The sequence below is a fragment of the Pseudomonas sp. 22490 genome (assembly GCF_052044465.1).
Taxonomy (GTDB): Bacteria; Pseudomonadota; Gammaproteobacteria; order Pseudomonadales; family Pseudomonadaceae; genus Pseudomonas; species Pseudomonas aeruginosa.
Map to the genome: position 1 here is coordinate 1 of NZ_JBQENS010000030.1, position 91148 is coordinate 91148.

Sequence of the window (91148 nt, forward strand, 5' to 3'; positions counted from 1 at the left end):
CAATGTCATCAACCTAAGCTGCAGCCCTGCCCAAGGCAAGCCCCCCGAAGCAGCCAGCCGCCATGGCCGTCGGGCGATGACCAGGCCTCTGCCGCTCAATCAGGCGGTCTAGCTGGGCTGGCGGTGATGTGATCATCGTCTGTTCCGGCTGTCTAGGCGAGATTTCTCGTCCTCCGGACGAGCCTATGCCGACCGCTTGTGGCCAGCTTTTTTTGCACGGAGGTTGGGCGGTGGTGTTTCTTCAGCGCGTCGGTTTGTAGCCCTCACAACCTCGGCTGGCTGCGCGTTTGCGTTGGCGCGCAAAGCTACGGCCTGAGCGTACGGCACTGAGGCTTTTAGCCATCAAGGCCAGCACATTGCTCAGCCCCTGAGCACAGTGCCGCACCAGCAGCTCGACCAGGGTATTTTTGAGCCGTGACACGCCTTGGGTGAAGTTGACTTTCCATCGCAGCTTGCGACCTTTGTGGCGCTGTTCGATGACCGGCTGTAGCAGGTGCTGCATCAACAGCGCCAGGTTCTTCAACAGTTGAGCGGCATGAAAGTCCTGCTTTACAGCGGTCACGCTGCGGCCGCTGAAGTTGTCCAGCGTCAGGGTTTGTTTGAGGCGACGGAAGTCGGTTTCGATGCCCCAGCGGCGGTGGTAAAGCTCGGCAAACACCTCAGCGGGAAAGGCTTCTCGATCCAGCAGCGAGGTCAGCAATACTTCGCTTTCGCCGTTGGCCAACTCGACCCGGATCAGTCTCAGCTCGATCTGGCTGGCAGGATCAACGCCAGCCTCGGAGCAGAACAGACGTGCTTCAGGATGGTTGGCCACGAAAAGCTGTGTGTCTTCAACTTGGCCAGAGTGTAGAAACGCTTTGACCTGGGCGTTATAGCCACAGGGCAGGCGCATCAGAAAGTGCCGCTGTTGCTGCGCGAACAGCGCGAATAACCAGTGCCCAGGGTAACCACGGTCAAACAGCGTCAGGCTGTCAGCCGGCAGGTGCTCAAGGTGCAGATGGGCACAGTCGCGCTCACCGACTGTCAGGGGCACGATCAGGCTATGCAAGGTTTGACCGTCAGCGACTTCGTAGAGTGTGGACAAGCGAGCCATGGGAAAGCCAGAGTGACTGCCAAAGAAGGTCGCCATGGTCGACTCCAGGGGTAAATGCACGGTCGAGCCATCCACCGCGAGCACCCTCAGCCCACGCCACTTCTGACGCAGCCCGAAGCAGTCAATTTGTTGCTGCAGGAGGCGATTGAGACTTTCAAATACCTCGGGGTTGAGCTTTTTGCGCGCTTTGCAGAAGGCCTGCGCAGTGACCATTTGCGTCTCAGTCGACGCCTGATTGAGTACGCGATAGAACTGATCGAGTTCGGTTTGCAGGGCCGTGCGCGGCTGATTGAGCAGGAACAGGACGAGGTTCTTGAAGGTGAGCTGGCGTCGGCGGGTAAAGTCTTGAGGATTCTGGCGGTGGGCGGCGATGAAGGCGGGACAATCGAGCGGGCTGGTTATTTTTTGTACAATTTTCAAGCCAGGGTTTGGCTGGCGGTGTCAAGCGATGCGGTATAGGTAGTCAAAAGGGCTTCTCCCATGCACTGATTTGAGCGCTAATTATATGATATTTATGGATAATTTCCAAAGTTGATGACATTGGGGTTAGACCCTGCCTTTTCACCGGCGGTCATGATGTCCGTGTGCTCTCAATCCGAAAGAGAGCAACCGACCGCATACCTTTTGGTTCAAGCCTGTCAGCATCTTTGGCTTGTTATTCGTAACGATGTTTAATAGCAGTTCACTTGCGTTGGTCATACCACCCAGCCTAGCGCCGTATCCGCATTGATGCTTGCAGATAACGCCTTGCCTCACGGCATCAGCGCAGCCCGAGGGCCCAGCTACATTGTCCCGGCAGCTTCACACAAGACCGTTACCAGTCCTGCATGTGCCGGTAGGCTACTGATGACGGAACACCAGGTTCCTCCGCGGAGTTTCCTCCGTTGGAACAATTACTTAAGCGACTTCACGTCGCACGCGGATGACGAACTCCCCGTCGTACTTGCCTTCGGGATACTGCTCCAATTCCGGGTCTTTCACGGCAAATTCGCCGATGGGCGTGGTCAAACGACCGACCGTGAACGGGCCGTTCTTGCCGCGGATGGTTCGCAACGTGAGCTGGCCCGGGACGACGATGGGTAGGACTGATCTTGTGGCTTCCGAGGTGGCTACCATGATGGTTCTCCTTGGGAATAGGAAAAAGGCAAGGCCCCGTGAGGGGCCATGCAGGATCAGAACGAAGCAGCCAATGCCGGCTCCTGCTCCTCGACTTCACCTGCGGGCTCGCGCTCGGCGGGCTCGACAGGCTGGTCGGCAGCGGTGTCGGCGGCAACCTCGGCTTCGGGCGCGGGTGCGTCCTCGGCCTGCGGCGCCTCGGCTTGCGCCTGGCTCGTCGGATAGACCTGGGTGCCGTCGATCTTGATCAGACCGATGTGGACCAGCGTCGATTCCAGGCTCGCTCCCGGTTCCCCGGCGCGCTCGCCCTTGGTGCGGATGTACGGATCGATCTTCATGTCGTTCAGACGGAAGGCGATCAGCACCTTGCGGTCCCCTTCGATGGCCTGCACGCACCGGCGAACCAGGTGCTCGGCCTCGGGGGTGGCGACGATGGTGTCGAAGTACCGATATTCCGGTTCATCGACAGGTCCGCTCAGGGCGGCGATGGTGCATGACAGGAAGGGGTCGCCATTCTTGGGGGTGACGTCCTTCACTCGGCTGAGGTAGCCGATGCCGCGGGTGATCAGTTCGTGCTGCTTGATCGAAGCCAGTTCGGCCCGGTCAAGCGGCTCGGCCTTGAGCAGCCGTGCCTTGAGGGACGCGCCGGCCTGGCCCTTCTTTTCACCCTTGTCGCGGATGTACGGATCACCGCGCAGATCGCCAGTGCGGAAGCGCACCAGCGGACGCTGCTTGGGATCGTCGACGCCGATGTAGCGTTCGACCAGCTTCTTGGCCTCGGCACCCGAGACCTTGACGTCGAAGTAGCGGTAGGTCGGGTCCTTGGCGGGACCGACCAGCGCGGCGATGGTGCAAGCCAGGAACGGCTGCGCACGGCGGCCGCCCCGGACGGGAACCTCGCGGGCACGCTGGATGTAGCCGATGCCGGAGGTGTGGAGGTCGAAATACGATTTCTCGTTGGACGTGTTGCTCATGGTGAATCTCCATAGGGATGAAGCGGAGACACACCGGCCCCACGCATGCGGGGAAAGGTGCGTAACCCCGCGGTGGGTTGATAAGGCGAAAGCATCCGCCACCAGAGACTGGTGGCCGCTCGCAAATGGATGCGGTGCGAGCTGGCTCGGTCACGCAGTAGGTACTGCGCGGCAACCTCGAAGACCGATGGTTGCCTGGCATGTCGCTGACAACGTCAGCAGGCATGGGGTCAGCATGGCTGGGGCTCGCGCGCGCGGCAGCAATCAATCGGCATCCGGGGGCATCCCTATTCGTCAGTCGCCGCAGAAGCAGGCGATCGGCTCTTCGGCGGTGTCGAACAGATCGCCCTGATCGGCGGCGAAGCGCGCCAGGTCGGCATAGCTCGGGCCATCGGCGCGGAACCGGGCACCGCTGGGCTTGCTGGCGAGGTTCAGCGACTCCATGCGCACCCACCAGATGGCCGCCTCGGGCCGGGCTTTGATGAGCGCCAGGCGCTGCCCACGCGGCTTCAGGAAACACAGGTCGCAGTTCCCTTCGAGCGTGCGCCCGTTTACCGTCAGCAGGTCGAGGTTGAACGGCTGAGCCTGCCAGAAGGCGTCCACGTCGCGCACGGTGACGCCGGCGTCCGCCAGCGGCATGCACATGGTCTCGCGGGTCGATTCGGTGGAATGGCCGCGCGCGCGAATCTTGGCGACGCGGCGCTGCTCGTCGGCGCGAATGCCGATCATCTGGTCCCAGTCCGTCCACCCCAGATGCCGCAGGTAGCGGTGCATCGGGCGGATCTTCAGGCTGGTCGTGCAGCCGCGCGCGACGGGATTAGGTAGGTACTGGCGCTTGCGGATCAGCGCCTCGAACGGCTCGCCCTGGCGGCTGGCCCGATCGAAGTCCACCAGCGTGAAGCCTGGCTCCGTGGGCAGGTATTCCAGCCAGCGTATCGGCACCTGCCAGTGCTCGGCGCAGTCGCGCACAAAGCGCAAGGTCGCCTCCATCTCCTTGCCGGTGTTGGCGAAGCAGACCAGAGTGTCGGCAGGCAGGCCGCCATTGGCCTGCAACACGCGCCAGAGCATGTAGGCGCTGGTGCGCCCGCCCGAGAAGCTGATGCAGGTCGGCTGTGTGATCTTGAACGGGTCGTGCATGCGGTCGTCTCCGAGGGCATGTCGGCGGGCATGCCGACGGGGCGGGCCATGGCGGCCGGAGACGAACGCGCACAAGCGGCAATGACCGCGGTGCGGAGAAAAGGAAGCCCCCGTGACGGGGGCTGTGAGGGACGGTGGTAGCCGTGCTACACCACTGGCACCACCTCCAGCGACAGTTGCGTGGGGGTGGCGGACAGCATCAGATCGTCCGTGCCGTGCAGGATGCGTGCGAAGACGCCTTCCTTCGGGTCGAAGAACTCGCCGAAGTCGTCGCCGCCCAGCTCGGCGCGTGCCAGTTCCCACCAGTCATCGAACGGTCGGTATCCGGGTTGCAGCCGACGGCGTAGGCCAGCAGCTTCACGCGGCCATCGGGGCGGCGCTCTCCGCGCTCGGCGAGGAAGTACACGCCCTGGTCCTTGGCGAGGACGACGCGGCATTGGTTGGCGACGGCCTCGGCCAGCACCGGCCGCAGATCGGTGCCTTTGAATCGCAGTGCCATGGTTGAAATCTCCTGTGGGGATGAAGAAAAAAAGGCCCTCCACCCGAACGGATGGAAGGCCTGTGGGGGCAAGTCGCCGGCAGGCTGCGAACTCAGCCGTAGTGCTGCTGGGCTTCGTGCCAGGGAACGAAGCGCGCATCCCCACCCGTTGAGATCGGAAGCTGCAAGCTCCCGGTCTCTTGCGTCGAGAAGCGCGTCGCCTGGTCGAACTGGACCCAGCCGAACTCGTTGGACCAGAAGCCGGCGCTGTCGCTGATGGCGGACTCGTTGGGCGAATACACCACCCAGCACTCGCTCGCCTCGAACATCACGCCGGCACCGCCTGGCGTCGCCGGGAAGCCTTGGCATCGATCACGCTCACGTCGATCCGGCCAGTTTCCGTCGTCGATGAGTCTCTCCAGTACTTCGCCGAGCATGTCGAAATAGACCTCGTCATGCCGATCGACAAGTTCGCCATCCCGATGCAGTTCCACCACGTAGGTGTCGCCGCCGCGGTCGTAGAGGATCGTCACCTGGCCCTCGAACTTCGCGGTCGAGACCGTGAAGCCGATCGCCGGGGGTGTCTCGATGATCTTGGACGGCTTCGGATCGACCCAGGTGAAGTCGCGGGCGCTCGCATCGACCAGCATGTGGGTGATGCGCCGGAACCCGTCGGGCGCCGGCATTTCCTCCAACTGCTGGATGAGCTGGCCCAGTTCCATGCACTGCGGCTCGGGGATGGGCAGCTTGGCCGGCGCGGAGCCGAGGATGTGCCTGGTGATGGTGTAGGGAACACCGTCTGCGGTCTTCTCGGTGATCACTTCCGGGGTGTCCGCGCGCAGGCCGTCGAAACGGCGCCGTGCGTAGGGCTGGACATGTACCTTGGCGCCCTCGCTGGGAACGGTGGTGACCAGGTTGGGATCGAGCACCGCAAACTCGCTGGGCTTGAGCTTGACGACGATGGCGTCGTCGTTGGCCGCGACCACTTTGCCGTCGAAGGGCTGGGGATCGATGGCGAAGCCCAGCGTCGAGGACTGCGGCTGATCATCGAAAAAGCGGTACTTGATCGACCGCAAGTTGCGGGGCACATGGCCTGCGACAAGCGAAGGCATCATGGATTTGATGAGAGAACGGTCCATGGGAATCTCCTTGAGGAAGAACAAGGGATTCCCCGCCCGCAAGGGAGAGGTCCCTTGTGGGTGGATGGACGCGGAGCGTCCGTGGGAAGAAACGACCAGCGCGGTTTCCCGTGCTTGCAGCCTCGAAGGTCTTGGCTGCCTGGGCATGTGTCGGCTGCGCCGACGAACATGGGGGCAAGGATGGTTTAGGGATGCGTGGCCCGCCCGCAGGAAACCGCACCGCGCCACACCCGCTTTCCTGTGCTACGGGATTGGGTAGGGTGAGGGGTTACCCCCTCAGCCCTCCCACACCACCGTACGTGCGGTTCCGCATACGGCGGTTCAGTTGATACGCTGGAGGCGATCCACGGTGTCGCGGATCGAGACCAGCCCCATGGCCGTGAAGTAGGCGTTAGGCAACGCCTGTTGAAGGTGAGATGCCCCGGCGTTCCACCATGGGCCGCGACCATTGCCGCTGGATTTCCAGGCCCGTTGCGGGTCCAGCCCCAGCGCAATCATGCGGCGTTGGCGTGTACGCCCAGTTTTCCACTGCCGCCAGAGCAGACAGCGAAGACGACGACGCACCCAGCCATCCAGATCCTGCATGCGCCGCCGCTGCACGGTTAGGCGGAAGTAGTTCGCCCATCCGCGTAGCAGCGGGTTCAGCCTCTGGATAACCTTCACCAAGGACTGACCGCGCCCTTGCCGCATCACGTCACGCACGCGCTCCATGAGCCGCCCGATACTTTCCGGGGCGACGTACAGGCTGACGCTTGCGTGGCGTTCGGCTACCCGATATCCCAGGAACTTACGGCTTCCCGGTCGAGCAACCGCGCTCTTAGACGCGTTCACCTTTAGCCTCAAGACCTTCTCGAGATAGGTCCTGATGCCTGCCATGACCCGGTGTCCCGCCCGCTCGCTGCCGACGTAAATGTTGCAATCGTCAGCGTAGCGACAGAACGCCAGGCCCCGCTTCTCCAGTTTCCGATCCAGATCCGTCAGCAGTACGTTCGACAACAACGGCGACAGCGGGCCGCCTTGGGGCGCCCCTTCCGTACGGGACTGTTCCACCCCGCCCGCCATCACCCCCGCTTCCAGGAAGCGACGGATCAGCTTGAGGGTCGTCCTGTCCTGTACCTGGCGCGCCACCCGCGCCATCAGCACGTCGTGGTTGACCCGATCGAAGAATTTCTCCAGATCGATATCAACCACCCAGCGCCGTCCGGCTTGGACATGGCGTTGCGCCTGCCGTACTGCGTCGAGCGCGCTGCGCCCCGGCCGGAACCCGAAGCTACTGGCCGAGAAGGTCGGCTCGTAGATCGGCTGGAGAACTTGATGTAACGCCTGCTGGATCAGACGATCCACCACCGTTGGCACGCCTAGACTACGTACCCCGCCACTTGGCTTGGGGATGTCCACCCGGCGCACCGCTTGCGGCATATACGTCCCCGCCAGCAGCGCCTGCTTCACGCTGGGCCAGTGCATCTTGAGCCAAGCTCCGAGCTCCTGGACGGTCAGACCATCAACCCCGGCCGATCCGCCATTGCGCTTGACCCGTCGATACGCCAGCCTCATGTTGCTGCGCTCTACGACCCGCTCCAGGAGCGAGCCGCTCTCCGATTTCGTTTGCCCAGTTGTCGCCGCGCCAGCTTCAGCACCACGAGACCTTCCCCCCGGCTTCCGGCCGGTACTGGGTTCCGTGGCCCCTGTCACCAGGGCTTCTGCTTCATCAACCAGCGTCGAGATCATCTGTCCTACTCTCGGTATCCTCTGTTCGGGCCTTCGTTCGGGGTACTCATCGGCTCACCGCCTTCGCCTCGAACTACTATGCCCTCTGCTGACTTCTGGTCACGCATCCCTTGCCTTGCGGCTCCGGTAGCTGGAATATGCCCCAGCACGTGACCAGATCTCCCCGGGTATTGCGCACCCACCTTCGCGCTTATGCCTGTCGGATCTACGTAGCAACGCCAGTACAAGTTTCGGGCTTTGACGATTTCGGCCGCCTTACCCAGTCACTACGCCTCGTATCCGCTTCCTGTGCGTCAGGCCAGCGCTTTGCCATCCGGCTTCCTTCAGACCCGCGGTCGCCCACGGAACCCTTGCCTTCGGCTAACTCTTCCCCTTGTCGGGCGAGTAGAGGACTTGCACCTCCAAGTGAGTGCGCCCTGCCGGGCGCACCAAAAAAAAGCCCCTCGGAAGGGGCTTGGGGTCAGGCTTCGTACACGAAGTAATGCTCGCGCTGACGCGGGAAGAAAACGTGCTTCCACGTGTCGCCGCTGGTGTTGCCACCATCGAACACGACCATTTCGTAGTCGTCGATGTCGGTGTCCACCAGGTCGGCGCTGGCGATATGGCGCATGTGCAGCGTGCCACGCATGCGCTCGAATACCAGGATCTGGCCGATGGCGTCGTCCTGGCCCATAGCGTTGACGCAGGCCCCGAGCTGATGCTCGAAGTCGCTTACGGGCAAGATGAGGTCGGGGAACATGAGGGTGCTCCTATGAAATTGGACCGGCCCGGCTCCTGGCGAGGAGTCGGGCTGGCATGGGGAGAACGAAGAGGAAAGACGGCGCGTATCGAGGCTGCTAGGACTCGACCAGCGGCAGGCCCAGCAGCACGGGAGCGTCGGCGTCGAGGATCAGGATACGCACATCGGCCTGGCCAGCCAGTTCAAGGATGTTCGCCAGATCGTCCGGCATGCCCTTGTTCCGGTGCTCCTGCCGAAGCTGTTCGGCGCTGATGCCCTCGGCGTGCTCCAGGTTCTGGTCCGTCCAGGGCGTGGAGATCAGCTTGACGCCGATCGCGGGGCTGTACGGAACCCGGAACGCGATGAACAGGAAGGCCTCCGGCGTGGCAAGGTCTGCCAGGTTGGCGAGGTACTGGCCGGTCTCCTGGCTGATGTGTGCGGTGCTGATTTCCCAGCAACGGCTGTAATAGCCGGTCTCGAAACTCAGGCGCTGCACGACTTCCCGCGCGGCTTCGGCCGAATAGGTGTCACCGATGTGGACCGGACGACCGTCAAAGTCGTCGCCATGGACGGCATAGACAACGGCACCGGTCACACCTTCGCCGCTGACGCCTTCACCGGCATCGCATTCGGCTAGTACCTCGGCGCTCACAGGTTCGGGGCTATTGCTGACCACGGCGAAATCGCTGGTGACGATGCAGGAGGAGGAAATCAGCGCCTCGTCGGAGAGGTGCTGCTGACTGGCATGGATGGGCCGCCAGACATGCGGACTTCCATCCTCGTAGCTGATGGACAGCGTGCGGACGATTTTCAGATTCCAGTAGCCGCGAAGAAAAGGGTTAGGTTTCTGGGACATGGGAACTCTCCAGATTGAATAATGGAGCCAATTCCCGGAACCGGGAATTGGACCCGGTGGGAGGTCCGGCGCCTGTCGGCGTCGGTGATGGAGTGGCGCTGGTGCTATTCGCCGAAGTCGGTCGGGTCGCCCAATGCCTTGAGTACGTCGATCAGGCCGCAGTTGGCCAGCACATACAGGTGGTTGTAGTCCTCGCCCGACGGCGGCTGTTCGGCCGTGTTGAGCGTGGCGTCGAGGTCGAGGATGTCCTGTCGCACGCTCCGCGCGATCGCCAGCGGATCGGGTCCGTCATCGACGACAGGCTCGTCCAGTGCGGCGAGGACTGCGCGTGGCGACACGGAATCCGCCAGCGCCTCGTGGACGGTAGGTGATTCGCCGCGACAGACGGCTTCGGCTTCGGAGTCGCCGATGGGAAAGCGCGTGATCTCGTCGTCGTCGGCGCCCTCGGTGTCGTAGTCCACCACCACGAACGGCGGCAGCGACAGGTGGGCCGGCCAATCCTGGACGAGGATTGCCTGGACCAGACCGCCTTCGAGAACGACGGCGAAAGATGGATTTCGGGGCATGGGTCACTCCTTGGGAAAAAAGGGAGGGACACCGCCCCGAAGGGACGGATGTCCCTCGTTGGGATCGAAGAAAGTCGCGGAGGTCCGCCGGGATCGGCTTACCAGCCTGCGTAGTTGAGGACCAGGGCGGCGATGACCTGGCGCCGTTCGAGGTCGAGGCCGCCCAGATCGGACAGTCCCTCGAAGCCGCAGCGCTTGAGCATCGCGGCACCCTCGCGGGCGTTGTAGAAGCTCACCATCGCGGAGAGGAACATCCGCTGCCCGCCGCTCAGGACGCCGAGAGCGTCGTTGAGCCGCAGCAGGTTGGGACGCAGATCCCACTTGCTCTTGGCCTGGTTCAGGCCTTCACGGGTGCCGTCGCCGAACCACTCGGGGCCAGCGATCTCGGCGCCGCGCTTCCATGCCTCGAAAAAGGCCTGGGGCGCGGCAGCGAAATGCTGTTCTTCCCGCATGATCTGATCGACGACTTCCCGCGGCAGTAGCTGGTTCATGACGTGATTCCTCCAGTTGGATCAGGGAATGGCGAGCTGGGACCAGCCGCCTCTTTCGAGGGCACGTTGAGCCGCGGCATAGCTGCGGAAGTACTCGTGGGATTCCCGCGAAACTGGGCCTTCGGTATCGCGCGTGCCGATGTAGTGACCGGCGGCGCTTTGCAGGACTTCGAGCGGCAGGAACTTGCCGCAGTAGGTCGAGGCTAATTGGCCGAAAGAGGCTTGCTGGGACATGGACGGGCTCCTTGGAAAAGCGGGGCCTCGTCCCTCACGGGATGGCAGCTCCCGCACGCGGTTGATAAAAAGCATCGACGTCACGGGGACGCGCGTCCGCAGACTTGATGCGATGCGGACTGGTGGGCAACGCGGGAGAGACCCGCGGCAGCCTGAAACCCGGGCTGCTGGCATGTGCTGACGAATCAGCGAACATGCGGGCAGCTTCGTGCGCGAGCCGTGCCGCGTCAGTTGGAAAACGGCATCCGGCCCAGCCCCGATTGATGGCCGCCGGAAAAAAAGAAACCCCGCATCGAGTGCGGGGCTGTCAGGAGGGTGTGTCGGCGCTGGGTCAGTCGGGCTTGTCGCCCAGGACATGCTGCTTCCACAGGTCGAATGCCTGCTCGGGAGGAAGTTCGGCGAGGATGACGATGGGCTGGGCCTGCCGGGCACGCAGAGAAGCGAAGTACGCCTTGCGGTCGGCGATGGCCTTGAGCTTGATGCCCTTGATGAACATCAATTTGCCATCCTTGATGAACAGCACTTTGTTGCCGATGTCGCGGTTGAACGCGGCTCGCACCTTGCGCTCGGCGTGCATGGCGTCGGACAGTTCATCGACCAGGAAGTCGAGCGTCATGTCGATGTAGTGAGGGTCTTCACCCTCCTGACCGAGGTCGAGCGGCGCAGGTGGCAGGCTCTTGGCGAAGGCTTCGGCCTGCGCCAACTGCGCAGCCTTGCCGTTGAGTGCGTGGAGGAATGTCGAGCCGCCGTGGCCATCGTTGCGGGCCTCGGCGATGGGAGTGCCGTCGAACACGACGGTGGCGCTGAAGCACAGCGTTTCCTCGCTGGCGAAGTCGGCCACCTTGAGGTTCTTTAGCGTGATGCGGTCTTGCTGGGTGATGTTGTCCATGGAAAGTCCTGAAATCGACCGGGTGGCGACACGCCCCTGATGGGATGTGGCGACCATCCCGTGGGTTGGAGAAAGGAGGCATCGGTGCCCCGGTGGGCAGCGTTCGCCGGTGAGATGCCGAGGCGAACTGGCGGGTGGCGTGGGGGGAACCCACGGCAGCCTGGCCACCCTGGCTGCGGGCATGGGCGCTGCGTCGGCAGCGACACATGCGAGGGAGCATCGGCGCTGCGCTGGCGTGCGTCATCCGGCAATCTGGATTCGTCGCCACCGGATTGCCGCGCCCCAAGAAAAAAAGCTCCCCGGAGGGAGCTGAAAGGGAGGATCACTGCACGCTCGCGAGCTTGCCCTCGGCGTCGAAGCTCAGGCACACGGCGGCACCCGCGAGCTTGGGCTGCTGGGTGTATCGCCAGGACCTGGGCAGCAGTTCCTCGATGGCGCGGGCGGGCGAATCCGAGCAGCCGACCGCGATGAACGTGGCGATGGTCTGCGCATCCGCATCCTCGCGACCTTGGTCGTAGCGGTCATCGAAGATGTAGTCGGACAAGAGCCTGGTGACGTCTCCCGCATGAGGCGTCACGTAGAGCCTGCCATGCCTGCGGATGGCAGCCACCGCATACTCGCGGGTGTCTCCGCCAAAGCTGGCGGACAAGGTTCCGACCAAGGTGACACCGATGATGTCGCCGTTGAATGGCAGGCTGTCATCCACGTGCAGCACTTCGCCGTGGTGGATGCCGACCTGATCCGGGTCTGCGTAGTGCAGCAAGTCGCGCAGCCAGTGGTCACCATCGAGGCGGTGCTCCTCCAGCAGAAAAGCCTGTCTGGCCGCCAGATAGACCTCGGCGGTCGGCACATCATCATCGTCTTCGGCGTCGATGGACCAGACACCGACCTCTTGGAGCGCTTCCCGAGCGACAACGCCCTCGGCGTGATGGCGATCCCAGTGCCTGGCCCAGTGGCTGCGAAAGCCTGGCGGCTCATGGGTCCAGTCGCGGAACCAACTGCGCGGCGCGAAGGGAATGCTGCTGAGCAGATCAGCGTTCGATGAGGACAGGCACGTGGATGCGTACAGCATCACGAACTCGGCACCGGACAGTCGCTCCTTGGCTTCGATCAACGCCTGACGGAAGGCCTGCGCGACCGCAGCCTGGATGCGCTTGCCGTCCTCTTCCTCGTGGAGCAGATGCTGGCGATCCGGCGGGCGGGCGATCATGTCATCGCGCAGCACCACGATCTGGTGCCGTTGCGAAGAGGGCCATCTTCCGATGGGAAGCCCTTGGAGGTAGCAGCGGTACTGTGACTGCGCTCCTTCCAGGTCGATGAGAACCCGGCCGACGTCCGTGTCCCGCCAGGCCAGAGCTGGCCGGGACAGCGGGCGCTCGACCTCCGCGCCGTTCAATGTCACGCGGACGGGGAAGGCTTCGCACAGCCGCACCAGTTGCTGCGCGACCCACTGGGACAGTGTCGGGCCCTTGTAGGGAGGCTCGACACCGCACAAGCGGATCTCGGTGCCGACGCGCGCTGGCGCGGCGATGACGTCGATGTCCTCGCCGTTGATGATCGCGGCGGTGGTGGCGCGAAAGGCCATGTCCAGCGAATGCACGCGCAGGCTGCGCGCGAAGTACAGCGTGGAGAGGATGCCGATGCCGAAGGGGTTTTCCCGGGCCTTCAGTTCCTCGTTCCAGCCGGATTCGGCGATGCAGATGAGGGTCTGGAGGTTGGCGATACCTTCGCCGTCGTCGCTGACGGTGAGTGTGTCGCCTTCGGTGGTGATGTGGATGTGGCGGGCCTTTGCGCGCCGGGCGTTCTGTAGCAGCTCGCCCAGCATTGAGGCTTGGGTGAACGCATGGCGAAAAGTTTCGATCAGGCGGTTCTGGTTCGTCTGTAGACGGATGGTGCTCATGGCATGGTTCCTTGGATGAGGTGGTGCACCGGTCAGGCGCGGGGATGAAGCGGCGCACGCCGAAGCCCGCCGCGATGGCGTGCTGGGCGGCAATGGCCGGTCTAAGGGAAATGGGCGGATGGCCCGTTGGAGAAGCAGCACCAACGCCCGGGGCGGGCGCGTGTCCGCGGCACGGTGCGATGCGGACAAGGAGGTCGGCGCGGGAGAATCCGCGGCGCAGCCTGAAAGACCGTGGCTGCTGGCAATGCCGATGCTTCGGCTATGCAGGAATGAGAGTGGCGTCAACCGCCGCTGTCGTCGTGCATCAATCCGAATCGGTTGAACCCGTCTTGTGCAGGCACTGCACCAGCCGCTGGCCCAGCCATGCCATGCACGAGACGGCCATGGAGTTGCCGATCGCCTTGTAGCGCGGGGCGTCCGCTGCGGGCTTGCCGCGGTACGGGATCAGCGTGTAGTCGTCGGGCATGCCTTGCAGCCGCTCACACTCCACGGGCATCAGCCGCCGCACCCGCCAGTGCGACCAGTCGCCGGGGCCGGGGTCGTTCCAGTCGTAGCGGAAATGCGCCTCGAAGTCGGGGGCCAGCACATGGGGCTTGTCCGCGCCGCCGCCGCTGGTGCGCAGTGCGGCCGCTACACTGCCGCCCAACTCGAAGGCCAGTCCCTTGGCGCGACCACGCAGCGCGACACTGAGCACCATGGGCCGGCCCTGGCCCGGCTTGCCGCCGCCCGTGGAAAGCGTTCCGGCGAGCTGGCCGTGACCGGATTCGAGCCGCAGTTCACCACGGGAGTTTTGCGCGAAAGCGACGGCTGGCACCACACCCGCATTCGCGTGGCTGTTGCGGTGCCCACCAGCGCGCAGCGTCGGCGCCTGGTTCGCCATCGCATCCGCACCGCTGCCCTGGGCGGTGAAGGCGATGATTGGAACACCCTTGCCGGTGCCGTCTTCGCTGCTGCCCTTGCCGCCGTTTGCGGTGCTGAGCGTGTGGGTGATGTTGCCTGCGATGGACTGCGCGAGGAAAGTTTCGACCTCGAAGTCGTTCTTCGGACCAGGCGCGGCGGTCAGGCAAGCGGCCACGTCGATGGGACCGGCCGTATTGCCCCCCCCAAACCCGAAAGTCATGGTGACCGGACCATAGGGCTGCTTCAATCCGGCGTAGCCGCCTGCTGCTGCAGCGCCATGTCCAGCAGTGCGGGAAGCGTCTTGCCACGGCGAGCAGCCCGGCGAAGAATCCCCGTGCAGGCCTGCGCGCTCAAAAAGTACTTCTGCGGGATCGAGGTCATTTCCACCACTTGCCACAAGAAACACGCGCTTGCGGCGTTGGGCGACACCGAAATATTGCGCGTCGAGCACGCGCCACGCGATGCGGCGGCAGGGTCCAGACACATAACCAGCGTGCGCCCACCGATCCCCTGGCGGCTGGAGCGCACGGCTTTCTCCGGCCAATGCGCCGAGGAAATGACCGAAGGCATTGCTGCGGTCGTTGAGGACGCCCGGGACGTTTTCCCAGACGAGCGTTGCCGCCGGGCGGCGGTCTTGGCGGCGGGTTTGGTCGATGGCATTGGCAAGCTCCACATAGGCAAGGGTCAAGGCACCGCGCGGGTCATCCAGCCCACGGCGCGCACCGGCCACGCTGAACGACTGGCACGGCGTGCCGCCGACCAGGATGTCGGGCGCTGGCACGGTGCCGGCGCGCACCTGGCGGGCGATCGCGGTCATGTCGCCCAGGTTGGGCACGCGGGGATAGCGGTGGGCGAGCACGGCGCTCGGGAACGGCTCGATTTCGGCGAACCACGCGGCTTCGAGGCCGAGGGGTTGCCAGGCGAGGCTCACGGCCTCGATGCCGCTGCACACGCTGCCGTACAGCAGTGGCGCGGCCTGGGGCGCACCGCGTGGGGTGCGAGGTTGCGGGTTCATGTCGGGTCTCCTGTTCGTGTGGCCCTGGACCGTGTGGTCGGGCCGGACGTTGATCGGCAGGAGAAAGGCGCCGAAGGCCGTGTGGCCTCCGGCTCGGGAGGACGGAACCACCCGTGGGCTGTTGCAGGCCCGGTCGTCGCTAGAACCGTCTGCTGTCAGCAATCGCACCCGGCGCATGTCGTGGTTGGCGCCGGCATCTTCTGGCGCACATCCGCGCACAAAAGGAGCCCAGTTTTTCGCCGTTGGGCACGGCATCGAATACCGCTGACCGCAAAGGGTCTCCGGGTGGCTCGCAGGCTGGCAAGCCATCGGGGGACCCTTCGCAGAGGCGGAAAAATGCAGATCAGCAGAACGCGCCAGGAAAACCCGGACATGGTTCGTGGAGAAGCTGCCTTCAGGTCCCGCAGCCGGGGACGGCTGGGCGGGACGCGCACACGGACAGGAGAAGGCGTTGCGCGCTGGGCGTCCCGCAGGGCATGCGGGACATGGGCCACGCCTTTGAGGACGGGCGTGGCTCTCGGGGAGCGGGGTCGGTCAGGATGCTTTGCGGCCGCTACTGCGCGGGCGCGAGGCACCGCGCTTGGACGCGCCGGTTTCGACCGGCAGCGTGCCTTTGCAGTCGGGGTAGCGACTGCACGACCAGAAGGGGCCAGTCTTGCCGGTGCGCTGGCGAGTCGGTGCGCCGCACTGCGGGCAAGTGGGTCCCTGGGGAACCTTGATGGACAGCGAGGTGCTGCCGTACTGCGCGATCAGCTGCGAAATCCATGCGGCCTGCTTGCCGATGAAGGTGTCCAGCGTAAGCTGTCCGGCCTCGATCATGTCGAGCGCCTGCTCCCACACGGCGGTGGTTCCGGGATCGGCAATCGCCGCGGGCACGGCGTCGATCAGCGTGAACGCCGCATCCGATGCGCGAATGGAGCGTCCTTTCTTCACGAGATAACCCCGCGTCAGCAGGCTGGTGATGATGTTGGCGCGCGTGGCTTCGGTGCCGATGCCTGTCGTGTCCTTCAACTTCTGTTTCAAGCGCGGATCGGTCACGAAGCGCGCCACGCCTTTCATCGACTTGACAAGTTCGCCCTGCGTGTAGGGCTTGGGCGGCATCGTCTTGAGCGCCTTGATCTCAACCTCGGCCACTTGGCATGCCAGGCCCTCGCGCAATGCGGGCAGCACCTGGCTGCGCGCCGTGGCTTCACCGTCCTCGTCCGCTTGCGGCTCGGCCAGCACCAGGCGCCAGCCCTTGACGACCACCTGCTTTCCGGTGGCCGCCACCTTCTGTTGGCCGCAGGACAGCTCGGCGACCGTGCGGTCGAACTCGTGGTGGGGGAGGAACTGCGCGAGGTAGTGCGCCCGGATGAACCGGTACACCGCCAGTTCCTTCTCGCTCATCGCAGAGAGGTTCGCGGGTTCGAGCGTCGGGATGATGCCGTGGTGCGCCGTGACCTTGCCGTCGTTCCAGGCGCGTGAGCGCTGGGAGCGGTCGAGCTGGCCCATGATGGGATGCAGCGAAGGGTCGGTCTTGAGCAAGCTGTCCAGGACCGTGGACACCTCGGCGAACATGCTTTCAGGCAGGTAGCCGGAATCCGAACGCGGGTACGTCGTGGCCTTGTGCGTCTCGTACAAGGCCTGCGCGATTTCAAGTGTCTCTTGAACATCCAGCCCAAGCTGCTTGGAACAGACCTCCTGAAGCGTTCCCAGGTCGAATAGCAGCGGCGGACCTTCGCGCACGCGCTCTGTCTCGACCGATACCACCTGGGCGCTGCCCGCAGTGCGGATCTGTTGCGCGGCCTGCTGGGCGACCGGCTGCTGCAGGCAGCGGCCGGCATCGTCGGTGCAGCCATCGGGCGGAACCCACTGCGCGCTGAAAACCTGTCCACCTGCGGACAGCGACACGTCGATGGCCCAGAACGGCACAGACTTGAAGGCCCCGATCTCGCGGTCGCGGTCCACGACGAGCTTGAGCGTCGGAGTCTGGACGCGCCCGACCGACAGCACGCCGTCGTAGCCTGCCTGCCGGCCCAGCACGGTGAACAACCGGCTGAGGTTCATGCCCACCAGCCAGTCGGCGCGCGAGCGCGCCAGCGCCGAGTAGTACATCGGCAGCGTGTCGGACGACGGCCGCAACTTGGCGAGCGCGGTGCGAATCGACGCATCGTTGAGCGCCGACAGCCATAGCCGCTCGATAGGGCCGCGGTAGCCGCACAGGTCGATGATCTCGCGGGCGATCAACTCGCCCTCGCGGTCGGCATCGGTGGCGATGACCAGATGGGTCGCCTTCGCCAGAAGCGCCTTGACGACCTTGAATTGCGTGGCGGTCTTCGGTTTGACCTCGACCCGCCACTGCTGGGGAACGATGGGCAACTGCTCCAGCGACCAGCGCTTGAGCGCCGCGTCATAGACCTCGGGGGCTGCCGCTTCTACGAGATGGCCGATGCACCAGGTGACGGTGACGCCGGAGCCGCTGAGACAGCCTTCACCGCGCTGCGTCGCGCCGAGAATCCGGCCAATGTCTTTGCCCTGGGAGGGCTTCTCGCACAAGAACAGCCGCATGTCCGTCCATCCGATTTCCGTGGTTGATTGAGTTGCTGGAATCGAGGATGCCGAGCACCACCAGGTACAGCAGCAAACAAGCCGCATGCGGTGGCGACCACTTTCACGGGATGGGATGGCGGGGTCGGGAGTGGCGTGCAGCCGGGAGCGTGGTGGCCGGGAGCCGCGATTTTTTGCGGGAGCGTGAAAGCCGGTGGACGTTGATGGAGCTATCCCCAGGGGATAGCTCGCGAGGACACAGGGCGACGAACGACTGCCGTCGCCCCATGCCGGGTCACTTCCTGCGCTTCGGCTCCTTCGGCGTGGTCGGGTCCTGGGAGGCCTGGGGTTTCGGCTGCGCCTCCTGCGCGGTCTCCTGCTGCCTGGGGCTGAGGGTCACGGACTCGATGCGGAACGGCAGGATGCCGACGCTGCGCGCGTTGATCTGCCAAGTCTCGCGCGGCTGATCCTCGTTGTCCGTCCAGGGTTCGCGCTCCATGCGGCCGACGACCAGCACGCGCATGCCCTTCTGGTAGAGGTCCTTCCAGTGCGCCGCGTCGCGGTGCCAGATTTCCACCGGTGCCCAGAAGCCGCCGCGATCCTCGAAGTCGCCGCCCTTGGTGGGGACGGGGTTGTCGAAATACACGTTCAGCCGCAGCAAGCGCCGCGGCTCGTCGTTGCCGTTGGGGAACTCCCGGTACTCAGGGGGCGAACCGATGTTGCCCTCGCCAGAAAAATGCGTGCTCATGTTGCAATCTCCGTGGTGGTTGAAATACCCGCACCTGGTCGGTGACGGGCGCGTGCTGGGTTGCCCGGCGCGATCACCGATCGAGCAGCGCGGGTGGCGTGGACTTGAGCCGGCGCAGGTAGGCGTCTTCCGCCTCGGTGGCCTTGCTGGCGCACTCCTGGGCCTGCCTGCCCAAGGTGTGCAACAGGCTGATCTGCATGTTGAGCGTGATGCGCTGAAACTCGATGGCGTACAGGTCGGCCAGCAGGTTGACGGGTGTGCTTGTGCTCGCCATCAGCTCCTGCCACAGGGCCACGCCCATGGCCGACCTGTCGTGCTTGCGCCAGCGCAGAAAGGTCGTACCTGCGCCAGTGGTCTGCTGGGCCAGCTCGATGGGGAGCAGGTGGAAGGGATGCCCGACGGCCTGTGGCAGCACCTGTCGCTGCGCCAAGCCAATCAACTCGTCGCGCATGGCGAAGCACTGGCTGGCCCAGGCCTCCAAGTCCCCTTTACCTTTAAAAGGCTTTAAAAGGCCTTTTTGAGAGCCTGCGTGTTCCAGCCGCATGAAGGCGGTCTGTTGCAGGGGGCGGAAGTAGCGGGTGTCGCGGTTCGGGTCGCTCATGCCTGCGCGTCCTCGCCCGCGGTGGCCTCGGGTGTCTCGGTGGTGGTGGCCTCGTCGCTGGGCGATGCGGCTGCGGCAGGACCGTCACCGCGCTGCTGCAGGCCACGGCGCACGATGGGCGGCGCGAACTTCGAGCGGCGCGTGCCTTCCAGCACGTCCTGCGGCAGTTCGCCGAATTTCTCCAGCGCCGCACGCGCTGCGGCGTTCTTCGCGGCGAAGTCGTCGCGGGTGCAGCCCGAGTAGCGGTACTGCTGGGCCAGCGAGAACAGGCTGCGCAGTGCATGTGCGCCTTCGTTGAGCCAGCGTTCGAGCGTCGAGCGATCGATCAGCGCGGTGTGGTGAGCGAGGATCAGCTTGCGGGCGATGTCGTCGTAATCGGCCAGCAGATACACGGCAGCAAAGCCCAACTGCGCATTGACGAACAGCGGCAGCTTGACGGGCTGCACGTTGAGGTTTTCTCCCAGGGTCAGTGCCGGCGGCACGCTCGCCAGGGCCTGGTCCACCTGCTCGCGCAGCGATTGCAGCGTGGCCTTGGTCTGGTCGAGCTTGTCTTCGATGCGCAGCATCCAGAAGTCGCTGTACGGGTCGTCCTGCTCCGAGCCGCGCCGCATCTTGTTCATCTGGGCGATGTAGCCGTTCAGGCCGACGATGCCCGGTCGCCCCTCGGCGGCGGCGCGGCCGTGCCAGATGCGCGAGGCGTGGTGCGTGTGCAGCGTCAGCGACATCGCGCTGCGCAAGGAGCCGAGATTCAGTTGCAAGGGTTCGTTGGTCGTTGCCATGGTGTCCGCTCGTTGTTGGAAAAGAGCGGCCAGCTTCGGCAGGAAGCGGAAGGCAGTCAGTCAACAAACCGAAACCCGCCAATCCCCGGTTCAGGGCGTGGCGGTCGAATGCGTCGCGAGCTATCCCCAGGGGATAGCTCCATGGAGCGCCAAGGAACGCTGCACGCCCGGCTCAGCCCGGATAAGGCCGCTCCCGCCGCAGGCGATCGGAGCCCGGCGTGCAGCGGTTCGACGTGTAGCCGTCAGTAGAACTATCCCCAGGGGATAGCTCTACTGGAAGCCACTGGCATCCACTTCACCGCCTTGCAGGCCCGCTCACTTGCTAGCGAGCAGGTTGCGCAGCCGCTCGATGTGCTGCCTGGCGACTTCTGGCGGCACCGGCTTGCCCTGCGGCTGGGATGTTGGCGGTGCCGGTGGTGGCCGCTCATTCGGCGGAGCGTGTGCCGATGGCGCGTCTTTCTTGGCCCAGGCGTTGAACTCGCCATGGATGGCCCGCTGGATGATGCCGAACAGATACCCCGCAGGATTGCGGATGCCATGGCTGCTGCATCGTGTAGCCCATTCGTCCAGCACGGCCTGCCTCAGCGCGGCATCGACCTGCTGCAATGCCACCCGCGCACCTGTCTGCTGCTCTGCCTTCAGTTCCGCGAAGCGTTTGGGCCATTGCAGGTCGCCCAGCGCGCGCGCCTGCGCCTGTGCCTGCGCGGTAGTACGTACTTCATTAATACGACTACTACGTACTGTACGGGCCTGCTTCGGATTCCGAAGAGAGGCGTCTGATGTGGGTTTCGACCCTGCTTCGGATTCCGAAGTGGGGTCATCAGGATTCCGAAGAAGGCTCGTCACCCCTTCTTCGGATTCGTGCGTGGCGTCCTCCTGTGGATAACTTTCGTGCGCCCCGACGCCCTGGCTGGCGAGGCGCTCGGCCAGGACTTGCAGCCTCGACGGCAGGGTGCGCCCGGCCAGCATCGGGTCTTCGCCGATTTCCTTGAGGGTGTGCAGGCCCACGATCTGCACGGCTTTGGCCGAATGGCCGAGCGCCTGGCTGACGAGTTGCAGGTAGTCCGGGTCGAGCTGCATCGCTTCAAAGGGGGTCAGCGGCTCGTCGTGCAGGACATAGAGGTTGCCGAGGATGCGGCCGGTCTTGGCGTCGCGCCGTCGCCGCACCAGGCTCAGCCATCGGGTCAGCCGCAGCAGCGTCAGGGCCCGCGCCACGGTTTCGTGCGAGGCCTGTCCAGCGCAGGGCATCGAGGCCAGCCAGGGCCGCAACTGCTCGTAGGTGGGGAATGCGGTCACGCCGTCGTCGTTGAGCATCAGCCGGAACACCTGCCAGGCGTTGCGCTCCAGCGGCGTCAGGCGGCGGTCGAGGAACAGCCGCCGCGGCACGGTCTCATGCCGGTTGCCGCTGAAGAGGAACGCATCGCCGGACGCTGCTGGTATCGCAGATGACAGCGCTGGTATGGGCGTGGGCAGGCTGGACTTGGGCGCAAGGTCTTTCAGCGCCGCGTCGAACAGGTCAGCGAGTGCGACGGGGCCATGGCGTGGTGTGGTGTCGTCCACAGCCATGGCTCAACCCAGTCCCTGATCGACCCACGACTTGATCGCGGCCCAGACCACCGACAGGGGCAGATCCATGCCTTCGGCGAGATCCATGGCCGCGTCGAGAATCGAGGTCTCGTCCTCCAGGTCCACATTCCTGCTGCTGGTGATGGCTTTCCAGCGCCGCCACAGTTCGACGTCCTGCTTCTCGTCCAGGACAGGGTGACGCCCCTTGCGCTTGGGCAGGCCCAGCACCTCACGGCGCAGGGCGACTTCCTGATGGGTCAGGCCATAGAAGCGGCTGACCATCTCCGTGCTGGCCCCCAGGCGCAACATGCGATCGACGGTCGCGATTTCCTTCTCCACGTCCTGCGCCTGCGCGAGCAGACGCCGGAGCACCTCGCGGTTCACGGACACGGAACACCACGAGACATTGGCGTTGGCAAGCACGCTCACCATGGCGGGATGCTTGAGCGCATCCAGCTCGGCCTCGCTGAAGCCCATCGCCTTGCAGCGGCGCAGTTGGCCGTTGCGCAGGTCGTAGAGCGCCTGGGCGATGACGGCTTGATTGAGCGGATGCGGTGCGGACATGCTGGTCTCCTTCCTTCACGCCCCAGGGCCTGCGGCACCGGATTCCAGGTCCAGCAGGCGCCGGGCCAAACGCAGCAATCGGAACAGCTTGACCAGCGCGGTGTCGCTCAATCGCCGGTTCGCATCGCCTTGGCCGTGCAGCAGCGCCGGCAGCTCGGCGGCAAGCTGCCGGCTGTCCAGATCGGCATCGGTGAAGCTCTGACCAGCCAGGCTCGCCAGCAATGCCAGCACGGCGCGGCCCTGTGGTGATGGGGGCTGCGCGCTGGCATGGCATGCGAAGCCCACACCGTCCGCGCGGTCCTCGATGCACTGATCGAGGCCTGCCTCGCCGGCGATCTCCCGTGCGAACTGCGCGATGTGGATGCGCAGGCGATCGGGCGTGTCCAGCCCCGCGTCGATGTGCCAGACGTCGGAAATCGGGTAGAGACCGCCTGCCTGGACGGGAATGGACTGCAAGACATTGGCCGAGAAATCGGGCAGCGCATCCCCCAGCTCGTCGGCGACCATCCGCTGAATGGATTGCAACCGCTCCGTCGTCGGTGCAGGCGAAACGATGTGCCCCTGCAGCAGATCGCCAGGAGCAGCCACGGGGCTTCCTGCGAGCGAGCCGTTCGTCCCCGAGCCGCCCTCGCGTTCGCGCGCCCCATTCGTAGCCGTCGGCGTTGGGGCCGATGGGGCTGGTGCCGCAGGCGGGCGTGCCATGGTGCCAGGCTCAGGCAGCGCGGGCGGTGCCGTTGGTGGGGTCGGGTCGCTGACCAGGGCGCGATGGCGGCTTTCGGATTCAGTGAGGTCAAGCGCCAGTACGTCGTAGTCGATGCCGAGCAGTTCGGACATCTGGCCGATCAGCTCGTCCTGTACGCGCTGGGGGGCGAACTCGTCGGCCTGCGTATCGAACTGCGACAGCACCTCCTGAAAGAAGTCATCGAAGTCCTGCACCAGCGTGCGGCCCTTGGCGTAGCGCTCCCACGCGAGCATGCAGGCCTTGCGCATGACCGACAGGCGTTCGACCTGGTGGCGGCCGAGCCCGCCATAGAGCACGGTCGGGATCGCCGGCAGGAGGTAGCGCACCGCGTCGTTCATCCGGCTGATGTGCGATTGCTGGACCGGGAAGCCATCGGCGGCCAGGCGGCGGGCCAGTTCGGACTGGCTCAGGGCGGCGCCGCTTTCCTGCTCGTAGAACTCGCGCGCCTTCTCGACGCCGAGGGCGCGCTCGATGAACGTCAGGCCCCCGCGCAATTCGTTCTCGGCCAGGTGGCCGGTCAGCATCACGACTTCGCCGCGGCTGGGCCACGGCCGGAACAGGCACGATATGCGGAAGAACCGCTCGTCCTTGGTCTCCGACCACAGTTCGCGCAGGATCGCCAGGCGTGTGTTGCCGCCGTTGCGGATGATGTAGTGCTCCTCGCCCGGGCGCCGGGTGATCGCCGGCGCCGCGTCCAGGCCGCGCTCGCGGATGGACGACTTGATGTCCTCGTAGGCCGGGTTGCGCTTCTTCCTAGGATCGTGGTCGTAGGGGCGCAACTGGTCCAGGGTCACGACCATGGGCGTGTCGGCGATCGGGTCGCTCAAGGCCGAGGTGGACGGGCCGCTGCGCTCGAACCCGGCCGCGAGCAGCTTGCCGGCCATCTGCTGGGAGGTCATTTCAGCCATTGCGGCCTCCCTGCGCTCGGGACCGGGCCTCGCGCTCGGCGCGGCGGATCTGCGCGCGGGCGTTGAGCGCCGCCCGGTGGTCGCTGGCCGTCGAACTGGTGTAGATCGCGGCGCAGCCTGCCTTGGTGAATTTGAGGTGGCCGCCTGGCGTGCGCTTGACGTGCCAGCCCTCTCCGACGGCGAACTCGATCAGGGCGCGCAGCCGCTTGTGGCCTCGGGCCAGTTCATGTGCGTTCGCCACGGGGCCTCCCGGTATCAAGAGGAAATGGCGGGCGGCCGGACACCGTGGTAAATCGGTGCTGCCATTGCGGGAACAGTTCGCCAGCGAGGCCGCGCATGGTGTCGAGCGCGGCGGGGGCGACTCTGCCCGGTGGCTGGCGGTACTCGACCCGATGCACCGGCAGGCCGCGCGTCGCGGCGCGCGGATAGGCTTCGATGGCCGGCACGTCGGTGGCCAGCACGCGGATGCCGGTGTGGTCCTGGAACAGGTCGCGCAGGGCCTGCTGGATCAGCCGGGCGTTCGCCGACACCGGGTGGACCCGGTTGATGAGCAGATGCAGCGGCGGCGGCTCGATGCCCAGGTGCCGGTACGGCGCGATGTCCTCCAGCAACTGCATGGTGCCGCGCCGCAGCTCTCGGGCGGCGAGAATTTCCGGGGTCACGGGTGACAGCGCGAGATCGGAGGCGAGCACTGCCATCTCCAGCGTCACCGAGCGCGCGCCCTGGGTGTCGATCAGCACCAGGTCGTAGAGGGGAGCCAGTGCCGGCAGCAGGTGCCGTAGTCGCAGGCGTCCGTCCGGCGCATGCAGCAACAAGGTGTTCAGCTCGCCCCGGTGGTCGTTGGACAGCACCAGATCCAGGCCTGTGATGATCGTGCGGGACACGAGCTGGCCGAGGTCGCGCTCGTTGAAGGCCAGCAACTCATAGATGCCGCCGGGCGCGCGCTGGAGCAACTCGTAGTAGGACGACAACGTGGGCTGCACGTCGAGATCCAGCAGCAGCACGCGCAGCCCTGCATCTGCAGCGAGCCCCCCTAGATTGGCGGCCGTGGTGGTCTTGCCCACGCCACCTTTCGTTGAAATGATGGATACGACCTGCATGGCGTTCTCCGTGTGAGGATGAAAAGTCCGCTGGAGAACGGGTCAGGCCCGGTTGTTGACGCGCTCGGCGATCCACTGATCGATTTCGATGGAGTCCCAGCCGACGGCGCGCACGCCCAGGCGCAGCGCCTGCGGGAATTGGCGCTTCCTCATCAGGTTGTAGATGTGGGCGCGTTTGAAGCCGGACTTCGCTTCGACTTCTTCCAGCCGCAGGATGCGGCGCTCGTTCGGTGGCAGTACAGGTGTTTGCGACATGGCGGTCACTCCTGAACGCTTAGTGGCGTTTGTTGGCGTGACCTCTATTCAATAGACACGGCTGCGGAAAGACATTGCAAATGCAATATCCGTGACTGCACATACAAGCTAGAAGACCTCAGAGGGTGGCGCTATGCAGCCGGCGCCTGGCTGTGGCGAACTTGCCGTTCAATGTCCGCTCAGCGATCCCCATGACACCACTGTGATGGGCAACCATTGCGCTGACGACGGCCTCCTGCGTCTTGAAGCTGGAGTACGGCGTGCCCGAAGGCGACTGGCCGAGCATCAGCTCCAGCATGCCCCCGATGATGTTCAGATAAGTGGCTTCGGCCCGATCACTGATCGGGCACTGCGAGCATGCCGGAATGACTGTGGATTGCTTGAGCAGCGCGTCGTGCTTGTCTTGCAACTCGCGGAGTTGGCGCTTGGATTGCTCCAAGGCGGACTTCAGGGCGAGCCGTTCGACCAGCATGGCTTGCCCCGTTTCCAGCGTGATGAAGGGATGGGCGATGCGCTCGCTACGGCAGAAGAGAAAGCCGGGTCGCTGCTCGGGGTAGTGCTGACGCATCCAGCGCTTCAAGTCGATATGGCGAACCGTAAGGTCAGGGCAGTCGATCAGTGCGATGTCGCGTACCGTGATGCCGTTCTGCCCGAAGGGCAGTTCCCCATTGAGGATGCCGTCGTATATGCGGTCCGTGTACAGCCGCAGTTCGCCCCAGCGCGGGCAGTCCAGCGACTGTGGCAGATTCCTTGGCGACGAAATCGAGGCAAGGATCACCTGCTCGTATCGCAGCAGACCGGCCCAGCGGATGGAGGCTTCGATCGGGCGGTAGAACACCTTTGATGTGGGTGCATCATTCTTGCTCTCGTGCATGCTTGGTCTCCTTCCAGGAGAAGAACTACATGGCCGACTCCTTTGCCGCCGACCTCATGGTCGGCCTGGTACCTGTGCAGGAAGCGAGTTCCGAGGCCAGCTTCGTCATGGGGCTTGAGTACTTCTCACCAGGTCGCGCTACTGGTAGCCGTCGTGTGCCCGATGTGCAAAAATCCATCGATCGCTGGATGGTCGAGCAGTAGAAAGCGGGCTCGACAGCGACGCCACGCTATCAGGGTCGTAAGAAGTTGCGGCCCCTGCAAATCCGTTTAGGTATGACCTGATATGCCAGCGGTTTCACGAGGCACCAGGGGGGGCGGTAATCGCCGTCCGGCGTCCAGCCGGACGTAGCGAACCCACGCCTGTCATGCTTGTCCCAGCATCCTGATATATCGACAAAGAATCGTGCGCCGACACGCTGCGGCAAGGGCATGCGTTATTTCGGCGTGATTTGCACAGATGGGCGCTGCAATGTGCGATGCGTGCCGCTTCTTGACATTGACAGCACCCGAACTGCAGCCGGCACCGGAAGCATCGGCCTGGTCCTTATCGTCGTGGGACGCGGGAGCAGAGGACGACGCGTAGGCTGCTAGTTCGAGGCCGTCGCCAATGACGCTGTACCGAACGTGGCTCTGGTTTGCCGGGTGCAGGTCTGTGGATGTCAGTGGAACTCTTTGGACGATCTTCTTGCCGGGGACGAAAAACAAGGCTACAATTGAGGCCTTCGCTGACCACCTCGGCGAAGGAAGAGCTTGGGAATCAACGACTTACTGCTCTAGTAAACGTCTCGTTTCCCGCTCCAAATATAGATCTATAGAGTTCCAATGAAGTCTGTAGATCATTGAGAAAGGGCCTTCGGGCCCTTTTTTCGTTCCGCCTCCAAGTCCCGTACCCGTTCGTGGAACGTCCGCGCCGAGGGGCGGTTCTCCTTGCCGCTTTCCCGGCGACCGGGGCCGTACGTTTCGCGAAGCCCTTCGTCTCGCCAGCGAGGCGGCTTGCCGCAAGATGCTGCCTCGGCACATCAGAAGTGTGGCTGTCGCACTCCAGGGGGGCTCGATTCATTGCACCTTGGACCGCCTTCGTGCGCCTGTTGCTTTGGCTGCCACGTTCGACCGAGCCGTCCCAAGGCCAGCGCTTCGACGACCACTGAGAAGGTCGGCGAAGGTTGCCTCTGACTTGGGTGATAGAGGTAATAGCCCGGGAATGGATCGCACCAGCCTTCCAGCACGCTACCAGGTTGCCCTCGGCGATGTGCGGCTCGAACTGGGCTTTCGAGTGCAGGCATGCCACGGCCAGGGCGCACGTCATCGCAAGCGGCTTCATCGATCTAGCCGGCGACGCGAAAGAGTCGAGGGTTTTCGCGAGCCGGGCATAAGGCGGCTGCCAGAGCGAGTGTCGACAGGCGTGGGTTCCTGGGAAAAGTATCCATCTACCTGCTAACATGGCGGCATCGTTGCCGATGTATCCGCAGGCTCCGGGTCGCGGATGCGCTGCTTTCTGTCCGGCCGGAGAACTTTGCCATCGTAGACTCGACATGCTGACAAGGTCGTTGCTGTCCGCGGTCTTTTGCCTGTTGCTGATCGCTCTGCAGCCGCTGCCCGTCGAAGCCGAATCCATCCTGCCGGATGGGCGTACGACGACAACGATGCGTCCCTGGCTCGATAAACGAGCCAGGCAGTGGCTGGATGCACGGGAGCCGCTGACGGTAGGCGTGGTTTCCCCCGACTATCCGCCGTTGTCCATCTTCTACGCAGGCTCCTACAAGGGCTTCACGGCCGATTACCTGGCCCTGGTGTTCGAGCGGCCGTTGCGCGTCAGGGACTTTCCGTCGCGGCAGGCGGCAATCGACGCGTTGTCGCAAGGGGAGATCGACCTGCTTGGCGTCGGTAGCGAGGTCGAGGCCCGACAACACGGCTTGCTGGCATCCGCTGCGTATCTTTCCGACCGGCCGGTACTGGTGTCTTCCAGCGGTGCCCCGTTCGATTCGCAGGCGGAGTCCTGGCTGGCCACGGTCAAGGGCTATCTTCCCGCCGAACGTATCAAGGCTGCCTATCCGCACAGCAGGATCATCTGGTTCGACTCTCCGCAGCTTGCCCTGGAAGCGCTGAGCATGGGGGATGTCGATGGCGTGCTGGGGGACGCAGTTTCCACGCACTACCTCATCCAGACCCATTACCTGCTGAACTTGCGCATCGAGAACTTCGCACCCATCGACAGCCAGGGTTTCCGTTTCCTGCTCCGGCCAGGTGACGAACCTCTGCTCGCGCTCATCGATCGCGCCCTGCCGCATATTAGCGGGCGCTACGGCGACGAACTGTTGCGCAGCTGGAGCGCCGGGCGGCGCCTGCGCTTCGACGAGCCCCGGGTGACGCTGTCGCCGGCGGAGCAGCGTTGGCTCTCCGCGCACCCGGTCGTGCCGGTGGTGATCAACCATTCCCTTGGCGCGCTCGGGCAACTGGATAACGAGGGGAGGCTGAGTGGTATCGGGCGTGACTATCTGGACCTGATCGGCAAGCGCAGTGGCCTGCAGTTTTCCTTCACTGGAGCACGCAACTTCGTCGAGACGAAAAGCCGACTGGATGCGGGGGAGGCATTGGTTACGCCGACCATGCCTTCGTCGGAGCGCTTCGATTCCGGCCTCGAAGTGCTGACGCCCTATCTACGCAGCACCACGGTGCTGATGGGCGCCCGCCAGGGTGGCCGGGATGAAAGGGTGGGGCGTGTCCATGGCCTCGCGGACCTGGCGGGCAAGCGATTGGCGACGACGATTGGCTACTTTCTCAACGACTTCATTCGACGCGAGCACCCGGAGATCAAGCTCCAGGTCTATCCGACCTTCCTCGCCGCCATGCGCAGCGTAGACGCCGGCCAGAGCGAGGCCGCCATCAGCAGCGACTATACCGGTCGCTATCTGTCCGCCCAGCATTTCGACAACCGGATCCAGGTCGTCGGTATCCTCGATGACCTCTCCATCCCGATCAGCATCGGCGTGGCGAGGAACCAGCCGGAGCTGCAGGGCATCCTGGAGAAGGCGCAGCTGGCGATCGCTCCGGAAGAAGTGGCGGAAATCCTCCACCGCTGGGAGCCTCGCTTCGCCAAGGGAGGGGCGGACTTCTGGCGCGATCACCGGAGCAAGATTCTGCAGATCGGCGGATTGTTCGGCGTACTGATTTCCATCTCCCTCATCTGGGGTTTCTACCTGATGCGCCAGGTGCGCAAGACCCGCCAGGCAGAAGAGCAAGCCGACGCTGCCAACCGTGCCAAGAGCGTGTTTCTTTCGACGATGAGTCACGAGATCCGCACGCCATTGAATGCGGTCATCGGCCTGCAGGAACTGGTGCTGAAAAAGGGCGAGAAGGGCGTGTTGGACCTAGATTCGCTGAGCATTGCCCAGGAGGCCGCCCAGGGGTTGCTGCTTCTGCTGGGCAATATTCTCGATTTGTCGCGGATCGAATCCGGTCGGTTCGATTCAGCTCCCGAACCAGTGCTTCCTGGCGAGTTGATCAGAGGAATCCTGCCGTTGGTTGGTGGGCTGACGCGGCAGAAGAATCTTTCCCTGGCACTGGAACTCGACGGGGATCTCGAGCACTGGGTGCTGGTGGATCCCCTGCATTTCAAGCAGGTGTTGTTCAACCTGCTGGGCAATGCCATCAAGTTCACCGAGCGCGGAGGGGTAACGGTGCGGGCGGTGGGGCGGCGCGAGGCGGAGAGGCTTCATTTGCTGCTCGAGGTAAGCGACACCGGCCTCGGTATTTCGGAGGAGGACCAGGCCAGGCTGTTCCGGCCATTCTCGCAGGTCGGCTCTCCTGCGCTTGGCCAGGCGTCCGGCAGCGGCCTGGGACTGTACATCAGCCGACGCCTGGTACACCTGATGGGCGGCCAGATCAGCCTGCGCAGCGAACTGGGCAACGGCTCCTGCTTCTCGGTCGAGTTCGATCTTCCGCTGACCGAGCCTCCGCCCAGCGAGTCCAGCGAAGCGCGTTCCGGAGTTGCCGAGGTCGAGGAGCAGAAAGAGGCAAGGGCGCTCTCGATCTTGCTTGCGGAAGACCATCCGTTCAATCGGCTGACCCTGACCATGCAATTGGAAAGCCTTGGGCACCGGGTGACCTCCACGGAAGATGGCGAGGAAGCATTCGAACGTTGGCAGGGCGAAGACTTCGATGTCGTGATTACCGACGGCATGATGCCGCGGATGGATGGCTACGAGCTGGCGCGACGTATCCGGTCGCAAGAGGCCCTTGGCGGTCGGCGTCGCTGCTTGGTGATAGCGCTTACCGCCAGCGCCGAGAAGGATGCGCTGGAGCGCTGCCTGGCTGCCGGCATGGACCGGGTCCTGTTCAAGCCGACTACGCTCGATGAGCTCGCTCGGGCGCTGAACGGGGGAGAGCCGCTCATGCCTACGAGCGTCGATTCGAAATGAAAGTGCCCGACTGGTTGCCGTTTTGCGTGCCGCGAGCGGATGTATCGGGTAATCTCTCGCAGAAATGAACCAGCACTAGTGAAGCGAACGATGGGTTTTGAACAACTTGCCGAGCTGAGAGACCGTCTGCGCGCACAGGCGGCGCAGGCGAAACCGGCTCAAACCAAAAGCTCCGCGGGACGCGCGAAGAAACGTGAAGCCGTCGAGCCGGGAGTCGAGGCTATCTGGAGGCTGCAACGGCATTTTCCGCTGGCGTTTCCGAAAAGTCCCGCGGCCAAGGTTCCGCTCAAGCAGGGCATTCTCCAGGATGCGCAGCAGCACCTCGAACTACTGGGAATCACCGCCGAACAACTGAAACAGGCCATCGCCACCTGGTGCCAGGGCAGCCGCTACTGGAGTTGTATGGTGGAAGATGCGCCGCGACTGGATCTGCAAGGCCAGGTTGCCGGCAAGGTAACCGCCGAGCAGGCGGTGTATGCGCGGCGGCAGGCGTCTCGCCGGCAGCGCGAGCAGATGCGCGAGAAGCGCGCCAAGCGTGCACAGGCGGGTGGCGAAGCGCCGGCCGCCACGGAGGCGCCGACGCCTGAAGCGCCCGCAACCGAAGCGAGCCCCGAGGCGAACTGATCGCCGGGGCAGGGCGCGTCGGATCCTGGCGCGCTCCTCGGTTGCCGGTCGCTGCGGGCCCATTTCGCGGACGTCTGGGCCCGTTTCTCCCGGCTTGTGCTACGCAATAGCCTGATCTGCAAAGTTTTTTTCGTGGAGCGCTTGCCAAGCTCGGCGAATCCGTCCATAATTGCGTCCATTCCAGCGATGGGTGAGCTAAAAATCTTTTGAAATCAAAGGGTTATAAGTTCAAAATCGCGCCAGGAAAGAAATTTCAGCGATATGCCAAACGCATGTCGCTTCGCTCAAAGGCTGAGTAGCAGAGTGGTTATGCACCGGATTGCAAATCCGTGAACGCCGGTTCGATTCCGACCTCAGCCTCCAACAGGAAAGCCCCGTAGCTCAACGAGTTACGGGGCTTTTTTCTTTCCTGTCCGGTATTGCTGAAGCAAGTTCCTTGGGGTGCCCCTATAACACTTTCATACTTTTACGGCCTCGCAACAGCCTCCCTCTCCCGATAAGCCGCTCCGTAATTACTACTTTCCCGGAGTGTCCGAGGAGTACCCCAGCACCTGTCACGTTTTCGGCCGTTGCCTGCAATCCAGCCCCGCGCGCGGCTTCTATCTGGACGCAAGATCCGGTCTGGGTCGGTCATCGGCTGGTCGTCATCGAACATGACCAGCCGAGCCGGTCTGTCCTGCCGCCTGCCTTCCGGGCCTCTATCGATCAACCGTTGTGGCGACCGCGAGCGGAAGGCGCTCGGCGGAGGGCCCGTTTCATCTTGCCTTGCGTTTCAAGGAAACCGGCAGGCCCCAGGTCAGGTCTTCCATGCCTGCTTCGCCGAGTATCTCGGTTTTCATCGGCTGGATGCGCGCGAGCACCTGGCGGCCCGTTTCATCCAGCCTTGGCTGCTCGCGATCGATGAACCTTTTCGTCAGCTCCATGGGCGCTGGCCTCATGAAGACCTGGATATCCTGCAAGGCGCACTTGATGTTTTGCGTGTCCACGGCCTTGCAGGTCTTCCTGTCATAGCTCACGGCCGGGGTCTTCAAGTGGAACCGATCGCTGAGCAGGATCTGCCCAGGCTGAATGGTGAAGGACAGCGGGGCATAGGCGTCGGGTATCTGCGCTTGCAGCTTGATGGAGGGAACATCCTCGATCTTCGTGCCTTCGGCCCAACCGGCATCCGAGACCATTTCCCGCTGGCTGTATTGCTGCTCGGTCCAGCCCACGCATTGGCCGGAGGCCATGTGCACGGCGCTGCAGACATTCTGTGTGTAGGTTTTGTCTGCATAGGAGGCGTCGCGCCAGTAGTTCTCCTTCACGAACCGGCGATACAGCACGGCGGACAGGTTCACCGAACCAAGTGGGCTGGCAGCCGGCTGCCCCTTTGGCGCCTTGATCTGGGCAAGGGTGCTGTCGATCTTGTAGTCGATCCCTCCGGACAGCAGGTAGGTTCCCGGCGGGACGATGTTGACCTCGAGGAAGTCCCACAGATAGACGGCTTCCTTGATCTTCTCCAGGTCGTTGTTGGCAAAGGCCTGCATGTAGGCGATCCCGGGCACGTCCTTGTTCTTGAATATGACCCGATGCGAGTAGCTGGAGAGGTCCGTCACGCTCTTGTTGGGCATGAGTGCCGGTACCAGCACCACGGACATGCCTTCGCGGGTAGCCTCATCGATCATGTTCAGGAGCTGGTTGGTGGGGTTCTGCTGGGAGCCGCCGAGTCCGGCGTTGCCTAGGGAGGCGCAGGCTGACAACAGGCTTGCCGGGAGCAGGATCGCGAAGGGGCTCAGACGCCGAGCGATGGTTTTCATGAGATATCCTTATCTATACGGGCCAATGACTTAAGGCGAGTGCGGGAAGAATCCTAATCTACTCCTTGCGGATTCCCAAGGAGCGTTCGTCCCGCGCGTAGGAAGGAGCGTTTGAGTCGAGCGCGTCACAGCCTGTTGCTGCAATCCTGGGTACTCACATGCGTTCGAATGCTGGCGAGCCAGTGCGTACTGCGTTGGTGATGGCTCGCTGCGGGTAGAGTTCGTGCCGGTCATCGAGGGCTGGCTGCGTGGGGGCGCAATGAAGACGCGCATCCCAGCTCTTCTGGCGATTCGTGAGTGCGGATCAAATCTGTTTTACCGCCGTACGACTTTTTCCGTTCCCTGCGCCTATCTAACCTGCCGCTCTCTTCAACCCGGGATCGGCAGGCATCTCCGCTGCGGTTCCAGCATGTACGGAACACCATGAAAAACATTCTCCTGCTCAACGGCGGAAAGCGTTTCGCCCATTCCGACGGTCGCCTCAACCAGACCCTGCACGAAACCGCCCTGGCCCATCTGGACCGCCGTGGCTTCGACCTGCGCCAGACCTTCATCGACGGTGGCTATGACATCCCGACGGAGGTGGACAAGTTCCTCTGGGCCGACGTGGTGATCTACCAGATGCCCGGCTGGTGGATGGGCGCCCCGTGGACAGTGAAGCGCTACATCGACGAAGTCTTCACGGCCGGACACGGCAGCCTCTATGCCAACGACGGTCGTACCCGCTCCGACAGCACGCAGAAATATGGCAGCGGCGGTCTGGTGCAGGGCAAGCGCTACATGATCTCGGCGACCTGGAATGCACCACGGCAGGCGTTCGACGATCCGAGCGACTTCTTCGAAGGAAAAGGCGTGGATGCGGTGTATTTCCCCTTCCACAAGGCCAACCAGTTCCTCGGCATGTCCGGCCTGCCGACGTTCCTCGCGGTGGATGTGATGAAGCGCCCGGACGTCCCGGCTACCGTCGCTGCCTACCAGGCGCACCTGGACAGGGTGTTCGGGCGCGCCGGCTGAGTTCGACGGCGGGCCTCGTGTCGCTTCGCTGGATGGAGTGGCGGGTCGAAATCCAGGCTCTCGGGACGAGGCCTAATGGTCACGGATCCGCTATCCGGGCTTTTCTCGGCCACGACCCGCGAGTGATCCGAAATTCGATTTTTCCATCGATCCGTCGAATTAGATTTCATCGGGGACGGGCAGGAAAGGATGCTTTGCACGAATATTCGAATGGGCGCATCGTAAAATGAGCGCGCTTTCGACCGTGTCGAAGCCACCCCCGACAACGTTGCCGGCAGGTCGCTCATCGACTTCCGACGCCTGCCGCCGAATTCAGGAGATTCACATGTGTCCTTGCCCTCACTCCCAGGCCCAGGGAGAAACGGACGGAGAGGCTGAGTGGCATAACGCCGCCCTGGACTTCACCCATGCGATGAGCTACGGCGATTACCTGAAGCTGGACAAGGTCCTGGACGCCCAGTTCCCGCTTTCGCCCGACCACAACGAAATGCTGTTCATCATCCAGCACCAGACCTCGGAGCTATGGATGAAGCTGATGCTCCACGAACTGCGAGCCGCCCGGGAGCACGTCAAGTCAGGCAAGCTCGGTCCGGCGCTGAAAATGCTCGCCAGGGTCTCGCGGATCTTCGACCAGCTGGTACACGCCTGGGCGGTGCTGGCGACCATGACGCCGACCGAGTACAACACCATCCGCCCGTACCTGGGCCAGTCTTCCGGTTTCCAGTCCTACCAGTACCGCGAGATCGAATTCATCCTCGGCAACAAGAACGCCACCCTGCTCAAGCCCCATGCTCACCGTGCCGAGCTGCTGGCGGCCCTGGAGCAGGCCCTGCATACGCCGTCGCTATACGACGAAGCGATCCGCCTGATGGCCGCCCAGGGGTTGCCGGTAAGCCAGGAGCGGCTCGCCCGGGACGCGGCGGCCGGCACCTGTTACGAGGCCTCGGTGGAGGCGGCGTGGCGACAGGTCTACCAGGCGCCGGAACGCTACTGGGACCTGTATCAGCTGGCGGAGAAACTGATCGACCTGGAGGACTCGTTCCGCCAGTGGCGCTTCCGTCACGTGACCACGGTGGAGCGCATCATCGGTTTCAAACCCGGCACGGGCGGAACCGAGGGAGTGGGGTATCTGCGCAGCATGCTCGATACCATCCTCTTCCCCGAACTGTGGCGGCTCCGTTCCAACCTGTAGTACCGGATGAGGCGCAGCATCCGCCTGCGCCTCAGTCGTTGCCGGCGCCTCCCGCCGCCCACTCTTGCCGCAAAAGCCCCATGAGAACGACATTCCAGCGTTCCCGGCCGACCCGGGTGGCGGAGCGGCGCAAGCCTTCTTCGCGGAACCCCGCGCGTCGATAGAGATGACGGGCGGCAGCGTTCCAGTCGTACACGTTCAATTCAACGCGCTCGATGTCGGCGTCGGCGAAGGCCTCGGCGAGCAGCGCCTCCAGCATCGGCAGCCCCAGGCCCTGGCCGCGCGCGCTTGGCGCCAGGGCTATGCGAGCCAGGCGGACGACGCCGTTGCGGCGGTCGAACAGCAACTGGCAATGGCCGATGACCTGGTCATCCCGGCAAGCGCTCCAGAGCAGGCGCAGCGGCGGTCGCCGGCGGCTTTCCGCGAGGTCTTCATGCATCTGCTCGAGGCTCAGCGGATGCCGCAGGGCGGGGCCGGCCCATTGCACCAGCTCCTTTTCCGTGGCGAACCAGCGTTGCAGGATTGGGAAGTGTTCCAGCTGGAACGGGACGAGTTGCAGGTCCTGGACGGAACCCGTGCCGGGTGTGGGCATGCGGAGTGCCTCGCTCAGGTCATCGGGGGGAGCCGGCGTTTAACCGGGGACTTCTTGACGATGGCGGTGTTGGTTTCCGCGTAGCCGTTGATCCTGTCCAGCAGCGTGTCGAGCTGTTCCATCGAACGAACCTGGAGGCGGGCGATGAAGCAGTCGTCACCGGTGACCTTGTCGCACTCGGTGAACTCGGCGATGTCCTGGATCTGTCGCTCGACCTCGTGCAGCCTGCCGGGCAGGGGGCGGATGCGCACGATCGCCTGGAACTGGTAGCCGAAACAGCGGGGGTCGACATCCAGGGTGTAGCCGCGGATCACGCCACGTTCTTCCAGCTTGCGCAGGCGTTCGGCGACGCTCGGGGCCGATAGCCCGCTGACCTGGGCGAGAGCCTTGAGGGACAGTCGCGAGTCAGCCATGAGGGCGTTGATCAGGCGTTGGTCGATGTCGTCGGTCATGTCGGCCTCGAAAGTTTTTTTTCAAAATAGCCCTGATAAAAAAGGTCGTCACGGGTTTTTGCCTGAGTAATGCGATGGAGGGCTGGAAGACGACTTTGGATAATCATAGGCCTGTCTTGCGGGAGAGCGCCCATGAACGATCCGATCCGTCGCGGTACGCTGGAAATGACTTCGGCCATGCTGATCTGCGGCACCATTGGCTGGCTGGTGCTGCTCTCCGGGCAGCCCGTGCTGGACGTGGTGTTCTGGCGCTGCGTATTCGGTTTCGCCACGCTGCTGGTCGCCTGTGCCGCGCTGGGCTTCCTGCGCCGCGGCAGCCTGGGGCGCGAGGCGTTCCTGCTGGCGCTCCTCAGCGGGGTGTTCATCGTCGGCAACTGGGTGTTGCTGTTCGCATCCTACTCACGGGCTTCGATCGCCATCGGTACCGCGGTCTACAACGTCCAGCCGTTCATGCTGGTGGGGCTAGGCGCGGCGTTTCTCGGCGAGAAGGTCACGGCGCGCAAGCTGGGCTGGCTGGGGCTTTCGTTCGCCGGCATGCTGGCGATCGTCAACGCCCACGGCGACAGCGACGCCCCGCGCGGGGACTACCTGTTCGGTATCCTCCTGGCGCTCGCTGCCGCGCTGCTGTATGCCTTTGCCGCGCTGATCGTGAAGCGCCTGCAAGGCACGCCGCCGCATCTTATCGCCTTGATCCAGGTGGGCACCGGCGTGCTGATGCTCGCACCGCTGGCGAACCTTGCCGAACTGCCCCGGCACGTTGCTCCCTGGGCCAGCCTGGCGACCCTGGGAATCGTCCATACCGGGCTGATGTACGTACTGCTCTACGGCGCCATTCAGAAATTGCCGACGGCGCTGACCGGTGCCTTGTCCTTCATCTATCCGGTCGCGGCGATCCTGGTGGACTGGCTGGTCTTCGAACATCGCCTGAGCCTGGCCCAGTGGCTTGGCGTGGCTGCCATCCTGCTCGCCGCGGCGGGCATGCAGCAGGGTTGGAGCGTGCGCCTGCCGAGGCCGGCGGTGCGTCGCGGCTGAGGCGCGGGGGAAAGAAAAAGCCCCGCGACGAGGCGGGGCTTTTCTACGGCGATCTCGGCCGATCAGTTGCCGAAGACCTTGAAGCGTTCGCTTTCGGCGATGAAGGCTTTCTCGCCCGCCGGAGCGGCGATGGCGCCGAAAGGCATCTGTGCGCGCAGCTTCCAGCTTTCCGGCAGGTTCCAGGTCTTGTGGGTCTGCGCATCTACCAGCGGGTTGTAGTGCTGCAGGCTGGCGCCGACCTTGTGCTCGGCGAGGGCGGTCCAGACCGCGAACTGGGCCATGCCGCTGGCCTGCTCCGACCACACCGGGAAGTTGTCGGCGTAGAGGGCGAACTGCTCCTGAAGCTGGCGCACTACCGTCTGGTCTTCGAAGAACAGTACGGTGCCGGCACCGGCGGCGAAGGAATTGAGCTTGGTTTCGGTGGCGGCGAAAGCGTCAGCGGGAACGATCTTCTTCAACTCGTCCTTGGCGATGTTCCAGAACTGCTCGTGCTCGGCGCCGAACAGGACGACCACCCGCGAGCTCTGCGAGTTGAACGCGGAAGGGCTGTGCGAGACGGCCTCCTTGACCAGTTCGACGATTTTCTCCTGGGAGACGGGCAGTTGCTTGTCCAGGGCGTAGATGGTGCGGCGGTTCTTGATGGAGGAGAGGAATGCGTCAGACATCTTGAGGCTCCTTGTTTGGAAATTGGATTCGATATTAACGACGGCCTCGATGAGATCAATGGGAAATAACCGGTGATTCCTATCGGCTGATGCGATGGATACCCGGCTTACCCAGGAAAGCCGGGTATCCACGGTCCAGCGCGGCCAGCAGCGAGAGACGGCAAGTACGGATGAAAATGGAATATCGAGAAAGTCGATGGGCATAAAACCGCGAGGACTTGGCCTTTGATTCAGGTCAAGGAGGGTGAAGGCCGGGGAGGCGGCCAACCTTTAGTGATGGTGACCTGGCAGCCCGGCTCGGTGATGGTTCGATTGTAGGATTGTCGGACAAAAACTGGAGCGCACGATGTTTGAAAATTTCTCTCCCAGCACCATGCTGGCCATCAAGAAGTACGCCTATTGGCTCTGGCTGCTGCTGGCGTTGTCCATGCCGTTCAACTACTGGATGGCCCAGGACAGCGCACATCCGGCCTTCTGGGCATTTTCCCTGGTGATTGCGGTATTCGGCATCGGGCCGCTGCTGGACATGCTGTTCGGCCGCGACCCGGCCAACCCCGACGAGGAAACCCAGACGCCGCAGTTGCTCGGCCAGGGCTATTACGTATTGCTGACCCTGGCCACGGTGCCGGTGCTCATCGGTACGCTGGTGTGGGCCGCTGGCGTGTTCGTCGCTTTCCAGGAGTGGGGCTGGCTCGGCCGGTTGGGCTGGATCCTCTCGATGGGCACGGTGATGGGAGCGGTGGGGATCGTCGTCGCCCATGAGCTGATCCACAAGGACTCGGCGCTGGAGCAGGCTGCCGGCGGCATCCTGCTGGCCGCCGTGTGCTACGCGGGGTTCAAGGTCGAGCATGTGCGCGGCCACCATGTGCATGTGTCTACGCCGGAGGACGCTTCGTCGGCGCGTTTCGGCCAGTCGGTCTACCAGTTCCTGCCGCATGCCTACAAGTACAACTTCCTCAACGCCTGGCGCCTTGAAGCGGTGCGGCTGCGCAAGAAGGGCCTGCCGGTGTTCGGCTGGCAGAACGAACTGATCTGGTGGTACCTGCTGAGTCTGGCGTTGCTGGTCGGTTTCGGTTGGGCGTTCGGCTGGCTGGGGATGGTTTTCTTCCTTGGCCAAGCGTTCGTCGCGGTGACCCTGCTGGAGATCATCAACTACGTCGAGCACTACGGCCTGCATCGGCGAAAGGGCGAGGACGGGCGCTACGAGCGGACCAACCATACCCACTCCTGGAACAGCAACTTCGTCTTCACCAACCTGGTCCTGTTCCATCTGCAACGGCATTCCGACCATCATGCCTTCGCCAAACGCCCCTATCAGGTCCTCCGTCATTATGACGATAGCCCGCAGATGCCCAGCGGTTATGCCGGGATGGTGGTGCTGGCGCTGATCCCGCCGCTGTGGCGGGCGGTCATGGACCCCAAGGTGCGGGCCTACTATGCGGGCGAAGAGTTCCAGTTGACGGCCGAACAGAGCGAGCGGCCGGCAGCTTCCTGAGAATGGCCGGCGTCCCCGCTCCGTGCCCGAATAGCTCTTCGTTCGGGCAATCCCGCCTTGCCTGGGGTTGACTATCCTTAGCGATATCTCGGCACGGAAAGGAGCCCAGGGATGAACATTCGGCAGAGAATCCTCGCTTCGGGCGCCATCGGCATCGTGGCTGTGGTGCTGCTAGGCGGGGTCGGCTTCTGGGGGCAATTGCGGTTGGGCAAGGCGCTGTCGGAGAACGAGCTGAGCGTCAATGCGCTGCGCAACCACATGGAAGGCGACATGATGCACGACGCCTTGCGCGCCGACGTCCTGGCGGCGTTCGTGGTCCAGCCCGGCGACGGCGCGGCGGCCGAGCAGGTCCGCCAGGACCTGCAGGAGCACAGCCAGTGGTTTCGCAAGGTGGTCGAGCAGAACCAGGGGCTGCCTCTCAACGACGCCATCCACCAGGCGCTGGTCGAGTTGCGGCCCGACCTGGAAGCCTACATCGGCGCCGCCGAGAGCATCGTCGGCAAGGCGTTGCTCGATCCCGTGGCGGCACGGGCCGAGCTGCCGCAGTTCGTCCAGGCCTTCAAGGAGCTGGAAGGGCGCAACGAAGCGCTCAGCAGCCTGATCGAGAAACACGTCGAGCAGACCAACCGGGCGCGCGAAGACAGCATGCGCTATTCCGCCTGGATGCTCGCGGGCGGCATCCTGGTCGCCTGCCTGGTCCTCGGGCAGCTTTGTCGCCAGTTGCTGGGTGCCGTCCTCAAGCCTCTGCGCAAGCTGGTCGCCTCGGCCCGGGTGATCGCCCAGGGCAACCTGCAGGAGCCGATCGGTGTCGACAGCGACGATGAGGCCGGACAGTTGCAGCGGGCCTTGGGCGAGATGCAGGGGAACCTGCGGCAGATGATCACCATCATCCGCCAGGAAAGCGAAGAGCTCCATGACACCTCCCAATCCATCGGCCAGACCTCGCAGTCGATCGTCGACGGTGCCAGCCAACAGGCCGACAGCGCCACCAGCATGGCCGCGAGCATGGAAGAGATGATCACCAATATCTCGCAGATTTCCGACCACGCCGACAACGCCAGGGTGATCTCGGCCAAGTCCGAGGAGCTGGCCAGCAGTGGCGGGCAGGTGATCCTCAACGTGGTGGAAGGGATGAGCCGCATCGCCGACGTGGTCAACCAGTCCTCCACCAGCATCACCGCTCTCGGCCAGTCGTCGGACGAGATCCATTCGATCATCCAGGTGATCAAGGGGATCGCCGAGCAGACCAACCTGCTGGCGTTGAACGCCGCCATCGAGGCGGCGCGGGCCGGAGAGGCCGGGCGCGGTTTCGCCGTGGTCGCCGACGAGGTACGCGGGCTGGCGGCGCGGACCACCCAGTCGACCCAGGAGATCACCGCGATGATCGAGCGCATCCGCGCCAGCACGGGGCAAGCGATCAACAGCATGGAGGCCGGCGTGAGCCGGGTCAACGAGGGGGTGTCGTTCGCCCGCCAGGCAGGGGTGTCGATCAACGAGATCCTCGATGGAACCCGTCATGCCGCGTCGGTGGTCGATGAGATTTCCCAGACCATCCGCGAGCAGTCGCGCGCCAGTGATGAAATCGCCCAGCGCGTGGAACTCATCGCCCAGCGTTCGCAGCAGAACACCCAGGCGATGCACGAGATGGCCGCCACCGCCAGGCGCCTGAACGAGGTTGCAGCGACCATGCGCTCGTCGGTGGAGCGCTTCAAGATCTGACGGGAGCCGCCTAGGTCGTCGACTCCGGGAGGCGCACGAACAGCGTGTAGCGTGCGCCTTCGATCGCTTCGAAGGCGATCAGCTTCTCGATCAGCGCCAGGTTCAGGACCTTGCCCGCGTTGAGCAGCAGCATGCCGTTGTTGGCGGTGAGGTTGCGCGCCAGCACCATGCCCGGAACCAGGTCGCGGGTGCCATGGGCACGGACTTGCGGATCGGCCAGGGTGACATCGGCAAGGGTCGTCGCGCAGACCTGGATGAACGGTTCGATCAGCTCGGGGTCGTACAGCCGGCCGGCGTATTTGCGGATGTACATCAGTGCTTCGTCGCGATTCATGCGCCGTTCGAGGATCAGTCCGCGCTGCAGCTCGACGAAATCCACCGCCAGCTTCAAGAGGCGCGAGCCCAGGGGAATGGCCTCGCCCTTGAGGTGGTCCGGATAGCCGCTGCCGTCCCAGTGCTCCTGGTGATGGCGAATCAGGCGGGCGGCGTCCTGCATCGGTTCCAGCGACATCAGCAGCGACTCGCTGAGTTCCGGGTAGCCGCGGAAACGATCGCGGTCGTGGTGATAGAGCAGGTCCGAGGGCGAGCTGAGCAGGGTGTCGTTCCAGCTCAGCTTGCCGATGTTGTAGAGCGCCGCGGCCATCGCCAGGTCGCGACCATCCGATTCGTCGACGAGGCCGCTGGCACAGCAGGCGCGGACCAGTTCGATGATTTGCTGGTTGGTCTGCTTGTCCTTGGGCAGGCGCTGGTTGACCAGCAGCGAGAAGACTTCGGTGCCGACCACGTAGCTGCGCTTTAGCTCCTCATAGGCGAGGTCGAGCATGTCGGCGGTCTGCTGCAGTTCGGCGGTGCGCGCCTGAACGCGCTTTTCCAGCGTGGCGTTGAGTTGCTGGAGGCGGTCGTTCTGCTCCTGGGTAAGTCGCTCCAGGCGCCGCCGCTCGCGCTCGGAATGCAGGTATTCGAGCGACTGGCGCAGGGTCAGCAGCAACTCGTCGTCGTTCCACGGCTTGCTCAGGTAATGGTGGATGCGCCCTTCATTGATGGCCTTGGCGATGGTTGGCAGGTCGGCATGGCCGGTGAGCAGGATGCGAATGGTTTCCGGGGAGCGGCGATGGATTTCCGCGAGCAGGGCAGCGCCGTCCATGTTCGGCATGCGGGCGTCGGACACCACCAGGTCCACGGGCCGGCTTTCCAGCAGTTGCAGGGCCTGTTCGCCGCTCTCCGCCAGCAACAGGTCGTAGGGCTGGTTGCGTAGCAGCCGGCGCAGGCTGCTGAGGATCAGCGGCTCGTCGTCGACCAGCAGCACGCTGAAGCGGATCTCCGTCTCGTTGGAAGGAGGTGCGCTATCGTTCATGAGTGTCTGTCCACCGGGTGAGTTTTGCCTGAATACTTCAGGCAAGCATAGTCCGAGTCTGGCCTGGACGAGGGCGCATGCACGCGGCGGCTGGGCGAGCGGAGGTGCGGATCATGGAGACGTTACCCATCAGGAACCGGCGCTTGCTGGTGATCGATGAGCGGCAGGCGGATCGAGACCGTGTATGCGGGTTGTTGCAGGGAACCCTAGGGGCCGAATCGCCTCCCGTGGCGCCTGAGCGGGGCTACCAGGTGGATACGGCGGGAAGCGCCGAGGAGGCATTGGGGCGGATACGCTCGGCCCTCCAGGCCGATGCGCCGTATGCCGTGGTGTTTCTCGGGATGCCGTCGGTAGGCGCGGATATTCCCGTTCTAGAGCGGTTCTGGCGTCTCGACTCCCGCTTGCAGGTCGTGGTGCATGCGCCTCCCGCCGATTTTCCGCTATTGGCGCCGTGGGCTGCGGAAGAGCGCCTGCTGCTCCTCGGCCTGCCTTTGCAGGGACAGGAGGTCCGCCAGATGGCCGGCAATCTCAGCGCCAAGTGGAACGTGACGGCTCACCTCCAGTTGCAGATGAGCCGGATGGAGGCTGCCATCCAGGAGATCACCCGGGAAGTCGGCCAGGCCAAGGAGGCGCTGGAGAAAGAGATCGGCGAGCGCAAGGAACTGGAAAGCCAACTGGTGCAGACGGAGAAGCTTGCCTCGATCGGCCACCTGGCCGCCGGCCGCCGGCGTCGCCCATGAGATCAATAACCCCATCAGCTACGTTTCCTCCAACTACACCACCCTGGAGGAGCACGTCAGGCGTTTGCTGGAGGTACTTGAAGCCTATGAAGAGGCTCGCCCCGCGATCCGCGACGAGGCGCTGGCAAGACGCCTGGAGCAGCTCGGCGAGCGGGTCGAACTGGCCTTCGTCAAGGAGGATGTCGCCGTGTTGCTGCGCGAATCCAGGGAAGGTATAGGGCGGGTGCGCAAGATCGTCCAGGACCTGAAGAACTTCTCCCGCGTCGACGCCGAGGACGACTGGCAGTGGACCGATCTGCACCAGGGGATCGAGTCGACCCTCAATATCGTCGCCAGCGAACTGAAGTACCGGGCCGACGTGGTCCGCGAATACGGCGATCTGCCCGAGGTGAAGTGCCTGCCGTCGCAGATCAACCAGGTGGTGATGAACCTGGTGATGAACGCGGCCCAGGCGATGGGGCCGGAGCGGGGTCGCATCGTGATTCGCACGGGGCATACCGTGGAGCATGCCTGGATCGAGGTGGAAGACTCGGGGCAGGGTATCTCCCCCGAGATCCTGCCGCGCATCTTCGATCCGTTCTTCACCACCAAGCCGGTAGGCAAGGGGACCGGCCTGGGGTTGTCGCTCTCCTACGGCATCGTCCAGAAACACGGCGGCACCATCGAGGTACGTAGCCAGCCGGGAGTCGGCAGCGCTTTCCGGATCGTGCTTCCCCTGGAATCGCCCGGCAACCTGGGCGGAGCCCACGGAAATTAACTGTTGCGCCGGCTAGGGTAACGTAAGACAATGATTTATCTACCGTTTGGGGTGGGTCTCGGGTTGGGATGCCGGTTTGGTTCCCGTTGCCGGCTCACTTGAAGCGAGATCCTGCCCGGATGGCGAAATCGGTAGACGCAAGGGACTTAAAATCCCTCGGGGGTAACCCCGTGCCGGTTCGACCCCGGCTCCGGGCACCATCGTGTTTCCTGGCGTTCAGCCGACTTCTGCGTTCCTTCCCCGATTTTCTTCCGGCCCGCCATCGCGCGGCAGTCAACGAGTCGACGTTGCCTTCTTTCCCTCCTCGGCCTTGGAGGCGTTTCATTCTAGTACGGCTCCGTATAGGGTTCGCCCTGGCTGGCGAGCGGGAGTGTTTGTTCAGCTTGAAGTAGTTGTCTTTGGAAGTTTGATTTTTTTGTCGTTATCTTCTGCTCCTGCTTTTTAATTTCCTTTCCGAATATATTCAATTCACTGGCGGAATTATCCTCTTTTCTCCTGCATGAATTGGTAGGCGGTACTTCCTCGTTGCTGTGCTTTGCTGACAGGGAAGGATCGCGAATCAGGGTTTTTCGCCTCTTTCGTTTATGAACAGGAATTCATATATCGGAGATCAATCATGGCTTGGAAAGGTGAGGTTCTGGCTAATAACGAAGCAGGGCAGGTAACGTCGATTATCTACAATCCGGGCGATGTCATTACCATCGTCGCCGCCGGTTGGGCCAGTTACGGACCTACCCAGAAATGGGGGCCGCAGGGCGATCGGGAGCATCCGGACCAAGGGCTGATCTGCCACGATGCGTTTTGTGGTGCGCTGGTCATGAAGATCGGCAACAGCGGAACCATTCCGGTCAATACCGGGTTGTTCCGTTGGGTTGCACCCAATAATGTCCAGGGTGCAATCACTCTTATCTACAACGACGTGCCCGGAACCTATGGCAATAACTCCGGCTCGTTCAGTGTCAATATTGGAAAGGATCAGTCCTGATAACTTGTCTCGGAAAAAAAGGGCCCGAATGGGCTCTTTTTTTAAATACAAATAAAGTGAAGTTGCCCGTGTGGCCGTTATGAACGGACAGGCAGCGCTTCGCAGTTGCGACTACCAATGACAAGGGTATCGAACTCCTGGGGCTGCCGCGGTCGTGGGAAACCGAGCGAGGGGGGGCGGGGAACTGCTTCAACACGCTTCGGTCTGAACGGGAATATCGATTCCTGACCCGATTCAGAATTCCGTCCACATAGTAGACAGTACCGAAGCCGATGCCCTGCCGACTTTCCCTGGTTGTATTTCCCGCTCTCTTCTCCATTGCCGCTGGCGCCGCGGAGGAACTCAAGGACATGGCAGGTTCGACCATCGTCGTTGCCGGAAGACTCGAGGCCGTCGAATGCCCTGGCGCAGGCCTGTACGATTGCACGGGGTGGCCTGCCAACCTGTACCGTTTCGAGGGACAGGACGTGTGCCTCAGCATCGAGGCTGGCTGCGATTACAGTTGCGATGGCATTCTCAGCGAGAAGGGCGGCACGCAATCGATCCTGGTTTCCGGCTCCTATCGCGATCACATCCGCAAGGTGGAAGGCACGCAGGTCTCCTGCCCGCGCTAGAGACGCTCGGCCGAGCGCTGGAAACATCGCGAGGTGCAACGGACGGTCTGCCGCCCGCTGAAGAAGGCGAGCGGCGCGGGATGTGCTAGGGTGCCCGTTTGCAGGGAGGACCCAGGGCATGGAGCACCCATACAAGACCCCAGAGGCGGACCTGGCCGAGGAGAAGCTGACTGCGAGAGGTTTCCTTTCCGGCGGGCAGCCGCTGTGGAAGGCATTCTGGCTGTTCTTCGCTGCGGGTTTCTTATTGCTCAGCGTCGCCGCCAGGCAGGCGATGGTGGCCATTGTCGATCCGCTGATGCAGGAAGCTCCCGGCGAACATGCGGTGGCCCTGACCTTGTGGGGAATGGTCGGTGTCGAGCTGGTTAGGCTGGCCTACCTGTGCCTCAGCCTCGTCGTGGTCTGGCGCTGCGGGCGCAATTCCCGCTGGGTGGCTGCGCGCCATGCCAGCAGGGCGGTGCTGTTGGCACTGATACTCCTGACCCTTTACTCGATCTATCTGGTCTGGGCCTTGCTCGCCAGTCCCTGAGCGACGCGCTGAGGCTGGCGAGCATGCTGGTAGGGCCCATTCCACGTGCCTGCATTGGCTAACGCCGCAGCCAGTCCTCCAGTTGCTCCGGCAGCATCGGCTGGGCGATCAGATAGCCCTGGCCCTCGTGGCAGCCCCAGGCCTGCAGCAGGTGGAAGGTGTCGTGGGTCTCGATGCCTTCCGCGACCACCCGATAACCCAACTGGCTGGCCAGGCCGATCACCGCCTGGGTGACGCTCTGCGCCTTCGGCGAGCCGGCGAGGTCGCGGGTGAACGATTGGTCGAGCTTGATGGCGGTGATTGGCAGATCGCGCAGGTAGGTCCAGTTGCTGTAGCCGGTGCCGAAGTCGTCCACCGCGATGCCCATGCCAAGCTCCCGGGCACGCAGCAGCACCGAGCCGACCGCCGAGGCGTCGCGGATGAGTACGCTTTCGGTGAACTCCAGCTCGAGGGCGGAAAGGTCGATGTCGTAGGTTTTGGCGAGTCTGACGGCCTCTTCCAGGAAGCTGCTGTCTTCCATGTCCGATGCCGATACGTTGATCGCCAGCCTGAGCGGGATGTTCCGTGCGTTCCATTGCGCCAGCTGGGCCATGGCATGGCGCAGCACCCAGTCGCTGAGGGGGCGCATCAGTGCGGTTTTCTCCGCCAGGGGCACGAATTCGGCGGGGCTGACGAAGCCGAGTTGCGGGTGCCGCCAGCGCAGCAGCGCTTCCACGCCCGTGCACCTGCCTGTCGGCAGGTCGATTTTCGGCTGATACACCAGATGGAAGCCTTCTTCGGTTCCGATCGCCTGGGACAGCGACGTCAGCAATGTGAAGGCACGCTGCTGGGCCTGGTCCAGCGGCGGGTTGTAGCGGGCCCAGCCGACACCGCGGTCGCGGGCGTCGTCGGCCGCGCTGACCACCAGGCGCAGCCAGTCCTGATCGCCGTCGAGGGGATCGTCGGCAAGCGGTAGTACGCCGAGGCCCACGTTGGCCTTGATCGGGATCCCGCGACATACGACGGGGCTTTCGAAGGCCCGCAGCAGGCGGAGGCAGACCGACTCGGTTTCTTCCTGTTGCTGCCGTGGCAGGAGCAGTCCGAAGCGCGTCGGGCTGATCTTGTAGAGAGTGAAATCCGGCAGTTCCGCGCGGATGCGGTCGCGCGCCTCGAGCATGAGGTCGTTGGAAAAGGGATAGCCCAGCGTACGGATGATGGTATTCAGCAGGGCGAGGGGCAGGAGGTCGGCGGCGATCACGGTGAGGGCGCCGTCGCGCTGCAGGCGCAGGGAAACGTCCTCCTGCAGGCGGAGACGGTTGTACAGGCCGGTTGGCTCGTCGATGTAGTTGGTCGAGCGGAGCGTATGGATACGGGCCATCACCAGCCGGGCGAAGTGCTCGAGCATGGCGACGTCCCGCTCGGCCAGCGGCCCGCGTGGTTCCCGGTCGATGACGCAGAGGCTGCCGAGGTTGAGACCTTCCGCGGTGGCCAGCGGAGCCCCGGCGTAGAAGCGGATGCGCGGTTCGCCTTGCACATAGGGGTTGTCCCGGAAGCGCGGGTCGAGGGTGGCGTCGGCCACCTCGAATACTCCCTTGCCCAGGATCGCATAGGCGCAGAATGAATCCCGTCGCGGCGTCTGCCGGATATCGAGGCCGATGCTCGCGCGAAACCACTGGCGCTGATGGTCGAGGATGGAAATGAGCGCGATGGGCGTCTGGAAGTAGGACGTAGCGGCGGCGAGGATTTCCTCGAATACCTCGTCCGCACCTTCTTCCAGCAGACCGAGTTGGTCGACGTAGGCCTGTCTCGAATGCTCGTCCTCGGGATAGGGTGGGGTTGCCATGCTGGACTCCTGGGCTACTGCGATGTCGGGCATCGGCAATCAATGATGTCATTGTGCCTTTATTTCGTGGAGCGCGGGCTCTTTTCCCAGATTGCAGCGATGAAAGGGCATGGAGGTTGATCGCGGTCATGCCGGTACGGCCTTCGACGCCGACGCCAGCTCTGCGAAATCGATTACCTGGTAAACGGACTCTTCCTATATCGGCCAGCATCACCGCTCGCTAAAACGGTCGCACATGCTTCCACCGAGAAAAGACATGTCCGACACGCTCTCCTTCGCCTCGCGCCTCTGCAAGTTCGTCATCCTTCTCGTCATCCTGCTGATCGGCGGCGCCAGCCTCTTCCTGTGGTGGCTGGGGCGACCTTACCAGGACGCCATGTCCGCCTTCGTCCCGTTGCTCATGCCGATGCTGTTTCTGGTGCTGGCGTTCGACACCTTTCGCGCCTTCTCCCGCCCCGGGCGCTAGGCCTCCGGGCGCGCAGGCACCGATGCAGCGCTGTATCCCCGTGCTGCCCCCTGTCAGCACTGATACGTGGAGCGGCGGGCTCTCCGCCACAGCGGAAGGGCCAGCCCATGCCTGCCCGCCGAGTGGCGCTTCGCTCAATGGCCGGGGAGAATGTCCACGGCGCCCGGCTTGTCGTAGGCGCCGAAGCGATCGACCAGGGTCGCGCTGGCGGCGTTCAGGCCCAGCACGTCGACCTGCACGCCGCGCTGGCGAAAGCCCAGGACCACCTTGTCCAGTGCCGCGACGGCGGTGACGTCCCACAGGTGGGCGTGGCGCAGGTCGATGAGCACATGCTCCAGCGTCTCTCTCAGGTCGAAGGCGGCGATGAACCTGCCGGACGACGCGAAGAACACCTGCCCGCTCACCTGGTAGTGGCGGCGGGTGCCGTCGGCGGAGCGTTCGCTGTCGATATCGAGGTAGTGCCCGATCTTGTTGGCGAAGAACAGCGAGGCCAGGAGAACGCCGGCGACCACGCCGAAGGCCAGGTTGTGGGTGGCGAGGACCACGCCGACTGTCACCAGCATGACCAGGTTGGTCGATAGCGGGTAGCGCTTCAGGTTGCGGATCGACTCCCAGCGGAAGGTGCCGATGGACACCATGATCATCACCGCCACCAGGGCCGCCATGGGAATCCGCCCGACCCAGTCGCTGAGGAACACCACCATCAGCAGCAGCGCGACGCCGGCCACCAGGGTCGAGAGCCGGCTGCGCCCGCCGGATTTAACATTGATCACCGACTGGCCGATCATCGCGCAGCCAGCCATGCCGCCGAGCAGGCCGGTGGCGATGTTCGCCAGGCCCTGGCCCTTGCATTCGCGGTTCTTGTCGCTGCCGGTGTCGGTCATCTCGTCGACGATGGTGGCGGTCATCAGCGACTCCAGAAGGCCGACCACCGCCAGGGCGGCGGAGTAGGGCAGGACGATCAGCAGGGTGTCGAGGTTCAGCGGCACGTCCGGCCAGAGGAACAGCGGCAGGCTGTCGGGCAACTGACCCATGTCGCCGACGGTGCGGATGTCCAGGCCCAGGTAGATGGATATGCCGGTGAGGACCAGGATGCATACCAGCGGAGAGGGCAGCAGCCGGCCGATCCGTGGCAGGTGCGGGAAGCCGTAGACGATCGCCAGGCCCGCGGCGGTCATCGCGTAGACCGGCCAGCCGACATCGGTGAGTTCGGGTAGCTGGGCCATGAAGATGAGGATCGCCAGGGCATTGACGAAACCGGTCACCACCGAGTGCGAGACGAAGCGCATCAGCGAACCCAGGCGCAGGTAGCCGGCGAGTATCTGCAGCACGCCGCAGAGCAGGGTCGCTGCCAGCAGGTATTGCAGGCCGTGGTCCTTCACCAGGTTGACCATCAGCAGCGCCATGGCGCCAGTCGCGGCGGAGATCATTCCCGGACGGCCGCCGGCGAAGGCGATCACCACCGCCATGCTGAAGGAGGCGTACAGGCCGATCTTCGGGTCGACCCCGGCGATGATGGAGAAGGCGATGGCCTCGGGGATCAGCGCCAGGGCGACGACCAGGCCGGCGAGCAGGTCGCCGCGGAGGTTGGAGAACCAGTTCTGTTTCAGCGTCTGTAGCATCGGGATACCCAGGGGCGAGGCACGGCCCGTGCAGTCGGTCGACAGCGCGGGCCGCGGGATGGCATTGGAAAAAACAAGGGATGACGACAGGCGTTCAGGCGAACGAACGCTGGCCACGGTCGTTCGGACCGTGGCCGGAAGGGGCAGGCATGGCTATGGCGGAGTGGGCAGCCAGGTCATCGGGGAGTAGCGGGTAGTCGCTTGCAGGGAGCGGCAGCATAGCTGATTCGACAGGTTCGACCAAGCCGGCAGCTCGGGCTTTCCCTGGGTTTCGTCGCGATCGACGGCATGGAACCAAACAAGCGAAACGGTTCTAAGCTATCGAGGGATCGTCCTCGCATGGAGAGAACATCATCATGTTCAACACTCGTTCTGTGCTCGCGCTGGTCGTGAGCCTGTCCCTGATCGGCGGTACGCCTGCCGTCCTGGCCGACCCGGGCAATGGCAAGGGCAACCCGCACGGTAACCAGATGGACGGCGGAAAGGGTAACAAGGGCAACAAAGGCAACCAGGGTGGCCACGACAACCATGGCGGCCCCGGCAACAAGGGCGGCGGCGCCGGCCAGAAGGGCAACGGCGGTGGCAACTGGGACTCGGGACCGCGTATCGACGTCGGCGGGGTACGGGTGATCCTCGGCGACAACCGCGGCTACTGGAACCCGGGGCCGGCCCTGCCGCCCGGCATCCAGAAGAACCTGGCGCGCGGCAAGCCGCTGCCGCCCGGCATCGCCAAGAAACTCGACGACCGCCTGCTAGGCCGGCTGCCGCACTACGACGGCTACGAGTGGATGCAGGCCGGCACCGACCTGCTGCTGGTGGCGGTGGCGACCGGGCTGATCTACGAGGTGCTGGACAACGTCCTCGACTGATCGAACCCTGGCTGTGCATGGCGGATAGCGCCACAACGCTATCCGCCATGACCCCCCGTTGGAGCGGCGGATAATCGCGTTGCGGTTGTCCGCCTTACCTCATGGAAGTCGTTTTCTTACCCCAGGTCAGGCCCGCAGGCGTTGCAGGGCATCGCCCAGTTGCGCGGAGAGGCCGTGGAGATCGCGGCTGGCGGCTTCGGTCTGCTCCACCTGTTCCTGGTTGCTGGAGGCGATCGAGGCGATTTCCGTGAGGTTGCGGGAAATGTCCTCGGCCACGGCGGTCTGTTCCTCGGCGGCGGTAGCGATCTGGCGGTTCATGTCGCGGATCGATTCGACCGAGGCGGTGATCTGGCGCAGCATGGCGCCGGCGTTGGCAACCTGCTCGGCACCGGCCTCACTGCGCGACTGCCCGCTTTCGATGGCGCGCGCGGCATTCACCGCGCCGTTCTGCACGGTATCGATGATCTGGTGGATCTCGGCGATGGACTCGGCGGTGCGCTGCGCCAGGGTGCGGACCTCGTCGGCGACCACCGCGAAGCCACGGCCGGCATCGCCGGCGCGGGCGGCTTCGATGGCCGCGTTGAGAGCGAGCAGGTTGGTCTGCTCGGCGATGCCACGGATCACGTCGAGGACCTTGCCGATCCTGCCGCTATCGCTTTCCAATTGGCGGATGACCTCCACCGTATGGTCGATCTCCTTGCGCATCTCGCCGATGCTGCGAATCGTTTCTTCCATCACGTCTTCGCCGCGCTGGGCGGAATCGTCCGCCTCGTCGGCGGCCCTGGCCGCGTCGCCGGCGTAGCGCGCCACTTCCTGGGCGGTGGCGGACATTTCCTGCATCGCCGTGGCGACCTGGTCGGTGCGGCTGAACTGCTCGCGGGTACCGGCCGCCATCAGGCTGGCGATCGCGTTCAGCGAGCCGCTGGCGCTGTCCAGGTCGCGGGTACTGCGCCGCAGCCGGTCGAAGATGTCCACCAGGAAGTCGCGCAGGGTGTTGGCGGCCAGGGCCAGCTTGCCGAGTTCGTCCTTGCGCCGGATCTCGATGCGCTCGCCGAAGTCGCCATGGCTGAGCTGGGCGATGTGCTCGATCAGGCGTTGCACCGGACGGACCAGGTTGCGGTTGACCAGCCACAGGCTGAGCAGGGCGACGGCCAGGCTGGCGCCGATCAGCACCAGGCTGCCGAGCAGCATGGTGCGCCGGGCCTCCGCGCTGATGGAGGAGGAATGGAGATCACTGGCCTGGTGCAGTTCGTCGCGCAGGGCCTGCATCTGCGCGGTGGTGGCACGGTCGATGCCGGTCACCGCCTGGTCGCCGGCGATGGGGTCGGCGCCCGCCTCGAGGAACCGTTGCCTGCCTTGTCGGTAAGCCGTACCCAGTCGCCGGTGCTCTTCGCGCAGGCGCTCGACACGATCCTTCAACTCGCCTTCGGCCACGCTGCCCAGGCGCCCGAGGATGTCCTGCACCGCTCGCTCCTGGGCTTCGAACTGGCTCCAGTATTTCGTCTGGGCCTCTGCCTGGCGTCCGCGCAGCAGGACGTTCTTCCATTCCTGGACCTGGCCGCGGAATTGCAGGTTGGCCTCGTCGATCAGTTGCGCCGCCCGCACGGGGCCGCCGAGCAGCTCGCGGTAGGCGCGTACGTCGCCGGTCAGCGAGCCGAAGCAGGCCAGGGCTATGAGTAGCAGCGCCGCCAGGCTGCCGCCGAGCAGGACAAGGATTTGCGCACGTAGGGATTGTTGCAGCATGGAACGCCTCGATGGATTGCCAGGTTGGACCGGCACGCAGGCTGCGATGAGGCAGCCGAGGACGTCCCTGTGGCCCGGCGAGGCGGGCATGGCGCGTGTTCCGGCTCGCAGAGTATCGACAGCGGATCTGACAACTTGAGGACGACGCAGGGGCCGGGCCAGAGCCGACGAAGGGAAATAGCTGGCATGGATGTTCTGCGGGGCTTCGGTTAATCTCTGTGACGAATGTCACATTGTGCCAGTCGAAGGATCTGACTCATGGATGTCCCTCCCACCGTTCAGGATGAACAGGCCGTTTCCCGCCAGTTGCACTCGTTGAGTGTGCGCAATCTCGCTCACCTGGCCGCTGCCCTGACCCAGCTCGGCTTCGAGCTGTCGCGCAGCTCCGACCCTGGCACCCGCCAGGCGGCCAATGCCTTCATCGGCCAGTTGGCCAATATCAACCAGGACATTGATCGACAGATCGAGCTGCTCAGCGCGCTGGACGCCGACAACGTGGGGTTTCGCCTGCTGGACGAGGTGCAATACCCGGATGCGCCCGAATGAGCCGACGCCAGGAGCACGCAAAGAGTGGAGGGGGTGTGCGGGCCGAGAGCGGCAGTCTCCCGGCGTGGCGCTGATCAGTCTTCCTGGCGCAGGTCGCTGAGCATCTGCTCCCAGTACTGGTTGGCCTTGCGGTTGAGATCGAAGGCGGCTTGACGCAACTGGTCGTACTCGGCGCCGCTGTAGCCGCTTTCGCGCAGCTTCTGGCGAGCGGCGTCGGCTTCTTCGCGCAGACGGTTGTAGGTCGCCTGGTCGTCCGCCCAGGTCCTGCCTGTGCGCCGGGTGTACTTGTCCTGGGGTTCAGCCATGGGTTCTCCTTGCGGGCCGGATGGGACTTGGAAAAACGCTGCGCTGAACAGACTTTTTCCAATGGCAAAAATTCAAAAAAAACTGACGGATTGCGCGACTTCGCTATTGGTACCGATGTCCCATACCTGTACGCCAGCCGATGAAATTTGTGCGTTCCTCGCCAAGTCGGCTAGCTTGTTCAGGCTTGCGCCTTGGCGCTCGCCGTCTCTCCGGTAAGCTGGGAACGTTGTCGCCATGGGCTCGGAGACTGCGCGGACGGCGCCATGGCGACAGGTCCGACCTTTCCCTCCGATGGGTTTTGCGAGTAAGGAAATGCTATGAGAAGCAAGGCGTCCGGCTTGGCGCTGGTGGTAGTGGCGGGGCTTGTGGCGGGTTGCGCCAGCAGTGGCTATCAGCCCGAGGTCGACTGGCCGGCCGGCTGGCAGGTGATCACCGAGAGCATCCCACCCGAGGCCAGCGACGTGGAGCAACTGGGCTCCCGGCAACTGGCGACCAAGCTCGGGCCGGGAGGCGAGAAGGAAGCCAGCATCGAGTTGCTCAGCCTGAAGATGATGGAAGAGGAGTCGGTGGAGATCGACGGCCAGTTCCAGAGTGTCTTCGATGTCGTCCAATCGGGCTACCGCAAGGCCGGGCTGGGCTCGCGTTGCACCACACCGATCCGCTCGAACCTCGGCGGCCTGGCATCGCTGGAGACCCACTGCCGGATCAGCCAGGGCAACGAGGTGCTGCTGACCCAGATCGTGGCGATGGCCCTGGGACAGCGCGCGATGTACTCCCTGGTATATACCGCCAGTCCGGCCAACAGCGTGGTCTACCGGCAGAGCTACCTGCGCACCCGGGCCAGCCTGGTCCTGCGCTGAAGGGCCAGCCGCTCGACGCCTGGACGCGACCGGCGTCGCTCAGGCTTCCTCGGGCGGCGCCTCGACGCTGAGATAGCGATGGGCGCCGCAACGCCGGCAACGTTGGCGCAGCATCAGGTCGGGGCCTACCGTGACCAGGCTACCTTCGTCCCAGCGGCAACCTCGCAAGAAACAACGCAAGCGCATGACTCCTCCCCGCGGGGCGGCTCGCCCCGTCCACGAAACAGGCAGTGGTGGTGTGGTTCACTCCGGCTTGTTCTTGTCTGGAGGTGGGAAAAGCCTGCGGCGAAGCGTCTAGAATGGGCAACCTAAATTCGCCGGTTCATTCCGCGGCGGGATTCATCACCCAACTGGCGGCGGTGACCTGCGGTGCCAGGCACAGCTCGCCGACCATCTGTTCCACCAGCGAATCCTCCTTGTGCAGGGTGAACACCACGGCGTTCACTTCCACGTTGCCGCTGCCTTTCAGCGCGTGGCTTTCCAGGCTCTGCAGGTTCAGGCGGTTGTCGCCCATGCGTTGCAGCAACTGCATGCGCACCAGCGCTTCGTTGCGCGCCTCGCAGGACACGCTGATCTGGTAGAAGCGCTCCTGCTCGGCCTCGCCCGAGGTGTGGCGGTCCACCACCCGGCCGAGAGCGGGCAGGAACAGGTTGGCGATGACGATCAGCGCGGTCGTCATGCAGGCCGCCAGGATGAAACCGCTGCCGGCCAGTACGCCGATCGCGCCGGTGCTCCAGATGCTCGCCGCAGTGCTCAGGCCGCGTACGCTGAGGCCGTCGCGCATGATCACGCCGGCGCCGAGAAAACCGATGCCGCTGACTACCTGGGCCGCCATGCGGGTCACGCTGACCTCGTTGTCGAGCAACAGCGGCAGGATCGAGAAGCTGGCCGCACCGAGTGCGACCATCGCGTGGGTGGCCATGCCGGAAGAGCGCTGTCGCCATTGTCGCTCGAGACCGACCAGCGCACCGAGGCCGAGGGCCGTCACCAGGCCGATGGCGATTTCCGGGGTCATGCTGTGCTCCTGTGAAAAACCGCCCATTCTACGCCGTTCCGTTGGGCCGCGCCGGGGCCGACGGCCCTGGGCGGATAAGCCTCTTGCGTTTACCTTTACGTTAACGTAAACATGCTCTTCGACTTCACCGACACCGCTCGCCGGTGTCCGTCGTAGCGCCCTGGCGGCGCAGGACGACGGTTCAGCGACATTCCCAGAACAACCACAACAAGGGAAAGCCATGAATCAGCCGAGCTATACCTCGGGTCGCCAGGATGTCGCCTTGCTGGCGACCACCGTCGGCGACGCCTTCGATGCCACCGTCGCGCGTCATGCCGAGCGCGAGGCGCTGGTGGTGCGGCATCAACGCCTGCGCTACAGCTGGCGGCAACTGGCGGAGCGGGTCGATGCCTACGCCCGCGCCTTCATCGCCCTGGGCCTGCGCCCCGGCGAACGCCTGGGGATCTGGGCGCCGAACTGCGCCGAATGGTGCATTACCCAGTTCGCCAGCGCCAAGGTCGGTGCGGTCCTGGTGAACATCAACCCGGCATACCGCAGCAGCGAGCTGGAATACGCTCTCAAGCAGTCCGGTTGCAGTTGGCTGATCTGCGCCGACGCCTTCAAGACCAGCGACTACCACGCGATGCTCGGCGACCTGCTGCCGGAGCTGGCGCGGGCGCGTCCGGGCGAACTGGCCAGCGAGCGCCTGCCGGAACTGCGCGGCGTGATCAGCCTGGCCGAGCGGGCGCCGGCGGGCTTCCTGCACTGGCAGGGCCTGCCGGGGCTGGCCGCCGCGGTAGGCGCCGAGGAACTGCGCCAGCGCCAGGCCTCGCTGCAGTTCGACGAGCCGATCAACATCCAGTACACCTCCGGTACCACCGGCTTCCCCAAGGGCGCCACCCTCAGCCACTACAACATCCTCAACAACGGCTACATGGTCGGCGAAAGCCTCGGACTCGGCGCGGAAGACCGCCTGGTGATCCCGGTGCCGCTGTATCACTGCTTCGGCATGGTGATGGGCAACCTCGGCTGCGTCACCCACGGCTCGACCATGATCTACCCGGCGCCCAGCTTCGACGCCGAGGCGACCCTGCTGGCCGTGGCCGAGGAGCGCGCCACCGCGCTGTACGGGGTACCGACCATGTTCATCGCCGAGCTGGATCATCCGCGCCGCCGCGAATTCGACCTTTCCAGCCTGCGCACCGGAATCATGGCCGGCGCCACCTGCCCGATCGAGGTGATGCGGCGGGTCATTGGCGACATGCACATGGCCGAGGTGCAGATCGCCTACGGCATGACCGAGACCAGTCCGGTGTCGCTGCAGACCGGTCCGGACGATGGCCTGGAGCTGCGCGTGACCACTGTCGGACGCACCCAGCCGAGGCTGGAGAGCAAGATCGTCGACCAGACGGGCAGGGTGGTGCCGCGCGGCGAGATCGGCGAGCTGTGCACCCGCGGCTACAGCGTGATGCTCGGCTACTGGAACGACCCCCAGGCCACCGCCGAGGCCATCGACCCGGCGCGCTGGATGCACACCGGCGACCTGGCGGTGATGGACGACGACGGCTACGTGCGGATCGTCGGGCGCAGCAAGGACATGATCATCCGCGGCGGCGAGAACATCTATCCGCGCGAACTGGAGGAGTTCTTCTTCACTCACCCGGCGGTGGCCGACGTGCAGGTGATCGGCATCCCCGACGAGCGCTATGGCGAGGAAATCGTCGCCTGGATCAAGCTGCATCCGGGCCACCACGCCGATGACGAACAGTTGCGGGCGTTCTGCAAGGCGCGTATCGCTCACTTCAAGATCCCGCGCCACTTCAAGTTCGTCGACGAGTTCCCGATGACCGTTACCGGCAAGATCCAGAAGTTCCGCATGCGCGAGATCAGCATCGAAGAGATTCGCCTACTCGCGCTGCGCCAGGGGCGCGATTGAGAGGATGGAGCCGCGCCCCGCTCCTGCGCTAAGGTGGCGGGCGGCGCGCAGCGAGGCGAGAGGGGCGGGTGAAGAACGACGGCGAGACTCAGGCGAGCACCAAGGGCACCATCTCGGTGCGCCTGGTCGGCGAGGCGCTGGTGGAGTGGCGCCGGCAGGGCGGCGAGGAGGGGGAGGTCCTCCAGGCCGCCGGTATCGATCCGCAGCTGCTCGGCAAACCCTACGCGCGGGTCACCTCGCACGCCTATTCGCGGCTCTGGCTGGATCTCGCTCGGCGCATGGACGACGAGTTCTTCGGCATGGACTCGCGGCGCCTGAAGAGTGGCAGCTTCGCTTTCATGAGCCGCTGCGCGATCCACGAGCAGACCCTGGAGCCGGCGCTGACCGGCATCCTGCGATTCCTCTGCCTGCAGTTCGACGACTTCCAGCCGCGCCTGCAGCGCCGCGGCGGCCTGGCGGAAATCGTCCTCGACGAGGCGCCGGGCCGGTACGGGCGAGCGCTGTCCTACTTCACCCTATGGATGATCACCCATGGCCTGGCCTGCTGGCTGGTCGGCCGGCGCATCCCGATCCTGGCCATCGACCTGCGCTGTCCGCAGCCGGACTACATCGAGGACTACCGGGTGATGTTCAGCGACAACCTGCGTTTCTCCCGTCCCCTCAGCCGCCTGCTGTTCAATGCCGACTGCCTGGCCTTGCCGGTCCGCCGCGACAAGCGGGAGCTGCGGCGCTTCCTGCTCGGCGCGCCGGCCAACATTCTGGTCCGCTATCGCGATCCGCAGAGCCTGGCGGCGCGGATCAAGGCCTACCTGCGCAGCCTGCGGCCGGGACGCTGGCCGGACGCGGACGCGCTCGCCGGGCATTTCTTCATGGCGCCCTCGACCCTGCGCCGCAAGCTGTCCCTGGAAGGGCAGAGCTACCAGGCGCTGAAGGACCAGGTCCGCCGCGACCTGGCCATCGCGCGGCTGGACGCCGGCGCGGCGAATTTCGCCGAACTGGCGCTGGAGCTGGGCTTCGCCGATGGCAGCGCGTTCCACAAGGCGTTCAAGAAGTGGACCGGCTCGACCCCCGGGCAGTACCGGACGCAGGTCGCGGCGGAAACCGCGTCGGCCGAGTCGTCAGGCGTCTTGTCCGAAACGCTCGGCCATCGATAGGGTGAATGCCCGCGCAGCGTCATCCGCCGTATGTCGCGAACGGTTCGGCGGGGCAGGCGGCCAGCACGGATTGTCCAAACCGCTCAGGCAGATTGAAGCCTTTCGACATTGCCCCGCGTCGGCCATGGCGTGAAGATTCCGGCTACTCCATACAAAAACAAGCCGAGGAGTCCTGCAATGCGCGACTACGCCACCACTGCCGCCGGGTTCGACTTGCAGCGGACCGCCGCCGCCACGCTTTCCGGTACGCTCCAGGCGCTCAACGCCTGCGTCGAATGCTGCGACCGGCATGCCCTGCCGGGACGGATCGCGTTGTTCTGGGAGGGCAAGGATGGCAGTCGCGCCAGCTATACCTTCAGCGAGCTGAAAGCGCTCTCCGGACGTTTCGCCAATTTCCTCCAGGCCCAGGGCGTACGCCCGGGCGACTGCGTCGCCGGCCTGTTGCCGCGCACGCCCGAGCTTCTGGTCACCATCCTCGGCGCCTGGCGCCTGGGCGCGGTGTACCAGCCGCTGTTCACCGCCTTCGGCCCGAAGGCCATCGAACACCGCGTGGCGACCGCCGGCAGCAAGGTGCTGGTCACCGATGCGGCCAACCGCGACAAGCTCGACGAACTCGCCGATCCGCCTCTGGCCGTCACCGTCGGCGGACCGAAGGGGCAGGGCATCCGTCGCGGCGATTTCAGCTTCTGGGCCGAGCTGGAGCGCTATCCGGCCGAATTCGAACCGGTTCCGCGCAGCGGCGAGGATCCGTTCCTGATGATGTTCACCTCCGGCACCACCGGCCTGGCCAAACCGGTGCCGGTGCCGCTCAAGGCGATCCTCGCCTTCGTCGGCTACCTGCGCGAGGCGGTGGACCTGCGCCCCGAGGACGCCTTCTGGAACCTCGCCGATCCGGGCTGGGCCTACGGCCTCTACTACGCTGTCGCCGGTCCCCTCGCCATGGGCCATCCGACCACCTTCTACGAAGGGCCGTTCAGCGTGGAAAGCACCTGCCGGATCATCCGTGACTACGGCATCACCAACCTTGCCGGATCGCCCACCGCCTATCGCCTGCTGATGGCCGCCGGCGCGGCCGCGGAAACTGCGCTGAAGGGGCGCCTGCGCGCGGTCAGCAGCGCCGGCGAGCCGTTGACCCCGGAGGTGATCCGCTGGTTCGCCGACAGGCTCGGCACCACCATCCACGATCATTACGGGCAGACCGAGCTGGGCATGGTGCTGTGCAACCACCATGCCCTGGCGCATCCGGTGCGGGTCGGCGCCGCCGGATTCGCCTGTCCCGGGCACCGGGTAGTAGTGCTGGATGACGATCTCAACGAACTGCCGCCCGGCCAGCCAGGCATCCTCGCCCTCGACCGGCGGCGTTCGCCGCTGATGTGGTTTCCCGGCTACCAGGGCCTGGAAACCGCAGCCTTCGTCGGCGACTACTACCTGAGCGGCGATACCGTCGAACTCAACGAAGACGGCAGCATCAGCTTCGTCGGCCGCGCCGACGACGTCATTACCACCTCTGGCTACCGGGTCGGCCCGTTCGATGTGGAGAGCGCGCTGATCGAACACCCGGCAGTGATGGAGGCGGCGGTGATCGGCAAGCCCGACCCGGAGCGCACCGAACTGGTCAAGGCCTTCGTCGTGCTCTGCGCCGGCCACCGGCCGACGCCGGAACTGGCGGACGCATTGCAGCGATACGTGCGCCAGCGCCTGTCGGCGCACGCCTACCCGCGGGAGATCGAGTTCCTCGAGGAACTGCCGAAGACTCCCAGCGGCAAGATCCAGCGCTTTCTCCTGCGCAACCAGGAGATCGCCCGGCAACGCGAGGCGGCCCCACGGGCGGCCGCCGCGAACTGATTCAGCAGGAGAAAACGACGTGCGTATCGAAAATCGAGTGTTCCTGGTTACCGGCGGCAGCTCCGGCCTCGGCGCCGCCACCGCGAAGATGCTGGTGGAGCAGGGTGGCAAGGTGGTGCTGGCCGACATCAACGCCGAGGCCGGCGCGGCCAAGGCCGCCGAGCTTGGCGCCCAGGCGCGCTTCGTCAGGGCCGACATCGCCAGCGAGGCCGACGGCCGCCAGGCCGTGGCCGCTGCACTGGAGGCCTTCGGCGGCCTCCATGGCCTGGCCAATTGCGCGGGCGTGGCGCCGGCCGAGAAGGTCCTCGGACGCAATGGCATCCATGCCCTGGAGAGTTTCCGCCGGGTCATCGACATCAACCTGGTGGGCAGTTTCAACATGCTGCGCCTGGCCGCCGAGGCCATGTCCCAGGGCCAGCCGGACGAGGGCGGCGAGCGCGGGGTGATCGTCAATACCGCCTCGGTGGCGGCGTTCGACGGGCAGATCGGCCAGGCCGCCTATTCCGCCTCGAAGAGCGGGGTGGTCGGCATGACCCTGCCCATCGCCCGCGAGCTGGCGCGCTTCGGCATCCGGGTGATGACCATCGCCCCGGGCATCTTCGAGACACCGATGATGGCCGGCATGCCCCAGGAGGTGCGCGACTCTCTCGGCGCCAGCGTGCCGTTCCCGCCGCGCCTGGGGCGTCCGGACGAATACGCCGCGCTGGTCCGGCAGATCATCGAGAACAGCATGCTCAACGGCGAAGTGATTCGCCTCGACGGCGCCATCCGCATGGCCGCCCGCTAATACAGGAGGAAGATCCCATGACCCGCGAAGATCCGATCGTCATCGTCAGCGCCGTCCGCACCCCGATGGGCGGCTTCCTCGGCGACTTCAAGGACGTCAACGCCGCTACCCTCGGTGCCGCGGCGGTGCGCGCCGCGGTGGAGCGGGCGCGCCTGCAAGCCGACGAAGTGGACGAGGCCGTGCTCGGCTGCGTGCTCGCCGCCGGCCAGGGCCAGGCGCCGGCGCGCCAGGCGGTGCTTGGCGCCGGACTGGCGCGCGGCACGCCGTGCTCGACGCTGAACAAGATGTGCGGCTCGGGCATGAAGGCGCTGATGCTCGCCCATGACACGTTGCTCGCCGGCAGCGCCGGGGTCGCGCTGGCCGGGGGCATGGAAAGCATGTCCAACGCGCCCTACCTGCTGGAGCGCGCCCGTAGCGGCTACCGCATGGGCCACGGCAAGGTGCTCGACCACATGTTCCTCGACGGCCTCGAAGACGCCTACGACAAGGGCCGCCTGATGGGCACCTTCGCCGAGGACTGTGCCGAGGCCTACGGCTTCACCCGCGAAGCACAGGACGAGTTCGCCGTGGCCTCGCTGACCCGCGCGCAGCAAGCCATGCGCGACGGGCGCTTCCAGGCCGAGATCGTGCCGCTGACGGTCACCGCCGGCAAGACCGAGCGCCTGGTGGATAGCGACGAGCAGCCGCCGAAGGCCCGGCTGGACAAGATCCCGACCCTGAAGCCGGCGTTCCGCGAAGGCGGCACGGTGACCGCGGCCAACTCCAGTTCGATTTCCGACGGCGCCGCCGCGCTGGTCCTGATGCGCCTTTCCGAGGCCGAGCGACGCGGGCTCGCGCCGTTGGCGGCGATTCGTGGGCATGCTTCGTTCGCCGACGCGCCGAACCTGTTCCCCACCGCGCCGGTCGGTGCGGTGAAGCGCCTGATGCAGCGTACCGGCTGGTCGCTGGGCGAGGTCGACCTGTTCGAGGTCAACGAAGCCTTCGCCGTGGTCGGCATGGCGGCAATGCGCGACCTCGACCTGTCCCACGAGCGCCTCAACGTCCACGGCGGCGCCTGTGCGCTGGGCCATCCGATCGGCGCGTCCGGCGCGCGGATCGTCGTGACCCTGCTCAACGCCCTGCAGCAGTACGACCTGGAACGCGGCGTGGCGGCGGTCTGCATCGGCGGCGGCGAGGCGACCGCGATCGCCGTCGAGCGCTTGCGCTGATGCAGGCAGTGAAGAAGAGGAACCTGCGATGATTCCCTGCGAAGAAGAGATCCAGATCCGTGACATGGCGCGGCAGTTCGCCCAGGAACGGCTGAAACCGTTCGCCGCCGACTGGGACCGCGAGCACCGTTTCCCGGCCGAGGCGATCCGCGAGATGGCCGACCTCGGCTTCCTCGGCATGCTGGTGCCCGAGGAATGGGGCGGCGCGCAGACTGGGCACCTGGCCTACGCCATGGCCCTCGAGGAGATCGCCGCTGGCGACGGCGCCTGCTCGACCATCATGAGCGTGCACAACTCGGTCGGCTGCATGCCGATCCACAAGTTCGGCAGCGCCGAGCAGAAGGAGCGCTTCCTCCGTCCGCTGGCCCAGGGTTCGATGCTCGGCGCCTTCGCCCTGACCGAGCCGCAGGCCGGTTCCGACGCGAGCTTCCTGAAGACCCGCGCCCGCCGCGACGGTGACCACTACGTGCTGAACGGTGCCAAGCAGTTCATCACTTCGGGCAGCCACGCGGGGATGGTGATCGTCTTCGCGGTCACCGATCCGGATGCCGGAAAGCGCGGCATCAGCGCGTTCATCGTGCCCACCGACACGCCCGGCTACGAGGTGGTGCGGATCGAGGACAAGCTCGGCCAGCACGCCTCGGACACCTGCCAGCTGGCCTTCAACGACCTGCGTATCCCGGCCACGCTGCGCCTGGGCGAGGAGGGCGAGGGCTACCGCATCGCCCTGGCCAACCTCGAAGGCGGCCGCATCGGCATCGCCGCCCAGGCGGTCGGCATGGCGCGCGCGGCGTTCGAGGCGGCGCGCGACTACGCCCATGAGCGGGAAACCTTCGGCAAGCCGATCATCGAGCACCAGGCGGTGGCCTTCCGCCTGGCCGACATGGCCACCCGCATCGCCGTGGCGCGGCAGATGGTCCACCACGCCGCCAGCCTGCGCGAAGCCGGCCTGCCGTGCCTGACCGAAGCCTCGATGGCCAAGCTGTTCGCCTCGGAGATGGCCGAGGAAGTCTGCTCCGCGGCGATCCAGACCCTCGGTGGCTATGGCTACCTCAAGGACTTCCCGGTGGAACGCATCTATCGGGACGTGCGGGTCTGCCAGATCTACGAGGGCACCAGCGACGTGCAGCGCCTGGTGATCGCGCGCAGCCTGTAGCGGCGACTATCCGTCGTTTCCGCAACGGCGCCTTCTCCCTTCAGGGAGAGGGCGCACTGAGGCACCTCGGAAGCAAATGCCCGAGCCTCGTTCGCCCTACGCCCCTTGGCAGGCGCTCACGCCGGCTGCGCCGCCTTGTTCTCGCGCGCGGTGACCTGCTGGCACAGCTCGATGATCTGTTCGCGCATCCAGCGGTTGGCCGGGTCCTGGTCGGTGCTCTCGTGCCAGTACAGGTGGGTTTCCAGTTTCGGCACGTCGCTCACCGGCAGCACCGCGTAGTGCAGGTCGTGGTGACGGGCGAAGCGTTCCGGCACGGTCATCGCCATGTCGGTCTGCTGGACCACCGTGGAGGCCATCAGGTAGTGCTGCGAGCGCAGCGCGATCTTGCGCTGGATGCCCATCTTGCCCAGCGCCAGGTCGATGTAGCCGAGGCCGCTGCGGCGGCTGGAAATATGGATGTGGGTCAGGCCCAGGTAATCGTCCAGGGCCAGCTTCGGCTTGCCCGCCAGTGGGTGGCCGCGGCGCATGGCGCAGACGTAGCGGTCCTCCATCAGCTTGACGTGGCGCACCTGGGGATCGGTGTTCAGCGGCGCGTCGACGGCGAAGTCGAGGCGGCCGGCGGCGAGTTCCTTGGTGGTCTCGCGGCGCTTGGCGAGGAAGCTCTCGATATGCACGTTCGGCGCCAGGCGGCGCAAGCGCTGGAACAGCGGGGGGAGGATGACCGCTTCGGTGAGGTCGGTCATGCTGATGCGGTAGGTCTTGTTCGCCTGCTGCGGATCGAAGCTGCGGCTCTCCTGCACCGAAACCCGCAGCAACTGCAGCGCGTTGCGCACCGGGCCGATGATGTTCTGCGCCATAGGGGTCGGCACCATGCCTTGGGCGGTGCGCACGAACAGCGGGTCGTTGAAGGTCTCGCGCAGCCGGGAAAGGGCGTTGGATACGGCTGGCTGGGTGATGCCGACGATCTGCCCGGCGCGGGTCAGGTTGGCTTCGGTATAGATCGCATCGAACACGATGAACAGGTTCAGGTCGACTTTGTTCAGGTTCATGGCACTGGCTCCGCGACTTTTCTTGTTATTGGGGGCTTGGATGACCCCCATATGGATCATGAATGTTCATGGACGGAAAAAATAGACTGGGCAAATCTTAAGCCCTGTTCCGGCATCGTTACCAGCGCCTTTGTCCGATGCCTCGCCTGCCAACCCGTCAGAAGGTATCCCCCATGGATTTCGCCTATTCCCCCAAGGTCCAGGAGCTGCGTGAACGCGTCAGCGCGTTCATGGAAGCGCATGTCTATCCCGCCGAAGCCGTGTTCGAGCGCCAGGTCGCCGAGGGCGACCGCTGGCAGCCGACGGCGATCATGGAAGAGCTGAAGGCCAAGGCCAAGGCCGAAGGGCTGTGGAACCTGTTCCTGCCCGAGTCCGAGTACGGTGCCGGGCTGGCCAACCACGAATATGCGCCGCTGGCGGAAATCATGGGCCGTTCGCTGATCGGGCCGGAACCCTTCAACTGCGCCGCGCCGGATACCGGCAACATGGAGGTGCTGGTGCGCTACGGCAGCGAGGAGCAGAAGCGCACCTGGCTGGAACCGCTGCTGAGCGGCGAGATCCGCTCGGCCTTCGCCATGACCGAACCGGGCGTGGCCTCGTCCGACGCCACCAATATGGAGGCGCGCGCCGAGCGCCAGGGCGACGACTGGGTGATCAACGGGCGCAAGTGGTGGACTTCCGGCGCCTGCGATCCGCGCTGCAAGATCCTGATCTTCATGGGCCTGACCAACCCGGACGCGCCGCGCCACCAGCAGCACTCGATGATCCTGGTACCGGTCGACACCCCCGGGGTGAAGATCCTCCGCCCGCTGCCGGTGTTCGGCTACGACGACGCGCCGCATGGCCATGCCGAAGTGCTGTTCGAGAACGTGCGGGTGCCCTACGAGAACGTCATCCTCGGCGAGGGCCGCGGTTTCGAGATCGCCCAGGGGCGCCTCGGCCCGGGCCGCATCCACCACTGCATGCGCTCCATCGGCATGGCCGAACGCGCCCTCGAACTGATGTGCAAGCGCGCGGTCAGCCGTACCGCGTTCGGCAAGCCGCTGGCGCGCCTGGGCGGCAACATCGACCACATCGCCGACTCGCGGATGGAGATCAACATGGCGCGCCTGCTGACCCTGCAGGCCGCCTACATGATGGATACCGTGGGCAACAAGATCGCCCAGAGCGAAATCGCCCAGATCAAGGTGGTGGCGCCCAACGTGGCGTTGAAGGTGATCGACCGGGCGATCCAGATGCATGGTGGCGCCGGGGTTTCCAACGACTTCCCGCTGGCCTACTGGTACGCCATGCAGCGCACCCTGCGCCTGGCCGACGGTCCGGACGAGGTGCACCGCGCGGCGATCGGCAAGTTCGAGCTGGGCAAGTACGTGCCCAGGGAGATGCTGCGCAGCAGCCGCTGACGGCTGTGGTATAGGGGAAAGGCCCGCGGATGCGGGCCTTTTTCATTCCGGGGACTCCGCCCCTTTTTCCTCGGCGTTGCGTTCCAGCTGCCACGCGCGACGGCTGTGCAGCAGGGCGGCGAACTCGCGGGCCGCCCGCTCGTTGCGGAAGCAGATCCCGCGCGTGCCGAGGCGGACCCGCCAGAAAGGTTCAGCGTGGGTGTCCAGACGTTCGATCCAGAGCGTGTTCGGCATTCGGTTCGGCCTTGTCCTCGACGGTGGCTTTCGGTGTGCGGGTCTTCAGCAGGGAGAGCAGGATGCCGCCCGCCAGCAGGCCGAAGGTTACGCCAAGCGAGAGGCCGGCGGGAATCTTGCCGATCACACCGTGGAGCATGATCTTCGCACCGATGAACACCAGCACCAGGGCCAGGGCGTATTTCAGGTAGACGAAGCGGTGGATCATCGCCGCCAGCGAGAAGTACAGGGCGCGCAGGCCGAGGATGGCGAAGATGTTCGAGGTGTAGACGATGAACGGGTCCTGGGTGATGGCGAAGATCGCCGGCACGCTGTCCACCGCGAACACCAGGTCGGCCAGCTCGATCAGCACCAGGGCGAAGAACAGCGGGGTGGCGTAGCGCACCAGCTTGCCGCTGGCGTCCGGCAGGCGGACGAAGAAGTGATGCTCGTGCAGTTCCTTGGTCACCCGCATGTGCTTGCGCAGGAAGCGCAGCACCGGGTTGTGCTCCAGGTCGGGTTCTTCCTCGTGCTTGTTGAACAGCATCTTCACGCCGCTGAACAGCAGGAAGGCGCCGAACACGTACATGATCCAGTCGAATTCCTTCACCAGCGCGGCGCCCAGGCCGATCATGATCGCCCGCAGGACGATGGCGCCGAGGATGCCCCAGAACAGCACCTGGTGCTGGTAGCGGCGGGGGATGCCGAAGAAACTGAAGATCATCGCCATGACGAACACGTTGTCCATCGATAGCGACTGTTCGACCAGGAAGCCGGTGTAGTACTCCACCGCGCTGGTGGGGCCGAAGGCGTACCAGACCCAGCCGCCGAAGGCCAGGCCGCAGGCGAAGTAGCCGGCGGACAGCAGCAGGCTTTCGCGCACGCCGATTTCGTGGTGGTCGCGTTGCAGCACGCCGAGGTCGAGGACCAGGAGAACGATGACGATGGCCAGGAAGGCCAGCCAGAACCAGGTAGCCGTACCGAGGAACGGTTCGGTGAGAAATGCATGCAGAGCTGCCATTGGGCCCCCTCGCTTCGAATTGTCGGATGGTCATGTGACTCCGACATGGCGGCAATTGCTTACCGTCAGAGGGGCCCGCAGTCACTCGGAAAAAATAAACCAGGCTCCGGGCGCCGGCAAAACGGCGAGGTTACAAAGTGCTACAGCGTTCAGTAGACCCAGACTTCCACCCGCCGGTTCTTCTGTCGGCCCAGTTCCTGGTCGTTGCTGGCGACCGGCAACTCGTCGCCGAAGCCGGCGATCTCGCGGAAACTCACGCCGCCGCGGGCCAGTTCGCGGCGCACGGCCATGGCGCGCAGGCGCGAAAGCAGGACCGAGCGCTCGGCGTCGGACTTGGGATCGCCGAAGCCCACCAGCACGGTGCGCTCCTGCAACTTCCGATTTTGCCGCAGGTAGTCCAGCAAACGCTGTACGTCGAGCAGTGCCTTGTTGTCGAGCAGCGCGCTGCCTTCCTGGAAGCGGAAGTTCACCGTCAGGCGCCGCGCCTGTTCCGCGAGCTTGCGGTATTCGGCGGGCATCTGCTGGCGCGGTGCGATCTGCACCGCCTGGATCTTCTGCGCGACGAAGCCGCTGCGGGTGACGATCGCCTGGCCGCGCGGGCCCTGGGCGAAACGTACCAGGGCCTGGGCCCAGGGGTTCTTCTCGCCGGGCTTCAGGTAGAGGAACAGGCGGCGCGACAGCGGGTAGTCCTCGGTGGCGATCAGGCTTTCCTGGGGCGCCATCGGCAGCGATTCGCCGTCGGCGATGGCCAAGGCGCGGGCCCGGCCCACCGACGCGATGCCGACGAAGCCGATGGCGTGCGGATCGGCGCTCACCGCGGCCGCCAGCCGATCGTTGGATTCGAAGCGGCGGGCGTCGCTGGCCAGGCTTTTGCCGTGACTGGCCAGCACCAGTTCCTTGAAGGTGTCGTAGGTGCCGGACTGCTCGTCGCGAGCGTACAGGCGGATGGCGCCGCCCTTGCCGCCCAGTTCTTCCCAGGTACGCACCTCGCCGGCGAACACCGCCGCCAGTTGCGCGGTGTCCAGCGAGGCCAGCGGGTTGTCCGGATGCAGGATGATCGCCAGTCCGTCGATGGCGATCACCTGCTCGGCATATGGGCTGCGCAGGTCGCCGAAGCCGGCCAGGGCGCGAACTTCGCTGTCCTTGACGGGACGCGAGGCCGCGGCGAGTTCGGCGTGGCGTTCGAGGAGGGCGGCGAAGCCGGTGCTCGAACCGTGGGCGGATAGCTCCACCCTCACCAGGCGGCCGTCGCGGCTCTTGCCGATCAGATGGAGTTCGTTTTCCCGTTCTCCGGGGGTACGGCGGATATCCTCCAGGCCTTCCTCTTCCATCAGGCCCTCGACCAGGGCCGGCAGGAGCTTCGCGCCGATGGTGTTGGAACCCTGGATGCGCAGCGCCGGCGTGTCGTCCGTGGGGATCGGCAAGGGGGCGGCGAATACCGACCAGGGGAAGGCGTAACAGAGGAATCCGAGGAAAACCAGGCTCAGGGTACGGCTCCAGAGGTCTTTGTCACTGGCGCGCTGGCGGTGTGGCATCGCGGGCATCGTCTTCTATGGGGGAAGGGATTTGCCGGCGAGATTAAGTCAGACGGGTGACGCTAAGGTTACAGCGTTGGGGAATCATGGCCCTGCGCCATTGTCTCGGTCAGGAAGTCGAGAAACACCCGGGTCTTGCCGGCCAGTTGGCGCGATGGATAGACCGCGTGGATCGCCGTCTCGTCGGCCTTCCAGTCAGCCAGCAATTCAACCAGGCGGCCTTCGGCCAGTTCCGCCTGTACGTACAGCCGTGGGATCAGGCTCAAGCCGAAGCCGGCGAGCAGGGCATCGCGCACCGCCAGGCTGGAGGACACCCGGTAACGGCCGGCGATAGGCACCGCTATGCACTCGCGGTCCTTGCGGAAGGTCCAGCGGTCGGCATGGCCAGAGAGGCTGAAGCGGATGCACTCGTGTTCGCGCAGGGCCTCCGGCCGCAGCGGCTGGCCATGCTGACTGAGGTAGGCCGGCGCCGCGCAGAGCACGTGCTCCAGGACCAGCAGCGGGCGGGCGACCAGGCCGGAGTCCGCAACCCGGTCGCTACCACGCAGGGCCAGGTCGATGCCTTCGGCGATCAGGTCCTGGCGGCCGTCCTGCAGGAGCAGTTCCAGGCGCAGGTCCGGATAACGCTGGAGAAAAGCAGGAATGGCCGGGGTCAGGCAAGTGAGGGCGAGGGTCAGCGGGGCGCTGACCCGCAGCAGGCCGCTGGGGCCCTGCTGCATCGAAGTGAGCGCGGCGTCGGCGGCCTCGAGGTCGTCGAGGATGCGCTCCAGGCGCTGCCGGTAGACTTCGCCGGCCTCGGTCAGGCTCATGCTGCGGGTGGTGCGATTGATCAGGCGCACCTTGAGGTGCGCTTCCAGCTCGGCGACGTTCTTGCTCACGGCGGCCGGCGAGAGATTCATCTGCCGGGCCGCGGCGGCGAAGCCGCCATTCGCGGCCACGGCGCGGAAGACCTTGAGAGCGGTGAGGTGATCCACGGGGATAATTCACTGTCAGTAATCAATGAATCAGGGATTAAACCATTATCAACCCGAGGTGTGCTGGCTAAAGTCTTGCCATAGTCCACGGTCCAAGAGGTGAATGACCATGCAACCCTTCGTCGTTGAACGTCTCGATCACATCGTCCTGCGGGTCCGTGACCTGGAACGCAGCATCGCGTTCTATCGCGATGTCCTCGGTTGCGTGGTGGTGAAGTGGCGCGACGACCTGGAGCTGGCCCATCTGCGCCTGGGCACGTCGATGCTCGATCTGGTCGCGGTGTCCGGGGCGCTCGGCCGGGAGGGCGGTGCGGCTCCGGGTGGGGAAGGGCGCAACGTCGACCATTTCTGCGTGCGCATCGAGCCGTTCGACGAGGCCGCGCTGGTCGCCCATCTCGAGGGGTTCGGCCTGGTCCCGCAGGTTCCCGCGGAAATCCGCTTCGGCGCCGAGGGCGACGGCTGGTCGCTGTACTTCTTCGACCCGGATGGCAATCGAGTGGAGCTGAAGGGGCCGCGGGTGGACAATCCTGCCTGAGGGAAAGGCCCCGCGCCGGATAGGGGGGCGGCGTCGGCGAGATCGCCCGGACCAGGTAGCGATCGCCTGAAGGCTCATCCGGGGGATGAGCCTTTTCCTTGGGCTGAGCCTCAGGCCAGTTCCAGCCAGATCGGGGCGTGATCGGAGGGCTTCTCCATGCCGCGCAGGTCGTAGTCGATGCCGGCGTCCTTGAAGCGCGACTGCAGCACCCGGCTGGCCAGGATCACATCGATGCGCAGGCCGCGCTTGGGGTTGTCCTCGAAGCCACGGCTGCGGTAGTCGAACCAGCTGAAGCGGTCGTTCACCTCCGGATTCAGGGCCCGGAAGCTGTCGACCAGGCCCCAGTTCTTCAAGGTAGCCAGCCATTCGCGCTCTTCCGGCAGGAAGCTGCACTTGCCGGTCTTCAGCCAGCGCTTGCGGTTTTCCTCGCCAATGCCGATGTCGCAGTCCTCCGGCGAGATATTGATGTCGCCCATCACCACCAGGGCCTGCTCGGGCTTGAAGCTGTTCTCCAGCAGCGACTGGAGATCGGCGTAGAAGCGCTGCTTGGCCGGGAACTTGGTCGGATGCTCGCGGTTCTCGCCTTGCGGGAAGTAACCGTTCATCACGGTGATCGGGTTGCCCTGGGCGTCGCTGAAGGTGCCCCAGATGAAGCGCCGCTGGGATTCCTCGCCGTCGCTCGGGAAGCCGCGATGCAGTTCCAGGGGCGCCTGGCGGGAGAGCAGGGCGACGCCGTAGTGGCCTTTCTGCCCGTGGTAGTGGACGTGGTAGCCGAGCGCCTCGATCTCGGCCTGGGGAAACTGGTCGTCGGCGACCTTGGTTTCCTGCAGCCCGATCACGTCGGGCTGGTGCCGCTCGATCAGCGCCGCCAACTGGTGCGGCCGGGCGCGCAGACCGTTGATATTGAAAGAGACGATTTTCATGGTGGGCGTCCTGGCAAAAACAGGAATGCTAGCCCAGCCGGGGGATGCCTGGCGACCCTGGAGGCGCTGTGCTAGTGTCCGCCGGGTACCCGATGGCTGTGTGGCTTGGCGCCTTGCCGGCCCTGTGGTCTGCCGCGGACGGGGATGGCCAGGCCATCCGCTCGACCAATCGCCGTGGCGAAGCGTGCGTGTCGCTGCGCCGGCGGCCGACAAGGAATGCGTTCCATGCCTGATCAGGTCACCGATGTCCGTCTGCTCGACGACGGCTATAGCCGCGAAGTCCGCTCGCTTTTCTACCACGCCTACCGCCACGAACCGACCTTCGCCTACCTGATGGATGCGCAGCGCGCCGGCTACGACCAGCGCGTGCGTGCCTGCGTCCGGGAGATGGTCGAGCGCCATCTGGGCGAAGAGTTGCCGGCCATCGGCCTGTTCATCGACGATCGGCTGGTCGCGGCGGCCCTGATCACGCCGCCGCAGCGGCGCCTGGATATCACCGAGAGCTGGAGCTGGCGCCTGCGCATGCTGTTCAGCGTCGGCCTGGCCGCGACCCGGCGCTACCTGGATTACCACCGGGCGGTGCAGGCCTGCCTGCCGGTCGGCCCCCACCACCAGTTGCCGATGCTCGGCGTGCATCCCGAGTACCAGGGCAGGCAGATCGGCGAGCAGTTGCTGGCGGCCGTGCAGCGCTGGTGCGCCGAGGACTCCGCTTCGCAGGGGCTGGTCCTGGATACCGGCAATGCGCGCTACCTGGACTTCTACCAGCGGCACGGCTACCGCGAGATCGGCGAGGTGACGCTGGGAGCGGTGCGCGAGCACGTCCTCCTGCATCCTGGCGAGACGCCGGCGGCGACCTGAGCGTTCCCCCGGACGCGCGAGAAAAGCCATGCCTGTCAGGCGCTTGGCGTCATAAAACCCGAATGTCAGGAGGTGGTCGGCGGCGTCCGCGCAAATCTGGACGCGCGCCACCCGCCTGCGTAGCATCCGCGCCATGAGACTGACTCAAGGATTGTTCCGGTTCCCGCTGGCCGGGCTGCTGTGCCTGAGTACGGCCGCCTTCGCGGAGAGCCAGCTTAGCGTGCGCGTCACCCCCGCCAATGCCGCCCTGAAGGCCAATATCGAGGCCTATGTGGGTAGCCTCGGCGAGCGGGACGAGGCGGCGTTGCAACGTTTCCGCCGCAATGCCGAGGCACAGGCGGAAAAGGCGGCCCAGGCGCTCGGCTACTTCCAGGCGCAGATCGACAGCGAGGTGAAGGACGGCAAGCCGCCGAAGCTCACGCTCAAGGTAGTGCCCGGCGAGCCCGTGCGCCTGCGCCAGGTGAATATCCAGGTGCTCGGCGAGGCCGCCAGCCTGGAGAGCTTCCGCTTGCCGTCGGGCAAGCAGCTGAAACCGGGCGCGAAGCTGAACCAGGGCGTCTACGAGGACGCCAAGCGGCTGATCCAGAACCAGGCCTCGCGCTACGGCTTCTTCCAGGGCCGCTTCAGCACCCAGCGCCTGAGCATCGATCCGCGCGCCGGCATCGCCGACATCGACTTGGTCTACGACAGCGGCCAGCGCTACACCTTCGGCAAGGTGAGCTTCGACGGCGACTCGATCATCGAGGAAGAACTGTTGCGCCGCATGGTGCCGTTCAAGGCCGGCCAACCCTATGACTCCGAACTGATCGCCGAACTCAACCAGAACCTGCAATCCAGCGGCTACTTCGAGGGCGTGCGGGTCGACGCCGCGCCGACCCAGGCGCAGGCCGACGGCGCGCGCCAGGCGATCCCGGTAGCGGTCCGGCTGGAGGCGCGCAAGCCCCGGACCATGGGCGTCGGCCTCGGTTTCTCGACCGACGTCGGGGCGCGCGCGAGGTTCAACTGGACCCGCCATTGGGTGAATGCCGAAGGACATAGCCTGGGATTCGAGTCGGAAATCTCCGCACCACGGCAGAACGTCGGCGCCTGGTACGAGATTCCCCTCGATCCGCCGCTCACCGACAAGCTGCGCTTCACCAGCGGCTACCAGTTCGAAGACCTGGTCGACACCGAGAGCAAGTTGCTGACCCTTGGCGGCGAATGGCACAGCAAGCAGCCCGATGGCTGGCAGCGGGTGGTTTCGCTGAACTGGATGCGCGAGGAGTACAAGCTGGGCGACGACTCCGGGCTGAGCAGCTTCCTGATGCCGGGGATCGGCTACTCGCTGCTGGAGACCGACAACAAGGTCGACCCCAGCCATGGCTACCGCCTGCAGTTCAACGTCAAGGGGGCGAAGGAAGGCCTGCTGGCCGACGCCGACGTCCTCCATGTCGACGCCATGGCCAAGGGCCTGACCAGCTTCGCCGGCGGCCATCGCCTGCTCGGCCGCCTGCAGGTAGGCGGAATCGCCACCAACGACTACAAGTCGATCCCGCCCTCGCTGCGCTTCTTCGCTGGCGGCGACCAGAGCGTGCGTGGCTACGACTACCGGACGCTGTCGCCGGAGAATTCCGATGGCGACAAGATCGGCGGCCGCTACATGATTGCCGGCAGCGTCGAGTATCAATATCCGCTGGCCGAGCGCTGGCGCCTGGCGACCTTCGTCGACCAGGGCAACGCCTTCAACTCGCTGGACTTCCCGTCGATCAAGACCGGGGTCGGCTTCGGCGTGCGCTGGGTCTCGCCGGTCGGCCCGTTGCGCCTCGACTTGGCCCATGCGCTCGACGACGACGGCGGTTTCCGCCTGCACTTCTCCATGGGGCCAGAACTGTGAAGGCGCTGAAGATCACCTTGCTGGCCATAGTCGGGCTGCTCCTCGCGCTGCTCCTGGGACTCGCTGCGCTGCTCGGCACCCAGGCCGGCAGCGCCTGGCTGCTCGGCCGCGTGCCGGGCCTGCAGGTCAGCGGCTTCGAGGGTCGCCTCGGTGGCGCCTGGCAGGCACAGCGGCTGTCCTGGGCGCAGGACGGTACGCAACTGGTCGTCGAGCGGCCTGAACTGCGCTGGTCGCCGGCCTGCCTGGCGGGGCTGCGCCTGTGCCTGCAGCGGGTGGCCGCCGAACGGATCGCGCTGGACCTGCCGCCGAGCGGCGACAGCGCCGACAGCGGGCCGATCAGCCTGCCGACGCTGAAACTGCCGCTGAGCATCGAACTCGGAGAAGTGGCGGTCGGCAGCTTCCTGCTCGACGGCAACCAGCAGGTCGCCGAACTCAAGCTGGCGGCCCATTGGCTGGCCGACGGCCTGCACATCGACTCGCTGACGGCGCGGGGCTTCGGCCTGGACCTGGCGCTCCAGGGGCGCTTGCAGCCGAGCGGCGACTGGCCCTTGCAGGCCGAAGCCACGCTCGGCCTGCCCGCTCCCGAAGGCAAGCCGTGGAAGCTGGCCGTCCAGGTCGGCGGTGAACTGCAGCAGGCGCTGACCCTGAAAGGCCGCAGCAGCGGTTACCTGGACGGCAGCCTGGAAGGACAGTTGCAGGCGCTGGCGGAAAACCTGCCGGCACGATTGCTGATCCGCGCCGACGGTTTCAAGGGGGCGGCCGGACTACCGGACACCTTGACCCTGAATGCCATCCAGCTCGATGCCGGCGGCGATCTCAAGAGCGGTTACCTGATCCGCGGCGGCGCCAGCCTGCCGGGCGAGGGTGGGGCGGTGGCGTTGAGCCTGGACGGGCGGGTCGACGCCCAGGGCGCGGATATCCGCCAACTGCGCCTGGACGCTGGCGGCGAGCAGCGCCTGGAGCTGGTCGGACGCCTGGACTGGCGCGAAAGCCTGGCCGCCGACGCGACCCTGGACTGGAAGGATTTCCCCTGGCTGCGCCTGTATCCGCTGGCGGAGCCGCCGCCGGTGACGCTGAAGACCTTCAAGGCGGAAGTGCATTACCAGGACCAGCGCTACCTGGGCAATTTCAGCGCGGCGGCGAGCGGTCCGGCGGGCGACTTCACGCTGGCCAGCCCGGTGTCCGGCGACCTCGTCCAGCTCAACCTGCCGTCGCTGCAGCTCCGCGCCGGGCAAGGCCAGGCCGAGGGGCGGGTGACGTTGCGTTTCGACAATGGCGTGGCTTGGGATACCGCCCTGCAGCTCAGCGAACTGAACCCGGCTTACTGGGTCGCCGAGCTGCCGGGTTCACTGGCCGGTCCCTTGCGTAGCCAGGGAAGTGTTCGCGACGAGCGGCTGGCGTTGGGCGTGGATCTCGACGTCAAGGGCCGCCTGCGCGGCCAGCCGGCGCTATTCCAGGCGCGCGCCGAAGGCGAGGGGCAGCGCTGGACGCTGGGCAACCTCGACCTGCGCCTGGGGGATAACAAGGTTCAGGGCAGCGGGGCGCTCGACCAGCGCCTGCAAGGCCGCCTGGACATCGCCCTGAACCGTCTCGGCCAGCTTTGGCCGCAACTCTTCGGTCGCCTCGACGGACGCCTCGACCTGGCTGGCAGCCTCGCGGCGCCGCAAGGCAGGCTGAACCTCAAGGGACAGCAGATCGCCTACGCCGAGCAGCGCATCGCCGGCCTCGACCTGCAGGCGAACCTCGATGCCCGGCAGAATGGCACCCTGGCGCTGGTCGCTTCCGGCCTGCGCAGCGGCGAAACCGATCTCGGCCTGTTCAAGGCCAATGCCCGCGGCGACCAACGCCGCCAGCAACTGGAACTGGACCTGCAAGGTGCCTTGCTCAAGCTCGGCCTGGCCTTCGACGGGCAACTGGAGCGCGGCAACTGGCGCGGTCGCCTGGCGCGCGGCGAGTTGAGCAGTGGCGGCCAGGACTGGAAGCTACAGCAGCCGGCGCGCCTGGAGCGGTTGGCCGACGGCAGGGTCAATTTCGGCGCACATTGCTGGGTATCCGGCGCCGCCAGCCTCTGCGGCGGCGAGCAGCGCCTGCTGCCCGAGCCGCGGCTGCGCTACACCCTGCGCGACTTCCCGCTGGACAGCCTGAAGCAATGGTTTCCCGAGGACTTCGCCTGGCAGGGCAAGCTGAACGGCGACCTGCAACTGGACGTTCCGGCCCGCGGCCCGAGCGGCGTGGTCAGCCTGGACGCCGGCAGCGGTACGCTGCGCCTGCGCGACCAGGGCCAGTGGGTCGACGTCGGCTACGACAGCCTGCGCCTGGAGAGCCGGCTGGCGCCCAACCGCGTCGATACCTCCCTCGACTTCCGCGGACCGAAGCTCGGCGAGCTGCGGGTGCAGGCGCAGATCGACCCGCGCCCGGCGAGCAAGCCGCTGAGCGGCGAGTTCAGCCTGGCCGGCCTCGACCTGTCGCTGGCGCGCCCGTTCGTGCCGATGGTGGAGAAACTGCAAGGCAGGCTGAACGGCAGCGGCCGGCTGTCCGGCGGCCTGCTGGCGCCGCGGGTCGACGGACGGGTGACGCTGAGCGACGGCAACATCGGCGGCGGCGAGCTGCCGACCAGCTTCGAGAACCTTTCCCTCGACGCTCGCATCGCTGGCGAAAGCCTGGAACTCGGCGGCGGCTGGCGCAGCGGCAGGTACGGCCAGGGCAGCCTGTCCGGCAACCTGAGCTGGGGCGAGGCGCTGAACGTCGCCCTGAACATCCGTGGCAACCGCCTGCCGGTGGTGGTCGATCCCTATGCGCAACTGGAGGTTGAACCGGACCTGAAGATCGGCATGGCCGGCCAGGAGCTGGCGATCTCCGGCAAGGTCCTGGTGCCGCGTGGCGACATCACCATCCGCCAGTTGCCGCCATCCACGGTCAAGGTCTCCGACGACGCGGTGATCGTCGGCTCCGAGCAGCCCGAGCAGCAGCCGCTGAAGATGAAGATGGACATCGATGTCGAGGTCGGCCAGGACAAGCTGGCGTTCTCCGGCTTCGGCCTCAGCGCCGAACTGGCCGGCCACCTGCACATCGGCGACAACCTGGATACCCGCGGCGAGCTGAACCTGAACAAGGGCCGCTATCGTGCCTACGGCCAGCGCCTGACGATCCGTAGGGCGCGGCTGTTCTTCGCCGGACCGATCGACCAGCCGTACCTGGATATCGAGGCGATCCGCCGGGTCGACGACGTGGTCGCCGGCCTGCGCCTGACCGGCAGCGCCGAGCAGCCGACCAGCGCGGTATTCTCCGAGCCGGCGATGAGCCAGGAGCAGGCGCTGTCCTACCTGGTGCTGGGGCGACCGATGAGCACCGGCGAAGACAGCAACATGCTCGGCGAGGCGGCCCTGGCCCTGGGCCTGGCGGGTAGCGCACCGCTCACCGGGGAAATCGCCAAGCAGCTCGGCATCCAGGACTTCCAGCTGGACACCGAGGGCACCGGCAACAGCACCAGCGTGGTCGCCAGCGGGAATATCACCGACAAGCTCAGCCTGCGCTATGGTGTTGGAGTGTTCGAACCGGCAAATACCATCGCCTTGCGCTACCAGTTGACCAAACGCCTCTATCTCGAAGCGGCGAGCGGCCTGGCCAGTTCGCTGGACCTGTTCTTCAAGCGCGATTTCTGACGGATGCGCTGATACGGACCATGCGTAACGCATAAAAGTGTGTCACTTTTAGCGGCGCATCGACGTCGTAGAATGGAGCGGGCGCCGACCGCCAGGTCGGTGCCCGAAGCAACTCGGCACAAGGACTGGCTGACATGATTTCCGTCTATCAACTCAAACCGCGCTTTCAGAATCTTCTTCGTCCCGGCGTGCAGCGCCTCTACCGGCGCGGCATCACTGCCAACCAGGTGACCCTGGCGGCCTGCCTGCTGTCGCTGCTGGTCGGCGCGCTGGTCGCCGGTTTCGCCAGCCATCTCTGGCTGTTCGCCCTCGTTCCGCTGTGGATGTTCCTGCGCATGGCGCTGAACGCGGTGGACGGCATGCTCGCCCGCGAGTTCGGCCAGAAATCCGACCTGGGCGCCTACCTCAACGAACTCACCGACGTGATCGCCGACAGCGGCCTGTACCTGCCGTTCGCCCTGTTGCCGGGAGTCAATCCGCTGTGGGTGGTGCTGGTGGTGCTGCTGGCGGTGATCAGCGAATATGCCGGTGCGCTGGGCACCATGGTCGGCGCTTCGCGCCGCTACGACGGCCCGATGGGCAAGAGCGACCGGGCGCTGTGTTTCGGCGTGATCGGCGCCGGGGTGGCCAGCGGCCTGTTGCCGCTGGCCTGGATCGACTGGCTGATGTTGCTGATCGCGGCCCTGCTGCTGCTGACCATCGGCAACCGTGTGCGCCAGGGCCTGGCCGAGCTGGCCGCGAGTCGGCGGGGCCGCGACGACCAGGCCTGAGCGGGAATGGGCGAACGCCATGGAGGTGGGCGCCCGCAGGAAGCAACCCCGCCGGGTTCCCGGCCGGGGCAACGACATAGGGACATCACATGCGCGACGTACAGGAACTGCGTTTCACCACCCACGACGGGGTAGAGCTCTTCTACCGCCACTGGCCGGCCAGCCGCCCGGCGCCGGACGGCACGCGCCAGGCGGTGCTGCTGTTCCACCGCGGCCATGAGCACTCCGGGCGGATCGCCCACCTGGTCGACGAACTCGACCTGCCGGAACACGACTTCTTCGCCTGGGACGCCCGTGGCCACGGCCTCTCGCCAGGCGCCCGCGGCGACAGCCCGAGCTTTGCCACCAGCGTGCGCGACGTACAGACCTTCGTCGACCATATCCAGGCCGTCCACGGTATCGCCGAAGAGCGGATGGCGGTGGTGGCGCAGAGCGTCGGCGCGGTGCTGGTTTCCACCTGGGCCCACGACTACGCGCCGAAGGTGCGCGCACTGGTGCTGGCTTCGCCGGCGTTCCAGGTCAAGCTCTACGTGCCGTTCGCCCGCAGCGGGCTGAAACTGATGCGCCTGTGGCGCGGCAATTTCTTCGTCAACAGCTATGTCAAGGCACGCTTCCTCAGTCACGACCCGCAGCGGATCGCCTCCTACGACAGCGACCCGCTGATCGCCAAGGCGATCTCGGTGAACGTCCTGCTCGGCCTCTACGAAGCTGCCGAGCGGGTGGTAGCGGACGCACAGGCGATTCAGATTCCCACCCAACTACTGATTTCCGGGGCCGACTTCGTCGTCCATCGTGCGCCGCAGGAGCGCTTCTTCGAGCGTCTCGGCAGCCTGCGCAAGGAAAAGCACATCCTGCCCGGCTTCTTCCACGACACCCTTGGCGAGCGCGATCGTCACCTGGCCGTCGGCCGTGCCCGGCGCTTCCTCCTCGAGGCATTCGCCACGGCACCTGAACGACCGAGCCTGCTCGATGCCGACCGCCTGGGCCATACCTGCGCCGAGGCCGAGGCGCTGGCCGCGCCGTTGCCGAAGAACTCGCCGCGCGATCTCTACTGGCGCGCCACCCGTGCCGGGCTGCGCCTGGGCAGCCTGTGGTCGGACGGGGTCAAGCTGGGCTTCGACACCGGCTTCGATTCCGGCAGCACCCTCGACTATGTCTACCGCAACCAGCCCAGCGGCAGCGGCCCGCTGGGTCGCCTGATCGACCGCAACTACCTGGACTCCATCGGCTGGCGCGGCATCCGCCAGCGCAAGCTGCACGCCGAGGAGCTGCTGCGCCTGGCCATGCAGCGGTTGCGCGAGGAGCAGCGCGAGGTGCGCATCGTCGACATCGCCGCCGGCCACGGCCGCTACATCCTCGAAGCCCTGCAAGGCGTCGAGCCGCTGCCGGAAAGCATCCTCCTGCGCGACTACAGCGAGATCAACGTGCGTGACGGCAGCGCCCTGATCGAAAGCAAGGGCCTCGCCGGCATCGCCCGCTTCGTCAAGGGCGATGCCTTCGATCGCGCCGACCTGGCGGCGCTGCAACCGAAGCCGAGCCTCGGGGTGGTTTCCGGGCTCTACGAGCTGTTCGCCGACAACCGCATGGTCGGCGACTCCCTCGCCGGCCTCGGCGAGGCGTTGGAGGAGGGCGGCTACCTGGTCTACACCGGACAGCCCTGGCACCCGCAGCTGGAACTGATCGCCCGCGCGCTGACCAGCCACCGCCAGGGCCAGGCCTGGGTGATGCGGCGCCGGACCCAGGCGGAAATGGACCAGCTGGTGGCCGCCGCCGGCTTCCGCAAGATCACCCAGCGGGTCGACCAGTGGGGCATCTTCAGCGTATCGCTGGCGCAGAAGGTCGCCCGCTGATGGCGCCGCGCGAGCCGGGGGTACTGAAACGGGCGGTGCTCTGGCTGCTGTTCCTCGGCCCGTTCTTCTTCGCCAGCTATGGCCTGGCCAACTGGTTGACCAGCCAGCGCGGCGACGTCGGCAGCCTGGTCTTCGACTGGGAACGCGGGATGCCGCTGTGGCCCTGGACCATCCTGCCGTACTGGTCGATCGACCTGCTCTACGGCCTGTCGCTGTTGTTGCCGCGGGACAAGCGCGAGCTGGACACCCACTGCCTGCGCCTGCTCAGCGCCCAGGTGCTGTCGGTGACCTGCTTCCTGCTGTTCCCCCTGCGCTTCACCTTCGAACGGCCGGAACTGGGCGGCGTGTTCGGCTGGCTGTTCGACGTGCTGATGGGGTTCGACAAACCGTACAACCAGGCACCGTCGCTGCACATCGCCCTGCTGGTAGTGCTCTGGGTCTGCTACGCGCGCTACGCCAGCGGCGCCTGGCGCTGGCTGCTGCATGGCTGGTTCGCGCTGATCGGGCTGTCGGTGCTGACCACCTGGCAGCACCATTTCATCGACGTGCCCACCGGCGCGCTGGCCGGTTGGCTGTGCGTCTGGCTGTGGCCGCAGGCGCAGCCCGCGCCGTTCGCCCGCGCCAGTCTGAGCCGCGACCGGCAACGGCGGCGGCTGGCCGCTCGCTACGGCCTCGGCGCGCTGGCCTGCGCCGCCGTCGCCTTTGCCGTCGGCGGTGCGGCGTTGTGGCTGTGCTGGCCGGCGCTGGCGCTGGCGCTGGTGGCGCTGAACTACCTGCTGTTCGGCGCCGCCGGCTTCCAGAAGGGCAGCACTGGCCGCCTGAGCGCCGCCGCGCGCTGGCTGCTGGCGCCATATCTGCTTGCCGCGCGGATCAACGCCTGGCTCTGGACCCGTCGCCGGCCGCAGCCGGACGAGGTGCTGCCGGGCCTCTGGCTGGGGCGCCTGCCGTCGTCCGCGGAACTGGCCGACGGCCGCTTCCGCGCATTGCTCGACGCTACCGCCGAACTTTCCTGCAAGCCGCAGGGGCTGGCCTATCGCAGCCTGCCGTTGCTCGACCTGGTCGCGCCGGACGTCGAGGACTGCCGGCGCGCCGCGGTGCTGATCGACGAACTGCTGGCGCAAGGGCCGCTGCTGGTGGCCTGTGCCCTGGGCTATTCGCGCAGCGCCACGCTGGTCGCCGCCTGGCTGCTGCTCAGCGGCCGCGCGGCGGACGTCGAGTCGGCCGTGGCCGTGTTACGTCGGGCGCGACCGCAAGTGCTGCTGGGCGAGGCCCAGCGGCGGACCCTCGCGGCGCTGAGCGGGAGCGTGCCGGAGCCATCGGCGGAACTGGGCGAGGTGCGCCATGCCTGAGCAAACCCTGGCCCTGGTGGCGGCCCTGCTGCGCCGTGGCCGCGAGCTTGACCGGCTGTCCGCCGCACTGACCCTGCTGGCCATCGGGCTGGGCCTGTACCAGGCCGTGCAGGGCATCGGCTGGCGCTATTTCGCTGCGGCGATGCTGGCGATCGCCATGCTCGGCCTGTGGCAGAAGTACTGGGCGCTGCGAGTGGCCCTGGACGCCGAACTGTTCGAACGTTTCAGCCACGTCGGCGACAGGCTGGAAGCGCAGACCCAAGACCTGGACCGGGCCCTGGCCGATCTCGGCCTGGCCCGCGCGGACGCCGCAGGGCGCACCTGGCACCAGCGCAGCCGCGGCGCCCTGCGCCTGCTACGCTGGCAGGCGCTGGCCTGTGGCGCCCAGTTCCTGCTGGCCTTGTCGTGCCTGTTGTCGGTCCCTCTATTCAACGCTCAAACCTGAAGAGTCTTCCCATGCTCGAATCAGTCGTCGCCTATGGCATCATCGCCGGCGCCCGCGCCATCACCGGCTTGCGCAGCCTCTGGCTGGGCACCACGCCGATCCCCAAGCAACGCATCTATTACGCCAACCACAGCAGCCATGGCGACTTCGTCCTGCTCTGGGCCTCGTTGCCGCCGGAGGTGCGGCGGCGTACCCGGCCGGTGGCGGGCGCCGACTACTGGAACAAGGCCGGCCTGCGCAGCTACGTGATCAACAAGGTGTTCAACGGCGTGCTGGTCGACCGCCAGCGCAGCGAGGCCAATGCCAATCCGCTCGAACCCCTCGACCGCGCCCTGGACGGCGGCGATTCGCTGATCATCTTCCCCGAGGGCACCCGCAACCTGGACGACGAGGTCAAGCTGTTGCCATTCAAGAGCGGTATCTACCACCTGTCCCTGGCCCACCCGGACGTCGAGCTGGTGCCGGTCTGGCTGGCCAACCTCAACCGGGTCATGCCCAAGGGCCGCATGCTGCCGTTGCCGCTGCTCTGCACCCTGAGCTTCGGCAAGCCGCTGGTCGCCACGGCGGAAGAAGGCAAGGAGGCGTTCCTCGAACGAGCGCGCATGGCCCTGCTGGACCTGGCGCCGGAAGAGGAGGCCTGAGATGAACGAACAGACCTGGATGCTCTTCGGCGGGATCGGCGCGCTGCTGCTGCTCGCCTCGCTGGTCGGCTTCGTCCTCAAGTGGCGCGCCGGTCCCGGCCCGAACGCGGTGATCGACAACCTGAACGCGCGGATCAACGCCTGGTGGGCGATGGTCCTGGTGATCGGTTTCGCCTTCTGGCTTGGCCAGGCGGCGGTAATCCTGCTGTTCTATGGCGTGTCGTTCTACGCCCTGCGCGAGTTCATCACCCTCACCCCGACCCGGCGCAGCGACTACCCGGCGCTGGTGGCGGCGTTCTACTTCGTGCTGCCGATGCAGTACCTGCTGATCTACATCGACTGGTACAGCATGTTCTCGATCTTCATCCCGGTGTACGTGTTCCTGCTGTTGCCGATCCTCGCCTCGCTGGGCGGCGACACCAAGCACTTCCTCGAGCGCGCCTCGAAAGTGCAGTGGGGCCTGATGCTGGCGGTGTTCTGTATCTCCTTCGTGCCGGCGCTGCTGACCCTCGACATCCCCGGCTTCGAGGGGCGCAACCTGCTGCTGATCGCCTACCTGGTGATCGTCGTGCAGCTCTCCGACGTGATGCAGTACATCTGCGGCAAGCTGTTCGGCAAGCGCAAGATCGCTCCCAACCTGTCGCCGTCGAAGACCGTCGAAGGCTTCGTCGGCGGCATCGCCCTGGCCACCGCCATCGGCGCCTCGCTGTGGTGGATCACCCCGTTCAACCTCTGGCAGGCGGCGTTGATCGCGCTGCTGATCAACCTGCTGGGCTTCTTCGGCGGCCTGGTGATGTCGGCGATCAAGCGCGACCGTGGGGTCAAGGACTGGGGGCACATGATCGAAGGTCACGGTGGCATGCTCGACCGCCTGGACTCGGTGTGCTTCGCCGCGCCGATCTTCTTCCACGTGGTGCGCTACTGGTGGACGCCCTGAGGTTCGCCTGGCGCCGAGGGGAGCGGGGCGGTTGCCGATGGCGGCCGCCCCGTCGTCGTTTTCCCGCCGTGTAGGCAGCCAGGAAATTGCGAGCGATAGAGACCCGTAGGGCGGATACNAGGCGGTATCCGCCGAAACCCCGGATAAGCGGCGGATAACCGCAAGCGGTGATTCGCCCTACAACCAGGCTCCGGCATACGGGGACGTGACTGCAGCTTCACTGTCTCAGAGATTGACCAGGCGCATGCCTTCCTCGCTATAGCGACTGCCGGCGACCGCCTCGGCGGGGAAGATCGCATCCAGCTCGGCCAGTTCCGCCGCGCTCAGGCGCAATTCCGTCGCGGCGACGTTCTCCTCCAGGTAGCGCCGCTGCTTGGTGCCGGGAATCGGGATCAGGTCATCGCCCTGCGCCAGCACCCAGGCCAGCGCCAGTTGCGAGGGTTTCACGCCCTTGGCTGCGGCCAGTTCGCCGACCTTGTCCACCAGCTTCAGGTTCTTCGCGAAGTTCTCGCCCTGGAAGCGCGGGCTGAAACGACGGTAGTCGTCGGCGGCGAAGTCTTCCGGGCGCTTCAGGGTGCCGGTAAGGAAACCTCGGCCCAGCGGGCTGTAGGGGACGAAGGCGATGCCCAGGCGACGGCAGGCGGCGAGCACCCCGGTGTCCTCCGGATCGCGGGTCCACAGCGAGTACTCGCTCTGCAACGCGCTGATCGGGTGCACCCGGTGGGCACGCTCGAGGGTTTCCGCCGAGGCTTCGCTGAGACCGATGTGGCGGATCTTGCCGGCCTTCACCAGGTCGGCGAGGGCGCCGACGCTGTCCTCGATGGGTACCTGCGGGTCCATGCGGTGCTGATAGTACAGGTCCAGGCGGTCGGTACCGAGGCGCTTCAGGCTGCCTTCGATGGCGCGGCGGATGTACGCCGGGCTGCCGTCGACGCCGCGCGCCCGGGGATTGGCAGGGTCGCGGACGATGCCGAACTTGCTGGCCAGGAACACCTGCTCGCGTTTGCCGCGCAGGGCCTCGCCGAGCAGTTCCTCGTTACTGTGCGGGCCGTACATGTCGGCGGTATCGAAGAAGTTCAGCCCGAGTTCCACGGCGCGATGCAGGGTGGCGATGGCCTCCTGGCGGTCGCCGCCGGTGGTGTAGAAGTCGGTCATGCCCATGCAGCCGAGGCCGATGGCGGAGACGGAAGGGCCGTTGTGGCCGAGTTGACGGGTTTTCATGTGTCGAGCCTCGCGGGAGGGAAGGAAAACGTCGTCATTCTTCGCTCTGCATTGGTCTGGATAAAGCCCATAATTACGGTTTTACCATTCGTATTTTCCAAATAATCGAGGGTGTCCGATGGATCGTTTCCAGGCCATGCAGGCCTTCACCCGCATCGTCGAGCTGGGCGCCTTCGGCAAGGCCGCGGACAGCCTGGAGCTGCCGCGCGCCAGCGTGACCCAGGCGATCCAGCAACTGGAGGCGCACCTTGGCGTGCAGTTGCTGCAGCGCACCACCCGCCAGGTCAGCCTGACCCTCGACGGGCAGGCCTACTACGAGCGTTGCGTGCGCCTGCTGGCGGACCTGGAGGAGGCGGAAAGCTGCTTTCCACGCGTCCTGAACAACCCGCGCGGGCGCTTGCGGGTCGACCTGCCGGGCGCACTGGGGCGGATGCGGGTGATTCCGTTCCTGCCGGAGTTCTGCGAGCGCTACCCGGAACTGGAGCTGCAGTTGAGCAGCAACGATCGCCTGGTCGACCTGCTGCGCGAGGGTGCGGACTGCGTGCTGCGGGTCGGCGAGCTGCACGATTCCAGCCTGGTCGGCCGGCACCTGGCCGACCTGCCGCAGGTGACCTGCGCCAGCGCCGCCTACCTGGAGCGTCATGGCCATCCGCGGCAGCTCGCCGAGCTCGGCGGGCACCTCGCGGTGAACTACCAGTCGCCTTCCAGCGGGCGTACCTTCGACTTCGAGTTCAGCGTCGACGGGCGCCTGCGCACGTTGCCGATGCGCAGCCGGGTCAGCGTCAACAACGCCGATGCCTACGTCGCCGCCTGCCGGGCCGGGCTCGGGCTGATCCAGGCGCCGCACTATCACGTCGCCGCCGGCCTGGCCGACGGTAGCCTCCGACAAGTGCTCGGAGAATGGTTGCCGCCATCGCTGCCGCTGCATGCCGTGTATCCCTCGCAGCGCCAGTTGTCGCCGCGGGTGAGGGTGTTCGTCGACTGGCTGGTGGAACTGTTCGGTCGCCAGGCGGCCGGCGAGACGCAATGAGACGCAGGCTTTCCGGGCGAAGATTTTTCTCGATTTCGCCGAGAGAACCTCGTTAGGATCGGCAGCCTAGGCCTGTCGAGCAGGGATGTTCGTCCGAGTTCCGGATGCCCGCTGCCGCCAGGCCGCATTCATTCGAACAAGAATAAGGATCGCTGATGGAAAGCTTGCAGAAGTGGGTGGTCGACCTGAACGGCGTGGTCTGGGGGCCGTTGATGCTGGTGCTGATTCTCGGCACCGGCCTGTACCTGATGCTGGGGTTGAAGTTCATGCCCCTGGTGCGCCTGGGAGTCGGCTTTCGCCTGCTCTGGCAGGGGCGTAGCAAGGATGACGAGAGCAGCGGCGAGATCAGCCCGTTCCAGGCGCTGATGACCTGCCTGGCGGCCACCGTCGGTACCGGCAACATCGCCGGGGTGGCCACGGCGATCTTCCTCGGCGGCCCGGGCGCGCTGTTCTGGATGTGGTGCACCGCGCTGGTGGGAATGGCCACCAAGTTCTCCGAAGTGGTGCTGGCGGTGCACTACCGCGAGAAGGATGAGCGCAACGAACACGTCGGCGGTCCGATGTATGCCATCAAGAACGGTCTGGGCAAGCGCTGGGCCTGGCTCGGCGCGGCCTTCGCGTTGTTCGGCGGGCTCGCCGGCTTCGGTATCGGCAACATGGTCCAGGTCAACAGCATGGCCGATGCCCTGGAGGTTTCCTTCGGCGTGCCCGACTGGGTCACCGGGGTCGCCACCATGCTCGTCACCGGGCTGGTGATCCTTGGCGGCATCCGCCGTATCGGCAAGGTCGCCGAAGCCCTGGTGCCCTTCATGTGCGTCGGCTACATCGTCGCCTCGGTGATCGTCCTGGTGGTCCATGCCGAGGCGATTCCCGGCGCGTTCCAACTGATCTTCACCCACGCCTTCACGCCGATCGCCGCCACCGGCGGCTTCGCCGGCGCAGCGGTGATGGCGGCAATCCGTTTCGGTGTCGCACGCGGGATCTTCTCCAACGAGGCCGGCCTCGGCACCGCCGGCATCGCCCAGGCCGCCGGCACGACCCATAGCGCGGTGCGTTCGGGCCTGATCGGTATGCTCGGCACCTTCATCGATACCCTGATCATCTGCAGCCTGACCGGCCTGGCGATCATCACCTCGGGCGTCTGGACCAGCGGCGCCAGCGGCGCGGCGCTGTCCTCGGCGGCGTTCGAGGCGGCGATGCCGGGCGTCGGCCACTACATCCTGTCGCTGGCCCTGGTGGTGTTCGCCTATACCACCATCCTCGGCTGGAGCTACTACGGCGAGCGCTGCTGGGAGTACCTGGCGGGCACCCGGGCGATCCTGCCGTTCCGGATCGTCTGGACCCTGGCGATTCCGTTCGGCGCCATGACCCAGCTGGACTTCGCCTGGCTGGTGGCGGATACCCTCAACGCGCTGATGGCGATTCCCAACCTGATCGCCTTGCTGCTGCTGAGTCCGGTGGTGTTCCGCCTGACCCGGGAGTATTTCGCCAAGGCCAGGAGTTGAGCCTCGGGGGACGGCGACGCTCAAACCCGAGGTTTTCGCTCGGGTAAAGCGTGCTAGCATCGTCGCCGGCCCCGAATGCTTCCGCCGCCGGCCACAGGGCCGGCGGCTTCTCACTGACTAGAAGGATCAACGCAATGGCTCAAGTGACTCTCAAGGGCAACCCGGTCAACGTCGATGGCCAGCTCCCGCAGAAAGGCGCCCAGGCTCCGGCCTTCAGCCTGGTCGGCGGCGACCTCGCCGACGTGACCCTGGAAAACTTCGCCGGCAAGCGCAAGGTGCTGAACATCTTCCCCAGCGTCGACACCCCGACCTGCGCCACCTCGGTGCGCAAGTTCAACGTCGAGGCCGGCAAGCTGGCCAACACCGTGGTGCTGTGCATCTCCGCCGACCTGCCGTTCGCGCAGAAGCGCTTCTGCGGCGCCGAAGGCCTGGAGAACGTAGTCAACCTGTCGACCCTGCGCGGTCGCGAGTTCCTCGAGAACTATGGCGTGGCCATCGCCAGCGGCCCGCTGGCCGGCCTGGCCGCGCGCGCCGTGGTGGTGCTCGACGAGCAGAACAAGGTGCTGCACAGCGAACTGGTCGGCGAAATCGCCGACGAGCCGAACTACGCGGCGGCCCTGGCGGCTCTCTGAGCCCCACGGCCAACCCGCTTCGTCCCATGACCGTCAGCCAGGCTGGCTGGTAACGGGCGAACCCGAATCCCTTGGCTGCTCGCCTCGGGCCATGAGCAGGGCGGATAATCGCAGCGCGGTCATCCGCCCTGCGTCGCAGAGACGCAGCGCTAGCGCATGGCGACCTGGTGGCGCCGGCTGACGCTGGCGAAGGCGCTCCGGAACGCCTGCATCTCTTCCTCGCTGCCTACCGTCACGCGGACCCAGTTGGGCCAGGAGGCCCACGGGCGGCCGACGTGCACCCGCTGTTTCTCCAGTTCGGCGATGACCAGCTCGGCGGGACGGCGCATATCCACCATGAAACAGTTGGACTGTGAGGCGGTGCAGCGGAAGCCCTGCTGGCGCAGCCAGGCGATGGTGCGCTCGCGGACCTCTGCGTTCTGCTGCTTGCGCCGTGGCACCAGATCGTCGTCACGCAGGCTTTCCAGCCCGGCGTGGGCGGTTGGCGAGGGCACCACGTTGTGGCCGCCGAAGCGCTCCAGCCGCGCCAGCAGCTGCGGATGCCCGATGGCCAGGCCGAGCCGGGCGCCGGCCATCCCGTAGAGTTTCGAGAAGGTACGCAGGACCAGCACATCCTGGCGCTGGACGGCCAGGCCGACGACGCTGGGCGCGTCGGAAAAATGGATATACGCCTCGTCGACCAGCACCACGCTGCGCTCGGGCTTGCGTTCGATCGCCCTGACGATCCGCTCGTGCGGGGTGAGGGTGCCGGTCGGGTTGTTCGGGTTGCAGATATAGATCAGCCCGGCGTCGCGTTGCGCGGCGGCGAGCATGCGCTCGATGTCGTGGGCCGCCTCGGCGTCCAGCGGCACGGCAGCGACCTTCGCCCCCTGGGCCTGGGCGGCGCCAACCACGGAGTCGTAGGAGGGATCGGCTGCGGATTCCACACCATCCGGCCACCCAGTCCACGCTCATCTGGCCAGGCATTCCACGGCCATCTGGCCACCTGTTCCACGGCCATCCGGCCGGGCAGTCGGAGCGCAGCGACGCAGGGGTGGCATTGTTAGTCTGAGGTGCCCGGCGTCGTCAATTTCTGCGTCCGTTTGCGCATTGATTCACCCTTCAGATTGATCCGATAAGCGTTGTGCACCAGGCGGTCGAGGATGGCGTCGGCCAGGGTCGGGTCGCCGATCAGCTCGTGCCAGTTGTCCACCGGCATCTGGCTGGTGACGATGGTCGAGCGCTGGCCGTAGCGGTCGTCCAGTAGCTCCAGCATGTCGCGCCGCTGTTCGGCGGTGAACGGGGCCAGGCCCCAGTCGTCGAGGATCAGCAGGTCGGTCTTGGCGTAGCTGCTCATCAGCTTGGCGAAGCGGCCGTCGCCATGGGCCAGACCCAGTTCTTCCAGCAAACGTGGCAGGCGCAGGTAGCGCACGCTGTAGCCCTCCCGGCAGGCCTGGTGGGCCAGGGCACAGGCCAGCCAGGTTTTACCGACACCGGTGGGGCCGCCGATGATCAGGTTGAGGCCGTCGCGCAGCCACTGGCCACTGCTCAGTTGCAGGATCAGCGCCTTATCCAGTCCGCGCGGGCTGCGGTAGTCGATGTCTTCGAGGCAGGCGTTGTGCTTGAGCCGGGCCTGGCGCAGGCGGCTGCTCAGGCGCTTGTCATCGCGTTCGGTCAGCTCGCGGTCGACCAGCAGGCCGAGGCGTTCTTCGAAGCTCAGGCTGTCGATGTCCGGGGTTTTCAGTTGTTCATTCAGCGCCTTGAGCATGCCGTGCAGGCGCAGGGTTTGCAGCTTGTCCAGGGTCGGATGGGGCAGCATGGTGGGATTCCTTGGGGTCAGTGGTAGTAGGCGGATCCGCGCAGGTTGGCGTGGTCGTCCGGCAGCAGCGGCAGGTTGGTTTGAGCTAGCGGCAGGTTTTCCAGCCCCTGGCGCAGGATCGATTCGAGGCTCTTGTAGCTGCACGTGCCGAGGCTGATGGCGCGACGGCAGGCCAACTCCAGACGCGCCTCACCGTGGGTTTTACCCAGGCGCAGGATGCCCAGGCAGGCCCGGTAGCCCTGCTGCGGATGGATGCGCCGTTCGAGGATGTGCCGGATCACGCCGGCGGTGTTCGGCCCGGTCTGCTCGGCCCAGCGGATCAGCCGTTGCGGCGTCCACTCGGCATGCTCGCGATGGCTCTTGGGCATGTGCTCGGCCTGCGTGCTGTGCCTGCCCTTGTGCATTGAGCGCAGGTGGCTGGCCACTCGCTGGTTGGCGTGGAAAAACTCGACGGTGCGCGCCGTCAGGCGCACCTCCAGCTGCTTCTTCACCAGTTGATACGGCACCGAGTAGTAATGCCCATCGACCTCGACGTGGTAGTCGATGTGCACCCGCGCCTTCTTCCACTCGGCGTAGACGTAGGGTTGCTCCGGCAGGGGGCGCAGCGCCGGACGATCCAGGCTGTCGAAGGCCGACTGCCGGGAGCCCGGCAGCTTCTTGAACGGGCGTTGGTTGAGCCGCTCCAGCAGCCCGGCGATGGCCGTGTTGAGTTCATCCAGGGAGAAGAACTGCCGATTCCTCAGTGCGGCGAGGATCCAACGCTCGACCACCTGCACGCCGACTTCGGCCTTGGCCTTGTCGCGCGGTTTGCGTGCCCGCGCCGGCACCACCGCCACGCCATAGTGCTCGGCCAGATCGCGGTAGCTGGGGTTGATGTCCGGCTCGTAGCGGTGACTCTTGCTCACCGCGCTGCGCAGGTTGTCCGGCACCACGATCTCCGGCACGCCGCCGAGGAAGGCGAAGCAGCGGGCATGGGAGCCTAGCCAGTCCGGCAGCTGCTGCGACCAGGTGGCTTCGGCGAAGGTGTAGCTGGACGCGCCGAGCACCGCGACGAACACCTGCGCCTGGCGGATCTCGCCGCTGTGGCGATCGATAACCGGCACCGTCTGGCCGGCATAGTCGACGAACAGCTTCTCGCCGACGCGGTGCTCCTGACGCATCACCACGTCCAACTTGCCCTGCCAGGCTCGGTAGTGCTCACAGAACCAGCTGTACTGAAAGCCCTGAGGCTGGCTCAGGCGGTACTCCTGCCAGAGCAGCGCCAGGGTCACCCCGGGGCGGCGCAGTTCGGCATGCACCCATGCCCAATCGGGTAAAGGCCGCTTCTCACTGGCAACCGCCGGGGCCGGCGGGAACAGTTGCTGCTCCAACTCGGCATCGGACAACGAACAGGGCCAACTGAGACCGCTGGCGGCAAAACGATTGAGGTAGTCGCCGACGGTGACACGACCGACCTGCACGCTGACCGCAATCTGGCGAGCCGATAGTCCGACCTCGAACTTGAGACGTAGTACTTCGCGAATCTTACGCATGGATAAACGCTCCACGACGACCTCTCTGCTTCGAAAAAGAGGTCGATGGTAGTGAAGAAATCCTGCGTTACTGCCTGCCCGGTTGAGTGGCCGGATGGCCGTGGAATCAGTGGCCGGATGCGCGTGGAATGGGTGGCCGGATCACCGTGGAATCGGTGGTCAGATGCTCATGGAATGGGTGGCCAGATGACCGTGGAATCCGCA

The 91148-nt window shown here is 65.4% G+C and carries 78 protein-coding genes, 2 tRNA genes and 5 pseudogenes; 38 read left to right on the forward strand and 47 right to left on the reverse strand.

Translation table 11 applies throughout. From position 1 onward, the window contains the following. Positions 1-241: 241 nt before the first annotated feature. From ACTJJX_RS26770 to ACTJJX_RS26895, 26 genes and pseudogenes are all read right to left on the reverse strand, one after another. Entirely contained in the window at positions 242-1513 is a 1272-nt protein-coding gene (locus ACTJJX_RS26770) for an IS4-like element ISPa1635 family transposase (protein WP_004423958.1), read from the reverse strand. 498 nt (positions 1514-2011) lie between these two features. After that, positions 2012-2209: pseudogene (locus ACTJJX_RS26775) on the reverse strand (DUF3275 family protein); the annotation flags it as partial. Positions 2210-2265: 56 nt separating this feature from the next. Beyond that, entirely contained in the window at positions 2266-3183 is a 918-nt protein-coding gene (locus tag ACTJJX_RS26780) for a DUF3577 domain-containing protein (RefSeq protein ID WP_023082327.1), read from the reverse strand. Between the two features lie 294 nt (positions 3184-3477). Continuing rightward, positions 3478-4320, reverse strand: coding sequence for a phosphoadenosine phosphosulfate reductase domain-containing protein (locus ACTJJX_RS26785; protein WP_023082328.1), 843 nt, complete (start codon positions 4318-4320; stop codon positions 3478-3480). A gap of 146 nt (positions 4321-4466) precedes the next feature. Beyond that, positions 4467-4819: pseudogene (locus tag ACTJJX_RS26790) on the reverse strand (DUF3085 domain-containing protein). A 344-nt stretch (positions 4820-5163) separates the two neighbouring features. Continuing rightward, positions 5164-5937: pseudogene (locus ACTJJX_RS26795) on the reverse strand (GTPase); the annotation flags it as partial. Positions 5938-6258: 321 nt separating this feature from the next. After that, positions 6259-7683 (reverse strand): group II intron reverse transcriptase/maturase, encoded by a 1425-nt coding sequence (gene ltrA, locus ACTJJX_RS26800; protein WP_374990868.1) that lies wholly within the window; start codon positions 7681-7683, stop codon positions 6259-6261. Between the two features lie 442 nt (positions 7684-8125). After that, entirely contained in the window at positions 8126-8404 is a 279-nt protein-coding gene (locus ACTJJX_RS26805; RefSeq protein WP_023082332.1) for a hypothetical protein, read from the reverse strand. 97 nt (positions 8405-8501) lie between these two features. Further along, complete coding sequence (locus tag ACTJJX_RS26810; RefSeq protein ID WP_023082333.1) at positions 8502-9239, reverse strand: hypothetical protein; 738 nt, start codon at positions 9237-9239, stop codon at positions 8502-8504. Positions 9240-9343: 104 nt separating this feature from the next. Next, positions 9344-9805: a hypothetical protein gene (locus ACTJJX_RS26815; protein WP_023082334.1), complete on the reverse strand. Its 462-nt coding sequence runs from the start codon at positions 9803-9805 to the stop codon at positions 9344-9346. Positions 9806-9903: 98 nt separating this feature from the next. After that, a complete protein-coding gene (locus tag ACTJJX_RS26820; RefSeq protein ID WP_023082335.1) occupies positions 9904-10296 on the reverse strand; it encodes a hypothetical protein in 393 nt (130 codons plus the stop codon). A 21-nt stretch (positions 10297-10317) separates the two neighbouring features. Then, positions 10318-10530, reverse strand: a complete 213-nt coding sequence (locus tag ACTJJX_RS26825; RefSeq protein ID WP_023082336.1) for a hypothetical protein — start codon at positions 10528-10530, stop codon at positions 10318-10320. Between the two features lie 331 nt (positions 10531-10861). Beyond that, positions 10862-11419, reverse strand: a complete 558-nt coding sequence (locus ACTJJX_RS26830) for a hypothetical protein (RefSeq protein WP_023082337.1) — start codon at positions 11417-11419, stop codon at positions 10862-10864. Between the two features lie 322 nt (positions 11420-11741). After that, positions 11742-13319, reverse strand: coding sequence for an ATP-binding protein (locus ACTJJX_RS26835; protein WP_023082338.1), 1578 nt, complete (start codon positions 13317-13319; stop codon positions 11742-11744). A gap of 304 nt (positions 13320-13623) precedes the next feature. Beyond that, the gene (locus ACTJJX_RS26840) at positions 13624-15234 is read right to left on the reverse strand and encodes a DNA cytosine methyltransferase (protein WP_154355079.1); all 1611 of its coding nucleotides are present in this window, start codon (positions 15232-15234) and stop codon (positions 13624-13626) included. A 534-nt stretch (positions 15235-15768) separates the two neighbouring features. Beyond that, on the reverse strand, positions 15769-17781 hold the full coding sequence (locus ACTJJX_RS26845) for a DNA topoisomerase III (RefSeq protein ID WP_023082340.1): 2013 nt from the start codon (positions 17779-17781) through the stop codon (positions 15769-15771). Between the two features lie 274 nt (positions 17782-18055). Further along, positions 18056-18508, reverse strand: a complete 453-nt coding sequence (locus ACTJJX_RS26850; RefSeq protein ID WP_023082341.1) for a single-stranded DNA-binding protein — start codon at positions 18506-18508, stop codon at positions 18056-18058. 73 nt (positions 18509-18581) lie between these two features. After that, positions 18582-19109 carry a DUF3158 family protein gene (locus ACTJJX_RS26855; RefSeq protein ID WP_023082342.1) on the reverse strand — a complete coding sequence of 176 codons (528 nt, stop codon included), beginning with the start codon at positions 19107-19109 and terminating at the stop codon, positions 18582-18584. After that, complete coding sequence (locus ACTJJX_RS26860; RefSeq protein ID WP_023082343.1) at positions 19106-19888, reverse strand: PFL_4669 family integrating conjugative element protein; 783 nt, start codon at positions 19886-19888, stop codon at positions 19106-19108. The genes ACTJJX_RS26855 and ACTJJX_RS26860 overlap by 4 nt, the downstream gene beginning before the upstream one ends. Positions 19889-20203: 315 nt before the next feature. Next, positions 20204-21454 (reverse strand): STY4528 family pathogenicity island replication protein, encoded by a 1251-nt coding sequence (locus ACTJJX_RS26865; RefSeq protein WP_023082344.1) that lies wholly within the window; start codon positions 21452-21454, stop codon positions 20204-20206. 3 nt (positions 21455-21457) lie between these two features. Continuing rightward, the gene (locus ACTJJX_RS26870) at positions 21458-22018 is read right to left on the reverse strand and encodes a DUF2857 domain-containing protein (RefSeq protein WP_023082345.1); all 561 of its coding nucleotides are present in this window, start codon (positions 22016-22018) and stop codon (positions 21458-21460) included. Positions 22019-22033: 15 nt separating this feature from the next. Further along, positions 22034-23668 (reverse strand): ParB family protein, encoded by a 1635-nt coding sequence (locus ACTJJX_RS26875; RefSeq protein WP_023082346.1) that lies wholly within the window; start codon positions 23666-23668, stop codon positions 22034-22036. Continuing rightward, on the reverse strand, positions 23661-23909 hold the full coding sequence (locus tag ACTJJX_RS26880) for a hypothetical protein (RefSeq protein WP_023082347.1): 249 nt from the start codon (positions 23907-23909) through the stop codon (positions 23661-23663). The genes ACTJJX_RS26875 and ACTJJX_RS26880 overlap by 8 nt, the downstream gene beginning before the upstream one ends. Continuing rightward, positions 23893-24768, reverse strand: coding sequence for a ParA family protein (locus tag ACTJJX_RS26885; protein WP_023082348.1), 876 nt, complete (start codon positions 24766-24768; stop codon positions 23893-23895). Before ACTJJX_RS26885 ends, ACTJJX_RS26880 begins: the two co-directional genes overlap by 17 nt. Before the next feature lie 42 nt (positions 24769-24810). Continuing rightward, positions 24811-25023 (reverse strand): AlpA family transcriptional regulator, encoded by a 213-nt coding sequence (locus tag ACTJJX_RS26890; protein WP_023082349.1) that lies wholly within the window; start codon positions 25021-25023, stop codon positions 24811-24813. A 118-nt stretch (positions 25024-25141) separates the two neighbouring features. Beyond that, the gene (locus ACTJJX_RS26895) at positions 25142-25897 is read right to left on the reverse strand and encodes a hypothetical protein (RefSeq protein ID WP_023082350.1); all 756 of its coding nucleotides are present in this window, start codon (positions 25895-25897) and stop codon (positions 25142-25144) included. 29 nt (positions 25898-25926) lie between these two features. Here ACTJJX_RS26895 and ACTJJX_RS26900 point away from each other — a divergent pair, with 29 nt between their 5' ends. From ACTJJX_RS26900 to ACTJJX_RS26915, 4 genes are all read left to right on the forward strand, one after another. After that, positions 25927-26100 (forward strand): hypothetical protein, encoded by a 174-nt coding sequence (locus ACTJJX_RS26900; RefSeq protein ID WP_023082351.1) that lies wholly within the window; start codon positions 25927-25929, stop codon positions 26098-26100. A gap of 1238 nt (positions 26101-27338) precedes the next feature. Continuing rightward, entirely contained in the window at positions 27339-30317 is a 2979-nt protein-coding gene (locus ACTJJX_RS26905) for an ATP-binding protein (RefSeq protein ID WP_016852816.1), read from the forward strand. 90 nt (positions 30318-30407) lie between these two features. After that, a complete protein-coding gene (locus tag ACTJJX_RS26910; protein ID WP_003099002.1) occupies positions 30408-30941 on the forward strand; it encodes a ProQ/FINO family protein in 534 nt (177 codons plus the stop codon). A 289-nt stretch (positions 30942-31230) separates the two neighbouring features. Continuing rightward, a tRNA-Cys gene (locus ACTJJX_RS26915) sits at positions 31231-31304 on the forward strand. Positions 31305-31696: 392 nt separating this feature from the next. Here the strand turns inward: ACTJJX_RS26915 and ACTJJX_RS26920 are convergent. Next, the gene (locus ACTJJX_RS26920) at positions 31697-32737 is read right to left on the reverse strand and encodes a hypothetical protein (protein WP_003102461.1); all 1041 of its coding nucleotides are present in this window, start codon (positions 32735-32737) and stop codon (positions 31697-31699) included. 423 nt (positions 32738-33160) lie between these two features. On the opposite strand from ACTJJX_RS26920, the gene ACTJJX_RS26925 reads away from it, so the two are divergent. Together ACTJJX_RS26925 and kynA are read left to right on the forward strand one after the other, a co-directional pair. Further along, entirely contained in the window at positions 33161-33751 is a 591-nt protein-coding gene (locus ACTJJX_RS26925) for an NAD(P)H-dependent oxidoreductase (RefSeq protein WP_003113351.1), read from the forward strand. 325 nt (positions 33752-34076) lie between these two features. After that, on the forward strand, positions 34077-34943 hold the full coding sequence (kynA, locus tag ACTJJX_RS26930) for a tryptophan 2,3-dioxygenase (RefSeq protein WP_003120044.1): 867 nt from the start codon (positions 34077-34079) through the stop codon (positions 34941-34943). Between the two features lie 31 nt (positions 34944-34974). On the opposite strand, the gene ACTJJX_RS26935 is transcribed toward kynA, so the two are convergent. After that, complete coding sequence (locus tag ACTJJX_RS26935) at positions 34975-35535, reverse strand: GNAT family N-acetyltransferase (protein ID WP_016852817.1); 561 nt, start codon at positions 35533-35535, stop codon at positions 34975-34977. 14 nt (positions 35536-35549) lie between these two features. Beyond that, positions 35550-35987 carry an Lrp/AsnC family transcriptional regulator gene (locus ACTJJX_RS26940; RefSeq protein WP_003102469.1) on the reverse strand — a complete coding sequence of 146 codons (438 nt, stop codon included), beginning with the start codon at positions 35985-35987 and terminating at the stop codon, positions 35550-35552. Positions 35988-36119: 132 nt separating this feature from the next. On the opposite strand from ACTJJX_RS26940, the gene ACTJJX_RS26945 reads away from it, so the two are divergent. After that, complete coding sequence (locus ACTJJX_RS26945) at positions 36120-37019, forward strand: DMT family transporter (protein WP_016852818.1); 900 nt, start codon at positions 36120-36122, stop codon at positions 37017-37019. A gap of 62 nt (positions 37020-37081) precedes the next feature. Here the strand turns inward: ACTJJX_RS26945 and ACTJJX_RS26950 are convergent, their stop codons facing one another. Next, entirely contained in the window at positions 37082-37684 is a 603-nt protein-coding gene (locus tag ACTJJX_RS26950; RefSeq protein WP_003113348.1) for a nitroreductase family protein, read from the reverse strand. A gap of 346 nt (positions 37685-38030) precedes the next feature. Between ACTJJX_RS26950 and alkB1 the strand changes: the two genes are divergently transcribed. Further along, positions 38031-39179, forward strand: coding sequence for an alkane 1-monooxygenase AlkB1 (gene alkB1 / locus ACTJJX_RS26955; protein ID WP_003102475.1), 1149 nt, complete (start codon positions 38031-38033; stop codon positions 39177-39179). Positions 39180-39290: 111 nt separating this feature from the next. Continuing rightward, positions 39291-40898, forward strand: a complete 1608-nt coding sequence (locus tag ACTJJX_RS26960) for a methyl-accepting chemotaxis protein (RefSeq protein ID WP_016852819.1) — start codon at positions 39291-39293, stop codon at positions 40896-40898. A gap of 10 nt (positions 40899-40908) precedes the next feature. On the opposite strand, the gene ACTJJX_RS26965 is transcribed toward ACTJJX_RS26960, so the two are convergent. After that, positions 40909-42252 carry a response regulator gene (locus ACTJJX_RS26965; RefSeq protein ID WP_003102481.1) on the reverse strand — a complete coding sequence of 448 codons (1344 nt, stop codon included), beginning with the start codon at positions 42250-42252 and terminating at the stop codon, positions 40909-40911. Positions 42253-42329: 77 nt separating this feature from the next. On the opposite strand from ACTJJX_RS26965, the pseudogene ACTJJX_RS26970 reads away from it, so the two are divergent. The 5 genes and pseudogenes from ACTJJX_RS26970 to ACTJJX_RS26990 all read left to right on the forward strand — a co-directional run bounded on the left by ACTJJX_RS26970 (position 42330) and on the right by ACTJJX_RS26990 (position 45874). Next, positions 42330-43749: pseudogene (locus ACTJJX_RS26970) on the forward strand (ATP-binding protein). Positions 43750-43862: 113 nt separating this feature from the next. Next, positions 43863-43949: transfer RNA gene (locus ACTJJX_RS26975), tRNA-Leu, on the forward strand. Positions 43950-44365: 416 nt separating this feature from the next. Continuing rightward, a complete protein-coding gene (gene lecA, locus ACTJJX_RS26980) occupies positions 44366-44734 on the forward strand; it encodes a PA-I galactophilic lectin (protein ID WP_003102492.1) in 369 nt (122 codons plus the stop codon). Positions 44735-45006: 272 nt separating this feature from the next. After that, positions 45007-45348, forward strand: coding sequence for a hypothetical protein (locus ACTJJX_RS26985; RefSeq protein WP_003120049.1), 342 nt, complete (start codon positions 45007-45009; stop codon positions 45346-45348). 118 nt (positions 45349-45466) lie between these two features. Further along, positions 45467-45874 (forward strand): hypothetical protein, encoded by a 408-nt coding sequence (locus ACTJJX_RS26990; RefSeq protein ID WP_003102495.1) that lies wholly within the window; start codon positions 45467-45469, stop codon positions 45872-45874. A gap of 58 nt (positions 45875-45932) precedes the next feature. On the opposite strand, the gene ACTJJX_RS26995 is transcribed toward ACTJJX_RS26990, so the two are convergent. Further along, positions 45933-47696, reverse strand: a complete 1764-nt coding sequence (locus tag ACTJJX_RS26995) for a cyclic di-GMP phosphodiesterase (RefSeq protein WP_003102498.1) — start codon at positions 47694-47696, stop codon at positions 45933-45935. Between the two features lie 256 nt (positions 47697-47952). Here ACTJJX_RS26995 and ACTJJX_RS27000 point away from each other — a divergent pair, with 256 nt between their 5' ends. Further along, a complete protein-coding gene (locus tag ACTJJX_RS27000; protein WP_003102501.1) occupies positions 47953-48162 on the forward strand; it encodes a hypothetical protein in 210 nt (69 codons plus the stop codon). A 134-nt stretch (positions 48163-48296) separates the two neighbouring features. Here ACTJJX_RS27000 and ACTJJX_RS27005 read toward each other — a convergent pair whose 3' ends face one another. Further along, the gene (locus tag ACTJJX_RS27005; protein WP_016852820.1) at positions 48297-49784 is read right to left on the reverse strand and encodes a SulP family inorganic anion transporter; all 1488 of its coding nucleotides are present in this window, start codon (positions 49782-49784) and stop codon (positions 48297-48299) included. Between the two features lie 356 nt (positions 49785-50140). Between ACTJJX_RS27005 and ACTJJX_RS27010 the strand changes: the two genes are divergently transcribed. Next, the gene (locus ACTJJX_RS27010; RefSeq protein ID WP_003120053.1) at positions 50141-50653 is read left to right on the forward strand and encodes an anti-virulence regulator CigR family protein; all 513 of its coding nucleotides are present in this window, start codon (positions 50141-50143) and stop codon (positions 50651-50653) included. 126 nt (positions 50654-50779) lie between these two features. On the opposite strand, the gene ctpH is transcribed toward ACTJJX_RS27010, so the two are convergent. Then, complete coding sequence (gene ctpH, locus ACTJJX_RS27015; protein ID WP_016852821.1) at positions 50780-52486, reverse strand: methyl-accepting chemotaxis protein CtpH; 1707 nt, start codon at positions 52484-52486, stop codon at positions 50780-50782. A gap of 168 nt (positions 52487-52654) precedes the next feature. Here ctpH and plzR point away from each other — a divergent pair, with 168 nt between their 5' ends. Next, on the forward strand, positions 52655-52942 hold the full coding sequence (plzR, locus tag ACTJJX_RS27020; RefSeq protein ID WP_003102510.1) for a type 4 pili assembly inhibitor PlzR: 288 nt from the start codon (positions 52655-52657) through the stop codon (positions 52940-52942). 74 nt (positions 52943-53016) lie between these two features. Here plzR and srfA read toward each other — a convergent pair whose 3' ends face one another. Then, positions 53017-53247: a stress response facilitator SrfA gene (gene srfA, locus ACTJJX_RS27025; RefSeq protein WP_003090022.1), complete on the reverse strand. Its 231-nt coding sequence runs from the start codon at positions 53245-53247 to the stop codon at positions 53017-53019. Between the two features lie 318 nt (positions 53248-53565). On the opposite strand from srfA, the gene ACTJJX_RS27030 reads away from it, so the two are divergent. Continuing rightward, positions 53566-54108: a DUF4946 domain-containing protein gene (locus ACTJJX_RS27030; protein WP_003090018.1), complete on the forward strand. Its 543-nt coding sequence runs from the start codon at positions 53566-53568 to the stop codon at positions 54106-54108. A gap of 39 nt (positions 54109-54147) precedes the next feature. On the opposite strand, the gene ACTJJX_RS27035 is transcribed toward ACTJJX_RS27030, so the two are convergent. Together ACTJJX_RS27035 and ACTJJX_RS27040 are read right to left on the reverse strand one after the other, a co-directional pair. Next, positions 54148-54294, reverse strand: coding sequence for a PSPA7_2676 family Cys-rich small protein (locus ACTJJX_RS27035; protein WP_003090016.1), 147 nt, complete (start codon positions 54292-54294; stop codon positions 54148-54150). Positions 54295-54430: 136 nt separating this feature from the next. Then, a complete protein-coding gene (locus tag ACTJJX_RS27040; protein WP_003102512.1) occupies positions 54431-55123 on the reverse strand; it encodes an MgtC/SapB family protein in 693 nt (230 codons plus the stop codon). A 220-nt stretch (positions 55124-55343) separates the two neighbouring features. Between ACTJJX_RS27040 and ACTJJX_RS27045 the strand changes: the two genes are divergently transcribed. The 6 genes from ACTJJX_RS27045 (at position 55344) to ACTJJX_RS27070 (ending at position 63188) form a co-directional block, all read left to right on the forward strand. Continuing rightward, positions 55344-57038 (forward strand): AMP-binding protein, encoded by a 1695-nt coding sequence (locus ACTJJX_RS27045; protein WP_003113337.1) that lies wholly within the window; start codon positions 55344-55346, stop codon positions 57036-57038. A gap of 68 nt (positions 57039-57106) precedes the next feature. After that, positions 57107-58192 (forward strand): AraC family transcriptional regulator, encoded by a 1086-nt coding sequence (locus ACTJJX_RS27050; protein ID WP_003116848.1) that lies wholly within the window; start codon positions 57107-57109, stop codon positions 58190-58192. A gap of 177 nt (positions 58193-58369) precedes the next feature. After that, positions 58370-60037, forward strand: a complete 1668-nt coding sequence (locus ACTJJX_RS27055; protein ID WP_003102517.1) for an acyl-CoA synthetase — start codon at positions 58370-58372, stop codon at positions 60035-60037. A 19-nt stretch (positions 60038-60056) separates the two neighbouring features. Then, positions 60057-60824 (forward strand): 3-hydroxyacyl-CoA dehydrogenase, encoded by a 768-nt coding sequence (locus tag ACTJJX_RS27060; protein ID WP_003102518.1) that lies wholly within the window; start codon positions 60057-60059, stop codon positions 60822-60824. A 17-nt stretch (positions 60825-60841) separates the two neighbouring features. After that, entirely contained in the window at positions 60842-62032 is a 1191-nt protein-coding gene (locus tag ACTJJX_RS27065) for an acetyl-CoA C-acyltransferase (protein ID WP_003108823.1), read from the forward strand. Positions 62033-62060: 28 nt separating this feature from the next. Then, entirely contained in the window at positions 62061-63188 is a 1128-nt protein-coding gene (locus ACTJJX_RS27070) for an acyl-CoA dehydrogenase family protein (protein WP_003090001.1), read from the forward strand. A gap of 116 nt (positions 63189-63304) precedes the next feature. Here the strand turns inward: ACTJJX_RS27070 and ACTJJX_RS27075 are convergent, their stop codons facing one another. Then, complete coding sequence (locus ACTJJX_RS27075) at positions 63305-64237, reverse strand: LysR family transcriptional regulator (RefSeq protein WP_003090000.1); 933 nt, start codon at positions 64235-64237, stop codon at positions 63305-63307. Positions 64238-64410: 173 nt separating this feature from the next. Between ACTJJX_RS27075 and ACTJJX_RS27080 the strand changes: the two genes are divergently transcribed. Beyond that, entirely contained in the window at positions 64411-65640 is a 1230-nt protein-coding gene (locus tag ACTJJX_RS27080) for an acyl-CoA dehydrogenase (RefSeq protein WP_003089998.1), read from the forward strand. 42 nt (positions 65641-65682) lie between these two features. On the opposite strand, the gene ACTJJX_RS27085 is transcribed toward ACTJJX_RS27080, so the two are convergent. From ACTJJX_RS27085 to ACTJJX_RS27100, 4 genes are all read right to left on the reverse strand, one after another. After that, positions 65683-65874, reverse strand: a complete 192-nt coding sequence (locus ACTJJX_RS27085; protein WP_003160407.1) for a hypothetical protein — start codon at positions 65872-65874, stop codon at positions 65683-65685. Next, positions 65831-66874, reverse strand: a complete 1044-nt coding sequence (locus ACTJJX_RS27090) for a TerC family protein (RefSeq protein ID WP_003104462.1) — start codon at positions 66872-66874, stop codon at positions 65831-65833. The genes ACTJJX_RS27085 and ACTJJX_RS27090 overlap by 44 nt, the downstream gene beginning before the upstream one ends. A 149-nt stretch (positions 66875-67023) precedes the next feature. Beyond that, positions 67024-68418 carry a substrate-binding domain-containing protein gene (locus tag ACTJJX_RS27095; RefSeq protein WP_016852822.1) on the reverse strand — a complete coding sequence of 465 codons (1395 nt, stop codon included), beginning with the start codon at positions 68416-68418 and terminating at the stop codon, positions 67024-67026. Positions 68419-68477: 59 nt separating this feature from the next. Continuing rightward, a complete protein-coding gene (locus ACTJJX_RS27100) occupies positions 68478-69392 on the reverse strand; it encodes a LysR family transcriptional regulator (RefSeq protein WP_075604361.1) in 915 nt (304 codons plus the stop codon). Positions 69393-69486: 94 nt separating this feature from the next. On the opposite strand from ACTJJX_RS27100, the gene ACTJJX_RS27105 reads away from it, so the two are divergent. Further along, positions 69487-69918 carry a VOC family protein gene (locus tag ACTJJX_RS27105; protein ID WP_003124543.1) on the forward strand — a complete coding sequence of 144 codons (432 nt, stop codon included), beginning with the start codon at positions 69487-69489 and terminating at the stop codon, positions 69916-69918. 110 nt (positions 69919-70028) lie between these two features. On the opposite strand, the gene xthA is transcribed toward ACTJJX_RS27105, so the two are convergent. Next, positions 70029-70841 carry an exodeoxyribonuclease III gene (gene xthA / locus ACTJJX_RS27110; protein WP_003104469.1) on the reverse strand — a complete coding sequence of 271 codons (813 nt, stop codon included), beginning with the start codon at positions 70839-70841 and terminating at the stop codon, positions 70029-70031. Between the two features lie 144 nt (positions 70842-70985). Here xthA and ACTJJX_RS27115 point away from each other — a divergent pair, with 144 nt between their 5' ends. From ACTJJX_RS27115 to ACTJJX_RS27155, 9 genes are all read left to right on the forward strand, one after another. Continuing rightward, positions 70986-71699: a GNAT family N-acetyltransferase gene (locus tag ACTJJX_RS27115; RefSeq protein WP_003139068.1), complete on the forward strand. Its 714-nt coding sequence runs from the start codon at positions 70986-70988 to the stop codon at positions 71697-71699. 133 nt (positions 71700-71832) lie between these two features. Next, the gene (locus ACTJJX_RS27120) at positions 71833-73572 is read left to right on the forward strand and encodes an autotransporter assembly complex protein TamA (RefSeq protein ID WP_003122638.1); all 1740 of its coding nucleotides are present in this window, start codon (positions 71833-71835) and stop codon (positions 73570-73572) included. Next, positions 73569-77234, forward strand: a complete 3666-nt coding sequence (locus ACTJJX_RS27125; protein ID WP_016852823.1) for a translocation/assembly module TamB domain-containing protein — start codon at positions 73569-73571, stop codon at positions 77232-77234. The genes ACTJJX_RS27120 and ACTJJX_RS27125 overlap by 4 nt, the downstream gene beginning before the upstream one ends. A gap of 134 nt (positions 77235-77368) precedes the next feature. Beyond that, positions 77369-78004 carry a CDP-alcohol phosphatidyltransferase family protein gene (locus ACTJJX_RS27130; protein WP_016852824.1) on the forward strand — a complete coding sequence of 212 codons (636 nt, stop codon included), beginning with the start codon at positions 77369-77371 and terminating at the stop codon, positions 78002-78004. 89 nt (positions 78005-78093) lie between these two features. Further along, positions 78094-79854, forward strand: coding sequence for a bifunctional alpha/beta hydrolase/class I SAM-dependent methyltransferase (locus ACTJJX_RS27135; protein ID WP_004349997.1), 1761 nt, complete (start codon positions 78094-78096; stop codon positions 79852-79854). Continuing rightward, the gene (locus tag ACTJJX_RS27140; RefSeq protein ID WP_016852825.1) at positions 79854-81203 is read left to right on the forward strand and encodes a phosphatase PAP2/dual specificity phosphatase family protein; all 1350 of its coding nucleotides are present in this window, start codon (positions 79854-79856) and stop codon (positions 81201-81203) included. Before ACTJJX_RS27135 ends, ACTJJX_RS27140 begins: the two co-directional genes overlap by 1 nt. Beyond that, complete coding sequence (locus ACTJJX_RS27145; protein WP_016852826.1) at positions 81196-81648, forward strand: hypothetical protein; 453 nt, start codon at positions 81196-81198, stop codon at positions 81646-81648. Before ACTJJX_RS27140 ends, ACTJJX_RS27145 begins: the two co-directional genes overlap by 8 nt. A gap of 11 nt (positions 81649-81659) precedes the next feature. After that, positions 81660-82289: a lysophospholipid acyltransferase family protein gene (locus tag ACTJJX_RS27150; protein ID WP_003113327.1), complete on the forward strand. Its 630-nt coding sequence runs from the start codon at positions 81660-81662 to the stop codon at positions 82287-82289. A gap of 1 nt (position 82290) precedes the next feature. After that, complete coding sequence (locus ACTJJX_RS27155; protein ID WP_003089962.1) at positions 82291-83226, forward strand: phosphatidate cytidylyltransferase; 936 nt, start codon at positions 82291-82293, stop codon at positions 83224-83226. A 225-nt stretch (positions 83227-83451) separates the two neighbouring features. Here the strand turns inward: ACTJJX_RS27155 and ACTJJX_RS27160 are convergent, their stop codons facing one another. Further along, complete coding sequence (locus ACTJJX_RS27160; RefSeq protein ID WP_003113326.1) at positions 83452-84447, reverse strand: aldo/keto reductase; 996 nt, start codon at positions 84445-84447, stop codon at positions 83452-83454. 118 nt (positions 84448-84565) lie between these two features. Here ACTJJX_RS27160 and ACTJJX_RS27165 point away from each other — a divergent pair, with 118 nt between their 5' ends. From ACTJJX_RS27165 to tpx, 3 genes are all read left to right on the forward strand, one after another. Beyond that, on the forward strand, positions 84566-85477 hold the full coding sequence (locus tag ACTJJX_RS27165) for a LysR family transcriptional regulator (protein ID WP_003120066.1): 912 nt from the start codon (positions 84566-84568) through the stop codon (positions 85475-85477). Between the two features lie 155 nt (positions 85478-85632). Further along, positions 85633-86982, forward strand: a complete 1350-nt coding sequence (locus ACTJJX_RS27170) for an alanine/glycine:cation symporter family protein (RefSeq protein ID WP_003113324.1) — start codon at positions 85633-85635, stop codon at positions 86980-86982. Between the two features lie 134 nt (positions 86983-87116). Next, positions 87117-87614, forward strand: coding sequence for a thiol peroxidase (gene tpx / locus ACTJJX_RS27175; RefSeq protein ID WP_003089950.1), 498 nt, complete (start codon positions 87117-87119; stop codon positions 87612-87614). Positions 87615-87763: 149 nt separating this feature from the next. Here the strand turns inward: tpx and ACTJJX_RS27180 are convergent. From ACTJJX_RS27180 to istA, 3 genes and pseudogenes are all read right to left on the reverse strand, one after another. After that, positions 87764-88534: pseudogene (locus ACTJJX_RS27180) on the reverse strand (aminotransferase class I/II-fold pyridoxal phosphate-dependent enzyme); the annotation flags it as partial. Positions 88535-88656: 122 nt separating this feature from the next. Beyond that, a complete protein-coding gene (gene istB / locus ACTJJX_RS27185; RefSeq protein ID WP_045107743.1) occupies positions 88657-89412 on the reverse strand; it encodes an IS21-like element ISPpu7 family helper ATPase IstB in 756 nt (251 codons plus the stop codon). A 17-nt stretch (positions 89413-89429) separates the two neighbouring features. Next, positions 89430-90944: an IS21 family transposase gene (gene istA, locus ACTJJX_RS27190; protein WP_146537839.1), complete on the reverse strand. Its 1515-nt coding sequence runs from the start codon at positions 90942-90944 to the stop codon at positions 89430-89432. Positions 90945-91148: the final 204 nt, after the last annotated feature.

Coding starts and splice junctions, on each gene's coding strand:
- ACTJJX_RS26780 (WP_023082327.1), bottom strand. CDS start 3,183: ATGAGCAACACGTCCAACGAGAAATCGTATTTCGACCTCCACACCTCC.
- ACTJJX_RS26785 (WP_023082328.1), bottom strand. CDS start 4,320: ATGCACGACCCGTTCAAGATCACACAGCCGACCTGCATCAGCTTCTCG.
- ACTJJX_RS26805 (WP_023082332.1), bottom strand. CDS start 8,404: ATGTTCCCCGACCTCATCTTGCCCGTAAGCGACTTCGAGCATCAGCTC.
- ACTJJX_RS26810 (WP_023082333.1), bottom strand. CDS start 9,239: ATGTCCCAGAAACCTAACCCTTTTCTTCGCGGCTACTGGAATCTGAAA.
- ACTJJX_RS26815 (WP_023082334.1), bottom strand. CDS start 9,805: ATGCCCCGAAATCCATCTTTCGCCGTCGTTCTCGAAGGCGGTCTGGTC.
- ACTJJX_RS26820 (WP_023082335.1), bottom strand. CDS start 10,296: ATGAACCAGCTACTGCCGCGGGAAGTCGTCGATCAGATCATGCGGGAA.
- ACTJJX_RS26825 (WP_023082336.1), bottom strand. CDS start 10,530: ATGTCCCAGCAAGCCTCTTTCGGCCAATTAGCCTCGACCTACTGCGGC.
- ACTJJX_RS26830 (WP_023082337.1), bottom strand. CDS start 11,419: ATGGACAACATCACCCAGCAAGACCGCATCACGCTAAAGAACCTCAAG.
- ACTJJX_RS26835 (WP_023082338.1), bottom strand. CDS start 13,319: ATGAGCACCATCCGTCTACAGACGAACCAGAACCGCCTGATCGAAACT.
- ACTJJX_RS26840 (WP_154355079.1), bottom strand. CDS start 15,234: ATGAACCCGCAACCTCGCACCCCACGCGGTGCGCCCCAGGCCGCGCCA.
- ACTJJX_RS26845 (WP_023082340.1), bottom strand. CDS start 17,781: ATGCGGCTGTTCTTGTGCGAGAAGCCCTCCCAGGGCAAAGACATTGGC.
- ACTJJX_RS26850 (WP_023082341.1), bottom strand. CDS start 18,508: ATGAGCACGCATTTTTCTGGCGAGGGCAACATCGGTTCGCCCCCTGAG.
- ACTJJX_RS26855 (WP_023082342.1), bottom strand. CDS start 19,109: ATGAGCGACCCGAACCGCGACACCCGCTACTTCCGCCCCCTGCAACAG.
- ACTJJX_RS26860 (WP_023082343.1), bottom strand. CDS start 19,888: ATGGCAACGACCAACGAACCCTTGCAACTGAATCTCGGCTCCTTGCGC.
- ACTJJX_RS26865 (WP_023082344.1), bottom strand. CDS start 21,454: ATGGCTGTGGACGACACCACACCACGCCATGGCCCCGTCGCACTCGCT.
- ACTJJX_RS26870 (WP_023082345.1), bottom strand. CDS start 22,018: ATGTCCGCACCGCATCCGCTCAATCAAGCCGTCATCGCCCAGGCGCTC.
- ACTJJX_RS26875 (WP_023082346.1), bottom strand. CDS start 23,668: ATGGCTGAAATGACCTCCCAGCAGATGGCCGGCAAGCTGCTCGCGGCC.
- ACTJJX_RS26885 (WP_023082348.1), bottom strand. CDS start 24,768: ATGCAGGTCGTATCCATCATTTCAACGAAAGGTGGCGTGGGCAAGACC.
- ACTJJX_RS26890 (WP_023082349.1), bottom strand. CDS start 25,023: ATGTCGCAAACACCTGTACTGCCACCGAACGAGCGCCGCATCCTGCGG.
- ACTJJX_RS26895 (WP_023082350.1), bottom strand. CDS start 25,897: ATGCACGAGAGCAAGAATGATGCACCCACATCAAAGGTGTTCTACCGC.
- ACTJJX_RS26900 (WP_023082351.1), top strand. CDS start 25,927: ATGGCCGACTCCTTTGCCGCCGACCTCATGGTCGGCCTGGTACCTGTG.
- ACTJJX_RS26905 (WP_016852816.1), top strand. CDS start 27,339: ATGGCGGCATCGTTGCCGATGTATCCGCAGGCTCCGGGTCGCGGATGC.
- ACTJJX_RS26910 (WP_003099002.1), top strand. CDS start 30,408: ATGGGTTTTGAACAACTTGCCGAGCTGAGAGACCGTCTGCGCGCACAG.
- ACTJJX_RS26920 (WP_003102461.1), bottom strand. CDS start 32,737: ATGAAAACCATCGCTCGGCGTCTGAGCCCCTTCGCGATCCTGCTCCCG.
- ACTJJX_RS26925 (WP_003113351.1), top strand. CDS start 33,161: ATGAAAAACATTCTCCTGCTCAACGGCGGAAAGCGTTTCGCCCATTCC.
- kynA (WP_003120044.1), top strand. CDS start 34,077: ATGTGTCCTTGCCCTCACTCCCAGGCCCAGGGAGAAACGGACGGAGAG.
- ACTJJX_RS26935 (WP_016852817.1), bottom strand. CDS start 35,535: ATGCCCACACCCGGCACGGGTTCCGTCCAGGACCTGCAACTCGTCCCG.
- ACTJJX_RS26940 (WP_003102469.1), bottom strand. CDS start 35,987: ATGACCGACGACATCGACCAACGCCTGATCAACGCCCTCATGGCTGAC.
- ACTJJX_RS26945 (WP_016852818.1), top strand. CDS start 36,120: ATGAACGATCCGATCCGTCGCGGTACGCTGGAAATGACTTCGGCCATG.
- ACTJJX_RS26950 (WP_003113348.1), bottom strand. CDS start 37,684: ATGTCTGACGCATTCCTCTCCTCCATCAAGAACCGCCGCACCATCTAC.
- alkB1 (WP_003102475.1), top strand. CDS start 38,031: ATGTTTGAAAATTTCTCTCCCAGCACCATGCTGGCCATCAAGAAGTAC.
- ACTJJX_RS26960 (WP_016852819.1), top strand. CDS start 39,291: ATGAACATTCGGCAGAGAATCCTCGCTTCGGGCGCCATCGGCATCGTG.
- ACTJJX_RS26965 (WP_003102481.1), bottom strand. CDS start 42,252: ATGAACGATAGCGCACCTCCTTCCAACGAGACGGAGATCCGCTTCAGC.
- lecA (WP_003102492.1), top strand. CDS start 44,366: ATGGCTTGGAAAGGTGAGGTTCTGGCTAATAACGAAGCAGGGCAGGTA.
- ACTJJX_RS26985 (WP_003120049.1), top strand. CDS start 45,007: ATGCCCTGCCGACTTTCCCTGGTTGTATTTCCCGCTCTCTTCTCCATT.
- ACTJJX_RS26990 (WP_003102495.1), top strand. CDS start 45,467: ATGGAGCACCCATACAAGACCCCAGAGGCGGACCTGGCCGAGGAGAAG.
- ACTJJX_RS26995 (WP_003102498.1), bottom strand. CDS start 47,696: ATGGCAACCCCACCCTATCCCGAGGACGAGCATTCGAGACAGGCCTAC.
- ACTJJX_RS27000 (WP_003102501.1), top strand. CDS start 47,953: ATGTCCGACACGCTCTCCTTCGCCTCGCGCCTCTGCAAGTTCGTCATC.
- ACTJJX_RS27005 (WP_016852820.1), bottom strand. CDS start 49,784: ATGCTACAGACGCTGAAACAGAACTGGTTCTCCAACCTCCGCGGCGAC.
- ACTJJX_RS27010 (WP_003120053.1), top strand. CDS start 50,141: ATGTTCAACACTCGTTCTGTGCTCGCGCTGGTCGTGAGCCTGTCCCTG.
- ctpH (WP_016852821.1), bottom strand. CDS start 52,486: ATGCCCGCCTCGCCGGGCCACAGGGACGTCCTCGGCTGCCTCATCGCA.
- plzR (WP_003102510.1), top strand. CDS start 52,655: ATGGATGTCCCTCCCACCGTTCAGGATGAACAGGCCGTTTCCCGCCAG.
- srfA (WP_003090022.1), bottom strand. CDS start 53,247: ATGGCTGAACCCCAGGACAAGTACACCCGGCGCACAGGCAGGACCTGG.
- ACTJJX_RS27030 (WP_003090018.1), top strand. CDS start 53,566: ATGAGAAGCAAGGCGTCCGGCTTGGCGCTGGTGGTAGTGGCGGGGCTT.
- ACTJJX_RS27035 (WP_003090016.1), bottom strand. CDS start 54,294: ATGCGCTTGCGTTGTTTCTTGCGAGGTTGCCGCTGGGACGAAGGTAGC.
- ACTJJX_RS27040 (WP_003102512.1), bottom strand. CDS start 55,123: ATGACCCCGGAAATCGCCATCGGCCTGGTGACGGCCCTCGGCCTCGGT.
- ACTJJX_RS27045 (WP_003113337.1), top strand. CDS start 55,344: ATGAATCAGCCGAGCTATACCTCGGGTCGCCAGGATGTCGCCTTGCTG.
- ACTJJX_RS27055 (WP_003102517.1), top strand. CDS start 58,370: ATGCGCGACTACGCCACCACTGCCGCCGGGTTCGACTTGCAGCGGACC.
- ACTJJX_RS27065 (WP_003108823.1), top strand. CDS start 60,842: ATGACCCGCGAAGATCCGATCGTCATCGTCAGCGCCGTCCGCACCCCG.
- ACTJJX_RS27070 (WP_003090001.1), top strand. CDS start 62,061: ATGATTCCCTGCGAAGAAGAGATCCAGATCCGTGACATGGCGCGGCAG.
- ACTJJX_RS27075 (WP_003090000.1), bottom strand. CDS start 64,237: ATGAACCTGAACAAAGTCGACCTGAACCTGTTCATCGTGTTCGATGCG.
- ACTJJX_RS27080 (WP_003089998.1), top strand. CDS start 64,411: ATGGATTTCGCCTATTCCCCCAAGGTCCAGGAGCTGCGTGAACGCGTC.
- ACTJJX_RS27085 (WP_003160407.1), bottom strand. CDS start 65,874: ATGCCGAACACGCTCTGGATCGAACGTCTGGACACCCACGCTGAACCT.
- ACTJJX_RS27090 (WP_003104462.1), bottom strand. CDS start 66,874: ATGGCAGCTCTGCATGCATTTCTCACCGAACCGTTCCTCGGTACGGCT.
- ACTJJX_RS27095 (WP_016852822.1), bottom strand. CDS start 68,418: ATGCCCGCGATGCCACACCGCCAGCGCGCCAGTGACAAAGACCTCTGG.
- ACTJJX_RS27105 (WP_003124543.1), top strand. CDS start 69,487: ATGACCATGCAACCCTTCGTCGTTGAACGTCTCGATCACATCGTCCTG.
- xthA (WP_003104469.1), bottom strand. CDS start 70,841: ATGAAAATCGTCTCTTTCAATATCAACGGTCTGCGCGCCCGGCCGCAC.
- ACTJJX_RS27115 (WP_003139068.1), top strand. CDS start 70,986: ATGGCCAGGCCATCCGCTCGACCAATCGCCGTGGCGAAGCGTGCGTGT.
- ACTJJX_RS27120 (WP_003122638.1), top strand. CDS start 71,833: ATGAGACTGACTCAAGGATTGTTCCGGTTCCCGCTGGCCGGGCTGCTG.
- ACTJJX_RS27130 (WP_016852824.1), top strand. CDS start 77,369: ATGATTTCCGTCTATCAACTCAAACCGCGCTTTCAGAATCTTCTTCGT.
- ACTJJX_RS27135 (WP_004349997.1), top strand. CDS start 78,094: ATGCGCGACGTACAGGAACTGCGTTTCACCACCCACGACGGGGTAGAG.
- ACTJJX_RS27140 (WP_016852825.1), top strand. CDS start 79,854: ATGGCGCCGCGCGAGCCGGGGGTACTGAAACGGGCGGTGCTCTGGCTG.
- ACTJJX_RS27145 (WP_016852826.1), top strand. CDS start 81,196: ATGCCTGAGCAAACCCTGGCCCTGGTGGCGGCCCTGCTGCGCCGTGGC.
- ACTJJX_RS27150 (WP_003113327.1), top strand. CDS start 81,660: ATGCTCGAATCAGTCGTCGCCTATGGCATCATCGCCGGCGCCCGCGCC.
- ACTJJX_RS27155 (WP_003089962.1), top strand. CDS start 82,291: ATGAACGAACAGACCTGGATGCTCTTCGGCGGGATCGGCGCGCTGCTG.
- ACTJJX_RS27160 (WP_003113326.1), bottom strand. CDS start 84,447: ATGAAAACCCGTCAACTCGGCCACAACGGCCCTTCCGTCTCCGCCATC.
- ACTJJX_RS27165 (WP_003120066.1), top strand. CDS start 84,566: ATGGATCGTTTCCAGGCCATGCAGGCCTTCACCCGCATCGTCGAGCTG.
- ACTJJX_RS27170 (WP_003113324.1), top strand. CDS start 85,633: ATGGAAAGCTTGCAGAAGTGGGTGGTCGACCTGAACGGCGTGGTCTGG.
- tpx (WP_003089950.1), top strand. CDS start 87,117: ATGGCTCAAGTGACTCTCAAGGGCAACCCGGTCAACGTCGATGGCCAG.
- istB (WP_045107743.1), bottom strand. CDS start 89,412: ATGCTGCCCCATCCGACCCTGGACAAGCTGCAAACCCTGCGCCTGCAC.
- istA (WP_146537839.1), bottom strand. CDS start 90,944: ATGCGTAAGATTCGCGAAGTACTACGTCTCAAGTTCGAGGTCGGACTA.